Below are 114,423 nucleotides of genomic sequence, written 5' to 3'. Positions count from 1 at the left end.
GAGGACGGCATGGAAGGCAAGGCCATGATCGTCTGCATGAGCCGCCGCATCTGTGTCGAGCTCTACAAGGAGATCGCGGCGCTGCGCCCGGCGTGGCACGACACGGCCGACGACAAGGGGATGCTGAAGGTCGTGATGACAGGCTCGGCGTCTGATCCCGTCGAGTGGCAGCAGCATATCCGGAACAAGTCCAAGCGCGAGGAACTCGCCAGGCGGTTCAAGGACCCGAAGGACGGGTTCAAAGTCGTGATCGTGCGCGACATGTGGCTTACGGGCTTCGATGCGCCGTGCCTGCACACGATGTATCTGGACAAGCCGATGCGAGGGCACGGGCTGATGCAGGCCATCGCCCGCGTGAACCGCGTCTTCCGCGACAAGCCGGGTGGCCTCGTGGTGGACTACCTCGGCCTCGCCCATGAGTTGAAGCAGGCGTTGGCGGTCTACACCGAGAGCGGCGGTAAGGGGAAGGCGGCAATCGACCAAGAAGAGGCCGTCGCGCTCATGCTCGCCAAGCATGAGGTGTGCTGCGAGATTTTCGAGGGCTTCGACTGGACTCCGTGGACGAAGGGACGGCCCGAAGAACGGTTGTCCTTGCTGCCTGCGGCGCAGGAGCATGTGCTCGCGGAAAAGGACGGCAAGACGAAGTTTCTGCAGGCGGTCAAGGAACTGTCGGCGGCGTTCGCGCTCGCCGTCCCGCACGAGGAAGCGATCCGCATCCGGGATGATGTGGGCTTTTTCCAGGCGGTGCGAGCGGCGCTCACGAAGTCCACCGAAGGACAGAAGCGATCCCCCGAAGAGATCGAGCACGCGATTCGACAGCTCGTGAGCCGGGCCGTTGCATCCGAGGAAGTCGTTGACATCTTCGCCGCAGCGGGGCTGAAGAAGCCCGACATCAGCATCCTGTCGGAAGAGTTTCTGGCCGAGGTGCGCGGCATGCCGCATCGCAACCTGGCCGTGGAGCTGCTCCGAAAGCTGCTCGCGGGTGAGATCAAGGCACGGGGCCGCAAGAACCTCGTGCAGTCGCGGTCGTTCTCGGAGATGCTGGAGAACGCGATCAAGAAGTACCAGAACCGCGCCATCGAAGCGTCCCAAGTCATCGAGGAACTGATCGCGCTGGCGAAGGACATGCGCGAGGCGGACAAGCGCAGCGAGCGGCTCGGGCTCACGCAGGATGAGGTCGCGTTCTATGACGCTCTCGAAGTGAACGACAGCGCCGTCAAGGTTCTGGGCGAACCGACGCTGCAACAGATCGCCCGCGAGTTGGTCGAGTCCGTCCGCGCGAATACGAGCATCGACTGGACGATCAAGGAGTCGGTCCGGGCCAAGCTCAGGGTCATCGTCAAGCGAGTCCTTCGCAAGCACGGCTATCCACCCGACAAGCAAGAGCGGGCAACCTTGACCGTACTTGGACAGGCGGAACTGCTCTGTGCGGAGGCAGGATGATCGCGAGCACAACGGTTCCGCCGGCGCTCCTCGGCGAGTGTGGCCCCGGCGGCACTCGGACAGTCAACATCCACCGCGGATCGCCCATCCGCACCCGATCCAGCATCGGAGCCTCGGTAACGCCCGCGGCGCTGCCCGGCCTTCGTGATCCGCGTCGGCGGCGCTGGTAGCATGCGCTCTCTGGGAGGCACCGGTGGCAGGCGGGGACGACCACACGGCGAGCACGGCGGGCGGAGCCGGCGGCGATTCGGGTGACTCGCCGGGCGGCGACGCGCGCGGGGTCGGGGGCGGCACTGGCGCAGGCGCGCAGGGCCCGACTGTTCACGACATCAGTTCCGCGGCCCTCTGGGGCGAGCCCACCGGCGCCAAGGCCGGGGACCGGATCGGGCCGTACCGGCTGCTGTCGCGCCTGGGCGAGGGCGGCTTCGGCGAAGTGTGGCTGGCGGAACAGACCGAGCCGATGCGTCGGCGTGTCGCGATCAAGGTCATCAAGCCCGGGTTGGAGACCAAAGCCATCATCGCGCGGTTCGAGGCCGAGCGCCAGGCGCTCGCGCTGATGGACCATCCGAACATCGCGAAGATCTTCGAGGGTGGGGTGACGGAGGCGGGGCGCCCGTACTTCGTGATGGAGTACGTCCCCGGCGTGCCGCTCACCACGCACTGCGACACGGCCCGGCTGAGCATCACCGACCGGCTGGAGCTCTTCGCCCGGGTCTGCGACGCGGTCGCGCACGCGCACACGAAGGGCGTCATTCACCGCGACCTCAAGCCCGACAACATCCTCGTGACCGTGCGGGAGTCGGGCGAGGCCGTGCCGAAGATCATCGACTTCGGCATCGCGAAGGCCACCGCGCAGCCGCTGACGCAGCACACGATCTTCACGCAGCACGGCGTGCTGATCGGCACGCCCGAGTACATGAGCCCCGAGCAGGCCGAGATGACCGTGCAGGACATCGACACACGGAGCGACGTCTACTCGCTGGGCGTCATCCTGTACGAACTGCTCACGGGCGCGGTGCCGTTCGACCCACGGGAACTGCGATCGAGGGGGCTGGCCGAGATCCGCCGCATCATCCGCGAGGATGAACCCCCCAAGCCGAGCACAAAGCTCAGCCGCCAGGCCGAGCAGGGCACGCGGGCGGCGGAGGCACGGCGGGCGCGGCTCGACGAACTCGCTCGCCAACTGCGGAGCGAGCTCGAGTGGATTCCCCTCAAGGCGCTGCGGAAGGAGCGCACCGAGCGGTACCGGTCGGTGACAGACCTGGCCGACGACGTGCGGAACTACCTCGCGGGCAGGCCGCTGGAGGCCGCCCCGCCCAGCCGGGGATACCTGGCGAAGAAGTTCCTGAGGCGCAACAAAGGGCCGGTTGTCGCCGCCGCTGTCGTAGCCGGGACGTTCGTCATCGGTTTCGTCGCGGTCATGTGGCAGTCGCGGATCGCGATGGCACGATTGCGAGAGAGCGATCGGATGATCGGCTTCCTGGAGCGACCGCTGGACATCATGACGCAGGGCACCCCCGGCCGGAACCTGGGCGATGCAAGCGGTCTGTTCGATCGGCTGTACGGAGCCGATTCCGCGTTTGATCCACCACTCACGAGGAAGGAACAGCGGGCGCTCGACCTCTCCTTGCTCGCGGAAGTGCAGTTCTCAAACTTAGAAGAGGCGCTCAAGGACGTACGAGACGCTCGAGACCTGGCGCGAGCCGCACAGGCGGATGCGGAGCGGCAGCGAGACGCCGCGGTGGCAGCTGCCGAGACGATCGCCAGGAACTCCTACGTAGCCAACGTCGAGATGGCCGCGGCGGCCCTGGAGATGCGGCTGTTCGACCGGGTGCGCCAGCGGCTCGACGCCTGCCCGCCCCATCGACGCGGGTGGGAGTGGCGCTGGCTCGACGCTAGCGCCGACAACAGTCTCGCCGCGCTGATGGGGCACACGGGCTCGGTGTACTCCGCCGCGTTCAGCCCCAACGGCACGCGGATCGTGACCGCGTCGGATGACTTCACCGCGCGGATGTGGGACGCGGCCACCGGCGCAAGCCTCACCGAACTCACGGGGCACACGGGCGGGGTGTCCTCCGCCGCCTTCAGCCCGGACGGCACGCGGATCGTGACCACGTCGGGTGACAACACCGCGCGGGTGTTGGACGCGGCCACCGGCGCAAGCCTCACCGAACTCACGGGGCACACGGGCGGGGTGTCCTCCGCCGCGTTCAGTCCGGACGGCACGCGGATTGTGACCGCGTCGCATGACAACACCGCGCGGGTGTGGGACGCGGCCACCGGGGCGAGCGTGGCGGAGCTCACGGGGCACACGGAGTTCGTGCGCTCCGCCGCGTTCAGCCCGGACGGCACACGGGTCGTGACCGCGTCGTGGGACCGCACCGCGCGGGTGTGGGACGCGGCCACCGGCGCAAGCCTCGGCGTACTCAAGGGGCACACGGGCTCGGTGTACTCCGCCGCGTTCAGCCCGGACGGCACGCGGATTGTGACCGCGTCGGGTGACCGCACCGCGCGGGTGTGGGATGCGGCCACGGGGGCCTCCCTCGCCGTACTCACGGGGCACACGGAATGGGTGCGCTCCGCCGCCTTCAGCCCGGACGGCACACGGATCGTGACCGCGTCGGATGACACCACCGCGCGGGTGTGGGATGCCGCGACGGGGGCGACTGTAGCGGAGCTCAGGGGGCACACGAGCGCGGTGAGGTCCGCCGCGTTTAGCTCCGACGGCACGCGGATCGTCACGGCTTCGGATGACGGTACTGCCAGGGCGTGGAGTGCCATTTCCGGCGTGTCGCTTGTTGAACTGAAAGGACATACCGAATTGGTAGTTTCAGCCTCGTTCAGTCCCGACAACTCGCGGATCGTAACGGCCTCATGGGACGGCTCTTCGCGGGTATGGGACGCGGTTACGGAGGCGAGCCTGGCCGAACTCAAGGGCCACACCGAGAGCGTGACGTCCGCCAAGTTCAGCTCGGACGGAACGCGGATTGTGACCGCGTCGCGGGACAGAACCGCGCGGGTATGGGATGCGGGTACAAGAGCGTTGCTGACCGAACTCAGGGGTCACACGAAAAGGGTGATATCCGCCGCCTTCAGCCCCGGCGGTAAGCGGGTCGTCACGGCTTCGGATGACGGTACCTCGCAGTTGTGGGACGCCGAGTCGGGCGAGTCAATCGCCGAGATGAGGGGGCACACTGCGCGGATCATTTCAGCGGCTTTTAGCCCCGACGGCACCCACATCTTAACGGCTTCACGCGATGGCAGTGCGCGGATATGGAACGTCGAGTCGGGAGCAAGCTTGCACGAGCTCACGGGGCACACAAGCGAGTTGAGTTCCGCCGCGTTTGGCCCCGACGGGACTCGGATCGTGACCGCGTCGGATGACACCACCGCGCGGGTGTGGGATGCCGCAACGGGGGTGACCGTCGCGACACTCACAGGGCACACAGCGGAAGTGAACTTAGCCGTGTTCAGCCCGGATGGCACGCGGATCGTCACGGCTTCGGATGACGCTACCGCCCGGGTGTGGGACGCCGCGACGGGGGCGAGCCTGGTCGAGCTCAGGGGGCACTCGGCCTGGGTCCGGTCCGCCGCGTTCAGCCCCGACGGCACGCGGATCGTGACCGCGTCGCATGACAGAGCCGCGAGGGTGTGGGACGCGGCCACCGGCGCGAGCCTCGCCGAACTCAAGGGGCACACGGGCGACGTGATTTCCGCCGCGTTCAGCCCGGACGGCACGCGAATCGTGACCGCGTCGGATGACCATACCGCGCGGGTGTGGGACGCTGCGACGGGGGCGAACCTGGCCGAGCTCAAGGGCCACACGAGCCGGGTGCTGTCGGTCGCGTTCAGCCCCGACGGCAGCCGGATCGTGACCGCGTCGGATGACAGCACCGCACGGGTGTGGGACAGTGTGCCGTATCGCATCCGGTACGCGGAGCGTGCGGCGAAGCAGCGCGGCGAGGACGGCGGGGCGATCGTGCGTGCCTGGCTGGCGGAGCAACGGGCCGGCGGCGCGGACGCGATGGGCGTGCCGCCTCAGTGAGCGCGTGCCGCTGAGAGACAGCGGCGTCCGAGCCGCGCTAGCGCACGCGGGCGAAGCCGAGTTCGTTCGAGGCGATCGCCGCGTGGATGGCGTCCTGGCGTTCGCGTGCCTCGTCGAGGTAGGCAACCCAGCGCACGACGACGCACGCGAGGGCGAGGGCGACGATCCAGGCGCCGATCTCGGCCCGGCGCTGACGGCGGAGCGCGTAGAGCACGCCCACGGCGATGGCCAGGGTGCCCAGGCGCAGGGCGACGACGCTGAGGCCCGACCCGGTCGAGGCGAGCAGCCAGTGCACGAGGGGGTTGTCCTCGTACATGCCGCCGGAGTACATGAAGCCGAGCGTGAGCCCGAGGTCGAGCACGCCGCACGCGACGGTCACGACCAACAGGAGCGACACGCGGTGCATGCGCCGGCGGAGGGCACGCGGCCCGAGGAATCGGCTTGCGCGCGTGGGCCGGAGGAGTGTGACGGCGGCGCCGGGGCGGGCCGGGGAGGTCACGCGCAAGCCGGCGGGCAGCAGGCGGCGCGCGGCGCCGGTCGAGATGCGGTGCGAGAGTGCGCGGGGCGAGAGTTTGACCGACATGGCCGACCTCCTGGGTGTCGGCCGAGACAGGCACACATCGGCGAAGTTGGCGCGGGACGCGGACCAAAATGATCGAGCGGCTAGAGCCGCTGATAGGCGGCTGACAGCAGGCCCTGCCATTCGGGCGGGCAGAGCGGCAACGAAGAGTCGAACAGCCGCAAGAGATCCTCGCGCGGGCGGTCGGAGATCATCGTGCCGTGATGGTGGAGCGCGGCGGCTACACAGAGCACATACGCGAGGCGGCCTCGCACCGCGTCGTCGGGCGTCGATGGCTTTGCGACCCATTCCATGGCCACGTCCCTGTACTGCTCCAGCTGGGGGCGCGAGAGCCCGTGCCGCTCGAGGAACGCTCGCGGATCGTCCGGGAACGGGGCACCGCGCGCGAGCTGAAGGAACCGCTCAGCCAGCGATGATCCGACGGTGCTTCCGTCCGGCTTGGGAAGCGCGGACCGTCGGTCGGCCTCACTCTGGGAGGTGAACACGGCCTTCCAGAGGCGTCGCAGTCGATTGGCGTATTCGAAGCCCCGATTTCCCGGGTGGTCCGGCCCTAACGCGTACCGCATCGCGGCCATGAGATTCGGACGTTCCGCGACCAGCATCGCGCGCGAGGCCGCCGCGTCGGTCATGAGGCCGGACTCGATTCGCTTGGCGAGTTGCTCGCAGTAGAGAAGGTGGGCTTCGCACACCCGTGACCAGGCGATGTCCTTGGTGATCTGCCGGACGACGGTCGCGTACGCAACACTCTCGGGCGGAAGGGGCGACTTGCCGGGCTTCAGGCGGATGGCGGCCAGGTACTCGCGCACCAGCGTGAGCAGCCGGAACCGAGTTTCTCCCGGGTTGCCGCTGTCGACGTTGGGCATGTCAACCACCAAGAGCGACTTGTCACCCAGCCGCGTCAGGACCTCGAGCGTGACCAGATCTTCCTGTTCGAGGACGGACTGCGCGGCCTCGAGCGTGAAGCTCGCCGCAAAGACTTCGAGGCGATGGAGCGCCAGACGGTCTTCGTCGCTGAGCAGCCGATAGCTCCAGTTGAGCGCGGCTTCCATCGTCGCGTGTCGTGACACGGAGTCCTGCTCCGCCTTGATCGCCTGCGCACCGCCGACGATGAGCATGAGCCTCTGCTCGATCTGTTCCGGTGTGAGCATTCGGACTCGCGCGGCCGCGATCTCGATTGCGAGTGGAATGCCGTCGAGTCGCTGGCAGATCCTGGCGACCGCGGCCAGGGCTGCGCCGCGCGGATCGAACTCGCGTCGGACAAGGCGTGCTCGCTCGATGAAAAGCTGGACGGACTCGGCCTGCAACGTCTCTGCATCAACGCCGCCGGTGACGTCTCCCGGCAGCGCCAGGGGCGGCAGGAAGAACACCTGCTCCGCGGGCAGGCCGAGCACTTCGCGGCTCGTTGCCATAATCCGCAGGCGCGGGCATGACTTCAGAAGCTCCGCCACGAGGCTCGTGAGGGCCGGGAGGAGATGCTCGCAGTTGTCAAGAATGAGCAGCGTCTCGTGCACGGCGAGCGCCGACTTGACCGCCTCCAGCACGGATTGATCGCCCCCTGGCGCAACCCCGATGGTTGCTCCGAGCACACCCGGCACGTGGGAGGGGCTCTCCGCGGATGTCAGGTCGACGAACCACGCCGCGCACGTCCGATCCTGCAGCAGCCCCGTGGCAATCCGGATTGCCAGCGAGGTCTTGCCGCAACCGGCTGCACCGACGATTGTGATGAGCCGCAGCGTCGCCAGCATCGGGATGAGGCGGTCGACGATCTCGGATCGCCCGATGAACTTCTGCATCGACACTGGCAGGTTGTTCGGGGGCGGCGGCGCAGGGCGCGAGCGGTGCTGCGATCGCTGCCCAGCGCACACCTCAAGTTGATAGCGAGCGGACGAGATGTCCACCAGTCGATCAATCAGGTTTTTCTCGAGGCAGTGGGAGAGCAGGTCGCGGATGCCAGCGGGAAGGGAGGCCGGAAGCAGGTCCCAATCGGGCTCGTCCTGAAGGGTCGCGGCGATGCGATCGGACTCGCTCGCACCAGCAAACGCCGGTCGGCCCGTGATGCTCTCGAACAGAACGCACCCGAAGGAAAAGACGTCGGAGCGTCGATCGACGGGACGTCCCCGCGCCTGCTCGGGACTCATATAGCCGGGGGTGCCGGCGACCCAGCCGTGCCCCGCAGAATCGCCGACACGCGTCGGGACATCCGTCCCCGCCTGAAGAGGCGGCGTTTCGAGCGCGAGTCCGAAATCAAGCACCTTGACGACACCGTCAGTTCGAATCTGTATGTTCTCAGGCTTGACATCCCGATGCACAATGCTCCGGTTGTGCGCCGCCTCCAAGGCCCGGGCAACTTGCGCAGTCCACGACATCGCCTCGGTCAGATCGATGCGGCCGCGCTCGAGCCGGTGTCGCAAGGTGCTGCCCTCAACGTACTCCATCACCAGGTAACTGTTGCCGTCATCCAGATCCAGGCGCTCGTAGATCACCGCGATATGCGGGTGGTTGAGCGTGCCCAGCCGCTCGGCCTCGATGGCCAGCCGCTTGAGCCACCGGTCATCCCGGGCGTATCGGGGCGCGAGCGTCTTCAGCGCGACGCGGCGCCTCAATCGCTCGTCTACGGCGAGATACACCACACCCATGCCGCCGCGACCGAGCTCGCGCTCGATGCGAAAGTGACCGACGAACTCCCCCTCGCGCGCCATCACGAGAACATCGTACCAGCGCCGGAGCAGCCGGCGCTCACTTCAACTCCGCCTCGAGTCGCAGGTCCGCCAGTCCTACGAGTTCATCCCACGGCGCCGGCAGCGAGGACGCCAGCTCGCCGAACAGATCGAGCATCTCCTCACGCGGCAGCTCGGACACATAGACACGATGGTGCGCGAGCGCCGCCGCCACGCTCAGGATGTACACGAGCCGGCCTCGAAGGATCTCGTCCGGCGTGCTTCCCCCCGCGATGAGCGCTTTGGCGGTGGACTTGAGATCTCGAATCTGGGCAAGGGTGACGGACTCGCCCCGCAGCAGCGACTCGATGGAAAACAGTCCCGGCGCGGAATGCGCCGCGCCGCGGAACCAGCGCGCCCCGTCCGACGCGCGGAGTCGATCCACCAAGGAGCGCATCGCCGAGTCTCGCCGGCTGAGAGCCAGGTGCAGCAGCGATGCACTCTTCACCCCATCGAGCATCGGTCGAACTGGGCCAGTGTGCGAGGGCGGGTAGGAACTCACCGCGTGCTCCTTCCTGTTGGGCGATCAGGACGTGCGGGACAACAACTGCTGAATCTCGGCGTCGATCTCGTCGGGTGCGGCGCCGTCGCGGGCGAGCGTGTCGCGCACCGCCTGCGCAAAGTGGGCGCCGACGCCGCGAATCATCACGCGGGTCTGGCCCGGCGACTTTCCCAACCGGGCCGCGATGCTCTCGCAGGACTCTCCTCGCACACGGAAGGCGACGAACGCGTCCCAGTGCGACGGCATGTCGAGCGTCTCGTACCGTCGGCGCGTGCGCTCCATCGCGGACCCGACGAGACTCTGCACGAACTTGATCTCCATGAGCGAACGCTCGGCCGCGGGCGGCTCCGTCGGCAGGGCGTCGAGCGGGCCCGTCCGCCACGCCTCGCGTCGCTGGGCGGTGCGGAGCGTTCGCAGGTGCAGCCATAGCGCGTTCATCAGCCAGCGTCGCAGACGCATCCCGCTGGCGCGCCACTCGGCGACGAACGTCGGACGGCCGAGGCACGCCGCGAACAGGCCGTTGATGGCATCATCCGCGTCCATGCCGCTGAACCGAGCCGAGCTTCCCAGGAAGTACGCCTTCAGTGGCTCGGCATAGACATCCATCAGAAACGCGTTGAGCGACGCGCGCCCAGCCTCGCCGCGCCCGAGCTCCTCGTCGATCCACGTGAACCGAGTGGTCGGGAAGTAATCCATGCCGCGTGCTGTGTCCGTCGATTCGGTGCCGGTTCGACGCAGCCGGAGCGGCCCCAACGCCGTGGTATGCGTCGTTCCAGCGTATGACACGGGCTGTACGGTGTGCATCTCCCGGCCTCCAGCGGTTCGAGCGTGCGAGACTCTAACGAATGCCCCCCGACCGGCGAGTCGCCGATCGGGGGACGCGAAACAAGGAACTACCAGATGCCCAGGGCGAAGTCATTGAACCAACGCCCGCGATTGCGGATCTCGATGCGGTAGATCCCGGTACGCATGGGGATGAAGTTCACGAGCATGCGATCATCGGCGCGGAAATCCCACGCCACCAGGCGCCCGGCGGGGTCGTACACGGCCATGTCCAGGTCGGTGCTGCCGTCGCCCTTGCCGGCGATGATGGTCAACTGGCCGGCCACGAGGAAGGTCGTGTAGGTGTTGGTCGCGAAGGCCTGCACGCGGCCCGTGACGGCGCTGCGCGGCGGGGGCACCTGCATCGCCGGGGCGGCGGACGCCGGCGCCGGGGCCGCGGCCAGCGCGCCGGGGCTCAGGGTCAGGGACGAGAGAGCGACGAGAGAAGCGGCGATCGTGCGAGAACCAAACATGACGGGCTCCTTCCTTGCAAGAACCTCACTGATGCGCCGGCGAACACCGCCGACGCGGGGAGACGGGCTCAAACACGTGCGGACGGATTCGAGTGGACAGACACGGCTCGCTCGGCCCGCAACAGCCGGGCGCGGAGATCTCGGACCAACTCACGCAGCGCGGCGCGGGTGTCGTCGAGGCGGGCGAGTTCATCGAGGGAACGCTGCTGTTCGGAGAGCCAGCGGCGGGTGCGTTCAGGGAGGGGGGTGACGGGGTCGGGGGTCGGGTTCGCGTTCTCCATGGCTCGGCTCCTGTGCTGGGTTCAACCCAGACAGGCCGGCCGCGTCGAGATTGGCGCGCCGAGATTCACTTTTTTCTTCGTCACCTGCCGACGAACGTGGTGCGTGCCGCGGTTCGCGGCCGGTGGGTGGACGTGCGAGGCCGCGGGGCTCGCCGCGTTCGCGGAGCTCCACGCGGACGAGCTCGTCGCGCATCCTTCGTCCCGACAGAAGCACCGCGTCTTGAGCCCGCTTCAGCGCAGACCGCTCCCGCTCGCCCGTCACTCGATAGGCGCGACAAGACAGCCCGGACCACTCCGCCGGCGGAACGAGGGACGATTGCGGGCGGGCGCGGGCTTAGGGGCACGGCGCGCCGACGACCTGGGTGAGCAGGTCGGTGTCATCCTGATCGAAGCACTCGCCGAATGAGTGTCCAGTTCGGAGCCGGAGTAGGCTGGACGATTCGTCTCGCTGCCGCATGCGTTGGTGAACACGACCGTCTAGGCGCCTTCACACGGGGGCGGGGTATCAATGACGATGAGCGAGGAGGTTGGCGACTGACAACACGCCCGGACAACGACACCCCCAGCATGCGAGCATGCAATAATCCGGAACAATGAGAACAAGGCAAACCCGGTCACATTGCCGCGGGTAGGGGCCTGTCCGACCGCTCCAATCGCCAGCGGCACCAGGGCCGCCCGTGCGGGGCTCGTGCGTCGGCCCGGCGTCAATCGGGTCCGGGCGCGGGCTTGCGTCAGCGGGCCGCCACGCCCGCCCGTGTGCGTCGTGCGGGTTCATCGCCACCCCCGGGCACCGCCGCCCGCACCAGCGCCAGCACGCCCGCCCGGATCGCGGGGGGCAGGTCGGGCCAGGCCGCGACGACGGCGTGCAGGTCGGGGTCGGTGGGTGCGTCGGGCTCGGGGTCGGGGTGCGGGCTCGCGGGGGCATCCGAGCACGTGCCCGGCGGGGTCGGAAGGGCCGGATCGTCATTCCGTGCGCCGGAATCTGCGCCGGTCGAAGTCGATACCCCCGGTTTTCTCGGCGGTTTTGGGGGGAGTTCGAGTCCTGTTGCGCCCATTTTCCCGGTAGTCCGCGATGTGTGCGGGCGGGTGTTCGGCGTTGCGTCCGCCGACGCGAGTTCGGCGCGCGCCACGGTGCGTGCGGCCGGGACGTTTGACCACGCGTTCGGGAAGTTCCGGTCGATCGCTTTTGCTTTGGGAACGCGTATCGAGGCGACTGACCGTCGCGCGGACGGCGTGCGCGCGACTTTGCCGGCGCGCATTACCACCATCGTGCGGCGTGCGTCGTCGCCCGGTGCGCGGGGTACACGTCCATCAGATCAGTCGGCGACGCCGACCTGCCAGCGGTAGAACGCGACGATGGTCGCCTTGGGCCCCAGAAGGTCCTTGATCTTCTTGGATTCGTCGCGCACGAACGGCTGCTCGAGCAGGGCGCGCTCTTCGAAGAACTTGCGCATGGCGCCCTCGACCATCTTCTCGGCGATCTGCTGCGGCTTGCCGGATTCCATCGCCTGCTCGACGCGGAAGCGGCGTTCCTTCTCGGCCAGGTCCGCGGGGATGTCGTTGATGGTGACGCCCATCGGCCGGGGCGTGGCCGCCGTGATGTGCATGCACACATCCTTGAGCACGTCCTCGTTCACGCTGCCCTCGGCCTGCACGAGCACGCCGGTCTTCCCGTCGTGGTGCACGTACGTCCCGAAGCCGCCCGAGGAGGGGTCCTGCAGCAGCTTGTGCCCGCGCGCGAAGGAGATGTTCTCGCCCGTGGAGATGCGGAGCTGGTCGATGAGCGCGGTGATCTCGGCGGTCGCGGGCACGTCGCCCGCGTGGGCCGCGAGGGCGAGATCGGCGCACTTCTGCGTCGCCTGGATGAACATCTCGTTCTTGGCGGTGAAGTCGGTCTCGGCACGCAGTTCGACCATGGTGGCGGCCTCGCGCGACCGGGCGATCGCGATGCGCCCTTCGCCCGCTGCGCGGTCCGTCTTCGTGTCCATCTTGCCCTTGAGCTGCTTGCGCAGGATGTCCTGGGCCTTCTCCAGGTCGCCCCCTGCCTCGGCGAGGGCGGCCTTGCACGCCATCATCGAGAGCCCGGTCATGTTGCGGAGGGCCATCACATCTTTTGCGCTGATCTCGGCCATGGAAAACCTCGTGTAAAACGGCGCTCGGGGGCGCGGGGAACGGTCGTCGATTCGGTGAGCGGATGCTCGCTATGGGGGACTGGGAAGACGCGGCGGTTCGATCGGGCCGGCGTGCCGGCTCGATCACGTCGTGGGCGCACCGGCCTGCGTGGGCGCCGCCGCGGGAGCCGGCGATTCGTGCCCGTCGGGCGCGGTCACGGCGTCTTCCGCGCGGAACTGCGCGCGACGGCTGCGCCGGGGCTGCTGCGTGCCCTGGTCGGGAGCGGCGTTGGCGCCCGCTTCCTGGGCCGCGGTCGCCGCGTTGCGCTGCTCGCGCCCCTCGGCGATCGCGAGGCACAGCTCGCGGATCACGACGTCGATCGAGCGCATCGAGTCGTCGTTGCCGGGGATGGCGATGTCGGCGAGGTCGGGGTCGCCGTCGGTGTCGATGAGCGCGATCGTCGGGATGCCGAGCTTGCGGGCTTCCTTGAGCGCGGTGAGTTCGTGGCGCACGTCGACCACGACCATGGCGCCCGGGAGCTTCTCCATGCGCCGGATGCCGTCGAGGTTGCGCTTGATCTTCTTCTGCTCGCGCTTGAGCTGGCTCTCCATCTTCTTGGAGTAGGACGCGAAGTTGTCGTTGGCCTCGATGGCGTCGAGCTCTTCGAGGCGCTTGAGGCGCAGGCGGATCGTGCGGAAGTTCGTCAGCGTGCCGCCCAGCCAGCGCTCCGTCACGTAGTGCATCTTGACGTCGGGCACGCGGGTTTCCAGGACGCTCTTGGACTGGCGCTTCGTGCCGACGAAGCACACGTCCTTGCCCTCGCTCACGATCTTCGTGAGGAACTTCTTCGCGAGCAGGAGACCCTTGATGGTCTCCTTGATGTCGATGATGTGAATCCCGTTGCGCTTGCCGTAGATGAACGGCTGCATCTTCGGGTTCCACCCGCTGGAGCGTTGCCCGAAGTGAATCCCGGATTCGACGAGGTCTTGAACGAGCGTGTTTGCCATGATGACACCTGCTGGCAGCGACACCCGCGTGCTCGGGTCGGCGGGCCGTCAAGGCACGGGTGCCTTGCGCGGCCTGAACACGCGTGAGGGCGCTTCGGTTTGGTCGAGAAACTCGACCCGAACGAAAGTACAACGTCACGCCCGGAGATCACCCTATCTCCGGGCCCGACCCGCCGACAAACCCTTCGGCGAGTCCTCCATCGTAGGAACCCGGCATGGGGGGCGGCAAATGAAATGACGGTTCCGGTCAAACGGGGGGCCGGCGCCGGTCGCGCGGACTTTTCCGCTTCTTCGCGTCAACCGGCGCGGCGGTTGTGTCGAGTTCAGCACGACCGAGGCGTGCCCCCGGAAGCGGGCCCGCGGTTTCTTTGGGGTGTTCGATGCAACCGCCTGTCATCGTGCGCAACTCGATCCGCTACGACGTCTGTCTGCGCGGCATGGTGTCGGTGATCGACGAGCAGGTTGGCGGCGTGCGTCTGACGACGGCGTCGGGCGTGCGCAACGGCTGGCTGGACGTCGACGTGGTGGATCTCGCGACCGGAGGTCTGGGGTTCATTTCCTCGATCTTCTTTCCGAGGCGGGTGCTGCTGCGCGTGCGGGTGCTGGGGCAGGGGGACACGCCCCCGACGCTGCTCGAGTGCACGGCGCGGGTGCAGCGGGTGTGCATGACGGATCGTCGCCCGGCGTACCTCATGGGCTGCGCGTTCGAGGCGCAGACGCCGCAGGCCGACGCACAGCTCGCTGCGCTCATCGGGCTGCTGGCGGGGATGGACGGGCACTGACATGAGACGTCGTTCGACGGGCTGCAGAGGAGCGGGCGGGGCATGATGGACTCTCGCCATTTCGTGGTTCGCACGCTGCTCGCCGACGGCGTCGTCACCGAGCAGGACGTCCGGCGCGCGACGGAGCACGCTGTTTCGGGCGGCGGAGACCTGCTGGACTCGCTGGCCTCGCTGGGCATCGTGACGTCCCGCCGGCTGGCGATCGCGAAGGCCAAGATCTGCGAGTACCCGTTCGTCGACCTTTCGCACTACGAGGTGGACTTCCGCAACACGCGACTGCTCCCGCGCGCGGTGGCGGAGCGCCTGTGCGTCTTCCCGATCTTCAGCTTCGGCGACACCACGACCGTCGCGATGCTCGACCCGCTGAACCTGCAGGCGGTCGACCAGCTGCGCCAGGTCGTCAAGACCGACGTCGACCCGGTCGTGGCGGACGCCGAGCAACTGCGCGCGCTGATCACCCGCGCGTACTCGATGTCGCGCGAGGGGGACGCGGGCGCCGACAAGGCAAACGAGGAACTCACGCTCACGACCGGGGACGAGCCGATCGTGGCGGCGGTGAACCAGATCCTGGCGGGCGCGATCGAGGCGGGCGCCTCGGACATCCACATCAACCCGGACGAGCACGACCTCGTGCTGCGTCACCGGGTGGACGGGGCGCTGCGCCCGCAGCAGGGCCCGCCCCGTTCCAGCCACGCCGGCATCGTGCAGCGGCTCAAGGTGATGGCGCGCCTCGACCTGGCGCAGACGCGCAAGCCCCAGGACGGGAAGTTCCGCTACGTGCACCGCAACGTCGCGGTCGACGTGCGCCTGTCGCTGCTCCCGACGGTGCACGGCGAGAACGTGGTGATGCGCCTGCTGCGGTCGGCCTCCACGATCGGCAGCGTCGCGGACCTGGGCATGCCCCCGGACATCAGCGCGTGGTACCAGGCGGCGATCGCCCGCCCGCACGGGATGATCCTCGTGACCGGCCCGACGGGCTCGGGCAAGACCACGACGCTCTACACCGCCATCGCGCAGCTGAACGCGCCCGATGTCAACATCGTCACGATCGAGGACCCCGTCGAGATCCGCCTCCCGCTGGTGCGCCAGGTGCAGGTGAACACCGAGATCGGTCTCACCTTCGCGAGCGCGCTCCGCAGCGTGCTGCGCCAGGACCCGGACGTGGTGCTGGTGGGCGAGATCCGCGACGAGGAGACCGCGCGCATCGCCGTGCAGTCCGCCCTCACCGGGCACCTGGTCTTCTCCACGCTCCACACGAACGACGCGGTGGGCGCGCTGGCCCGGCTCGCCGACTTCGGCGTCCCCACGTTCGCGGTGTCCAACGCCCTGCTGTGCGTGATCGCGCAGCGCCTGCTCCGGCGCCTGTGCCCCGCGTGCGCCCAGGCCGAGAACGACGGCACGCTCCTGGGCGCGGTCGAGGCCCCCGGGGCGACGTTCCGCCGGCCGGTCGGGTGTCCGGAGTGCCGCAACAACGGGTTCAAGGGGCGCGTCGGCGCGTTCGAGATGCTGCGCGTGACCGCGGCGCTGCACGAAGCGCTCGATCGGCACGCGCCGCGCCACGAGATCGAACTCGCGGCGCGGGCCGACGGCATGCGCTCGATGTGGGACGACGCGCTGGCAAAGGCCGCCCGGGGCGAGGTCTGGCTGGGCGATGCGCTGGAGTTCCGCGCCGAGGGCAACCCGAGCGGGCGTCACGCGCGGAGGGCGGCGTGAGCCTGCGGAACTACGACTACACAGCCACCGACGGGGCGGGCGTCTCGCGCCGCGGGTGCCTGCTCGCGACGGACGAGCCCGACGCCTACCGCCGGATCGTGGGCGGGGGTCTCACGCCCCTCGAGATCCGCGAGCGGCGCGAGCGCGCGCCGCTGTTCTCGGCGCCGCGGGTGAAGCTGACGGACGTGGTGGGCCTGACGCGCGAACTCGCCGTGCTGACCGAGGCACGGATCCCGCTGGACCGCGGGCTGGCGTCCATCGCGGAGGACGCGGGGCGCGGCCCGCTGACGGACATCGTCCGCGCCATGGCGGCGGCGATCGAATCCGGGCAGCCGCTGACCGACGCGCTCGAGAAGCACCGGGCGATCTTCGGGGACGTGTACGTCGAAACGATCCGAGCGGGTGAGAAATCGGGGAACCTCGCCGCGGTGATGACGCACCTGGCGGACCTGCTCGAGCGCCAGCTCGAGGTGCGTCAGCAGGTGCGCCGGGCGCTGGCGTACCCGCTCATCGTGATCGGCGTGGTCGCCATCGCCGTCGGGGTGATCGTCGTGCTGGTGGTCCCGAAGTTCGCCGAGACGTTCGCGGCGCAGCAGGCGCAGCTCCCGCTGGCGACCCGGGTGCTGCAGGCCGTGGGGCAGGGGGCGCAGGCCTCATGGGCGGAGCTCGTGGCGGCGGCGGCGTTCGCGGTCGTCGGCGTCACGGTCGCGTGGATGCGTCCATGGGGTCGCGCGGCGTTCGAGCGTGTGTTCCTCCGGGTGCCCTATCTCCGCGACGTGATCATCGCGATCACCGCGGGGCGCTTCGCGCGCGTCCTCGCGATCAGTCTCACGTCGGGGCTCGATCTTGTCGAGAGCGTCCGCATCGGCGGGCGTGCCACCGGCCGCCCGCTCTTCGCGCAGGAGTGCCAGGCGATCGCAGAGCGCCTGCGCACGGGCGAGCCGTTCGTCGAGGCGATCCGCGGGAGCGCGTACCTCCCGAGCTTCGCGGTGCGCATGCTCGGCGCGGGCAAGGACTCGCGCGAACTGGCCCGATCCTGCGAGGTCGTGGCCCGGTACTACGACCGGGACGCCTCGCACCTCACCAAGAACGTGAGCACGATCATCGAGCCGCTGATCACCGTCGCGCTGGCGGCCATCGTGCTGCTGGTGGCGCTCGCGGTCTTCCTGCCGATGTGGAAGGTGGCCTCGATCTCGCAATGAACACGGGCGGGGTGCGCGCCACACGCCGCAGAGCCGGCCCACGCGGCGCACGCCGCACACCCGCTACGGACGACGTCCTCGGCAGTGCGCGGACGCGACCGGTCCGGGGGTGGCCGGCACCGGGCAACTCTCTCCCGCGCACGGCCGATGGACTCGCTATGAGACTCTGCTCGCTCGGGGCCCTGCGGCCCGCGTTCACCTTTGTCGAGGTGATGATCGTCGTCGTCATCGTGGGGATCCTCGCGGCGATCGCCATCCCGCAGTTCGGCGGCGTGACCGACGAGGCGCGCAGCGCATCGCTGCAGGGCTCGCTCGGCGGGGTGCGGTCGGGCCTGGCGGGGTACCGCTCCCGCCAGGTGCTCGCCGGCAACGACCCCTTCCCCACGCTGGTGCAGCTCACCACCGCCGGCACGGTGATGCAGTCGGAGATGCCGACGAACCCCTTCAACGGGCTGGCGACGGTCCAGGCCGTCTCGCTCGCGCAGGCGCAGGCGCGGACGGTCGTGAACCCGACGACGTACGGGTGGAACTACTACGTGGACAACGCCGCCACGCCCCCCGCAGCCATCTTTTACGCGAACTCGTCCGAGCAGACGACCGTCACCAACGGGGCCGGGGGTTTCAAAGCCGCGAACCAGTTGTGAGCAACGAATGCACCGGGCTGCGACCGACCATCGACGCGGGTTCTCGCTCCTCGAGATGAGCCTGGTGGTCATCATCACGGCGATCCTCGCGATGCTGGCGGCGCCCTCGCTGTCGGTGATGGGCGAGGCACGCCACGCGGCGGCGGCCGACGAGGTCGAGCGCATTCTCCTCGACGCGCGGGCCAGGGCGCTCGCCGCGGGAAGGCCCGTCGGCGTGCGCATCGATGTGCCCGCGCAGACCCTGGAGACCATCGAGATCCTCAACGCGGGCGATCTTCCCGGCGCGGCCACCGATCCGCTCGGCCAGCCGTCGCCCGCGGTGCACCTCGGCTCGCTCTTTCCCGGCGCGACCCTCGACGCCGTGTCCGTGCACGCGCCGGGAAGCGACGGCGCGACGATCTGGTTCGCGTTCGACGGCACGCCCCAGGCCCGCACCGGCACGGGCTCGCTCGTCGGAGCGCTCGCCACCGACGCGACCCTCTCGCTCAGCGGGGGACGAACGCTGACGATCCACGCCGGCTCCGGAGCGATCACCCGATGACACGGGGACGCACCCACACCCGGCGCGCGTTCAGCCTGCTCGAGGCGGTCGTGGCGATCGTCGTGCTGGCGATCAGCGTGCCCGCGACGGTCTCGTGGCTGGGCGAATCGGCCGCCCGGCGCGCCGACGCCGTCAACGCCGTCCGCGCCTCCTCGCTCGCCACGGGCGTCATGGAGACGATCCTCGCCGACGTCGCGAGCCCGCACGCGTCGCTGGGCTTCGGCGCGCTGGCGAGCGAGGCGACATACCTCGACACGCCCGCCACGGGCCTTCGGGCGCGCCTCGCGCCGATGTCGGACGGGTACGCCGCCCTCGGCTTCACGTACGACGTCGACATCGGCCCGCTCGTGGACTCCGCCGGCGCGGTGAACGCCGATGCCGGGCTCAACATCTTCCGCGTGGTCGGGGTCCGCGTGACGTTCCCGTCGCAGGCGGACAGCACGCCGATCGACGTGCGCATCGAAGCCATGGTGACCAGCCTGTGACACGTCGTCGAGCACCATCCCGGGGCGTCACGCTCGTCGAGACCGTCGTGTCGATCGCGGTGCTGGGCGTGGTCGGCGCGATGACCCTCCCAATCGTGCACGGCGCGACCGACGCGTACGCCGGCGCCGTCCGCACGCGCGCCACGGCCGAACGCGCTGCCTATGCCCTCGAGCGCACGGTGCGCCTCCTGCGCGATTGCCCCGTGGGGGGCGTCGATGCGTCCGTGGGCGTCGTGATCGCGGAGCCGCAGCGCGTCCGCTTCAGCGACGGGCGCGGGCTCGAGCTCTCCGGCACCACCCTGCGCCTGCGTGCGGCCGACGGATCGGAATCCACGCTCTGCGAGGGCGTCGAGGCGTTCGTCGTCGAGTACCTGGCGGACGACGGCGTCACCTCCGCCGCCGCCAGCCCGGCCCTCACCCAGCGATTCGGCGTGCGCCTGCGCGTCGGCGAGTTCGAACTGCGCACGGCGGTGATGGCCCGCGCGAGGATGACCGGATGAGCAGCGCCCGCACCATGTCCCGCCGGTGGGCGCGCGGCGCGAGCGTCGCGGCGGTGATCGTCATGCTCGCGATCATCAACTTCGCGGTGCTCGGGGCTGTCCGGGCGTCGGCGGACGACGTGCACGTGGGCGCGATGCGCCTGGAAACGCTCCGCGCCTTCTACGCCGCCGAGAGCGGGGCGATCGTCGCGGTGCGACTGGCCGGCGAGGGGCTGGCCCCCCCCGGCGCGGGCTCGGTGCTGACGTTCGCCGACGCGGAGGCGACCGTCGAGCGGGCGCCCGGCGCTGGCGAGCCCGGCGACGTGGTGATTCTCGGACGCAGCGGGCTGGGCCAGCGGCGCGTGGTCGTCACGCTCGTCGACTCCCCTTGACCGGCGGACAAGTCGGCGTCGCGGCGTGTCGATGACGTTATGGACCGCTTTCGGAGACCGGATGCTGCAGCGTCAGAACATTCTGATCGGGCTGACCCCGACCGCGATGCGGGTGGGCGTGGTGAACGGGTCGCGTCTGTCGAGGCTCGACCGCATCCCGCTGGATCCCGGGCTGTGGGCCGAGCACTGGGAGAAGGGGCTGCGTCCGCTGGACGCCCCGCTGCGCGGGCTGCTGGGCGCGATGGATGTGCGCGGTGGGGCGAGCTGCCGGGTCGTGTACGCCGCCCCGGAGACGTTCGTGGACGTCGGCGCGGTGCCGCTGCGTGGCGCCGCCGCGCTGCAGGCCGCCACGCTCGCCCTGCGCGAGACCATCCGCGACCCGAGCCGGTGGCTCACGCTGACCGAGTCGCTGCACGAAGAGCGTGCGGACGGGCGCGTGCGCAGCCAGATGCTGCTGGCGGCGGAAACGCACGACACGGCCGAGTCGATCTCGGGCTGGGTGTCTCGGGCCGGGCTCGACATCGTGGGGATCCTGCCCAGCCGGGCGGTGCTCATCCGCGCCGCGCTCGACGCCGGCGCCGAGCTTCCCACCACCGGCGCGCAGGGGCTCGTGTGGCTCGACGAGCACGCGACGGTGCTCGCGGCGTGGGTCGGCGGGCGTCTGGAGTTCGTCCGCTGTGTGGACCTGGGGTTCGCGCAGCTCGCCGAGGCCTTCATCCGCGCGAGCGCCGAATCAGCGGCGGTGATGGACCGCGAGGCGGCGCGCCGGCTGCTCGCGTCGGTGGGCATCCCGCACCGCGGGCAGACCGTGGAACTCGGGAGCACGCTGCACGCCGACGCGGTGCTGCCGCTCATGCAGTCGGTGCTGCAGCGCCTGCTCGTCGAGATCAAGCAGACGCTCCGCTTCGGCATCCCTGAGCAGGAAGCCCCCCGCGCGAGCGTGTGGGTGAACGGGCCGGGCGCGGGAATCCCGGGCCTGTTCGAGTTCCTTTCCGGCCAGATGGACTGGCCCTTGGCGCGTCTGCACGGCGAGGGCGAACCCCGCGACGACGCGTCGTGCCTGCACACGGAGGGCGACCTCGAGGCCGCGGTGCGCCTGGGAGGGCGCCGGTGCATGCTCGTCCCGCACAACGAGCACGTGCGGCGGATGGATCGCAGGCTGCGAGGGCTGACGTACGCCGGGGCGGCGGCGTCGCTCGGGCTGGTCGCGCTGCTGTACGTCGAGAGCGACCACGCACGAGCGCGGGTGGAATCGCAGATCGCGGCGCTCGAGCCGCGGGCCCAGGCGATCCGGCACGTGCGCGAACTGCGAGAGCGTGCCCGGGCGCTGTCGGTCGAGCTCGGCGGGGCGACCCACGCCGCGGAGCAGACACTGGCCGCGGCCCCGGGCTGGCTCGCGGTGCTGGGGGAGTTGTCGCGTCTCTCGGGAGGGAGTGTCGAGCTGGCCGAACTCAACACGAGCCCGGGCAAGGACACACCCGGGATGCTGCTGCTGCTGCGCGGGACCGCGTGGCCGCAGGCGGGGCGTTCGGGCGATGACGCCGTGTCCTCGTTCCTCGACCGCCTCAGCCGCTCGCCGATGGTGGAATCCGCGCGCATCGTGTCCACGCGATCGGAGATCGTGGGCGGGACCGAGGTACGCCAGTTCCAGATCGCCGCCCAGGTGCGGACGACCCCGACACTCCCCCCCGCGCCGATGGTGGCGGCCATTGCGGAGGACGCCCCGTGACCGGCGCGCGGCCCGTGCGGCTGAACCACCTCCGATGGCGAACCCACATCGTGCGCACCGTCGTGGCCGGCGTGGTCGCGTCGGGCGCGTGGCTCGTGCTGGTGCGCCCCCAGCAGGAGCAGACCGCCGACCGGCGTGCGACGCTGCGCGCCGCGGCGGCCGAGATCGACCTGTACGAATCGGGCGAACTGGGCGAGAGCGAACTTCGCCCGCTCGTGAGCTCCTTGAGCGCACGCCTGGACGCCATCTACCGCTGGGCAACGCCCTCGGGAGACGCCGGAAAGCTCTACGAATCCTTGCGCTCGCTGGCATCGGGCTGCGGCGTCCGCCTGCAGCGCATCGAGCCCTCGGGCGCGCGCCAGACGACCAGGCGACCGGCGCCGGGCGAGCCCGCGGCCGAGTCCGTCGCCTACTCCGTCGAGGTCATCGGCAAGTACGAGTCCATCGCCCGGTTCATCGACGCCTGCGCCACGCGCCTGGGCGCCAGCCGTGTCGCGGGCGCGCGCATGCTCGCCACCGGCCCCACCCAGCCCGGCGAAGAGCCCGTGCTCACGGCGACGATCGACACCGTGCACCTGAAGCTCCGCCCGCCCGCCTCCGCGGAGGATCGCCCGTGATCCCGCACCGCACGACCCGCTTCGTCAACCCGCTGCGGACGACGGCACTCGCGTTCGCGCCCTGCATCATCCTCGTCGCGGTCGCGATCGTCACGCCCGTGCGCGCCCCGTCATCGGCGCACGCCGGCGGCGGCACGGACGCCCAAGCGCCCCTCATGCTGCCGCCCGTGCGCTCCCTGACCGACCAGCAGCAGCAACTCAAGTCGCTGATGGACACGACAGCGCGCGAGGCGTTTGGCCCCTCGCCGCTGCGGGTCCGGGTCATGGCGGACGAGCCCGCGCTCGAACCCGATCCTGCGAACACGCACGTGCCGAATCAGTCGGCCCGGCCGGCACCCCCGGACATCAGCGTCACGTCCATCATGGTCGCCGGATCGACGCCGATGGCCGTCGTCGGGGGATCGCTCCGACGCGAGGGCGACGCCGCCGCACCGGGCTGGACCGTCGACCGCATCGATCACGATCGGGGGCTGGTCATCCTCGTGCACGCGTCCGGCGCGACGCACGAACTGCGCCTGCGCCCCCGCTAGCGGGCGCTGCCCGGGGCAACGCGGCGCCCCGCATCTCCGCCCAGGGGTCGGGCGTCTTCTCACGGAACGCCGGCGCTTCGCGCACCGTCCACATCGGCATCACACGGCGCGACAGCAGGTCGTCCCAGGCCAGCGGCATGGACACCGGCGCGCCCGGGCGCGCCCGCGTCGAGTACGGCGCCACGTACGTCGCGCCCCGCGCGTTGCGCAGATAGTCCACGAGTATCCGCCCCACCCGCTTCGCCTTCGACATCGTCGCGACGTACGCCTCGGGCTCTTCGCGCGCCATCTCCTCCGCCACCCCGCGCGAGAACTCCTTGACCTCGTCCCACGTCGCTGCCGGCGCCAAGGGCACCACCACGTGCAGCCCCTTGCCGCCGGTCGTCTTCACTACGCTGGGAAGCCCGCGCGCCTCCAGCCGCCCGCGCAGGTCCTTGGCCGCATCACGCAGGCGTTTCCAGGCGACGTCGGGCCCGGGGTCGAGATCGAACACCATCCGGTCCGGGTGCTCGACGTCCGGCTCGCGGCATCCCCACGAGTGCAGTTCGAGCGCGCCCCGCTGCGCCAGCCACACCGCGCCCGACGCGTCATCCAGCACGATGCACGAGATCGTGCTCGTCGACAGCTTCAGACGCGTCACGTGCGAGCCGACCTCGCCCGCGTCCTTCCAGTTCTTCTGGTAGAAGCACGCGGCCTTCAGCCCGTCCGGGCAGCGCACCACCGACAGCGGCCGTCCGCGCGACTCGGCGAGCAGCCACGGCGCGATCGCTTCGTAGTACCGCGCCAGGTCGAGCTTGCGCACGCCCACGTCCGGGTACACCTCCCGGTCCGGGTGCGTGATCGCCACGCCCAGCACCGACGCATCGCCCGAGTTGCTCGTGCGTCGCGTTCGGCGTTCGGATGAGCGCTTCGCCGGCACGCGTCGCTTCGCAGCGTTGTTCGTCACGTCCGCCCCGCCGGTCTTGTTTGCCTTGCGTGCGTCGCCCGCCTTGTTCGCCTTGCGCGTATCGCCCGCCTTGTCTTCCTTCGCCTGCGGGCCCGCGCCGATCGTTCCGACGTCCCCCGCCGCCACGTCTTCCTCCGCATCCGCGGCCCGCAGTGCGCTGGGCAGCTCGCGCACCACGTCTCCCACCGGCTTGTCCTCGCGCAGGCCCTGGAACGACGGATGGCGCAGGCGCCCGTCGCGGGTCCACTCGGCGAACGCCACCTCGCACACGAGCGTCGGACGCACCCAGTGCACGCCCGCCGTGCGGGCCGGCGCGTCGGCGAAGGGCGGGCGATCCTGCTTCGTCGGCCTGAGACGCACCGACAGATCGCGCAGCGTCGCCTGATCGAACCCCGTGCCCACCTTGCCCGCGTACACCAGCTTTCCCGCGTCGTAGTACCCCACGAGCAACGCCCCCAGGGCGAACCGCGCGTTCGTCGAATCCGTGAACCCGCCGATCACCACCTCCTGGCGGCTCGAGCACTTCGACTTCACCCACGACCTGGTCCGTCCTTCGACGTACCGCGCGTCGCGCCGCTTCGACACGATCCCCTCCAGCCCCAGGCGGCACGCCTCCCGCAGCACACGCGCGCCGTCGCCCGGGATCTCCGCGCTGAACAGCACCCGAGAACCATCCCCGGCCCGCTCCAGCAGCGTGCGCAGCGCCCCACGCCGCCCCTCGAGCGCGCACGCACGCAGGTCGTGCCCCGCGGCGAACGGAAGATCGAACGCCCAGTACCGCAAGGGCGTGCCCGACCGTCCGTCGAGCGCCGCCTGCAGCAACTGGAAGCTCGGACGCCCCTGCTCGTCGCTCGCGACGATCTCGCCGTCAAGCACGCAGTCGGGCAGCCCGAGCGCCCGCACGCCCTGCGCGATCGCGCCGAACTTGGGCGTCCAGTCCTTGCCCGTCCTCGAGATCAGCGTCACGCCCTCGCGCGTGACGCGCGCCAGCATGCGGTATCCGTCGAACTTCACCTCGTGCAGCCACTGCGGGCCCGTGGGCGCCCGCTCCACGAGCGTCGCGAGTTGCGGGCGGATTCTCCGCGGCATCGGCGCCTTCTTCGCGCCCGCCAGTGACCCCACGTCGAGCGTCTCGCCTGCGCCGGGGGCGGCGTCGGCCTCGGGCGGCGCCTCCGCCGCGGTGCGCCGCGATCGTGCCGGCCTCTCGACGGGCGTCGCGCTCTTCGACTTCACCGGCGTGCCGCTCGCCGCGGCGATCTCCTCGAGCGATCGGCCCGTCGAGACGCTCGTCGCCATCGTCTCCAGCACATCGTCGTCGCCGGGGGCTCGCGCGAACTCGTCCTGCACCTTGCGCAGGATCCACTGCGGCTTGGCCTCGCCCTGTGCGCCCATACGGATCAGAATCCAGCGGCCCCGCAACCTCTCGCCCCGCAGTTCGAACTCGAGCTTGCCCTTGCGGAGCGCGCGGGCGGGGTCTTCGTCGTTCGCGGGCGACCACGTGCCCCGATCCCAGAGCAGCACGGTGCCGCCGCCGTACTCACCCTGGGGAATCGTGCCCTCGAACGACCCGTACTCGAGCGGGTGGTCCTCGACCTCGACGGCGAGGCGCTTGTCGTCGGGGACCGTGCTGGGCCCCTTCGGCACCGCCCAGCTCTTGAGCACGCCGCCGACCTCCAAACGCAGGTCGTAGTGCAGGCGCGTCGCGTCGTGCTTCTGGATCACGTACGCCGGGCCCTTCGCGCGCCCCCGGGCCTGTGCGCCCGCCCCGCGCGCGCCGGCCTTTCCCGGGGGTTCGGGCGTCGTCTCGAACCGGCGCTTGCGCCGGTACTCGCCGAGGCGCGCGGGTGTTCGCTTCGCCACGCGCTACCCGGCCTTCTTGCGGCGCGACGCCGCCTTCTTGGGCGATGCGCGCGGCTTGCTGTGCGTGCGGCTCTCGACGCTCCGCTGCAGCATCTCCATGATGTTGTACGGGCCCGAATCCTCGGGCTCGTCCGCCCCCGCCGGCTCGGGCGTGCTCGTTCCCTTCTTGGCGCGCTGGGCGATCCACTTGACGAGCGCATCGCGGTACTGGTCGTGGAACTTCGACGGGTCCCACGCCTCCGTCATCGCGTCGACGAGCTTGAGCGCGATCTCCACCTCGCCCTTCGACACCTTCACGTCGGAGGCGTCCGGCAGCTCGAAATCCTCGAACCCGCGCAGTTCGCTCTCGTAGCGCAGCGTGTTCAGCACGAGCACGCCCCGGTGCGCCACCAGCAGCGCCAGGTGCTGACGCGTGTGCAGCACCACGCTCGCCAGCCCCGCCCGCCCGCTCTCTTTCAGCGTGTCGCACAGAATCCGGTACCCCTTCTCCCCGTGCGCCGAGGGACGCACGAGGTAGGGACGCTTGTAGTACCAGGGCGGCACGGCCGACGCCTCGACGAAACTGTGGATGTCGATCGTCTTGCTCGCCTTGGGCGACGCGTTCTTGAAGTCCTGGGGCGTGACGATCACGTACTCGCCCTCCGCCACCTCGTGCCCCTTCACGATGTCGCTCCACTCCACCTCTTTGCCCGACCGCTCGTTCACGCGAAGGTACCGGATGCGCTCGTGGTCGCGCTTGTCGAGCATCGTGAAGTTCACGTCGCGCTCGGGCGCCTCCAGGCTCGACAGATCGCAGGGCACGCTGACGAGCCCGAACGCGATGAAGCCTTTCCAGATGGGGCGCGGCATGCGGCGGCGGGCCCGGCCCGCCGTGTCCTGCGTGCGCCCTCGCGTGAGACCAGCTTGAGTCCGGCGTAAGCGTTCCCGCGCCCGGCACGCTCATCCCTGCACCCCGGCGCGCCCGCCCGGCGGCGCCCGCCTCGTACCATCGTCCGATCGGTCCACCCAGGAGGTCCCTCATGCAGCCCGACCGTCTGTCCCGTCGCGAGTTGTTCGGCGCCGCCGCCGGCGCCACTGTCGCCTCGCTGGCCCTCGCCCAGCCCGGTTCCGTCCCTCCGGTGCGCTCGCCCCGCGCGCCCGGCGAACAGCCCGGCGATGCGCCGTCCATCCGCCCCTCCGGCGCCCCGACCCCGGGCTGTGCGCTCGCGAACCTCGGCTGGGACGCCGAGAAGGGGCAGTACGTGCTCCCGCCGCTGCCGTACGCGACGAACGCGCTCGAGCCGCACATCGACGCCAAGACGATGGAGATCCACCATGGCAAGCACCACCAGGGCTACGTCAGCGGTGCGAACAAGGCGCTGACCGAACTGTTCCAGATCCGCGCCGGGGGCGACGCCGCCCTCGTCAAGCACTGGTCGCGCGAGCTCAGCTTTCACCTCTCCGGGCACGTGAACCACGCGCTCTTCTGGCAGATGATGGCGCCGGAGGGCAAGGGCGGCGGCGGCCAGCCGAAGGGGCCGCTCCTGGCGGCGATCGAGCGCGACTTCGGCGGGTACGACAAGTTCGTCGCCCACTTCAAGGCCGCCGCGGCGCAGGTCGAGGGCGGCGGCTGGGCGCACCTCGTGCGCGACCCGCTCAGCCGGCGCCTGATGATCGTCCAGCAGGAGAAGCAGCAGGACATGCTGTTCACCGGCGCGCTGCCGCTGCTGGGCTGCGACGTGTGGGAGCACGCGTACTACCTGAAGTACCAGAACCAGCGTGCCTCGTACGTCGACGCGTGGTTCAAGGTCGTGAACTGGTCGTTTGTTCAGTGTCTGTTCGAGCAGACCGAGACGCAGTAGTTAATCCGTCCATCTGGATGCGATGCACCGGCGCCCGAGGCGGCGGCCGGCGTCGCTGCGCGAAGATGGGCAAGATGTTCCGTTTCAGCGGGTTAGGCAGTTTTTGGCTTGACTGTGAGGATTTTCCGCGCAGATCGCTTGCACCGCGTGAAAGGCGTGGCACGTTCTCACTGTCTTGTCTCTCTCTCCTCCTATGACTCGGCTGTGAGCGGAAACGCACAGGCGAGTCTTCAGGGGACGCGGGAAGGCCCGCTCCCGACGGTGTCTTGTCTCTCTCTCCTCCTATGACTCGGCTGCGAGCGGAAACGCGCAGGCGAGTCTTTTTCGTTTTGGCGGTCACGGTTCGGGCCGAGGCGGCCTGCGCCTGGAGAACCCACCGCCCCCCGAACCTACGCTGCCCCCGTGCCAATTCTCGCCGCGACCAACATCGCCGTCCGCTACGGCGTGGACATCATCCTCGACGGGGTGTCCCTCAGCATCGAGCCGGGTGACCGCATCGGGCTGGTAGGGCGCAACGGCACGGGCAAGTCGACCCTCATGAAGGTGCTGTCGGGGCTGCTCGTGCCCGACGCGGGGAACGTCTCCATCCAGCGCGGCTGCCGTGCGGGGTACTTGCAGCAGGACCCGAATCTCGACCCCGACGAAACGCTGAAGGATGCCGCCGAGCGGGCGTTCGAGGAGTTGCACGCGCTGCACGCGGAGCTGCACGGGGTCTTCGACCGGATGGCGACGGCGTCGGCCGCCGAACTCGATTCGCTCCTGAAGCGCCAGGCAGAACTGGAGACGCGGGTCGAGGCCGCGGGCGGGTACGCGATCGAGCACCGCATCGAGGAGGTGCTGCACGGGCTGGGCTTCACCGACGCGCAGATGTCGCTGAAGGTGAAGAGCCTCTCGGGCGGGCAGAAGGGACGGCTCGCGCTGGCGAGACTGCTGCTCGAGAGCCCGGACATCCTGCTGCTCGACGAGCCGACCAACCACCTGGACATCGAGGGGCGCATCTGGCTCGAGACGTTCCTGCGCGACGAGTATCGCGGGGCGGTGGTGCTTGTGTCGCACGACCGGTACCTGCTGGACGCGGTGGTGACGCGGATCATCGAGACCGAGCAGGGGCGGCTGATCGACTACCCGGGCAACTACGCGAAGTTCCGCGAGCTGCGGGCGCAGCGGCGTGAGGTGATGCTGCGGGCGTACGAGTCGCAGCAGACGAAGTTCAAGAAGGAAGAGGAGTTCATCCGCAAGTACAAGGCGGGGCAGCGCGCCAAGCAGGCGCGCGGACGCGAGACGCGACTGGAGCGCGCCAAGGAAGAAACGCTCGAGCGCCCGATGGAACTCGGCACGTTCTCGTTCAACCTGCCCAAGGCCGAGCGCACGGGCGACATCGTGGTGTCGACGCGGGGCGTCTCGAAGCAGTACGCGCACCCGCAGGCGGACCCCGACGACCCGTCGCCCGAGGATTCGGCGCCCGGGGGATCTCGCCCGGCGAAGGTGCTGTTCAAAGACCTGGACATGAGCATCGAGCGGGGCGAGCGCTGGGGCATCATCGGCCCGAACGGTGCCGGGAAGACGACGCTCGTGCGGACGCTGCTGGGCGAGGTCACGCCGGACGAGGGCGTGGTGCGCCTGGGATCGAACATCAAGCTGGGGTACTACAAGCAGACGCACGACGGGCTGCCCATGGACCAGTCGGTGTACCGGTACATCCAGGGCGTGATCCTGAAGGAAGCGCCCAAGGCGGCGCTGAGCGAGCAGGCGGCCCGCGACCTGGCCGGGGCGTTTCTCTTCTCGGGCGACGAGCAGGAGAAGCTGCTGGGCATGCTGTCCGGGGGCGAGCGTTCGCGCGCGGTGCTGGCCGGGCTGCTCGCCTCGGCGAAGAACCTGATCGTGCTCGACGAGCCGACGAACCACCTGGACATTCCCAGCGCGGAGCGCCTGGAGCAGGCGCTCTCGCCCGACTCCGGGTACGACGGCACGCTCGTGCTGATCTCGCACGACCGGGCGCTCATCGACGCGGTGTGCGACCACCTGATCGTGCTCGACGGCAAGGGCGGGGCCGAGCTGTTCGCGGGGAACTACACGGAGTGGCGCCGGCGCGCGGACGTGAAGGACGCGCACGCGGCCCAGCAGGCGGCCCAGCAGAAGGCGCGGGCCGACGACGCGGAACGCCAGCGCCGGGCGGCGGAGGAGCGGGCGAAGGCTGACCAGCGCACGCGGGCCGCGGCGGGGGACAAGCTCGCGAAGATGAAGACCGAGCAGATCGAGAAGCGCATCGAGGAACTCGAGAAGCGCATCGCGGAGGTGGACGCGCTGCTGGCCGACCCCGTGGTCTGGCGCGATCACGCACGCTCGGCGAAGCTCTCCGACGAGCGCCGGCGCCTGGCGGGGGAGAAAGAGCCGCTCGAGTTCGAGTGGTCGCGCCGCGCCGAGACGTAGGCGATCCGCCCGTCGCGTCGGCTACCGTTCGTCATGTGCGGGCGCACCACGCGCGAGTTCACGTGGCGGCAGATCCACGAGTTGCTGTCGCTCACGTCGCCTCCCGTCGACATCTCCCCGAGTTACAACGTCGCGCCGACGCAGCGTTCGTCCATCGTGCGGGCGGACGCGGGCGGTCGCGAGATGGTGGACGCCCGCTGGGGGCTGATCCCGTTCTGGGCGAAGGACGCGTCGATCGGGGCGAAGACGGTGAACGCGCGCGCGGAGACGGCGGCGGGCGCGCCGGCGTTCCGGACGGCGTACGCGTCGCGCCGGTGCGTGGTGCCTGCGTCGGGGTTCTACGAATGGGCCGCGGACCCGCACGGCGGGGCGAAGCAGCCGTACTACATCTCCCGGGCGGACGGAGCGCCGCTGCTGTTCGCGGGGCTGTGGGAGTCGTGGCGCGACCCGGCGGCGCCCGACGCGGACGCGCTCGTGACGTACGCGATTCTCACGACCCGGGCCAACGAGTTCATGCGCCGGATGCACGATCGCATGCCCGTGGTGCTGGAGCCCGAGGTGGCGCGCGCGTGGATCGACTCGCCCGCGCCGCCGGGGGCGGAGTTGCTCGCGCCCGCGGCGGACGGAGTGCTGACCGCACACCCGGTGAGCCGCCTCGTGAACAGCCCGAAGAACAACGACGCCCGGCTGACGCAGATGGTCGAGCCCGACGCGGGGCTGTTCTCGTAAGGGCCGGGCGCGGTCGTCGCGCGCGGGTCAGGGCTCGGGCGTGATCTCGACCTCGAGCACGGCGTAGCCGTCGATCTCAAAGTGCTCGACGACGATCTCGACCTCGCCCCCGGCGTGTTCGAAGACGCCGGTGTCGCGCACGGGCGCGTGCCACGTCCAGTTCTCGATGACCGGCCTGCCGCCGACGAGCACGCGCACGCCGTCGTCGGAGAGCGTGGTGATGCGCCACCGGCCCTGCGGAATGGCGAGGCGGGCGCTGGCGATCATGCCGAAGCGATCGGCGCCCGGGAACGTGTCGGCGTGGGCCTTCGCCCACGGCTGCGTGCGGGGCCCGGCGTGCGCGTAGCGCAGCGTGAGATCAGGGAGGGATACGGCGGGGGCGCCCGCGGCGAGCGCGCGCCACGCCGCGAGGTCTGTGCGGGGGTCGGTGGCGTCGGTCCATGCGAAGAACCGCGCGTCCCACGTTGCGGCGACGATGACGCCGCGGATGTCGGTCGACCACCCGAGCCCGTCGGAGACGCGGAACGCGTACGGGTGCACGTCCTGCCGGGCGGAGACGACATACTGCAGCGGCCTGTCGGCGCTGGGAGCAACGGCCCAGCGCGTGATCTCGCCCGTACGCAGGTCTTCGACCTGCGCGTTGCCCCCCCACTTCCCGGCGAAGATCTCGTACGTGCGCGTACGTCCGTCGGCCTTTGCGAGGCGCGCCATGGGCTCGGCGTGATCCCACGGGCCCCAGGGGCCCATGATGATGGCGCGACGACCCGCGAGGTGCCCGCGTGCGCCGACGGGGCGCGTCTCGCCCAGCACGCCCTCGCGCGGCGGGGGGATCACCGGCGGTTCGAACTTGCGGGGCTCGGGCTCGCGCCCGGGCGTGACGTCGAACTCGCGCGCGGTGGCGGCGGTGAGCGTCACGGTGTTTCCCGCGTAGCAGTTGCCCAAGACGTGCGGCGGATCGGCGGCGGGATCGTCGCGCAGGCGCAGCACGACCAGCGGCGACGTGGCGTCGCGCGGCTGGGTGAACGGATGGTCGGGGGTGATCGTGAACGTGTTGTCCACGATGGCGTTGCCGGTGACATCGACCGAGCCGGCGCGCACGCCGGGGAGCTTCAGCAGGGCTTCGTCGTTGTCCCACCAGAGGTGAATGCCGGTGCGGTTGTTGAGGAAGGTGTTGCGGGTGATGAAGACGGCGGAGGCGTGCTCCATGTTGATGGCGCCGTTCTCAAGGCCGTAGGCCATGGCGCCGTTGCGGGCGAAGGAGTTGTTGACGATGAGGGTTCTGGAGGAGTACCCGCCCCAGATGCCGCAGATGGCGTTCTCGGTGAAGAGGTTGTCGCGGATGATGTTGCTCTCGGAGAAGGTGAGTTCCAGGCCGTGGGCGGGGGCGCAGGAGAAGTCGTTCGCGCGGAACTCGTTGTCGTTGCAGCCGGCGTGGGCGTAGTCGAAGTCCGGGGAGGGCGGCGGGGTTTCGCCCAGGGCCTCCTTGCCGGCGAAGCCGAAGAAGCCGTCGCCCCCGTGGGTGGCGGAGTTCTCGGCGAAGAGGTTGCGGGAGCACTGCTCGAAGCAGAGGATGCCGGCGGAGTCCTGCCCGCGGTTGTAGACGCCCTCGCTGTGCCCGCGCACGCAGAAGTCGAAGGCGTTGCGCGAGATGACGCTGTCGGAGGTGCGCCACATGGCGAGCCCCCAGCCGGAGAGGAACGAGCAGTCGTTGTCGTAGATCCTCGCGTGCGAGACGCGGTCGAGCATGATGCCGTTCTGCCCGCGCCGGGCGACGACGCGCCGGATGGTGACGTCGCGCGAGCGCTCGACGAGCAGGGCGGCGCCGTAGCGCGTGGCCCACTCGCGGCTGTCGTTGGCGTGGGGCCAGAGCCAGTCGCGGGCGTCCTCGGCCCAGGGCGTCGAGCCCAGGCGCTGGCGGAAGTTGTCCCGCAGGTCGGCGTGCTCGACGGTGAGCCCGTCGGCGTTGCGGGCGAGGATCGCGACCTTGTAGCCACCGACGTGGGCGCCGCGGATGGTGACGTTGGCGGCGTTCTCCACGCGGATGCCGACGCCGGCGAGCGCGTCCCAGGGGGTGTGGTCGGGGGCGTCGCCGACGAGAGTGCCGCGCAGGGGCGCGCCGGCCGCGAACTCGACGGTGATGCCCGGGGTGAGGATGTGGATCACGCCGTCGCCGTCGGCGTCGGGGATGACGAGCCCCTCGGGAATCACGACGCGGCACGAGCGGTCGATGCGCGTGTTGTCGCGCGTCACCAGGACGTCGGGCAGCGTGATGTCAGGCGTGAAGCCGGGCTGGGCGTACGCGGCGAGCGTTGTGCCGCAGCACGCGAGCAAGCCCGCGCACGCGCGAGCGATGAGCGGACGGCCGAGACGGGGAGGAATGAACCGGGGCATGCGCGCGAGTGTACCCGCGCGGGGCGGGGGGCCCGGTCACGGGCGTGTCACGCGTTCTGCGCGGGCTTGGGGGCCTCGACGACGACGTCCTCGCGGCTCACGCGCCGGTCCTCGCCGCTCTCGGCGAGCGGGGCGCGGTAGGGGTTGGGACGCTCGACGTCGGCGCGCGAGGCCTCGTCGATCTCGTCGGTGACGCCCTTGAGGCCCTTCTTGAACTCGATGATGCCCTTGCCGAGGCTGCGACCCACGTCGGGCAGCTTGCGCCCGAAGAGCAGCAGCGCAATGGCGAGGATGATCAGCAGTTCCCAGTGATTCAGGCCGAACATGGGTGGTTCCGGGAGGCTTGGCGTGCGTCCCCGCGCGGGGCGGCACACGGCTGCTCACGGGGGAACGATAGCAGCGTCGGCGCATTGCCGGGCGGGGCCGGACCTTCGGGCTTTACCGACGCGGGGCGAGGCGGGCCTCGGCGGCCTCGACGACGTTGTGCAGCAGCATCGCGACCGTGACGGGCCCGACGCCCCCGGGCACGGGGCTCACGTGTCCGGCGACCTGACTGACGCCCGAGAACTCGACGTCGCCGACGGTGCGCGACTTGCCGTCGGCCCCCTTCACGCGGTTGACCCCGACGTCGAGCACGACCGCGCCGGGCTTCACCATGTCGCGCGAGATGAGCCCGGGCACGCCGGCGGCGGCGACGAGGATGTCGGCCGACCGCGCGAGCCCCGGCAGATCGGGCGTGTGCTTGTTGCAGGAAATGACCGTGGCCTCGTGGCGCATGAGGAGCACGGCGATGGGCTTGCCGACGACATCGCCCGCGCCCACGCACACCGCGACCTTCCCGCGCAGCAGCGGCTCGGACGGCACGCCCGAGCACAGCCCGCCGCCCGCGAGCGACACCTCGGGCGCGACGACGTGCTCGATCATCTTGATGACGGCCAGTGCGGTGCACGGCGCGAGGCTGGAGCGTCCGTAGACGATGTTGCCGATGTTGGCGGGGTTGACGCCCTCGACGTCCTTCTCGGGCGCGATGAGGCGCTGCACGCGGTAGGCGTCGACGCCCTCGGGCAGCGGGAGATGCATCATGAGCGCGGACACCGCGTCGTCGCTGGAGAGCAGCAGGACGCGCCCGGCGATGTCGTCGAAGGTCGCCTGCTGCCCCGGCGCGGGCACGATCCGGTGCAGGCGGTACTCGATGCCCAGCGCGGCGCACGTCTTCTGCTGGTTCTCGGCGTAGACGCGGGCGGCGTTGTCGCCGGACTCCACGAGCACCGCGTCGAGACGGACGGGCACGCCGCGGGCGGCGAGGGCCGCTACGCGGGCGCGGATGCGCTCGCGGAGCGCGTGCGCGAGGGAGTTGCCGTCGATGATCAGGGCGGGCATGGGGTGGATGGTACAGGCGCGGGCGGGGCGAGCGGCGGGCGCTACTGGCGTGCGGCGATGTCGGTGCGGAGGGTCTTGCCCTCGAAGTGGATGAGTTCGCAGGCGCGATAGGCGAGGTCGCGGGCGGCGGCCATGGTGTCGGCGAGGGCGGTGACGCCGAGCACGCGCCCGCCGGCGGTGACGACGGTGCCGTCGGGCGCGCGGCGCGTGCCGGCGTGGGTGATGGTGACGTCGGGGAGCGCGGCGGCGCGGTCGAGCCCGACGATGGGCAGGCCCGTGCGGGGCTTCTCGGGGTAGCCGGCGCTGGCGAGCACGACGCAGCAGGCGGGGCGCGGGTCCCACTCGATGGCCGTCTCGTCGAGGCGGCCGTCGCAGACGGCGAGCATGATCCGGAGCAGGTCGGTGCGGAGGCGGGCCATGAGGGGCTGGCACTCGGGGTCGCCGAAGCGGACGTTGAACTCGAGCACCTTGGGCCCGGCGTGGGTGAGCATGAGCCCGGCGTACAGCACGCCCTTGAACTCGACGTCCTCGCGCCGGAGCGCGTCGACCACGGGGACGAGGACCTCGCGCTCGACGCGCGCCATGAGCGTTTCGTCGAGGACGTTCGAGGGGCAGAAGGCGCCCATGCCGCCGGTGTTGGGGCCGGTGTCGTTGTCGCCCAGGCGCTTGTGGTCCTGGCAGGGCGGGAGGACGTAGAGCGTGCGTCCGTCGCAGAGCGCGAGCACGGAGACCTCGGGCCCGTCGAGACGCTCCTCGACGACGATCTGCTTTCCGGCGTCGCCGTGGATGCGCCGGACCATGATGTCGTCGATCGCGCCGAACGCCTCGGTGAGGGACGCGGGCACCACGACGCCCTTGCCCTTCGCCAGCCCGGCGGCCTTGATGACGGGCAGGTCCGGGCGGACGGCGTCGAGCGCGCGCTGCACGTCGCGGTTCTCGCGGGCGCGCTGCTCGAGCGCGCGCCGGCGCTCCGCGGGGTCGTTGTGGCGCGCGAGGTCGGCGGCGAGGCGCGCCAGCACCGGGTCGTCGGACTCGCGCGACTCGACGTACGCGCGGGCGGAGTCAGCGTTCGTGAAGACCCGCGCCTCGGCCGTGGGGATCGACGCCGAACGCATCAGTTGCTTGGCCCAGGCCTTGTCGCCCTCGAGGCGTGCGGCGGCGGCGACCGGCCCGAAGACGCGCGTGCGGGGCGAGGCGAGCTTGTCGGCGAACCCGTCGGCGAGGGGCTCTTCGGGCCCGACGACGACGAGGTCGATCGCGTGCTTCTCGATGAACTGCTGGAGGCGGTAGATCTCGCGGATGTTCACGGGCACGTCGGCGGGGCGTGCGAGGGCGGCGATGCCCGGGTTGTCGACGTGCGTGGCGTAGAGCGTCCCGAGCAGGGGGGAGCGTGCGATGGCGAGCGCGAGCGCGTGCTCGCGTCCGCCGCCGCCGATGAGGAGCACGTTGAGGGGTGTCATCGGCCGATCCTACGGGCGTGCCGGGGGTGGAGTCGCGGCGGCGCGGGCGGACGCCGCCCGGTTCCTATGCTGCGCTGATGGCCCCCCACGCCCCGCACCCCGTCGTGCTGTTCGACGGCGTGTGCACGCTGTGCAACAGATCGGTCGCCTGGATCGTGCGGCGGGATCGGGCGGGCGTGTTCCGGTTCGCGTCGCTGCAATCTCGGGCGGCGGCGGGCCTGCTCGGGCAGGGCGGCATGCCGGCGGAGACCGCCCCGCGGGCGCAGGATGGCCCCCCCGGGACGTCGGGCCCACCAACGCGTCCCGACAGCATGGTCCTCATCGACGCCGACGGCGTGCACGTGCGTTCGGACGCGGTGCTGCGCATCGCGCGCGGCGTGGGGGGCGTGTGGGGGGTGCTGGCGCGGGTGGCGGGGCTCGCGCCGCGCGTGCTGCGCGACCGGGCGTATGACGCGATCGCGCGGCGGCGGTACCGCTGGTTCGGTCGACGCGAGGCGTGCATGGTCCCCGCGCCGGAAGTGCGCAATCGCTTCCTGGATGCGGATGAAGCGGGCGAGACGCTCCCCGGCCCCAGGCCTGACACTGCACGCCCGGTTTAGGCCGTCACGCGGACGGCGAGCACCGAGCAGGGCGTGTCGCGGAGGACCTTCTCCGCGGTGCTGCCCAGGACGATGTCGCGGATGTTGGACTTACCCCGGGTGCCGAGCACGATGAGATCGGCCTGGACGTTTGCGGCGTACTCCACGATCCCGCTGCGATGCCCCCGATCGTCCTGGAGCTGGCGGACGGGCGTGACCCCGTTGAGATCGTCGCGGCATTGGTCGCAGAACGCGCGCAGGCGTCCCTCCAGCCCGTCGCGATACTGCTTCTGGAGGCGAGGGTCGGCTCCTGGCGTGGGCGCGGGGTAGTGCAGCTCGTGCCACGGCGCCCGGAAGACGTGGAGCAGGTGCAGCTCGGCGCCGTCCTGAGCGGCGATCCGGGCGGCATCGGCGACGACGGCACGCGAGGCCTGCGAGAAATCCACGCACGCGACGATGCGGCGGAACCCGGCGGGGTGCGTGTCGCGCACGAGCAGCACGTCCATGGCGGCGTACCGCACGCAGGCCGTGGCGACGGTGCCCATGCCGACGTCCGGACGCGTCGTGCCGTAGGCGCCGGCGACGAGCAGATCGGCCTTGGCGTCGGCGGCGGCGCGGAGGATGCCCATGACGCGCGTGTCGATGCGAACATCAAGCGGGAGGGCCGCGGCGCCGGGGCTGGCGCTGCGCCAGGAGTCCCATGCGAGCTGCGCGTCGCGGACGAGGCCGGCGCGCAGGTCCTTCTGGTAGGGGCTCAGGGCCTCTTCCAGCTCGGTGGCGACGAGCGTGTCGATCACGTGGATGGGGTGGACGGTCGCGTTGTCGCGCGCGGCGATGCGAAGGGCACAGTGGAGCGCGACACGGGAACCGGCGGTAAAGTCGACGGCGGCGGCCACAGAACGAAGCACACGCATGTCGTACCTCCCTTCGTACACGCGCGCCCGTGCGCGATGACAGGCAGCTTGCCGAACAGGAGTACGGTACGCGTCGTATGCCTGCCGATCGAGACTCGGCGGGCGTCTTGAGCGCCGGAAAGGGGGACGATGCTGGCGAGCGTCGCGGAGTTCGTCGGGGGGCTCGTGCTGCTGCTGGCCGGCGGGCGCTTGCTGGTCTCGGCGTCGGTCGACGCCGCGGTGCGTCTGCGCGTGCCGTCGCTGGTGGTCGGCCTGACGCTGGTGGCGTGGGGGACAAGCGCACCGGAACTGGCGCTGAACGTGGTATCGGCGCTGCGCGGGTTCGGGGGCCTGGCGTTGGGCAACGTGGTGGGCGCGAACATCTGCAACATGGCGCTGGTGCTGGGCGTGTGCGCGCTCTTCACGCCGCTGGTCGTCGAGCAGCGTCTGATCCGCGTGGAGATCTGGCTGAACGCGGCGGTGCTGACGTTCATGGCGGTGCTGGGCCTCGTGGCGGGGTTCTCGTCGCTGGAAGCAGGGATCATGCTCGCGGTGTTCGGGTGGTACAGCATGTGGACGGTGATGTCGGCCATGCGAGCGCGCGGCCGCGCGGTGCCGGCCGCCGCGTCCGCCACCGGGCCCGAGCCCGCGCCGGTCGGCACGCGCGTGCCGCTGTCGTGGGTGCTGATCCTGCTGTTCGGCGCGGGCGGGGTGGCGCTGCTCTCGCTGGGTGGAATGCTGGCGACGGGGGGGGGCGTCGGGGATCGCGGCGGGGCTCGACCTGCCGCGCGCGGTGGTCGGCGTGACGATCGTCTCGCTGGGGACGTCGCTCCCGGAACTCGTGACCGGTGTGACGGCGGTGCGCCGGGGCCAGACGGACCTGGCGGTGGGCAACGCGCTGGGGTCGTGCCTGTTCAACGCGGGGGCGATCTTCGGGATCGCGGCGCTGATCTCGCCCCCGCCGCACGATCCTGCGCTCATGCTCGGCCTGGGGTACATGGCGCTGCTGGCGATCGCGCTGGTGCCCATCAGCCGCACGTTCGGGCGCACGGTGTCGCGCGTGGAGGGCGCGATTCTGGTGGGGTCGTACGCCGTGTTCCTGGGCGCGACCGCGCTGCTCTCGCTGGACCGCACGCCCCCGATCGCGGGGTGAGCGGCGGTCTCGCGGCCCGCGCGAAGTCGGCGCGTGCGAGATCGGCACGGGCGACTGACAGCGCGGACCTGCGCCTCGCGCGTTCAGGCGCGGGGCGTGGCCGATGCGACGACGTTCGGACCTACTTGGGGCCGTCGAGCCCTTCGGCGTCGATGCGGCGGAAGAGTTCGGTCTCCCAGGCGCTGGGGTCCGCAGACGCCTCCGGGCCGCGCACGTAGACCTCCCACAGGTCTGATCCGAGGCTGAGTTTCTGGGCGGCGAGCCAGGCTTCGAAGGCGCCCCACGCCGCGGGAAGTCCCTCGTAGTTCCCGCGGTAGACGGTGCGCGCGGCCCGTCCGCCCGGAAGCACGCCCGCCGCGACGCGCCCCTGCGGGGTGAGCACGCCGGTGATCGGGAACCCGACGTTGAAGTCGAAGTGACCGGACGGCATGGAAAGGTGGTGCGAGAACATCGGACCGCTGACGGCAGCGCCCTGCCCCGCGACGGTGCTCAGGATCTCGCTGATGGCCGGCCCCATGACGTGGCGTATCTCCGCGCGCGGGATCGCCAGGCGGATGACCGCGGCGGGGCGGGTCGAGGCGGAGACGATCTCGGGCGGCTGGATCACGGAACCCTCCCGCGCGGCGGCTGGCGGCATGTGCCGCGGCGCCTGTCGCGAGCGGCAACGGGCATTATGCACGCGGGAGATGAAGGCGGCATGTGCCGGGGTGCGTCGGGACGGCGCAGCATCCCGGGCTTCAGAGCGCAGTCGATGAGCGGCGGCGGCGTCCTACCGCGCGTCCCAGACGCGGGCCGGGGCGTGCTCGCCGGGGAGCGCGCTGTCGCCGTGTGTCACCTGGTGGCGGGAGACGTCCTCGTTCAGCCACTGCACGGCGCCGGTCTTGAGGTCGTAGACGGCGCCGACGATCGTCAGTTCGCCCCGCTCCACGCGCTCGCGGAGCACCTCGCTGCGCGCCATGATGTCGCGCATGGTCTGGCGGACGTTCGCCTCGGCGACCGCCTGGACGAACGGCGCGTTGTGCGAGTCGAGGTGGTCGGCGTGGGCGTGCGCGCTGGCGGCTTCGATGGCGGGGCGCACGTTCTCGAGCGACGCGGTGAGGTTGCCCAGGCGGACGTGGTCGATCGCGCCCTTGATGGCGCCGCAACTGGAGTGCCCGAGCACGATGATGGCCTTGGCGCCGGCGACCGCGGTGGCGTACTCCATGCCGCCGAGGAGGTCCTCGTTCTCGAAGTTGCCCGCGACGCGCCCGACGAAGATGTCGCCCACGCCCTGATCGAAGACGATCTCGGGCGGGACGCGCGAGTCGATGCAGCTGAGCACGACGGCCTTGGGGTGCTGCCCGCCGGCGGTCTCGCGGACCTGCGACCCGTAGTCGTGGCGATCGGGCGTGCCCGCGACGAAGCGGGCGTTCCCCAGGCGGAGGTCCTCGACGACCTGCGCGGGCGACATCGCCTGCTGGGCCGAGGCCGTCATCACGCGGGCGCCGCTCGCGGAGCGGGCGGAGGTGGTGGTCTGGCAGCCGACGAGGGCGGGCGCGACAATCGCCGCGCCGGCGAGGAGCATGGTGGCGGCGTTGCGGCACACAGACGACGGGCGGGCGCACTTCATGGTCCGGACTCCTGTTTGCGGGGCAATCGATGACGGTGGGTCATCGTCCGCGGCGCTCGCACACTTGGGCGCAAGGGAGCGGACGACGTGCGCGGGCTCGCCCGGGCACGCCGCGCAGATCGCCCACAGTGACATCGCGCTGGGCGACGGCCCCATGTTCCGGCGGGAGAAACACACGACCGGGTGGTCCGATAGGCGCATGCAAAAGGAAACACCCGCGGACCGGAGTGGTCCGCGGGCGCGTGGTTCGTTGAGTTTCGAGGCGGGCGTGCTAGAGGGTCAGCACGTCGGAGAGCGGGACGATGCCGTTCACAGGCATGAAGGGCGTCTGGAATCCGCCGCCGAGGCCGCCGTCCCAATGCTCGAAGGTGACGACGATGGGGGCCGGGGCGGTGACGCGGAAGCCGTACCAGTTCGTGGCGTTGGGCCGGTTGATGATCTCGTCGAGGTTGTTGATGACGACATCTTCGAACTCGCGGTCGTCGACGCCGCGAACCAGGGTGACGGTGGTGCCCTCGCTGAAGAAGATCTCGATGGTGGCCTCGACGCTGGTGTCGTCGGGGTTGAAGATGTAGAGGTTCTCGAGGAGCCCGCTGCCGGCGAAGGTGCGGTCCATGTAGCCCTCGCCGAAGACCCAATCGGTGGCGGCGACGGAGGTGGCGACCTGGCCGGTGGCGTCGCGTCCCTGGTAGACGGAGCCGCCGACGGTGACGGGGCGATCGGACTCAAAGACAAGCCCGATCTCGTCGCCGATCTGCAGGTCGAGATCGTCGACGCGGAACGTGGTGCGCCCGGGCTCGGCGTTGATCGTGCGGGTAACGGGCGGCGGGTCTCCCGCTTCGTCGAGGATGAAGTAGAGCGTGACGGAGGCGTCGGTGTTGCCGGTGTTGAGGATGGTGACGTAGCTCTGGGCCTCGAAGCGGGCGCCGCCCGCGTCGTCGCCGTTCACCTCGTAGAAGTTGCCGTCGTAGTCGATGGAGCCGATGGCGCCGGCGAGCGTGCCGCCGCCGGGGCTGCCGATCTCGCCGTAGCCGCGTCCCTGGCGGAGGTCGTAGTGCGAGTGGGCGGCGACGACCTCGGCGTTCGCGGTGATGCTGGCGGAGAACGCGCCGGTGGGTGCGGGAAGGTCGGCGATGCTCCAGCCGCTGCGGCGCAGCCCCTCGACGAGCTTGGTGTTCGTGTAGGTGGAGCCGTCCTCGTAGTAGAGCGTGAGCGTGGCGGTGGTGGTGGTTTCCTGCGGGTTGTAGACGAGGAAGTAGTCGCGGATGAAGGGGTCCTTCTGCCCGTCGCTGAAGGTCCAGAACGTGTCGCGTGCCGCGGTGAAGGACTCGCCGAGCGACGACCCGAAGTCGTAGTGGCTGCTCGTGGCGGCCAGCGGCAGCGTGGAGCGGAGGATCAGCGCGAACGGCACGTCGGTGCGGACGAGCACCTGCTCGGGGAAGAGGATGTCGCTGATGGTGACCCCGCCCCGCGCGTTGGCGGGGAGCACGCCCGATGCGATCACCTGGTCGCGCTCGCCGGATTCGTACCGGGCGAGCAGCTCCCACGACGCGTCCTGGTCGTTGTAGTTGGTGATGGGGACGTACTCGTTGACGTTCGCGGAGACGTACCCCTCGGGGTACACGGACTCGAACTTGAAGCCCTCGCCGGTGAGGGCGAGGCGCGTCTCGAGGGCCTCGAAGCACACGGATTCACCGTCACGATGCATGATCACTCTCCTTGGAACGGGGTCTTGGCGTGTCGGATCGGGCCCTCAGGGGCAGTTGCAGTCGCGGGCCCAGTCGTCGACCTCGCGCTGGACCTCGTCGCGCGTCTTGCCGTACGCGCGCTGCACGGCGCCTTCGAGGCGCTCGCGCCGCCCGGCGATCTGATCGATCTCGTCGTCGGTGAGGCGCCCCCACTGCTCGCGGACGCGCCCCTTCATGTCCTTCCACTGTCCTTCGATGGTGTCCCAGTTCATGCGGAATCTCCTGATGATGTGCGCCGGGCCCGCGCTCGCCGGCGGCGCCCGGCGCGGGCGTTCAGCTCAGCGGGCGGACGCGCACCTCGATCGTGTCGCGCTCGACCTCGCGCCCGTCGAAGATGAGCACCGCGCTGACGCTGTAGGTGCCGGGCTGGTCGAACTTCACGCGGGCAACCCGCCCGTCCTGGTCGGTCTGGATATCACCGGCGGTGCTGCGCCAGCGGATCTCCGTCTCGCGTCCGTAGGTGTCGCGCGAGCGGGCGATGAAGGTCACGAGCTCGCCCGCGATGACCTCGCGCGAGGACGCCTCGACGGCGATGGAGGGAAGTCGCTCGCCGGTGCTCGACGTGCGCGACGACTGGCACGCCTGGGCGGCGCCCAGCGCCAGCAGTGCCGCGGCGGTAGTCATGATCCGATGCATGTGCGATCTCCTGTGTACGGACGGTGGCGCGGCGCGCACGGCGCGTCGCGATCAGTCGTTGGCCTCGGCGGCGCCCTCGATCGCGTCGCCGGTGTTTTCGACGTCGCGTCCGAACCCCTTGGTGGTCTGGCACCCCGCGACGCCGGCGAGCAGCAGGGCCGCCAGGAGGGTGCCGAACATCGACATGGAACGACGCGAGCGGGAAGAAGCGTTGTGCACGGTGATGGTCCCCGGTGCCCGTGTGCGGGATACCGCCCCGCATCGCGGACACGCCGAAGATGCCCGGCGCCGCTTCTCGCACCGTGAACGCCGGGTGATGCGCGATTCAGAAGGACGCGTGGCGCGTTGTCGCGGGGCGGTGCGCCGCGTGAGCGCGGGTTCACGTGTTACTCAGCCCGCGTTCAGGATGCGCCCGAAGGGAAGGCCAAGCATTCATTGCGGGCGGGGCTGCGCCACTTCCAAGGAGTTCTGCGACATGGGTTCACTTCGATACTCGAGCGCTGCCGATTCGATCGACCAGTATCTTTCGTCGCTGCGTCACATCCCGCGCCTGAGCGCGGACGAGGAGCGCTCGCTCGCGATCGCGTGGCGGGAGCGCCAGTGCCGCGATTCGCGCGACCGTCTCATCACGGCCAACCTGCGCCTGGCGATCTCGATGGTGCGTCGGTATCTCAACCGCGGGATCGCGTTCGACGAGCTGGTGGCGGAGGCGAACATCGGGCTCGTGCTCGGGGTGGATCACTTCGATCCGCACGCCGGCGTACGGTTCAGCACGTACGCCGCGTACTGGATCCGCCACTCGATCGCGGAAGCGTTCGCGCGTGCGTCGGCGCGCCCGTCGCTGTCGCGGGGCGAGCGGGGCGACATCACGACGCTTCGGGGCGCGGAGGCGGCGTTCCGCGCCACGCACGGGTATCTGCCCTCGGTGGGCGAACTGGCCGGCGCGCTCGGCTGGCCGATCGAGAAGGCTCGGACGGTGCAGTTGCTCGCGTCGGCGCGGACGCAGCCCCTCTCGCTGGGCGACGCGGGGCCGGCGCCGCACGACACGCCGGCGGCCGAGGAGGCCGAGGGAATCAGCGACGAGCAGCGCCGGATGATCAGCGGGCTGCTCGACGTGCTCTCGGCCGATGAACGGCGGATCGTCGAGCTGCGCTTCGGCCTGGACGGCCCGCAGGCGCGGTCGATCCCGGTGATCGCGTCGATGCTGCGGGTGCAGCCCCGCGTGATCCGCACGCGCCTGGAGATGGCGATGGCGAAGCTGGGGCGTCACGCGAGCGCGTCGCGCCCGCGCGCGAGCGGACAGCGCATGACGCTGCGCCACCGGATGGACTCGGTCGCATGATTCCTCCCCGCCGACGCGAAGATCGTGCTAGGCTGGCGGCGGGGGACGTCGCTTCGATCGTTGGAGTGCCTTGTCACTTGGAGAACACCACATGCGCGCCCTCGTGATCGAAGACAATCCCAAGATGGCCGCGGCGATCAAGGCCGGGCTCGAAGAGGCCGGCTTTGCCACGGAACTCAGCCCCAGCGGGATCGACGGCGAGGAGCTCGCCGCCACGCGCCCGTTCGACGTCGTCGTGCTCGACCTCATGCTGCCGGACCGGGACGGGGTCGAGGTGTGCAGCAACCTCCGCCGGCGCAAGATCTCGACGCCCATCCTGATGCTGACGGCGCTGGGCTCGGTGGAGGACAAGGTCCACGGGCTCGACGCCGGGGCGGACGACTATCTGCCCAAGCCCTTCAAGTTCGAGGAGCTCGTCGCGCGCCTGCGTGCCCTGCTGCGCCGCGGGCAGGCGACGGAGGGCAAGGCGCTGCGGTGCGACGACCTGGAGCTGAACCTGTACACGCGGCGCGCGTCGCGCGCGGGCAAGCAGTGGGACCTGCCGTCGCGCGAGTTCGCGCTGCTGGAGTACCTCATGCGCAACCAGGACCGCGTGCTCACCCGTGCGCAGATCGGCGAGAACGTGTGGGATCTGAACTTCGAGGCGACGAGCAACGTCATCGACGTGTACATCTCGGCGCTCCGGAAGAAGATCGAGGGGGAAGGGCGCCGTCCGCTCATCCACACCGTCAAGAATGCCGGCTATCGCTTCGGCGTGCTGGAGTAGCCCGGCATGGGCGGTCCCGCGCTCACACTGCACCTGCTCGCGCGGCACCGGCGTTCTCTGCGACTGTGGCTGACCGCCTGGATGCTCGTGATCTATCTGTGCACGCAGATCGCGTTCTCGCTGGTGATGACCTACTACCAGACGAAGGCGATCAACGACTTCTTCGACGGGCGGATCGCGACCCGCCTGCAGTTCGTCGAGCACGCGCTGCGCCCCGTCCTCTCGACGGTGACACCCTCGGATCTCGCGCCGATCGCGGAGCGGGAGCGCCGCGTGCTGTCGACGGACGTGATCATCGTGGTGCTCGACGATCGCGGCGTGATGCTCGCCTCGTCGCGCCCGACCGACATGAAGCTGGACGCCGGCGCGCGGAGCCGCCCCGGGTCACGGCACGCGCCCGTCACGCAGATCCGCCCGCCGACGTTCGGCGCGCAGGGCGCCGGTGCGCGCAGCTTGCGGGCCTTCGCGATGCACACCTACGACGAACAGGGGTCAAGGTACGCGCTGGTGCTCGTGGCGGACGCCGACCAGACGAACGCCATGATCGGCCTGGTGACGCGGGTCGCGCTCGTCATGGTGCCGTTCGGGATGCTCATCGTGGCGGTAGCGGCGTACATCGTCGCGGGCGTGGCGGTCCGGCCGATCACCCGCCTCACCGAGTCGGCGCGCCAACTGGCGCCCGAGAGCATCGGGCAGCAGATGCCGCCGTCGTCGCGATTGGCGGAGGTGGAGGAGCTCCGGGACGAACTGGAGCACGCACGGGTGCGCCTGGAAACCGGCTTCGCGACGCAGGAGCGCTTCCTGGCGAACGTGTCGCACGAGTTGAAGACGCCGATCGCGACGATCCTGACCGAGATCCAGTTGCTGGACACGAGCGACCTCCCGCCGCGGGTTCGCGCGTTCTTCCGCAGCGGCGTGGAGGAACTGCGTCGGCTGGCGACGACGGTGGACACGTTCTCGATCCTGACGCGCGTACGCCACGGAAAGTTGCAGATTCCCGCCGCCGAGTGGTGCCACGTGCGTGACATGCTGCTGGACAGCTACGCGGACTGCGTGACGGTCGCGCGGGCGCAAGGGGTCTCGATCGACGTGCGCCTGCCGGAAGGCCCGCACGCCGAGGCCGCCGTGCACGGCAACTGCGAACTGCTGCGTCTGCTGCTCGGCAACATCCTGAAGAATGCGGTCACGGTGAGTGCACCCGGCGCGGTGGTGTCAGTGCGGACGCAGTTCAGGGACGCAACGTGCCTCATCAGGATCCGGGACTTTGGACCCGGGGTTCCCGACGAGATGATCCCGCGCATGTTCCAGCAGTTCACGCAGTCGGTCAACGGCGTCGCGGGCGTGCGCCACTCGGGCGGCACGGGGCTCGGGCTCGAGGTCGCGATGGGGATCGCCCGGCTCCACGCCGGAACGATCACCTTCGAGAACTGCGCGGAAGGGGGCTGCGAGTTCACGGTGCGCCTGCCCGTCCGCACCGAGCCGGAGACCCACGCCTGACCGTGCGGGCCCGGCCCGGGTATGGCGCCGCGACCCGGCGCTATTGCGGCGGGCGGACTTCGATGTTGTTGATCACCCGCACGACGCCTTGGACCGCCGACGCGCGGGCGCCGGCGGCGTCCTTGTCCGCCTGCAGCGCGACCATGCCCGAGAGCGTGACAACCGCGCCGTCGACCGAGACCTCGATGTCTCGCGCGTTGGCGAGCGCGGTGTCGGCCTGGATGGCCTGGCGGACGTCGCGGGCGATGCGGTCGTCGACGTCCACGTCGCCGGCGGGCGGACCCACGGGCGGGACGTCGTTGCGCGGCGCCGGAGCGGGCGCCGGGGCCGGAGCGGGCGCCGGGGCCGGCGGGGGGGCTGGGGGACGGGTGGTGGTACCGGTCCGCTCGCCATCGGTGCGCGGGGACGTGCCATCGGTGGTGCCCGGGGTCGGGGGGATGGCCGGTGTGGTGTCGGCGTCGCGGTCGTTGCGGGTATCTTCGCAGGCGGGGAGGGCCATGCCGCTCACACCGACGACCGCGACCATCAGGGCGTACGCATACTTCATGGTGTCACTCCGTGTGCGCGGCGGTGCGCCGCGTGTCTGCCACCTCAGGCGAGCGCGTCCAGGTTGATGACGCTGGTCGCGAGCTCGCTCAGCCGACCGTCGGTTTTCTTCTCCTCCTCGAGCGTGCGCTCGAGGGTGCGGGCGTGCTCTGCATGTCCGAGCAGTTCGGCGAACGTGCGCAGCGTGCCGTACGAGGCGATCTCGTAGTGCTCGACCTTCTGCGCGGCGCAGATGAGCCCGGCGTCGCGGGCGTTCTCGCGGGCGGACTCGTCCATCAGTTCCTCGCCCTCCTTGATGAGACCCTGCATGGCGGGGCACTTCTTGGTGGTTCCGCCCTTGTTCAGCGAGCCCAGGATGCCATCGAGCCGGGCGACGTGCTCGCGGGTCTCGAGGAGGTGCTCGGCGAACGCCTGCTTGAGCTCGGGGTGCCCGGCGGCTTGGGCCATCTTGGGAAGTGCCGCCAGGAGCTGCGTCTCGGCGTTGTGCAGGTCCTGCAGCTGCTCGAGGTAGAGGTCGCTCAGCGTCTTGACTTTCATGGATGCCTCCTTGCGTGCGGTCATGTGCGTGCCGCACGCGGGGCGGCACGCGCCAGAGCATGCCCTTCGCGGATGAACCGGTGGTGAACGGGTCGGCGGCGCCGTGGTCGGGCGGCCCGCGGGGGCAAAAGCGCAACAGCCCGCGGCGCGGGCCGCGGGCTGGCGAACACCGGGAGTCCGTGCGCTCGGTTAGCGGGGGTTGGTGGGGTTGCGGGGGCTGGGGTTGCTGGGGGTGCCCGGGGTGCGGGGCGAGTCGGGGTCGTTGGGATTGCTCGGGTGGTTGGGGTTGTTGGGGTCGTTGGGGTTACGGGGCATGTTGGGGCGGAGCGGATCGCGATCGCGACGCATGGGATCGTCGGTCGAATCGCCGTCGCCGACCTTGCGGAGCGAGTTGCCGTCGCGCTTCCAGAGCACGGCGCGGGTGCTGTCGCCGGTCACGAAGTAGTTGCCGGAATCGGCGTCCATGCCGGGGCGCATCGTGTCGCCGGGCTGACGGATGCCCTGGCCCATGAGCAGCCCGCCGGCGACGGTCACGAGGATGCCCGCTCCGAGGCCCATGAACAGCGTCTTGCGATTCGAAGTCATCGTCGAAGCTCCTTATTTACACTCGTCGGCACGCGGGCGACGGGCCCGCGTTCACGATCCGAGCAGACTGCGCACGGAATGCGTGAGTCGCAGAGAGCATGCTCGAAATGTCGCGTGCGGCAGTGAGATGTCCGTGAGTCACGGCTCATGGTTTTGGAGCCACGAGTCGCCATTGCCGGGCACGACGCGGTGGGCGCAGAAAAAGGGCGCGGCGTCGCCTCGGGGGGGGACAGGCAGGCAGGCGCCGCGCCCACAATGGGCGTCTGATGAGATGTCGATCGTGCGGGGCTAGCGGTCGTCCCACACGGGGCTGTTGCCGTTCCAGAGCGTCATCCGCTCGCCGTCGCACTCGAACGACCGGGCGATCCAGTGCGTGTCGTCGCCGATGGTCGCGCGGACGACGTTGAGGGTGATCTCCCGGTCCTGCTTCATGTCATGCTTCTGGCCTTCCATGAACTTGGCCGGGCCGAGCAGGGCGGTCTGCGTCGTGCCGTTGCTGAGCTTCACCCGCACGGCGGTGTGCGGCTGGTCAGACTCGCCGACGTTGACGGTCTTCATGCCCAGGACCGTCCCGGTCCAGGTCGAGGTCTGCCCGTTGCGGATCGACTCGCTGACGCGCGGGTCGTCGCGCCACCAGGCGTCGTTCTTCGACCACTGGTGGTACGGGACGCCGTCCCGGTCCGAGCCGCCCGACGAGCGGGACATCGAGCGGTACCGCACGGGCTGGAGTTGCGGCGGCTTGATCTCGTAGGCGCGGTACACCATCTGGGGCACCGAGTTCGTGCTCAGCAGCGTCAAGTCCGAGGGCGTCTGCGGGCTGGCGAGGATCATCGCCTTGTTCGCGTCGAGGTGGACGATGCCGTCCGCGCCGATGCTCGCGATGTCCCAGGGCACGAGTCGGGTCGTGTCGCCGATGCCCAGGAAGTTGTCGTCGGGGTCGATCGAGAGGAACACGACGCGCCCGGACCGGCGCTCCACGACCACCGACTGCACCTCGCCGCAGTCCGTGCCCCGGGCGCGGGCGTCCATCCCGTCGAGCTCGCTGGCGAGGATGTACCGCCAGTGCTCGGCGCGGTACCGGCGCCCGCTCGACTCGATGGTGTCGTCTCCCCAGCGGGCCTGGCCCTGGTCGGTGCGGTAGTTCACGGTGGTGCCGTTCACCGTCATGCGCCGGGCCGTGAGCATGGCGCTGTCGTTGGTGACGCGATACGCGTCGATGGCGACGGTGTCGCCCCGGCTGGGCATGGCGCCGCCGGCGGCGGCGTACCACGAGGGCCCGATCGCGACACGCCTGGTCTCGCCGTCATTCGACCGGACGGTCAGGATCACCTGCTCGCCGAAGCGGTCACGCCGGATGCGCTCGACGCTCGTGACCTCGCCTTCGATCGACGCGGTCTGGTTGCGGTCGTACCGCCCCTCGTACTCGTCCCACTTCTGGCGAGAATCGCGGCGCATCCCGTCCTGCGTCTGGGTCGTGCGGTTCTCTCCGTCGCTCGCGCGGTCGCGCCCGTCGGTCGTGCGGCGGTCGTCGGTCGGACGACGGTTCATGTCGTCGTCGTCCGCGTCGGTGTCGTCCCAGTCCCAGTCCCAGTCGGGCAGCATGCGGCCCGCGGCGGTCTCTCCCGCGACGGGCTCGCGCATCTTGCGCCAGTCCTCGGACGAGAACGCCGGGTGCTCGCGGTACTGCGCCGCGCCGATCTCGGAGACGAACTGGTTGTTGCCGGAGTTCCAGCGCAGCGAGGCGTAGGGAACCGCGACGTCGCGCCCGTCGATCTCGGCGATGATGAACTCGATCTGCCCGGAGCCGCGGTCGATCACGAAGTCGGAGACCTCGCCGATCGTGTCCCCGCCGGTGTCGGTAATGTCGATATCCATCAGCCAGTTCAGGCCGTAGTAGTCCTTGTTCTTGATCGTGTCCCCGTCATCGGTGCGCCCGCGGTCCTGGCGGCGGTCCTGTTCGCGCGTGCCGTCGCGTTCGGTGGTGGTCGGGGTGCGGGGCTGAACGCGCCCTTGGGCGAAGGCCGGGGTCGCGGCGCCGGCCGCCAGCACGATGCAGGCGATGGTTCGGGTGATGTTGGATCGCGTCGTGCGCATCAGGTGTCTCCTTTGGATGTGTGCCGGGCGCTCGGGCCGCGTCCGACGTGCCTGATGTGCGGCGTGAGAGGGCGGATCGGGTGAGATCGCTGTGAACCCAGCATCATCCGACGGACGAGGCAGGCGCCGGGGCGATCGGCGTCGTGAGCGCCTGTTCACGCTTCTCGCAACACGGGCTTCAGGGTTGCAGGGCATGCTGAGCCCGCTACGGCAAGCTCCGTTCGGCGGGACGCCGCGGGCTTGCCTTTCGGTTTCATTTTCGCCCCCGCGCACCAGCAGGGGAAAAGGAGCACGATCATGAGGTCACGGAATCGGTCGCAGCAGGACAGCCAGGGATACAGCGGCCGCGAGTACGACGAGAGCTCCTGGACGGGGCAGCGCGGCACGGGGATCCGCCCGGAGTTCCAGGGTGACGATGATGGCTCGTCGCGAACTCGCGCGTCCGAAGGCGGACGCTACTCGCAGCACGAGAGCAACCGTGCCTCGGGCGATTACCGTCGCCCGGGCTACGAGTCGGGCTATCCCAGCGATCAGTACGACACTGGCGCCTTCCACAGTGACTACGCGGGCGAATCGTCCCGCGACCAGGGCCGCCAGTACGAGGGCGACGAGCACGCCGGACGCTCGAGCCGCCATGGCTGGAGCAGCCAGCGCGGCTCGCAGGGCGGGTACGGGCAGTACGGCGGGGGCTACGGCTCACAGGGCCAGTCGGGCCGCTACGCCTCGCACGGCGGTTACGGCCAGGGCCAGTACGGCGGTGGCTCGCAGGGTGGTTACGGCCAGGGCCAGTACGGAGGCTCGCAGGGTGGCTACGGCCAGGGCCAGTACGGCGGTGGCTCGCAGGGCGGTTACGGCCAAGGTCAGTACGGCGGTGGCTCGCAGGGCGGTTACGGCCAGGGCCAGTACGGCGGCGGATCGCAAGGCGGCTACGGCCAGGGCCAGTACGGCGGTGGCTCGCAGGGCGGTTACGGCCAGTCCGGTAGCTACGGCCAAGGCCAGTACGGCAGCATGGGCGGTGGCTCGCAGGGCGGGTACGGCCAGGGCCAGTACGGCGGCGGCTCGCAAGGCGGCTACGGCCAAGGCCAGTACGGCAGCATGGGCGGTGGCTCGCAGGGCGGGTACGGCCAGGGCCAGTACGGCGGTGGCTCGCAGGGCGGTTACGGCCAAGGTCAGTACGGCGGTGGCTCGCAGGGCGGCTACGGCCAGGGCCAGTACGGCGGCGGATCGCAGGCTGGCTACGGCCAGTCGGGCGGCATGGGCCAGAGCGAATACGGCTCCGGATCCCAGGGCGGCACGTCCACGATGTCAGGGCGCGGGCGCTCCGGCTCCGCTCCGCGAAACTTCAAGCTCTCCGACGAGCGGCTGACCGAGCGCGTCAGCGAGCGACTCATGAGCCAGGGCATCGACTGCAGCAATGTCGACATCAGCGCCAAGGACGGCGTCGTCACCATCTCCGGCGAGGTCGACGACCGCATCGACAAGTTCCGCATGGAGCAGGTCGCGTCCGACACCATGGGCGTTCAGGACGTGGACATCAAGGTCCGCGTTCGCTCGGGCCGCTCCGACAAGAGCTCGTCCGGCTCGTCCGCGTCTGGTCAGTCGGCCGAGAGCAGCTCGGGCGCCGGGTCGTCGTACGGCTCGTCGTACGGAACGAGCGGCTCGGGCGGTTCGTCGGGCAGCGGCGCGTCCAGCGGTTCTACGCAGAGCGGCAAGTCCGCATCGAAGCAGTGAGGTTCCGCTTCGCTGACGCGAAGCTCCCGAGTCTCGTGCCGGCCCGGTCACTCCCTCTCGGACCCGGGCCGGCGCATTCGAATCGTGACCTCGATTTCACACCAAGGAGACCCCATGAGCCAGTACTCTGATCCCAACGCCAAGTCCACCGACATGCGCCAGGGCTTCCGCGACGACGTCGGGCACGTGAAGGACGACCTCTCCCGCCTCAAGGAGGACGTGTCCACCACCGCCCGCGACATCAGCGGCGCGGCGCGTTCGGGCATCGACGCCGTCCGCGAGCAGGGAACCGAGACCGTGGACCACGCGCGCGACGCGATCCGTGCGAACCCGCTCGCCGCCGCGGCGATCGCCTTCGGCGCGGGCGTGCTCCTGGCCTCGATGATGCGCCGCATGTGATTCTCGCGCCGGCCGCGAACGGGTTGCCCCGCGGAGCCCCAAGGAGACGCGCGTGAAGGACGTGACCGAGTTCATCGTCAAGGTCACCAACTTGTTGGAGGCCGAAGCCCGGGCGGCGTACGACGTCGTGCACGCCGACACCCGTCGGATGCGCGACAGCGTCGCCGGGCTCGGCGTCGGCCTGCTCACCGCCGCCGGCGGGGGCATCATCATCCTCATCGGCGTCCTGTTCTGGCTCGGCGCCATCTACTTCGCCGTGCGTGAAGTCGCCGGGCAGGCCTGGGGCGCCGTGGCGGCGGGCGGCGCGGGGCTGCTCATCGGCGTCGGGTGCGTGCTGCAGGCACGACGGATGCTGTCGTCATGAACACCACCCGCGTCGCCAAGCAGGAACTGCTCGACTTCGGGCGCAAGTCCGGCGAGCGGAACAAAGCCCGCACCGCCGTCGGGCTCTCCCTCTTCGCCGCCGGCATGGCGCTCTTCATCGTCAACCGCCCGGTCATCCGCTACCGCGCCGTCCCGCCGCCCCCCGCCCCGACGCTCGGCAGCCTCGCGGGGCTCGTCATGATCGCCCGCATCGCCATGGTCGCCATCCCCTGGGTGGCGCAGGTGCTCGGCATGCGCTTCGCCGGGCACGAAGTCGGCGAGGCCATGCGCATCCGGCGCGAGCGCGGCCCGGGCCGGCGATAAGTCTCCCCGGCGGCGGCGCTCCGCGTCACCGCGCATTCATCCCCGCTTCGCTCCGCGCACGCATCCTTCCCCCACTCCAGGAGGTGGCGCGTGCACCAGTTCATTCTGTCTCGGCGGGCGATGATGGTCGGCGGCGGCGGGTTGTTCGGCGTCCCGCTTCTCATGGGCTTCTCCAGGGGCCAGCCGCAGCCGGCCGGCGGGGCGGCGCCCGACGCGAACGCGTCACAGGACGTCGCCCGCGCCGCCAGCGGGCACGTGGCGCCGGGCACCAACCCGCTCGAGATGTACCCCAAGCCTCCGTTCGAACGCCAGCGCCAGGAAGCGCCCGGACTGGCGCTCAAGATGAAGCCCCCGCCCGACCACGGCGAGAACAGCTATCGCGGCTCGGGCAAACTCACCGGACGCAGAGCGCTCATCACGGGCGGAGACTCCGGCATCGGACGCGCGGCGGCGATCGCGTTCGCGCGAGAGGGCGCCGACGTCGCGTTCGGGTATCTGCCCGCCGAAGAGCCCGACGCGCAGCAGGTGGTCGAGATCATCCGGGCCGCCGGGCGCAAAGCCGTGCCGCTGCCGGGCGACATCCGCGACGAGAAGACCGCGCGCACGCTGGTCGCCGACGCGGTGGAGCAGCTCGGCGGGCTCGACATTCTGGTGAACAACGCGGGCCAGCAGGTCTTCCAGCAGTCGTTCATGGATGTCTCGACCGAGCAGATGGAGTCGACGTTCCGGACGAACGTCTTCGCGATGGTGTGGATCACGCAGGCCGCCATCCCGCACCTGAAGCCCGGCGCCTCGATCATCTGCACGACGTCGATCCAGGCCTTCGATCCGTCGCAGCACATTCTCGACTACGCGATGACGAAGGCGTGCAACGCCATCTTCGTGAAGGGCCTGTCGAAGGAACTCGCGCCCAAGGGCATCCGCGTCAACGGGGTGGCGCCGGGCCCGATCTGGACCCCGCTGCAGCCCAGCGGCGGGATGTCGCCCGAAAAGCTCGAGACCTTCGGCACGGACACCCCGCTCAAACGCCCCGGCCAGCCCGTCGAGCTCGCCCCCACCTACGTGCTTCTGGCGAGCAACGACGCGAGCTACGTCACCGGCGAGATTCACGGCGTGACCGGCGGCAACCCCACGCCCTGACCGGCCGCACTCCCACGGCATGTTCTTCACCAGCACCGACTCGCTGCTGCGGATCCTCGTCGTTGGCGCGTGCTCGTACGTCGCCCTCGTGCTGCTCATCCGCGTGTACGGCAAGCGATCCCTCTCGCAGTTCAACGCCTTCGACCTCGTGGTGACCGTCGCACTCGGGTCCACGCTCGCCACCGCGCTGCTCTCGAGGTCCACCGCGCTCGCCGACGGCGTGCTGGCCTTCGTGCTGCTCCTCTCCATGCAGTTCGTGGTGACGTGGCTGTCGGTGCGCGTCCGGGCGGCCGACCGCGTCGTGAAGTCCGAGCCGCGCCTGCTCTGCTTCCGGGGCCGCTTCCTCCGCGACGCCATGCAGGACGAACGCATCACCGAAGACGAAGTCCGAACGGGCGTGCGCAGCGAGGGCTTCGGTGCGCTGCGCCAGGTCGAGGCGGTCGTGCTCGAGTCGAGCGGGGCGCTGAGCGTCGTTCCGGCCGACCGCACCGGGACGCTCCCGACGTCGCTGGAAGGTGTGCGCGGGTGGAGCGACTCGCCCAGGGCGCCGGCGGACACGACGGGCGAAGGCCCGGCGACCTAGGCGGACGGCGGGCGATGCGCCCGCGCGAACAGCCCCCGGATGAGCCCGGGCCGCCGGTCGTACCCGGGATCGCCCGGCGACAGGCCGTCCACCTCGGGCGTGCGGAAGGTGAGCATCACGATGCCCGCGATGAACAGGATCGCGGCGCAGACGCCGACGCCGGTCTGGGTGGCGAGCCCGTCGTGCCATGCATCAGGGGCGGCCCGCTTCACCGCGGCCGCGACCCCCTCGCCCACGCCGCTGGCGAAGAAGTACCCCAGGGGCATGGCCCCGAGCGCCACGACGTTCACGAGCGCGAGCGCGCGCCCGCGGACGGCGTCTTCCACGAGCATCTGGAGGGCGCTCATCGCCGAGTTGAACGACCACATCCAGAACCACCCGACGAAGAACATCAGCCCGCCGGCGATCCACGGGTTGCTCGTGATCGAGAAGAGCAGGATCCAGAACCCTCCCATGAGCACCGAGAGCGGGATGAAGTGATGGCGCGGGTACCACGGGGGGACGAGCTTCATCGCGAAGCCCCCGGCCACCGCGCCCGCGCCCATGACCCCGGTCAGCACCCCGAACGTGCGTTCCTCGAGGTGGTACACGCTCGACACGAACATCGAGAGGAACCGCAGCACGGGCGTGCCGAACGCCGCGAAGACGGTGGTGGCGAGCAGCGCCGCCCGGGGCCCCCGCCGCTTGAACACGAACTCCGCCGAGAACTTCGTGTCGGCCCAGAGCTTTCGCCACCAGCGACTCTCGGGGTTCACCACCGGGGCGTCGGGCGTGGTGAGCACCGCGACCATGACGCCGATGAAGCTCACCGCGTTTACCACGAACAGCGCCATCGGGCTCCAGAGGCCCATGATGACCCCCGCGAGCGCCGGCCCCACCGCGCGGGCGGCGTTGAACGAGATGCCCTGGAGCGTGATCGCCTTCACCAGGTCCGCGCGGGGCACCAGCCGGGGCGTCAGCACCTGCCACGCCGGGTTGTTGAACGCCACGACCACGCCCTGCGCCAGCGAGAGCCCGAGCAGCGCGGGCAGCAGCACCCGCTGGGGCGGATCGAGCCACACCACGAGCGCGAACGCGATGGCGATCACCATCATCGCCGCCTGCGTCACCAGGAGCAGCTTCTTGCGGTTCACCCTGTCCGCGACCACCCCGCCGAGGATGCCCAGCACGAGCGACGGGAGCAACTGAGCGGCCCCCAGGTAGCTCGACCAGACCATCTCGCCGGTCTTCTCGGTCACGATCCACTGCACGCCGACGAACTCGAACCACCCGCCGACATACGACCCGAACGACGCGATCCACACCGTGCGGAAATGCCGGTGGCGCAGCACGCCCCAGCGCGACGGGGGCGCGTCGTCCGTGCCCGGGGAGGCCCCCGCGCTGGGCGTCTGCACGACTTCGGGCGGAACCTGTCCGGTCTGCGCGGGCGGCGGTATCAGTTTGCTCGTAGACGTTTCCAACAGCCCTCTCGCGGAGAGGGTAGCGCACGCGCGAACCCCCGAACGCCCGCCCCGCCTATGACTTCCCCATGCGGGCCGTCATCCTGGCCGACGAGTTCTTCGCCACGCGCGAGCGCCCGCTGCTCCAGCGCCTGGAAATCGGGCTGGCCGACGAGGGCGTCCGCGTCGTGCACGCCGTTCCCGAGTCGGTCATGCCCACCGAGGGCGAGAGCATGTTCCGCACGTGCGTGGGATACCCCGCGCGGACGCTCTCGATCCTGCGCAGCGCGTCGGCGGCCCGGGTCGCCCGCCTGCTCGAGCAGGCCGCCGGCGCCGACGAAGAACGCATCGACGTGCTGCACGTGTTCGGCGGGTCGGCGTGGACGCTGGCCACGGAGATCGCCGATGAACTCGGCTGCGCGCTCGTGCTGGAGGTGTGGCGCTCCGGGCTGGTCGATCGCGCCCGCGAACTGGCGCCCCGCGCGTGGCGGACCGCGCTCCAGGCGCCCGACCCGGCCATCGAGCGCGTGCTCCGTGCATCGATTGAAGGGCGCGAGATCCGGGCGGCCCCGTGGGGCGTGCTCGCCGAGCCCACGTTGCGGCAGGTGTTCCCCGAAGGCCGCGCCGTCAGCGCCATGATCGTCGGCTCGGGGCGCGACGCCTCGGCGATGGCGGCGATCATCGAGGGCCTGCAGCCCGTCGCCGCGGCGCACCCGGACCTGCTGGTCTTCTGCGACGCCGATACCGCCCGTCGCGCGGGGCTGTGGGGCGTCGCCCGCCGGCTGCGTCTCGATCATCACCTCTCGCTGATCGCCGACCTCGAGGGCCGGCGCGACCTGCTGCTCCAGGGCGACCTGCTCATCCAGCCCGACGCCCACGGCGAGTCGCGCAGCGTGGTGCTCGAGGCCATGGCGTCGGGCATGATCGTCGTCGCCGCCGCCGACCCGATGGCCAGCGTCCTCATCGACGGACGCACGGCGCGGCTCGTGCGCGCCCAGCACCCGGCCGAGTGGAGCGCCACGCTGCTCGACATCCTCCGCACCCCGGAACGCTCCCGCATGCTCGCCGCGAGCGCCCACGAGTTCATCCGCACCCACCGGCGCGCCAGCGACCACGTCCGCGCGGTCCTGCAGACGTACGCAGCGCTGGTGCCCGAGAACGCCAACCGCGGGGGCTTCCCGCGCGACATCACGTGATCGGGCGGGCGATCGACCCGTCGTCGGGCAGCGGGTTCTGGAACTCCCCGCCCTTGGGCGCGGGGGCCTTGAGCAGCGCGGGCCAGTCCCACAGGTTGAGGTCCGCCGGCTCGGCGGGCACCGGGGGCGAGCCCCACTTCGCCCGGAACTTCTCGAACGCCGCGACCACGAGCTCCATGCGCGCGCGCTTGAGTTCGTCCATCTGCACGCCGGTCGCGAGGTGCTCGCCCTTGACGTGCCCTTGCCCGTAGTGCTTGAGCCACGCGCCCTTCGCGCACACGAGTTTGAACCCCGCGCGGCGCGCCCGCAGCCCGTAGTCGGGGTCGCCGAAGTAGCCGTAGAACCGCGTGTCGAGCACGCCGATCTTCTCGATGAGTTCGCGCCGGATAAGCACCGCGTCGCCAGAGAAGATCGTGTCCTCGACGTGCGTAAGCCCGTGCGCTTTCGCCAGGTACTCCGCGAACGCGTGGTAGTCGTCGGGCCCGCGCTCCACGGGCGGCTGCACCTGGTGATACTCGTGCGAGTCGCAGATGTTCGCGACACCCCGCACGATCCCGTGCCGCCGATCCACCGCCGCCACCGCCAGCAGCGTCCGCATCCACGGCGCGGTCACGTGCATGTCGTTGCTGATGAACAGCACCAGGTCGCCCCGCGCCCGCGAGAGCCCGAACGCGAACGACCCCGTGTAGTGCTGACGCTGCTTGAACGTCCACGCCCGCACCTCGGCCCCTGCCCCGGCCCGGAACTGTCGGAACAACTCCGGGATCTGCTCGCCCGCGTCCGACTGGTCGTCCAGCAGGATGTACTCCACCCGCGGCGTCAGCCCCAGCGCCGTCACCGCGCCGTGGATCGACGTCAGGCACTCGACGGTCAGTTCCCGCACATTGCGGCACGGAACGATGATGGACAGCATGGGCCAACGGTACGGGCCGGGCCCCGCTCGCGGCACCTGAGTCGTCCCAACGCGTGCATCGCACCCGGCCTCAGGCCGGCGCGGGCGAGCGTCCCCACCCCGGCTCGCGCTCGCCCTGCGGGTGCAGCAGCGACCACACCCGCTCGAGCAGGTCGTCCAGCCCCTGCCGGGCCGCGCCGGAGATCACCAGCACGTCGCGGTCGGCCCGCAGGCCCAGCGCGCGGCAGAGGGCCTTGGTGCGCTTCGCGAGGTCGGCCTCGTCGGGCGCGAGGTCGGCCTTGTTGATCACGACCAGTTCGGGCTTATCGGCCAGAGCCTGCGAATACGCGCCCAGCTCCGCGCGCACCGCGCGGTAGTTGTCGGCGGGGTTCGACTGGTCCTCGGGGTACAGGTCGAGCAGGTGGACGATGACCCTCGTCCGCTCGATGTGGCGAAGGAACTCGTGCCCGAGCCCGGCGCCGTCGGCCGCCCCTTCGATGAGGCCCGGAACGTCGGCGAAGATCACGCGGCGCTCGCCCGAGATCTCCGCGACGCCCAGTTGGGGCGAGAGCGTGGTGAAGGGGTAGTTCGCGATCTTGGGGTTGGCGCGCGTGAGGGCCGCCAGCAGCGTGGACTTGCCCGCGTTGGGCTTGCCGATGATCCCCGCCTCCGCGATGAGCTTGAGCTCGAGGCGGAGCCGGCGCTCCTCGCCCGGGGCGCCGGGCTCGGCGGTGCGGGGCGCCTGGTTGGTCGAGCGCTTGTAGTGCTCGTTTCCCCAGCCGCCCTTCCCGCCCTTGGCCACGACCACCCGCTCGCCGGGCTTGAGGTCGTGGACGAGCTCGCCGGAGTCGGCGTCGAAGAGCATCGTTCCCGGGGGCAGGCGGATGATGAGTTCCTGCCCGGCCGCGCCGCTGCACTGCTTGGCGCCGCCCGCCCCGCCGTCTTCGGCCGCCCAGAGTCGCTGGTGGCGGAAGTCGTAGAGGGTGCTCATCCCTTCCTCGGCGACGACGACGACCGAGCCGCCCTCCCCGCCGTTCCCGCCGTCGGGCCCGCCCTTGGACTCGAACTTCTCGCGTCGGAACGACACGCGCCCATCACCGCCCTTGCCGGCGCGCACGGTAATCACTGCACGATCGACGAACATGCGAGCAGCGTAGGGAGCGTGGGGGCCGGAGCCCGCCGGAAGGCCTTACGCCGCCCGAGACGCGGTGAGCGAGCGGCGGAGCGACGCCAGCAGCACGTCGCGCGCCGCCTCGCTGGCGAAGCGCGAGAAGACCGCCGCGTGGCGCACCGGGCCGGGCTCGGACTCGTCCGCCCAGACGACATTCCCGAACACCTCGATCTCTTCGCCCGCGTGCTCGCCCGCGACGCTCGAGGGCAGCGTCAGGCGGATGGCGATGGGCGTGCCCGGCGTGATGGCGCCGTCGAGCTCGAACTGCACGCCGCCCTCCGAGATGTCGTACGTGTGCCCGTCGCGCGTGAACCGCTTCTCCGTGAGCAATCGCACGCGGATGCCCGCGTACATCGGGGGGACGGCGAGGCGTTCGTGACGGCGGCGGTTGTGGGCGAGCGCGGGCATGGGGAACTCCCGTATTGGGGCGTGTCGGCGGCGGTCGGCCGCCCTTCGCTCTTTCAGCGACGCGGGGACGGGCGAACAAACGCGCCGGGCGTTCTATCGGACGAGAATCGCGCCGAGTTCCGCCCGGGCACGCGCTTTTCCGCACACGCCGAGGGCTTCTGGGACCTGGCGCAGGGCCGGGGCCTACCGCAGGGCGTCGATCTGCCGGCGCGTCTCCGCCAGCTTCTCGGCCTGGCCCGTCCGCTCGTAGAGCCCGGCCAGGTACCCCAGCACGATGCCCCGCAAGCGCCGGGGCTCGGCGCCGTCCCCCGCCGCCGCCTCGACGGACTTGAGGAACGCCCCCTCAGCGCCCGCGGCGTCGCCGTCGGCGTCCAGCGTCCGCCCCAGGCGCGAGTACGCCCGCACGAGCGCCGGGTGACGCGGGTTGAGCGGGGCGTAGAGGCGCTCGTACGACGCGACGACCTCGCGCGCCAGGCCCACCGCCAGGCGCACGTCGCCCGTCTCGCGGCGCGCGAGGTAGCAGTCGATGAGATGGTGCTTGATCGTTCCGCCCGGAAGGTTGTCCTCGCCCGCCAGGCGCAGCGTCGCGAACGCGCGGGCGTTCTGCAGCAGGGGGATCGCCTTGTCCCACTGCTGGCGGGCCATCGCGACCGACGCCAGGCTGGTCTGGAACTCCGCCACCTCGAGCGTGTCGGGCGCCACGCGCTGCGCCCGCGCCAGCGCCCGCGTGTACCACGCCTCGGCGTCGTCGAGGGCCTCGCGGTACTTGTGCGCCCGCCCGATCATGTGCTCGGTGCGCGCCACCTCGATGCTCTCTTCGCCGTGCACCGCGACGCGCACCGGCAACGCCTTGTCGAGCATGCGCAGCGCGCCGTCGTGCTCGCCCTTGAAGGTGCGGAGGATCGAGAGGCTCTCGTAGCTGTCGGCGAGGTCGGGCGACAGTTGGTCGGGCCCGGCCGCCTTCGCCCGCAGGTCCAGCGACCGCTCCATCGCGCTGTCGGCCAGGTCCACGCGCCCCATCGCCAGGTACGCGCGCCCGATCGTGTCGAGCACCGCGGCCTGCACGAGGGGCTCGGCCGCCAGCTCGGCCCCCGCCCGCGCGTCGCCCTGGCGCAGTAGTTCGACGATGGGCTCGGGGCCCACGCCCGTCAGCAGCGTGCGTTCGGCCGAGAAGAAGATCTCGTCGACGAAGTCGGCGATGCGCTGCGCCTTGGTCGCCTCGCGCTCCGCCCGGCGACGGGCGATCTCGGACTCCTCACGGGCGGCCGTCGCCTGCAACGCCGCTCTCTCGGCCCGCACGCGCTGCGCCTGTTCGCCCCGCCAGAACACGAGCGACACCACCAGCCCCAGCACCAGCGACGCCGCCACCGCGACGATCGTGGTCGCGAGCGCCCGGCGCTGCGACACGGCCTTGCGCACCATGTACAGCACGCTGTCGCGCTTCGCCTCGATCGGCTCCCCGCTCAGGTAGTGGCGGATGTCGCGCGCGAGTTCCCCGGCCGTCTGGTACCGACGCTCCCGCTCCTTCGACAGCGCCTTGAGCAGGATCGTCTCGATCTCGTCGTCCACGCTGCGGCTGATGGAGCGCGGGCGCTGGGGGAGCGCCTTCTCGATGTTGTCGAGCACCTCGCGCAGCACCCCCACCACCGCGTAGGGGAACTGGCTCGTCAGCGCCTTGTACATCATCACGCCGATCGAGTAGACGTCCGTCCGCACGTCGATCCGCGCGATGTCGCCCGCCGCCTGCTCGGGGCTGGCCCACGCCGGCGAGCCGACGAACTGCCCCGTCACCGTCATCAGGTCCGGCGTGTCGTTCGAATGCACGCCCACGATCTTCGCGAGCCCGAAATCCAGAATGTGCGGCTCGCCGTTGGAGTCCACTCGAATGTTGCCGGGCTTGAGGTCGCGGTGGATCACCCCGCGCAGGTGGGCGGCGTTCACGGCGTCGCAGATCTTCGCGAACACGCCGAGCACCTCGCGCGGCGCCAGGTTTGATTCCTCGAGGAACCGGTCCAGCGAGCGCCCGGACACGTAGTCCATCACGAAGTAGTGCAGCCCGCCCTTCTCCGGGGGCAGCACGCCGCTGTCCTGCACCGTCACGATGTTCGGGTGGTTGAGCTGGGCCAGCACCTCGATCTCGCGTTCGAACCGCGCCCGCTCCTTGGGCCCCGCGAAGGGTCCCTCCTTCATCACCTTGATCGCGATCTTGCGCTTCGTGCTCTTCTGGATCGCCTGATACACGACGCCCTGCCCGCCCCGGTGCAGTTCTCGGACCACGATGTACCCGGGGAAGATATCTGGCGCGATTCCGGCCGACGCCGTCAGCAGCGACGACGGGCTGGGCGACGTCGGCGCATCGCTCGGCAGGCCGTCGATCTGGCGCAGGGCGGCCTGGATCAGCGGATCCTCGCCGCTGGGGGGCGGAGATGACTGGGGAGGGGGCAGCACGGGTGGATGTCCGGGGACCACGGATGCGAGCGACAGCGCCGTGACGTACTCACGCGCCGGTTGAAGTATCCCACAATCTTGCGCGCCGGGCGCCGGCCCTGCACCTACTGCGGGCGGGCGGCGACCACCTGCAACTGGACGCCCGCGACGGCGATGCCCATGGAGGACTCGAGATCGCGCAGCACGGATTCGGGCAGGGCGGCGAGGAGCCGCGACGACACCTCGGGCGGGGCATCCATGATGCGCCCGTCGGGCATCGCGATGTGCACGTGCGGGGACATCTCGGCGTCGTAGCGGCACGGGCCGGACGGAGACGGCAGCTTGCGGACGAGCCCGACCTCGGACAGCGCGTCCAGGGTGTTGTAGACCGTCGCGAGACTGATGTTCGGGTCCTGGGCGTGCAGCGTCTGGTAGAGCTCGTCGGCCGTCGGGTGCGTCAGCATGGACCACAGCCCGACGAACACCATCTCTCGCTGATGGGTGCACCGGAGGTCGTGCCGCCGAAAGACCTCGCGGACGAACTCGGGGGTGGGGTGCGACTTCTCGCCGGGAACCATGGTATCAGTATTGGAATGCACGACCCGGAAAGCCAGCAGGTGGCTCGGGTTGACCGCCGGACGGGCGGGAACGCAGAAAGGACTCTGTGGACGAGTTTGCGATTCTCTGTGAGCAGTGCGGGTACCCCCTGGCGGGTCTGCCGGGCGGGGCCGCGTGCCCGGAGTGTGCCCGGCCGGCCGCGCTCTCGGACCCGGCGCGCCGCGCGGGCAGCCCGTGGCAGCGTCGCGCGGGCCTGCTGGCGTGGATCACGACAGGCGTCATGGCGGTCACGAGCCCGAGCGAGCTTGGACGGGCGCTACGCATCCACGGGCGCGGATGGGGGTTGCTCGGGATCAACATCGTGCTGGCGGCGATGCTCATCGCAGCGCCGTGGTCGGGCGTGTTCGTGGGCGACCCACTGCGCGGCTCGCCCCCTGTGCACTCGGCGGGGCAGATCGCCCGGGTGGGGCTGGTGCTGGCGGCGCAGGTGCTGCCCATCGCGGGCGTGCTGTGGGTGCTCACGTGGATCGAGGTCGTCGGCGTGCGGTTCTTCTCGCGCCGTAAGGGCTGGCGCCTCACGCGCGCCGGGGCGTGGCAGGTGTGCGCGCACGCGAGCTACGGGTGGATCTTCAGCGGGGTGCTGCCGATGCTGCTGCTCGCGGCGCTCTTCGCGCTGCAGCGCACGACGGGCGTGGCGCCGGGCGGGACGTTCTCGCTGGCGCCGCTGTGGAACACGCGCATCGCGTGGTACGAGCTGATCGGCGTGGGAGGCCCGCTGCTGGGCTACTTCGCGGGGATGATGATCTTCGAGATGCTCGTGTACCGGGGCGTGCGGGCGTGCCGATACGCCGCGACGGTGCGCGAGGGCTAGGCGGTGCCCGAACGGACGACGCCGAGCGCCTGGGCGTGCACCGCGCGGTTGGCGGCGAGCCCGGTGGAGGATCGGATGTCGGGCGTGCCGGCCCAGTCGGTGTACACCCCGCCCGCCTCGCGCATGATGGGCGGCGCGGGCGCGACGTCCCAGACGTGCACCACGGGCTCGCACCAGACGTCGGCCCGCCCGGTCGCGACGAGCACCAAGCCGTAGCAATCCGACCACCCGCGCGTCAGGCGGCAGGCGCGGGCGAGGCGCTCGTGCACGTGCTCGGCACGCCCTGCTTCGAAGTACTCGCGCCCGGTGGTGACGAACACCGCGTCTTCCAGGCGTTCAACCCCGGAGACGCGCGCCGGACGGACGGGCTTGCCCGCGGTGCGGTGCCAGGCGCCGTGCCCCGAGGCGGCCCAGACGGTCTCGGCCAGCGCGGGCATGTGCACGACGCCGATGACACTCCCCCACTGCCCGCGCTCGTCGCGCTTTTCGACGCCGATCAGCGTGCCGAAGAGCGGCACGCCGCACGCGAACGACTTGGTCCCGTCGATGGGATCGAAGACCCATCGGAAATCGGAGTCGCCCTCCTGCACGCCGAACTCCTCGCCAACGAGCGCGTCGGCCGGGTAGCGGGCGCGGACGAAGGCGCGGAGCAGTTGCTCGGCCTCGCGATCGGCGATGGTGACGGGTGTGCCGTCTCGCTTCATCTCGATGGGCAGGTCGTCGCGCTGGTAGTGGGCGAGGATGGCGTCTCCCGCGGCGGAGACCGCCGCGAGCGCGGTGTCGAGTCGTTGCAGGAGTTCGTCGGCCATCGCCCGATGGTACCAGCGCGGAGCGCCCGGTATGCTGGGCGGGATCAACGGATCACGGGAGCACATCATGCGCAGTGGGTTTGGGCGGCACGTGGCGATCGTTCTGGCGGCGGGCATATTGACGAGCGCGGCGCACGCGCAGGAATCGGGCGCGAACGCGGGCCTGGACGCGACGAACCTCGGGTACTACCGCCAGCCGACGCTGCACGGCACGACGGTGGTGTTTGTCGCCGAGGGAGACCTGTGGCGGACGACGCTCGAGGGCGGGGCGGCGACGCGCCTGACGTCGCACCCGGGGGATGAGTCCACGCCGCAGATCTCGCCCGACGGGACGCTGGTGGCGTTCACCGCGACGTACGAGGGCCCGACGGAGGTGTACGTGATGCCGCTGGAGGGCGGGCGTCCGACGCGCCTCACGCACGACGCGGCACGGGCGGCGGTTGTGGGCTGGACGCGCGGGGAGGGGGGGCGTGCGCCGCGGGTCATCGCGTCGACGACGCGATTCTCGACGCTGCCGAACGTGCAACTGACGCTGATCGACCCGCGGACGGGGTCGCGCGAGCGTGTCCCGCTCTGGCAGGCGAGCGACGGGGCGTACGGGCCCGACGGAACGCTGTACTTCACGCGCCTGCCGTTCCAGGGGAGCCACACGAAGCGGTACAAGGGCGGCACCGCGCAGAACATCTGGAAGTTCGCGTCCACGGACGCCGAGGCGACGCCGCTGACGCCGGACTTCACGGGCACGAGCACGACGCCGATGTGGTTCGGCGGGCGGGTGTACTTTCTGAGCGATCGTGACGGCACGATGGAGGTCTGGTCGATCCGTCCGGACGGATCGGACCCGCGCCAGCAGACGAGCCACGAGGGCGAGGGCGAGCGTCTGCTCGACGCGCGCGGGGCCTCGATCGACGCGTCGGGCGCCAGCGGACGCATCGTCTACCAGTTAGGCGCGGACCTGTGGACGGTCGACCCGGCGACGGGGGTGCAGCAGCGCCTCGACATCACGCTGCGCTCGGACTTTGACCAGACGCGCGATCGCTGGGTCAAGAAGCCCATCGAGTACCTGACGAGCGCCTCGATCGCGCCCGACGGCTCGGCGGCGGCGCTCACGGCGCGCGGGCAGGTGTTCGTCGTGTACAAGGAGGGCGGACGCCTGGTCGAGGCGGCGCGGCGTGAGGGCGTGCGCTACCGCGACGCACGGTTCCTCGCCGACGCGGGCACGTTGCTGACGCTGTCGGACGAATCCGGCGAGGTGGAACTCTGGACGCTGCCCGCGAACGGGCTGGGCGAGGCCGCTCAACTCACCGACGACGGCGTGGTGCTGCGCTGGGAGGGCGTGCCCTCGCCCGACGGCACGAAGATCGCCCATCACGACAAGAACCAGACGCTGTGGATCTTCGACGTCGCCACGAAGGTCGACACGCGGATCGACCAGAACGCGGTGGACAACTTCGCCGATCTGTCGTGGTCGGCGGATTCGCGGTGGCTGGCGTACGTCGCCTCGGCCGCGAACTTCAACCGGCAGGTGAAGATCCACGACACGCGGGACGGCTCGACGCGCGAGGTGACCACCGACCGGTGGGACACGTTCGATGTGACGTGGAGCGCGGACGGGCGGTGGCTGTACCTGCTGAGCGATCGGAACATCAGCACGGTGGTGGGTTCGCCGTGGGGCCCGCTGCAGCCCGAGCCGTACTTCGACACGCGGACCGAGGTGTACGCGCTCTCGCTTCGAAAGGGGCAGCGCTCACCCTTCGAGGCGTGGGACGAGCTGCTGGCGGTCGAGGAAGCGTCGAAGAAGAAGGACGCCCCTGAGCGCACGGACGAGCCCGGGAAGCCTGAACAGCCGGGGAAGACCGACGAGACCACCCCGCCGGCGAAGCCCGACGAGCCCGCGAAGCCCGACGGTGAGGCGGGGAAGGAGGGCGCCGGGCCGCCGGCCGACGGGAAGAAGGGGGCGAAAAAGCCCGAGCCGGTGGAGATCGAGTTCGACGGGCTGGCCGAGCGCCTGGTGCGCGTGCCGGTGCCGGCGGGGAACTACTCGAACCTGAGCGCGAACGACAAGCGGCTGTTCATGCAGTCTCGCGGCCCGGGGCGGAGCGAGGACGTGTCGCTCGTGTTCGTCGAGATCGCGCGCAAGGACGTCGAGGTGAAGACGCTCGCGCCAAAGGTCTCGCTGTACGAGCTCGCGGCGGACGGCAAGAGCCTCCTCGTGCGGTCGGGCGACACGCTGGCGATCATCGAGGCCGGCGCGGCGCCGGGCGCTGACCTGAACAAGTCGAAGCTGAGGCTGGACGGCTGGTCGTTCGCGCTCAGCCCGCGCGAGGAATGGCGCCAGATGTTCGTCGAGGCCTGGCGCCTGGAGCGCGACTATTTCTACGACACCCAGATGCACGGCGTGGACTGGAAGGCGATGCTGGCGCGCTACATGCCGCTGGTCGATCGCGTGGCGACGCGCGCGGAGCTGTCGGACCTGATCTCGCAGATGGTGGGCGAACTGGCGGCGCTGCACATCTTCGTGCGCGGGGGAGATCTGCGCCAGGGCGAGGACCGGGTGATGCCGGGCATGCTGGGCGGGCTGTTCGAGCGCGACGACGAGGCGGGCGGGTACCGGGTGGCGCACGTGTTCGAGTCCGACCCGGACGAGCCGGACCGGCGCGCGCCGCTCGCGCGGCCGGGCGTGGACGTGCGCCCCGGCGACGTCGTCACGCGGGTGGACGGGCGCCCGGCGCTCGAGGAGCCGGACCTGAGCGTGCACCTGCGGGGGAAGGTGGGGCGCCAGGTGATGCTGACGGTGCGCGGCGCCGACGAGCGCGAACGGCGCGTCATCGTGACGCCCATCTCCGCGGGCGACGAGGAGGACCTGCGGTACCACGAGTGGCAGTACACGCGCCGGAGAATCGTCGAGCGCGAGAGCGAGGGGCAGTTCGGGTACGTGCACCTGCGCGCGATGGGCGCCGAGAACATGAACGAGTTCGCGAAGGGGTTCTATCCGGTGTTCCGACGGTCGGGGCTGATCATCGACGTGCGCCACAACCGGGGCGGGAACATCGATTCGTGGCTGCTGTCGCGCCTACTGCGCAAGGCGTGGTTCTACTGGCAGCCCCGCGTGGGCGACCCGTACTGGAACATGCAGCTGGCGTTCCGCGGGCACGTCGTCGTGCTGTGCAACGAGCGCACCGCCAGCGACGGCGAGGCCTTCGCCGAGGGCGTCAAGCGCCTGGACATCGGCACGGTGCTGGGCACGCGCACCTGGGGCGGGGAGATCTGGCTTTCGTCGAGCAACTTCCTGGTGGACCGGGGGATCGCGACGGCGGCGGAGTACGGCGTGTACGGCCCGGAGGGCGAGTGGCTCATCGAAGGGCACGGCGTCGAGCCCGACATCGTCGTCGACAACCTCCCGCACGCGACGTTCAAGGGCGAGGACGCGCAGCTCGATCGCGCCATCGACCTGCTGCGTCAGAAGGTGCGCGAGAAGCCCGTGGCCGTCCCGCCCGCGCCCGACCACCCGGACAAGAGCTTCCGGGGCCCGGGTGGTAACGCGCCGGCCCGCGCACCGGGCGGCTCGGGCTCTCCCCGGTGAGGCGGCTAGAGTCAGATGGGTAAGGACCATGACAGACCCTGCTCCCGAACACACCCCGGCCGGCTCCCCGCCCACCGATGCGGAGTTGATCGCCGCGGGCGTCGCGGGTGATCGGACCGCGGCGACGGAACTGCTGAAGCGTCACGGCGGGACGGTGCGCTCCCGCCTGGCGGGCAAGATCTCGCCGGTGTGGCAGTCGGTGGTCGACGCGGACGACGTGATGCAGGTGACGTATCTGGAGGCGTTCTTGCGCCTGCCGTCGTTCCAGCCGCGGCACGAGGGGTCGTTCCTGGCGTGGCTCACGCTCATCGCCGAGAACAACCTGCGCGACGCGATCAAGGAACTGGAGCGCCAGAAGCGTCCGAACCCGCGTCACCGCGTGGACGCGGCGGGGTCGGGGGACTCGTACGTCGCGCTCGTCGAACTGCTGGGCGCGACGTTGACCACGCCGAGCCTGCAGGCGCACCGCGGGGAGATCCACGACGCGCTGGAGTGTGCGCTCGCGAAACTCCCGTCGGATTACGCGAAAGTGGTCCGTCTGTACGATCTGGAGGGGCGCGACGCCAAGGAAGTCGCCGACGCGATCGGGCGCTCGCCCGGCGCGGTCTACATGCTCCTGGCGCGCGCGCACGAGCGCCTCAAGGACGTGCTGGGCACCGAGTCCAGGTTCTTCACCCGCGCGTAGGCAGTTCCGATAGCCCGGTGTTCACCGGACTCAACGCTACAGGCGTCACGGGCGGCGCGCGGTGTGGCGTCCGGGCAACATGCGCGGGCGAGGCCCGGGGGCGGCGTGCCGATGCCTGCTGCCGATGCCCCTTCCCTCTCCCCAGGACGAGCGCTCGGCGCCCGCGATCGGACAGGTAGACCGCCTCTCGTCCCTGCTGGGCGAGCTGCGGGCGCTGCTCGACGGTTCTCGCGCGCTCGTGGAGCACGCGAAGCGCGAACTGACCGGGAACGCGTCGCTGCTGGCGCGGGGCGGGGCGAGAGATGTCGAGCGGGATCTCAACGCGGCGGTGGAACGCCTCGACCGCATGGTGGAACTCGTGCACGCCGCGATGCAGAACGCGACGCGCCCGATCGGCTCGCCCACGCTCGCGCGGGCCCGTCCGGTGACGCTGGGCGAGGCGGTGCAGCACGCGGTGGAGGTGCTGGCGCCGCTGGCGGCGGCGAGCCAGGTGCGCCTGTCGACCTCGATGGGGCCCTCGGTGGATTCGCTCCCGGCGGGCGCGCTGTACACCGTGATCCTGAACGGGGTGCAGAACGCGGTGGAGGCGGTCGCGCGCCAGGGACGCGCGGGCGTGGTGCAGATCTCGGCGCGGGCCGACGCGCCCCCCGTGGGCATGGGCTACGGACGCGACGCGCGCGACTGGTACGTGCTGGAGATCACCGACGACGGGGACGGCCCGCCCGGCGAGACCACCCGCTGCTTCGACCTGGGGTTCACGACCAAGCCCCGCGGCTCGGGCGTCGGGCTCGCGGTGGCGCGCAGCGTGGTTCAGGGAATGGGCGGGACGATCGAGCTGGCCCGGCGCGCCGAGGGCGGCGCGGTGCTGCGGGTGCGGTTCCCCACGGCCCCGGGGGTTGCGAGGCTCATGATCGGGGGCGCCGCGTGAAGCGCGTCCCGGCGAAGCGTGCCGGGGCGGAGGCGACGCGAGACGACGACACCCCGCCGCTCCGCGTGCTGCTCGTCGACGACGACGCCCTGGCGAGCAAGTCGACGCTCGAGTTCCTGCGGCGCGAGGGGCACGACGCGACGTGCGTGCGCGACGCGGACGACGCGCTGGCGGCGCTGCGCGACGCGGCGGGCGGGATCGACGCGGTGCTGTGCGCCGTCGGGGCCGGGGCCGGGGCGCTGCTGCGCGACCTGACGCGTCGGCACCGCGACGTGCCGGTGGTGATGATCGCGTCGTACGCAACGGTCGAGGCGGCGGTGGACGCGCTGCGGGCGGGGGCGTGCGACTACCTGGTCCGCCCGATCGTGGACGCGGAGCTGCGCCAGAGCCTGGCCCGGGCCGCCCGCCAGCGGGCGCTGCTCTCGGAGAACGCGGCGTTGCGCCGGCGCCTGGACGACCGGTTCAACCTCGACAACATCGTCGGGGCGGATCCGCGGATGCGCCGCGTGTACGACATGGTGCAGGCGGTGGCGCCCAGCCGCACGACGGTGCTGATGGAAGGCGAGAGCGGGACGGGCAAGAGCCTGATCGCGCACGCGATCCACCATCACAGCCCGCGCCGGGATCGCCCCTTCGTGGAGCTGTCGTGCGGGAGCATCCCCGAGACGCTGCTGGAGAGCGAGCTCTTCGGGCACGCGAAGGGGTCGTTCACGGGGGCGCACGCGGACAAGGGTGGGAAGTTCCTGGCGGCGAACACGGGGACGATCTTCCTCGACGAGATCAACAGCGCGAGCCCGGCGATGCAGCTCAAGCTGCTGCGGGTGCTGCAGGAGCGCCGGTTCGAGCCCGTGGGCTCGACGCAGACGGTGGACGTCGACGTGCGCGTGATCCTCGCGAGCAACCAGCCGCTGGAGGGGCTGGTGGCGTCGGGGCAGTTCCGCCAGGACCTGTACTACCGGGTGAATGTCGTGAAGATCGAGCTGCCCCCGCTGCGCGAACGCCCCGGCGACATCCCGCTGCTGGCGCAGCGCCTGCTCGAGCGGCACGCGAGCGAGCACGGGCGGGCGATCGTGGGGTTCGCCCCGGGCGCGATGGAGGTGCTCCAGCGCTACCCCTACCCCGGCAACGTGCGCGAGCTGCAGAACATCATCGAGCGGGCGGTCGTGCTCGCGCGCGGGCAGACCGTGCAGCCCGAGGACCTGCCCCCGCACCTGCTGGCGCGTCCCGCGGCGTCGGCAGGCCCGATCCGGCTCGCGGAAGACGACGAGGCTTGGACGCCCGCGACGCTGGAAGACGCGCTGCGCGAGCCGGAACGCCGGATCATCCTGCGGGCGCTGCGGGCGTGCGGGTGGAGCCGGCAGCGCACGAGCGAGGCGCTGGGCATCAACCGCACGACGCTGTACAAGAAAATGAAGGCGCACGGGCTGCTGGGTGACGAGCGCCTGGCGGGCTAGAGCGGGCTTACGCGTCGGGCGAGCGCAGCCGCCAGGCGATGTCGCCCTGGATGCGCGGGTCGTAGATGCTGGCGAAGTGCGAGAGGCGCCGGGCGAAGACGCCCCGGGGCGAGACGACGATCGCGCGGGCGCGGGGCGGGGCGACGTTCTCGGCGCCGACGAGCCAGTCGCGCCCGATGCCGTAGGAGCGCAGGCGGAACGTGGCGTCGCCCAGCGCGCGGTCGAGGGAGGCGAGGAAGGCGCTGCCGGGCTTCATCTGGGCGCTGGCGCGATCGAGGCGGATGTGTCGCGCCAGGCGTGCGCCCTGGTGGGGCGAGGCGATGGTGAAGAGGCGGTGGATGCGGACATCGCCGCCGCCCAGCACGCCCCCCGCGAGCGCGCGGGCCACCAGCCCGCCCATCGAGATGCCGACGACGTCGATCTCACGCCCGAGCAGGTCGGCCTTGGCGAGGGTCTTGTGGGCGTGGGCGCAAGCCATCTCGAGCGAGATGGCCCAGGCGTACGTGGACCACGTAAAGTCGCGCCAGCGTCGGCTGGTCATGGCGCACAGGCGCCGGGCGAGCCCCCAGGCGGTAATCCCGGGCGAGTGCCAGCCGTCCAGCACCACGACGGGACGGGCCAGGGGCGTGGGCGACCTGCGGAGCCCCGCGCAGAACCGGGCGGCCTCGTCGAACGACATCGCGGAGGGCTGCACCGTGCCCGAGGCGTGCAGCGCCCCGGACGCCTCGGGCGTACAACTCTGTCGATCGGGATGGTCGGGCACTGCCCCGGAGGTATGCATGCGTTCGACGATTCTTCGCGTCCTCGCGATCGGAGCGGGGCTCTTCGGTCTGCCCGCCGCCGGCGTGGTCCAGGCGCCGCCCGCGCCGCAGGGCGCCGGGGCGGCCGAACCCGCCGGCCCCGCGTCACGGTACGTCCGCGCGACCGACTCGGAAGACGGGGCCCGGCGCGAGCTGCACATCAGCATCCGCACGCTCGCGCCGAAGGCGGGCGAGGGGCCGATCGTGCACCTCGTGGGGGCGGCCCACATCGGCGAAAAGACCTACTACGCCGGCCTGCAGGAGTTTCTCGACGCCCAGTCGCTCGTCTTGTACGAGGGCGTGAAGCCCGAGGCCGACGCCGCGGGGCTCGACCGCGACGACGCGGCCCGGGCGAAGATCACCGCGTCGCGCCAGCGTCTGCTCGCGATCATGGTGTCGAAGTTCCGCCGAGCGAACACCGTGCTGCCCGAGTCGCTGGAGGCCGCCGTCGACGCGGTCGGGGGTCAGGTGGGGCAGGTCGCGCGCGGCGCGATGCAGGACGGATGGGGAAACCCGCAGCGGCTTGTTCTGACGCTGGAGCCCGACACGCGGCGGCAGCGCTTCGACATCGTGTCGCTCGGGGCCGACGGCGCCGAGGGAGGCGAGGGTGCGAACGCGGATATCCGGTTCTCGACGCAGAAGCCGCTGCGCAAGTCAGAGGTTGACGCCGCGGGAGAGGGCATCCAGATGCAGCTCGCGCGGGCGCTGGGCATGGAGTTCCAGCTCGCGGCGATCGACTACAACCGCCCGAACTGGCGGAACAGCGACCTCTCGATCGACGAGGTCGAGGAGCGTCTGGGGGGCGGGGGCGAGGGCGAGAGCGCCGAGCCGCTGTTCCAGTTGCTCGACGGATCATCGACGATGGCGAAGATGGCGGGCATGCTGCTGGGCATGATCGAGCGCGACCCGCAGATGTCGTCGCTGATGCGGCTGATGATGATCGAGACGCTCTCGCAGGCCGAGGACCTGATGGGTTCGATGCCGGGCGAGATGGACGACTTCATGCGGGTGATCATCCACGACCGCAACGAGGCGGTGCTGGACGACCTGCGCCGGGTGCTCGACCGCGAGAAGACGCACGCGAGCATCGCGCTGTTCTACGGGGCGGGGCACCTGCCGGACCTGGAGAAGCGTCTCGTCGCGGACTTCGGGTACGAGTTCCGCGAGGCCCGCTGGCTGACGGGCATGACGGTCGCGTACGACGCGGTGCCGGGCGGCAAGGAGCAGGCCGCGACCATGCGCGAGATGATCCGATCGATGATGGGGCAGATGCGCCAGGGGAAGTAGACGCGGCCGGGGAGGCGATGGCGGTTCCAACGCCCTCACGCTTCCGGCGCGTCGCGGTATTCTCCGCGGCGTCATGACCGACCTGCTGTACCTGCTGCTGATCGTGCCGCTGTTCTTTGCCGGGCTCATCGTGATCGCGTCGTGGCTGTCGGTGCGCGGGCTCGGCTCGCCCGATGGGCGGATCGCGACGCTCGACCAGGGCGAGGTCAACGGCATCGCGGGGCTCGCCGCGGCCCACGCCAGGTTCGCCGACGCGCACGGGCTCGAGTGGTCCGGTGCGTTCCGCTCGGAGTTTCCCAACAACCCGCGAATCGTCTGCTGCACGTGGCGGTCGCGGGGCACGGGGCCGATACTCGTCGCGTACGTCGTCAACGCCCAGGTCTACTCGGACCTGGTGAGCACGTATGCCAACAGCTGCACGCTCACCACGGGGTCGGCGCCGGGCGGAGCGCTGTTCCCGACACGCCGCGGCAAGGTCCGCCAGATTCTGCCCGGCCGCTCGCTCACCGAACTGTGGCTCGCGCACGCGGAGGCCGACCAGCACCTGCGCAGCGAGCTGCGCCTGCTGCCCCGGCGCGACGACCGCCCGATCGACGAACTCCTGCTCGAATCCGTCCATGGCGTCGCGGCGCACGTGCGGTCGTACCCGCTGTGGCCCCTGCTGTGCGTGTGGTGGTACCTCACGCAGCGCCTCCGCACGGGCACGCCGGTGGTGAAGCAAGGTTTGAAGGCGGAGGATGTGGTGCCGACGCGATAGCGCTGCGGGGCGCTAACTTCCCCGCACCGTCAGCGGCGTGGGCACCCCGCCGCTGGCGATCTTGGCGTAGCCGCTGCCGAGTTCGCCGATGGGGTCGGGCGGGATGATCTCGACCTTCTTTTCGCCGAGTTTCGCCTCGCCCCGCATGACCTTGCCCTGGAAGGCCAGGCACTCGGCGAGCAGGCGGTCCAGGATCTCGGGCTCGGGCACGTTGGCGACCTTCTCGCCCTGCACGTAGATGATGCCGCGACGGTCGCCGGCGAAGACGGCGACGTCCGCGCCCTCGGCCTCGCCCGGGCCGTTCACGATGCAGCCCATGACGGCGACCTTCATGGGGACGGTCACCTGCGATGCGAGCGCCTTGCGGACGTCCTGCACGAGCGTGAAGAGATCGACCTGGATGCGCCCGCAGGTGGGGCAGGCGATGAGGTCGACGCCCTTGCGCGGGCGCAGCGAGAGGGCGTAGAGCAGTTCCAGCCCGTCCTCGACCTCGTACACCGGGTCGCTGGCGTAGGAGATGCGGATGGTGTCGCCGATGCCGTGCACCAGCAGGCCCGAGAGGGCGGCGACGGACCGGATGGCGCCGGTCTCGCGCGGGCCGGCGTGCGTCACGCCCAGGTGCAGCGGGTGGTCGAATCGCCGGCTGATCTCGGTGTACGCGTCGACGACGAGGGACGCGTCCATGCTCTTGGCGCTGATGACGATGTCGTGGAAGTCCTGCTCGTAGAAAATGTCGAGGTATTCCTCGAGCTTGGCGATCATGATGGCGAGCAGGTACCCGTGCTTGTGCTCGCTGAAGACGGCGCCGAGCTCTTTCATGCGCTTCTGCTTGTCGCGCCGCTCGATGATCGAGCCCTCGTTCACGCCCACGCGGATCGGCAGGTTGCGGGCCTTGCACGCCCGGATCACGTCCACCACCTGCGCCCGGTCCTGGATGTTGCCGGGGTTCAGGCGGATCTTGTGCACGCCCGCCTCGACGGCCTCGATCGCCCGCTGAAAGTGAAAGTGCACGTCGGCGACGATCGGCACTTGCACCTGCGGGATGATCTCGCGGAGTGCATCGGTGTCTTTCTTCTCCGGCACCGCGACGCGGACGATGTCGGCCCCGGCCGCGGCGAGCTTGTGGATCTCGCGCACGCACGCGTCGATGTCGTGCGTGTAGCCGGCGGTCATGGTCTGCACCGAGACGGGCGCGGGCGTGGTCGGCGTGCCGTCGCGAGACGGGACGCCGCCGCCGATCTTCACGAAGCCGACACGGGAATCACCGACAACGACCTGGCGCGTGGGGCGGCGTGGCTGCATACCGCTGCGATGGTACGCGACCCGGGCCCACGGCCCGGATCGCCGAGGTCCCGGCCTCCGCCGGGGGGGCCCGCGGCCTGTACCGTGCCCGCGGGTGCGAGCCGGCTGCTAGGTCGTCGCGGACGGGGGCGTGGGCGCCTGCACCGCGACGCGCCCCTGGATGCCATCGTCGAGCGTGTTGCCGGTCATCATGCCGATGACCATCTTGACGCCCGCGACGGCCATGCCGTGCTTGGTGTCCCAGTAGTACCCGCCTGTCGGGCTGACGCGGATGAGCGAGAGCCGCGGGTCGTCCTTGCCCTGGGTGAACCAGACCCTGACCATGGGCCCCCAGAGTTCGTCGATCTTCGCACGGTCGTGCAGGACGGCCGCACGCCCGTCGACGAGCAGGAACTCGGAGTTCGAACCCTGGAAGTAGAGGCGCACGAAGGGGTTCGCCGCGATCTCCTGGTTCTTGTGGCTGTCGGTCGCGCTGAAGAACCAGAGGTTGCCGTCGTCGTCGACCTGCTGCACGTACATGGGGCGGGCGGCCTCGGGGCCGGAGCCGGCGGGCTGCGTGCAGAAGAACCCGCTGTTCGCGTGCTTCACGACCTCGCGGATCTTCTTCACGGCGTCCTCGCCGCGGACGTCCTGGTAGTTCTTCTCGGGCTGGTTCGCGTCGATCGAGTTCATGCGATTCGCCTCCGGCGACGCTTCGGCATGGTGCGACGACCTGAGTGCGGCGTGAAGCCGGTGCCACGCCGGCGCGCGAGCGTTCGTTCACGCGTCCGGCGGCGGCGGATTCATGCGCAGGCGCCAGCCTTGATCAACGCAGGGAGCACTCGCATGCGCATCGCCACGAACGCCACCCGGGCCCAGTCTCACACCCGTCCGCACATCAACGAGCGCATCCGGCGCGATACCGAGCGCCGGGTCCGCGCGCTCGCGGGCCGCCCCGACGAGATCCGCCAGCGCATGCGCGAGCTCGATCTCGAGTGGGACGTCGAGCGCTGCCTCGAGACCGGGTCGGCGGCGCTCACGCTCACCGGGCTGGTGCTCGGCACGACGCTGCATCGACGCTGGCTGCTGCTCTCGGCGGCAGTGCAGGGGTTCTTCATGCAGCACGCCCTGCAGGGCTGGTGCCCCCCACTCCCGCTCTTCCGGTCGCTCGGCGTGCGGACGCAGCGCGAGATCGAGGGCGAGCGGCACGCGCTCAAGGCGCTCCTGGGCCAGTACGCCGGCGCGGACGCGCCGCTCGACGGGTGCGCAGAGGCCGCCGACCGCGCCAACCGCACGCTCCACGCCGCCATGGACTAACGCGCCCGGCGGCGTTCGCCCCGGGGCCCTAGAAGCAGTTTTCCCCCGGCAGGGCGGCGGCCTGGCGGACCCAGTCCTCCATCTGCCGGTCGTCGGCACGCTCGCCCTCGTGTACGTGCGCGTACCGCACGCCCGGGCTCTTGGAGCCGATGGGCGGCGTCGGATCGAGCGACGTGCCGCGGAAGAACGTCACCTTGACGTACCGGTCGAAGCAGTGGAAGGCGACGAACCAGCCGCGCCCTTCCACGCCGTAGAACGGGGTGTTCCATCGCACGGCCTTGCGCACGCCCGGCACGGTGCGCACGATGAGCGAGTCGAGCGCGAGCCCGATGTCGCGCTTCCAGCCGGGCATGGCCGCGAGGTACGCCCGCACCGGCGCTTCGCCGTCGGCCTTGGCGATCTGCGGGTTTCCACCCGAGAGCAGGCGGGGCGCGCCCGGCGCGGCACGACGCCCGTCCGGGGATGTCGGGCGCTCTCTGCCGCCACGGCGAGACTTCTTGGACACCTTCGTCGCCGCCGCTCTTGTCGACTTTTTCTTCGTCCGGGCGCTGGCGGCCCGCCGCCCCACTTTTCTTCCGGATGCCTTGGCCATGGCAACCTCCGCTTTCGCCCGCTACGTTACGACTAGTCAGCAAGGGGGACATCCGATGGCCAACGAGACGAAGTGCCCGTTCCGCGCCGCGCCCGGCGCCGGCGCCACGAACCGTGACTGGTGGCCCAACCAGCTCCGGCTCGACCTGCTCCACCAGCATTCGCCCAAGTCCGACCCGCTCGGGCCGGGCTTCAACTACAAGCGCGCGTTCGAGAGCCTCGACTACCACGCGCTCAAGCGCGATCTCGCGGCCCTCATGACCGACTCGCAGGACTGGTGGCCCGCCGACTTCGGGCACTACGGCCCGCTCTTCATCCGCATGGCCTGGCACAGCGCCGGCACCTACCGCGTCGGCGACGGGCGGGGCGGCGGCGGGCGCGGCCAGCAGCGCTTCGCCCCGCTCAACAGTTGGCCCGACAACGTCAACCTCGACAAGGCCAGGCGACTCCTCTGGCCCATCAAGCAGAAGTACGGCCAGCGCATCTCGTGGGCCGACCTCATGATCCTCGCCGGCAACGTCGCGCTCGAGACCATGGGCTTCAAGACCTTCGGCTTCGCCGGCGGACGCGAGGATGTCTGGGAGCCGGATCAAGACGTGTACTGGGGCGCCGAGAAGACCTGGCTCGGCGCCGACGTGCGGTACGCCCGCGGGTCGCAGGGCGTCGACAAGCCGCCGGGCAAGGGCGTGCTCGCGGCGGACGACACCGCCGACGGGCGCATGCACACCCGCGACCTCGAGAACCCTCTCGGCGCCGTGCAGATGGGCCTGATCTACGTCAACCCCGAGGGGCCCGACGGCAACCCGGACCCGATCGCCGCGGCCCGCGACATCCGCGAAACGTTCGCCCGCATGGCGATGAACGACGAGGAAACCGTCGCGCTCATCGCCGGCGGGCACACGTTCGGCAAGACGCACGGCGCGGCCCCCGCGACCCATGTCGGCGCCGATCCAGAAGCCGCGGGGCTTGAGTTCGTCGGCCTGGGCTGGAAGAACAGCTACCGATCGGGCAAGGGGGGCGACACGATCACCAGCGGGCTGGAGGTCACGTGGACCCCCACGCCCACGAAGTGGGGCAACGGCTTCTTCGAGATGCTCTTCGGGCACGAGTGGGAACTCACCAAGAGCCCGGGGGGCGCGCACCAGTGGGTCGCGAAGAACGCGCCCGCGATCATCCCGGACGCGCACGATCCATCCAAGAAGCACCCGCCGACGATGCTGACCACCGATCTCTCGCTGCGCCTCGACCCCACGTACGAGAAGATCTCGCGCCGCTTCATGCAGCGCCCCGACCAGTTCGCCGACGCGTTCGCCCGCGCGTGGTTCAAGCTCACGCACCGCGACATGGGCCCGCGCGCCCGCTACCTCGGGCCTGAAGTCCCGCGCGAGGCACTCATCTGGCAGGATCCCCTCCCGTCGGTCGATCACCCGCTCGTGGCCGACGCGGACATCGCGTCGCTCAAGGCCAAGGTCCTCGCGTCGGGCCTGTCGATCTCGCAGCTTGTCTCCACGGCGTGGGCGTCGGCCTCCACGTTCCGCGCCTCCGACAAGCGCGGCGGCGCGAACGGGGCGCGCATCCGCCTGTCGCCGCAGAACGACTGGGACGTGAACCAGCCCGCGCGCCTCGCGGAAGTGCTGAAGACGCTCGAAAACGTGCAGAGGTCGTTCAACGCCGCCCAGGCCGGCGGCACGCGCATCTCGCTGGCGGACCTCATCGTCCTCGGCGGGTGCGCGGGCGTGGAGCAGGCGGCCCGCGCCGCGGGGATCACCATCACCGTGCCGTTCACTCCGGGACGCACCGACGCCTCCGCCGAACAGACCGACGTCGAGTCGTTCCGCGTGCTGGAGCCATTCGCGGACGGCTTCCGCAACTACCTGCTGGGCCCGTCGGCGGTGCCCGCCGAGGCCCTGCTCGTCGACAAGGCGCAGTTGCTCTCGCTCACCGCGCCGGAGATGACCGTGCTCGTCGGCGGGCTGCGGGTGCTCGGCGCGAACGCTGGCGGCTCAACGCACGGCGTCTTCACCGATCGCCCCGAGGTTCTCACGACCGACTTCTTCGTGAACCTGCTCGACCTGCGCACGGAGTGGACGCCGGGCGCGCCCGGGTTGTTCGACGGTCGCGACCGCGCCACGGGCAAGCCCCGCTGGACGGGCACGCGCGCGGACCTTGTCTTCGCGTCCAACTCGCAACTGCGCGCCCTCGCCGAGGTCTACGCGAGCGCGGACGCGCACGAGAAGTTCGTCCGCGACTTCGTCGCGGCGTGGACCAAGGTCATGAACCTCGACCGCTTCGACCTCGGCTAGACGACGCTCAGCGCTTCACCGCCGAGACGTCCAGGCTCGTGACGAAGTCGCTCGGCTTGGAGCCCGCGGGCAGCTTCTCGACGATCCGCCGGTACAGCGGGTCTTCCCAGTTCGTCATCGCGTCGATGTACTGGGGCTTGGGCGTGAGCGTGATATCGCTGAGCCCCGCCGCCGCGGCCATCGCGCGGGTTTCTTCCACGAGCACCGCGCCGGCGACGCACCCGATGAGCGCCTCGACATCGTCGCGCACCGCGTCGGGCAGCGGGCGGACGAGCGCGAGGTCCGACACGGCCACTCGTCCGCCGGGCTTGAGCACGCGGGCGATCTCACGCCACACGCGCGCCTTGTCGGGCGAGAGGTTCAGCACGCAGTTGGAGATCACCACGTCGACGCTCGCATCGCCCGCGGGCAGCGACTCGATCTCGCCCAGGCGGAACTCGACGTTGTCGAGCCCGGTCTGCGCGCGGTACGACGCGGTGTTGCGTCGGGCCTTGGCGAGCATGTCGGGGGTCATGTCGACGCCGATGACGCGCCCGGCGGCGCCGACCTTGGGTCCGGCGACGAAGCAGTCGAACCCGCCGCCGGAGCCGAGATCGAGCACGACCTCGCCGGGACGGAGCGATGCGATGGCCGTGGGGTTGCCGCACGAAAGGCCCATGTTGGCGCCGTCCGGCACGGCCGAGAGTTCGCCGCTCGCGTAGCCGATCGCCTGCGCGAGCTGGTCGGGCGAGAACGCCGTCGCCCCGCAGCAGCCCCCGCCGCTCCCGCTGGGGCCGCAGCAGCCCCCGCCGGCGATCTTCGCGTACCCCGCGCGGACCTGTTCGCGGACGATGTCGGCCGTCGAGGCAAGGGGCGCGGTGGCGGCGGCGGCCGTCACGGTGGTCGTTGCAGCGGTCGCCGGGGGGCAGCAGGAATCGTCGCAGCATGAACGCTTCGTCATGGTCGAGTCTCCAAAGAGGGTCTGGGGCAGTGCTTCCACGAATCGGCGGATCTCGTCACGAACCCGCCGATAGTGCGGCAGGGCGTCGTCGTCGCTGGCCGCGTGCGCCGCCAGTCGCGGCGGGTCGTCGAAGGGCGCGTGCACCGTCCGCGTGTACTCCGAGAACAGCGGGCAGGCTTCGTGCGCGCGGTCGCACACCGTGACGATCAGGTCGATGGGCACGCCCGCCAGCGACGCGGCGGTCTTCGACGCGTGGCGCGAGATGTCGACGCCCGCCTCGGCCATCACCCGCACCGCGAGCGGGTTGAGGCCGTGCGGCTGCGTGCCCGCCGAGTAGGCGTCGAAGCGCCCGGCGTGCAGGGCGCGGGCCCATCCCTCGGCCATCTGGCTTCGGCAGGAGTTGCCCGTGCAGAGGAACAGCACGGCGGGGCGCTCAGCAGCAGGTGCCATCGCACCCTCCTTCCTCCGCCGGCGCACACGCCTCGAGCGCGTCCGCCAGTTCTCGCAGCGCGCGGCACAACTCTCCGGACCGCACGCGGTACGACACCGTCCGCCCCTTGCGCCGGGCCTCGAGCACGCCCGCGCGGGCGAGCAGCGCCAGGTGGCGCGACACCACCGAGACGTCCACGTCGCAGCACTCGGCCATCTCTCCCACCGTGCACCCCCGCGCGCACTTCGCGATGCACGCCACCAGCATCGCCCGGGTCGGGTCCGCCAGGGCCTTGAATAACGCCGGGTCCAGACGCCGGTCGATCGGCCCTCTTCGGGCGGCGGCCTGGCGGGGGGTCGCGGGCGGTCGTTTGCGTATTTGCGTCACGATGCAAGTATTGGCGCCGCGTTGCCGGGAGTCAAGGCGACGCGGCCCGAACGACGCGCGTCCGCCCCGCCCCAGAGTGGACGTCGTCCCCTCCGTGTTCTCGGGCGTCAGGCACAGGCGGAGTCACACGTCATCCCACGGGGAGCCGGGCGGCATCGCCACCTCTCGGGCTCGCCGATGGTCATGCAGAATCGCGCGGATAAGAGACGGCACTTCGACGCGACGTCTCATCCTGAGCCGGCGCGATGCACGCACGGGCTTCGCGTGATGCCGCCTCAACCTCCGGCTCCGTGCGATCGCGCACGACCGGCGGCTACAGTGCGCGGCAAGGGCGGGCGCTGAACTCTCGAACCTGTCACCCCACGCGAGGCACACACATGGCGCTTTCACGTCGTGGCTTCCTGACCGTCGCTCCGGGTGCGTGTGCGGCCGCGGGCATCCTCGGGCTGTCTGGGCGCGCCACGGCCCTGGTCGACGATTCCGACGCGCCCGCGCGCACGCCGGTCGCGGCCGACTTTCCCCGCCAGCCGGCGGACCGCGTGCGCGAGCTGGTCGGCGTCTGCCACCGCGATATCGACCGGGCGCGAGAGTTGCTCGATCAGTATCCCGCCCTGGTGAACGCGACTTGGGACTGGGGGTTCGGCGATTTCGAGACGGCGCTCGGCGCCGCCGCGCACACCGGGCGACGCAACATCGCCGAGTTGCTCCTGGAGCGGGGTGCACGCCTGGACATCTTCGCGGCCGCGATGCTCGGGCACACACAGGCCGTCCGCGCGATGATCGCCGCATCGCCGGGCATCCAGCGCACGCCGGGCCCGCACGGGATCCCGCTGCTGGCGCACGCGCAGGCCGGCGGCGAGCCCGCCGCCGAAACGCTCGCGTTCCTCGAGAGCCTGGGCGACGCGGGCGTGCGGCCCGAGACGACGCCGCTCGCCGACGATCAGAAGCGTGCGTATGTCGGCCGGTTCGCGAACACCGCGCCCGACGGGCCCGGTGTCGAGATTCGCCTGAACAACAACGGCGACCTGATCCTCCGCGTGAACGGCGAGCAGGCGGGCGTGCTTCGCCACGCGGGCAGTCACACCTTCTTCCCCGCCGGTGCGCCGGCGGTGCGCGTCCGGTTCTCCGGCGCCAACCCGGACGCGCAGACGCTCGAAATCGTCGATCACGTCAGCGTGCTGGTCGCGTCGCGGGTGCCCTAGCCGGTCGTTCTCAGTCGACCCGTCCCGGGCCGCCGTTGCGGCTCGACGAATCCGCACCGCGGCATCAGCAGCCACGGAGCACACAGATGTCCACACCCCCGACGGTTGGTGCCTTTGCCATCGTGCCCAGCAACGACCTGCCGTCCGCCGTGCCGTTCTGGGAGCGGCTCGGGTTCGCCCGTGTGAACGCGCACGTCCAGTACATCATCATGGCGGGCTGGGGATGTGAAGTTCATCTGACGCAAGCGGGCAAGGGCCCGTGGCGAGTGCCCTCGGAGAGCAACCCATTCGGCGTGTTCATCCGCACGCCGCAGGTCGCGGAGATCGCCGCCCGCGTTGACGATCTGATCATCCGCCCCGGCGGCGTGCTCCGCCACCGCGAGTGGGGCCTCTACGAGGTCGGCATTTCCGGGCCGGACGGCCTTCTGGTTCGCATCGGCTGGCCCTCAGACCTGGTCAAGGGCGGCTAGCCCGCGCGTGCGGTGGCAGAGTACCAATCGGTCCTTCGGCAACGGTGCTAGCCCGTTGTGCCCGCACACGTGCATCTCGACCGGTCGGCGGCCGAAGGATCTTCCGGGCCCCAACAGCCGCGGATCAACCGATTCGTTTTCATCGCGAGCGCCGCGAACTAACCACGCGCCATCCTGCCGCAGAGGTTTCCGCGGGACAGCCCGCTCTCGTGGTGCTTACTTCGCGCCCGCGGCCCTGCACTTCGCCAGCGTCTCGGTGTAGACCCTGAGGTATGGATGATTGGGAGGCAGCGCCTTCTCGCCCATCGCGACAGCCTCTTCGAGTTCGGCGCGAGCGGCGGAGAGCTCGTTGTTCTCGAAGCGGGCGGAGCCGGAACACCACAGCGCGCGGGCGAGCTGTGCGGACCCGTTCGGGAACCTCGCGCGGAGGATGGCGATGGCCTCATCCCAGCCCGCGCGTGCTTCGACGGCTTTGCCGAGGCCGTGTCGCACCGCCGCCAGGGTGCTCATCGCGTTCGCGATCTTCTCGTGCCCCGCCGGGAGGGTCGCGCGGTTGCCCGCAAGCAACTCCTCCGCGAGCGGCTCGGCCTCGGCGAACTTTCCCTGCGCCTGCAGGACGCCACAGAGCCCACTGACCGAGTTCACGAGGCTCTCGTTCCCGGCGGGCAGCGCCGCACGACGGATCTTGATCGCCTCGCGGAACAAAGGCTCGGCCTCGGCGGGCTTGTTCTGCTGCCCGAGCAGGTTGGCCAGATTGTGCAGTGCCAGCGCGATGCTCGGATGCCCGGACGGCAGTGACTCGCGGCGGATCGCCAGCGATTCGCGGTAGAGCGGCTCGGCCTCGTCGAGCTTGCCCTGGTCGCGCAGCAGCGCCGCCAGGTTGTTGAGAGAAGTGCCGATGTCCGTGTGCCCGGCGGGCAACGCCGCACGCCGGATGGCCAGCGCTTCGCGGTACAGCGGCTCGGCCTCGTCATCCTTCTTCATGTCCCGCATCAGCAGCCCGAGGCCATTGAGCGATGCCGCGATCGAGGGGTGCCCCGCGGGCAGCGTCGCGCGGTCGATCGCCAGCGCTTCGCGATAGAGTGGCTCGGCCTCCGCGAGTTTGTCCAGCTTGCGCAGAACAGCCGCGAGCTTTCGCACGCTGACGGCGACCTCGGGGTGGTTGGCGGAATACGCGGCGCGCCGAATCGCCAGGGACGATCGCAGCAGTGGCTCGGCCTCGGCGTGCCTGTCGGCGGCGATCAGCACCGTGGCGAGATTGCCCTCGCCCATAGCGATCTCGGGGTGCCCGGGCGGAAACGCGGCGATGCGCAGGTCGAGCGCCGCTCGCATGTGCTGTTCGGCCTCGTCGAGCTTGGTGAGCTCGGTCAGAACCTTCGCCAGATTGTCGAGTATGTGTGCCCGATCACCGGGAGCCTTCGAGGGCTGGTCCAGCTCGATGGCCAGCGCCCCGCGCAGGAGCGACTCCGCCTCGGCAAACTCGCCGAGTGCCCACAGGCTCTGGCCGAGATTCCCCATCGCGATGCCGATCAGTGGATCGCCCGCGGGCGAGAATCGCTGACGCATCTCGAGCGCTTCGCGGTAGAGCCGCACGGCGTCGGCGTGCTTCGACAGGTACTGGTGGATCGACGCGAGCGAGTCGAGGCTCTGAGAGAGTTCGAGGCTGCCGCCGGGAGTGCTCGCCCGTCGAAGTTCCAGCGCCCGTTGCAGCACGGGCAAGGCTTCTTGATAGCGCCCCAGCGCGAGCAGCGTGTTGCCGATGGTGCTTCGCACGCCCGCCTCGACCAGCGGCTGGCCGTCGAGCGACCCCTCGTCGATGGCGTTCAGGGCGGCCTCGAGCGCCTGCAGCACCGTAACGCGGTCCTTCAGCGGCTCGCCGGTCTTGGGGTCCTTGGGAAGGCTGAACGGATCGACCGCGGCGAGCATGTCGGACTGAAACTTCACCACGCCCTCAGCGATGCGCTTCTGCAACCTCGCCTCGGCCTCGTTCGCCTCGGCGCGCGCCTTCTGCTCCAGCGCCTCCGCGCGCGCCAGTTCGGCCTGCCGGCGCTGATCGGCTTCCGCGATCTGCGCCGCGAGCGCGACGTCGCGCTGCTCGCTCGCGACCTTTGCCTGCCACGCCGTGCCGGCAAGCCCGAAGATCAGCGCCGCGGCCACCGCGCTCCCCGCCAGCACGGGGCCCTTGTTCCGCGCGACGAACTTCTTGACGCGGTACGCGTTGCTCGGCGGCGCGGCCACCACCGCCTCGCCGCTCAGGTACCGAGAGATGTCCGCGGCCAGCCCGCTGGGAGTTTCGTACCGGCGTTGGCGGTCCTTCTCCAACGCCTTCATCACGATCCAGTCCAGCTCGCCCCGCACCAGCGTGCCGAGGCGCCTGGGCTCGATCTGCCGCTTCGCGGCGATGCTCGCGATGGTGTCCGCGTTCTGGCTCAGACGTGTGCTGGGCTTGGGCGGTTCAACCTCGCGGATGATCCGCTGAATCTCCGCGTAGGCCGCCGAACGCAGCTCGTTGCTGCTGAAGGGCGTCGTTCCCGTGAGCAGCTCGTAGAGCAGCACGCCGAGGCTGTAGACATCCGTCCGCGTGTCGATGTCAAGCGAGCCTTCCGCCTGCTCCGGGCTCATGTACTCCGGCGTGCCGATCAACTGGCGGTGCTCCGTGAAGAGCGTCTTCTCCGTCAGTTTGCTCGCCGTGGCCTTCGCGATGCCGAAGTCAATGACCTTGGCGTGCGGCTTGCCATCCTGCGTGCTCACCAGCACGTTGCTGGGCTTGATGTCGCGGTGGATGATCCCCTTGGTGTGCGCGTGCTGCACGGCGTTGCACACCTGCGCGAACAACTCAAGCCGATCCTCGATGCTCAGGTTGTGCTTGTCGCAATACTCAACGATCGGGTCGCCCTTGACCAACTCCATGACGAAGAAGGGCCGTCCGGTGTCGGTCGCGCCGGCATCCAGCACCCGCGCGATGTTGGGGTGGTCCATCATCGCCAGCGCCTGCCGCTCCTGCTCGAACCTCGCCACCACCTGGCGCGTGTCCATCCCCAGCTTGATGATCTTGAGCGCGACCTTGCGCAAGACCGGCTTCGCCTGCTCTGCCATGAACACCGAGCCAAAGCCGCCCTCGCCGATGAGCTGCAGGACCTTGTACGGCCCGATCCTGCTGCCCGGTCCCTCACGCAGCCCCCCGTCGACGGTCGCGGCCGCCGACGGCGTCACAACCGTCAGCATGGCCCCGGCCGAGGAATCAGCCGTGGGCGATGCCATGAAGTTCGCGGCGCCGTCGTGCGCACGCAAGAGTGCCTCCACCTCCGCCCGCAGCACCGCGTCGCCGCCGCACGCGGTGTCGAGGTATGCCTCGCGCTCGGCCCGCTCGAGGCCGACCACGTGCTCAAACACCTCCTGCAGCTTCCCGGCCATGATGCCCTTCTCTCATGCCTGCTCGTGCAAGCGTTGAAACAGCCACGCCCGCGCAAACGCCCAGCGACGGTCCACCGTGCTCGTGGAAAGCCCCAGCACCTGGCCCGTCTGCTCTACGCTCAGACCCGCGAAGAACCGCAGCCGCACGATCGCCGCGCCGTCGGGCGACTCCGCCTCCAAGCGACGGACCAGATCATCGAACCTCACGATCTGTTCGGGCTCCTGCTGCGACAACGCGGCGACATCCTCGAAGTTGCTCGCGGGCTGTCTTCGGGCGGCCTCATTTCCCGGGCCCCCACCCCCTCGCTTGAGCCGCAAACGCCCCTTGGCATGATCGAGCAGGATCTGCCGCATCGCTTCCGCTGCGGCAGCGTAGAAATGCCCGCGCCCCTCCCAGGGCACCTGGCGCGGGCCCGACAACTTGATGTACGCCTCGTGTACCAGCGCCGTCGCCGACAGCGTGTGCCCGGCGCGTTCGCCCTGCATGCTGAGCTGCGCGGCTTTGCGCAACTGCTCGTACACCAGCGGCAACAACTGCTGCGCCGCCCGCGCGTCCCCGTTCGCCGCCGCGACCATGAGAACCGTGGCATCCTCGGACGCGGCACGGGAAGGCGGAGTGTTCGGCCGAGCTGCGGGCGAGGGTTCGTTTGAAGACATCCCCCAGATACTAAACGAGTTTGAAGACGGACGCCGCGCCCTTCTGCGGACGTTCCAAGTCGCGGAGCGGCAACACCGCAACCCCGGCCGTGCGTGCCGGGGTCGCGGTGGCTGTTGTGAGCGTGCTCGCCAGATCTCGTTCATCGGCGGCGGCGATGCCGCGCGACCATCAGCCCTCCGACACCCAGCATCGCGGCCGTGCCGGGCGAGGGGATCGTGACGACCCACCCACGTGGCTCGCCGTTGAACAGGCCATCGCCGACGATGGTGGTGCCGTCCGAAGAGATGTCGCGCGTGTAGTCCAACTCCCAGCCGGTGAGGTCGATCCCCAGCGTCGGGAGGTAGGTGTTGAGGTCCACAGTGCCCAGCGCTTGCGACCAGAGCGTGGCGACGGGGTCCTGGCCGAAGAAGCTGTAGCCGCCGACGAGCGAGCCATCGTCGCTGAGGGTGTAGGCGATCGAGAGGTCGGCGCCGGGGAGCATGCCGATGTCTTGGGCGACGCCGTTGGTCCAGATCGTCGCGGTGCTCCCGCTGAAGCCCGCGACGACGGTGCCGTCACCGTTCACGCCGAACGCGCTCGACCCGCTGTCGCCGGGCGAGAGCAGGCCCAGGTTCTGCATGCCGCCGGACTGGGTCCACGCGAACGCACGGTCGCCCTCGGGCGTGCCCGCGACGCCGATGATCGTGCTGCCATCGCGGCTCACCCGCCGGCCCTCGGAGGTCGTGCCGCCGGGCACCGTGCCGATGGACTGCATGCCCCCAGCGCTCGTCCAGCGGAACGCGATACCGTTGAAGTCAACGTCGAATGAGACGCCCGTCACGATGGTGCCGTCGCCGCTGACGCCTCCGCCGATGGACGCGGTGCCCCCCGGAACCACGCCCAGGTCCTGCAAGCCCCCGGAGGACGTCCAGCGATGGGCGCGGACTGTCTCTTCGGGGACCGCGAGGAACGCGCTCCCGACGATCACCGAGCCGTCTTCGTTGATGTCATCGGCCGACATTGCCGCTGCCCCCGGCAGCATGCCGATGTCGGCAAGCCCCGACCCTGTCCAGCGATGGGCACTCGCGAAGTCAACATTCGCCGAGACCGTCGAGCCATTGCCGCTCACAGCGCTCGCGAACGACCAGGAACCTCCCGGCGGCACGCCGATGCTCGTGATGGACTGGGCCGATGTGCCCGTCGCTGCCGCCAGCAATCCGGCCGCGGCCGCCACACACGCGGCGCGGGTCGAACGAGAAGGACGGATGGGCGAAACGCCAGCTCGAATACGCATTGCGATGCTCCAATCTTGAAACGACCTTCCGCGCTCACAGGCCACACGTAGGCCATGCGAGCCCGATCTCCGCCCTCCAAGCGACGTCGCCGCGTGCAGGCATCATGATTTCGGATGATTCTGATGCGAGGGATTGGACCCGGAGGGCCGGCGGAGTGGAGATGCGATATCCTCTGTCCATGAGCGCCGATCATCGCACCACGATCCTGGTTCAGCAGTATCTGAACGCACTGAACGGCGCCTCCCCCGCAGAACCGATCGTTCGCGAGCTCCTTTCTCAATCTGTGGGGCGGCTGCAGATGCTCTGCGGTTCTATGCTGTTTCGAGACTATCAGCGCCTGACACGCCCCCCCACGGACCTTCAAGCGGAGGAACTGCTGGGCGCGCTGGTGGAGAGGCTGATCAAAGCGATGCGAGAGGCGCGCCCGCCGACGGTGCGCCAGTTCTTCGGCCTCGCCAATCAGCATATTCGTTGGGAGCTCAACAGCCTTGCCCGAAGCCTGGATGATCGTCCTCGAGCGTTCGAGGTCCGCGAATCCCGAGTACCGGCACCTCAGCGCAGCGCGTCGGGACTGAGCCCGAATGCCCGACGGATCTTCGAGGCGATCGACCGCTTGCCTCCGGACGAACGCGAGGCATTCGAGCTTGTGCGGCTTCAGGGGATGACGCACAGCGAAGCCGCAGAGATCATCGGAACGACCGATCGGACAGTCCATCGACGATTGAGTCGGGCACTCGTGCTGCTTACCTCGTCGCTCCAGGATCTTGCGCCCCGAGGACACGATCGCGGGGGCGATATGGATCAGCGTGAGAACAGAGCGTCTGACGACACGCCGCTGTGATTGACTCTTGCAACGAGTCCCGGTGCGAGGAACGAGGCACTCATGGGCAGAGATCCGCGAGTGGACCAACTGCTTGAGGAGATCGTGGCCTCCGGACGGGCTCCCGAGGAGGTCTGCCACGGATGCCGCGAGCTACTCCCGGCCGTGGTCGACAGCCTGCGTCAGTTGAGGGCTGTCGAAGCGGAAGTGGCGGGGTTGTTCCCGACCCATGCTCCCACTCCATCGGAAGCGGGGACGTCTGACACTCTGCCCGGCGCGGCTCTGCCCTGCATCCCCGGCTACAGCGTTCTGCGCGAACTCGGGCGCGGCGGCATGGGCGTGGTGTACATGGCGCGGCATCAGAAGCTCGACCGTGTCGTCGCGGTCAAGATGCTGCTGTCCGGCGGGTTCGCCTCGCCGGCGGAGCAGTCACGGTTTCTCAGGGAGGCGCAGGCTCTGGCGGGGCTGCGTCATCCGCACATCGTGCAGGTGTACGACACCGGAGATCTTGACGGCCGCCCCTACTTCACGATGGAGTACGTGGACGGCGGGAGCCTTTCGCAAGCGCTCTCGCACGCCCTCCCGGCCGCGAGCCGGGCCGCACACCTTGTTGCCACGCTCGCCGAGGCAGTTCAGGTCGCGCACATCGGCGGCATCATCCACAGGGACCTCAAGCCGGCGAACATTCTGCTCACGTCAGACGGCACGCCCAAGATCAGCGATTTCGGGCTGGCGCGGTGGTACGAGCGAGGTCCCGATCTCACACTGCGCGGGGCTCGTCTCGGCACACCGAGCTACATGTCGCCGGAGCAGTCGATCGGTCGTGAAGGCACGGTGGGGCCTCCGACCGACATCTACTCGCTCGGCGCCGTGCTGTACGAGATGCTGACGGGCCGCCCGCCGTTCCTTGGCGATTCCCCGGGAGACACGGAGCGACAACTGCTCTACGACGATCCCACGCCCGCGCGACGCCTCAACGGCCTCGTGCCCGCGGATCTGGACGTGATCAGCCTGAAGTGCCTGCACAAGAGCCCCGCGGCGCGCTACGCGTCGGCGCAGGCCCTGGCGGACGATCTGCGGCGCTACCTCTCGGGAAGGCCCATTTCTGCGCGGCCTACGGGACTGGCGGAGCGGACCGCGAAGTGGGCGCGGAGATCGCCCGCAAAGGCGACGATGCTCTCGTTGGGAGTCGTTGGGGCGTTGGCCGCGGGGGGCACGCTGCTGTGGGCGCTTTCGGCGCGAGCAGCGCGCATCGCGGAAGTTGAAGCGGACCTCAGCGCCACGGTTCAGCATCAGCGCCGAGGCGAATGGGACGAGGCCCGTTCTTCGCTTGATCGAGCGGCCATTCGAATCGGGTCACACGGTCCGTCGGACCTGCAAGATCGGATCAACCGCTCGCAATCCGAACTGATGCTCGTGGATCGTCTCGACGCCGTCCGGCTGCTGCGCGCTGGTTCGGAGGACGGCACGTTGAACGATCGACGAGCCACCGGGGAGTACGCCCACGCGTTCCAGTCCTCCGGCCTCGGGACGATCAGCGATGAACCGGACTCAGTCGCGGCGCGAATCGTGGGGTCCGAGATTGCGCCGGTGCTGATCGGCGCGCTCGACGATTGGCGGCTTGCGTCCAGCGACCCCCGCGAGCGGTCGTGGCTCGGTGCGGTCGTCGGCCTCGCGGACCGCGCGGTCGATCCGCACGGATGGCGGTGTTCGGCTCGGGAGGCGATGCTCTCCGGAGAGGGAGACTCGCTGCTGGCCGTCGCCGGCACGGCGCCGGTGCGCGAGCAGCCGGTCACCTTCCTGTACGCGTTCGCAGAGGCGATGAACGCGTCCGGGGTCGACAGCCTTCCGTTTCTGTTTCGCGCACAAGCCGCTCATCCGGACGACTTCTGGCTGGCGTCTTCGATGGCCAACTCGCTCAAGCGGCACGGTCGTCACGCCGAAGCGGTCGGGTACTACCGGGCCGCCCTCGCGCTCCGACCAGACACGATGGCGGCGCACTACAACCTCGGACGTGCACTCGGCACGCTGGGGCTTCACGACGAAGCCATCGGGTGCTTCCGAGCGGCCCTGGAATGTGACCCCGGTGCGATCGACCCGCTGAAGAGCATGGGGCTGACCTTTGCAAACGCCGGGCGTCACGAGGACGCTCTCAAGTGCTATCTCGCCGCGCTGCCGCACGACGAGACGGATGCCCTACTGCGACGGGAGCTTGCCTGGACCTACGCGAATCTGGGAATGCACGAGCAGGCCGCCGACAGTTACTTGCGGTCCCTGGAGCTGAGCCCAGGCGAGTGGAGTGATGCGTGGGGCACCCGTGCGTATCTCCTCAAGTGCGGTCGGCACCACCTGGCGGCCTCGATGTGGCGGAGCGAACTCCAGCGCACGCCGAACACACTCACGCACTGGGACGGCTACGCGGAGTTGTGTCTCTTCAACGAAGACACAGCGTCGTACGAGGTCGCCTGCCGGGAACTGCTGGAGCGCTTCGGAGACGCGACAGACCCCAACGAGTGCGAGCGGATCGGACGGGCGTGCGTGCTCGCTCCCGCGGCCCATCCCGAACAGTTGACCCGTGCGGCCGCGCTGATCGACCGCGCCCTCGCCGCGCCCGCGACGAGAGACTCTTGGGCATTCCCCTACTTTCGCTTCGCGCGAGCGCTCGCGGATTACCGTGCGGGAAACTTCGCCGCCGCCGCGACGATCGTCGAGGGCGAGTCGGCGGGAGTGCTGGGGCCAGCGCCCGGGCTCGTGGCGGCCATGTGCCGAGCGAAGATGGGAGAGCACGCCATCGCGCGCCAGCACCTCGCGGACGCGGTGGTCGGCTTCGACTGGACCATGTCCGCGGCGAACAACCGCGAAGCGTGGATCTACCACATTCTTCGTCGAGAAGCGGAGATTCTCGTGCTTCCAGACCTCGTCGCTCTCGTTCGCGGCGATTCCGTGCCCGTCGACGACCACTCGCGCCGTGCTCTGCTGGGCGCCTGCCATTCGTCGGAGCGGTTCGCGCGGTGTGCCCAGCTGTGGTCAGAGGTCCTGCCGAGCCGGACTCCTGCGCCCGAGCAGTGGGTAGATCCCGCGGCACGAGCGCTTGTGCTGGCCGCGTCCGGCGCTGGAACGGATGCTCCGCACTTCTCCGAGGCCGACCGGACGGCTTGGCGTGACCTGGCACTCGCGCTGCTCTCGGGTCGCCTTCGTACTCTGGAGGAGATCGGCGGGAGTGACTCGAGGAGCAAGGATGCGGCGCGCAGAGTGATCCGTGGTTGGGAGTCCGCGCCGGAACTCCGATCTGTGCGCGAGGCGGATCTGACCGGGACGATGCCCGAGCCAGAGCGCGCTCGATGGTCCGCGTTCTGGACCCGCGCCAAAGCGGCCGTCGGGCCGCCCGACCCGAGCCGACCGTGAGCTGGCATCTCAACCTGCCTGTCTGGCACCCACGCCTAGATGTATGCCGGGATGCACGCGAGTGCACCCGTGAAGGAAGCTGCAGGTGTCGGAGACCATGACGACTCTGTGAAGACGCTCGTGGCTTGAAGCAGTCGGATGGACCGTTCATGCCGCTCACGGCGACACCGTCGCCTGTGCGGTTGGTTGTGCTGTGCCCACAAAGGACCTCGCGTGAAGACCCTCACCCGCCTCCAGATACCCGCAGCCCCTTGGTTCATCCGTCGCTCGCTGAGTCGTGTGATGCGGCTTGCGGCTGCCATCTCCACCGTCCCGCTCGCGACTGCGCTCGCAGAGGAACACGCGATGCAGAAGCCCACCATCGTGCTTGTCCATGGGGCCTTTGCCGACTCCTCCAGTTGGGACGCGGTGATCACTCCGCTGCTCGACGCGGGATATCCGGTGGTCGCCGCCGCGACTCCTCTGCGGGGCCTCAGATCAGACGCCGCACACGTCGCGGGAGCCCTCTCAACGATCGAGGGACCGATCGTGCTCGTGGGTCACTCCTACGGCGGGGCGGTCATTTCGAACGCGGCCGACGGCAATGTCAACGTCAGGGCGCTCGTGTTCGTCGCCGGCTTCGCCCCTGACACGGGAGAGACTTGTGCGGGCCTTGCTGGTCGATTCGCGGGGGGCACGCTCGGCCCCGCGCTGTCTCCACCGACCATCCTGCCCGACGGCACGAGAGATCTCTACATCCGCCAAGGTGCCTTCGCGGCGCAGTTTGCCGCCGACATCCCTGCGACGCAGGCCGCGAGGATGGCGGCGACACAACGCCCTGTGACCGAGGCCGCGCTCAATGAACCATCCGGAGAGCCGGCATGGAGGGCACTCCCCTCATGGTTCATCTTTGGGTCTGCAGACAAGAACATTCCAGCGGCTGCTCAGAAGTTCATGGCCGCTCGCGCCTCCGCAAAGCGAGCGGTGCAGGTCGATGGAGCGTCCCATGTGGTGATGATCTCTCACCCCGACGCGGTCGTGCACGTGATCACGGAAGCCGCGGTCTCGCTGACGGGAGTCAACATCCCAGCGGGGGCCGCTGCCGGCGCCCCGGACTTTGACGCAGCACCGGTTGTTCCACTCCTGTCTGAGCCCCCCGCCCGCATCACGGTCGATGCTCCGCTGACCGAGCCCCTTCGGCGTGGATACGTGGTGATCAGGTACCGGGTCTCGCACGCCAGAATCGCGCCCGTGTACGGGCCTGCGGCGCTGGACGTCTCTCCCCGTCTTGGGCACCTGCACATCACGGTGGATGACCTGCCCTGGCGTTGGCTGGATGCCGGTGGCGAGCCCCTGAGCATCACCGGCTTGCCTCCGGGTCCTCACAAGGTTCTCATCGAGCTCGTTGACACGAATCACCAGGTTATGGATCGCGCAGTGATCCGATTTGATGTGCCCACCCCATCCGCGACGTCACGCTGACGAGACGCGCGACACCGCCACACACCGGCTCCCTGCACGAACACCGCACACGAGGTCTGCCATGAGCACACAGCATCCCATGTCACGAAGAGCATTTGTCGTCGCGACCGGCCTCGCCGCTGCCGGCTCCGCGATCGCGATGTCGTCTCGTTCGTTCGCTCGAGCGAGGCACGAGCCCGACGACGGCATCGTTGCGCGGATGCGCAAGCAGGCCTCGACGGCCAGGGTGCACACGCAGTCACTTCGCGGCGGGGTCAGTGTGCTTGCCGGCGCGGGCGGCAACATCGCCGTCGTAAGCGGTCCGGACGGAAAGGTGCTCGTCGACTCAGGCATCTCCACCGCACGGCGCCAGGTCGAGGAAGCACTCGCCGCGATCGATGGACACCCAATCAGGTATCTGGTCAATACGCACTGGCACTTCGACCACACGGACGGCAACGCGTGGATGCACGCCGCGGGTGCTGTAGTGGTGGCGTCCGCGAACTGTCGTACGCGACTCTCCCAGGCAACTCGTGTTGATGGCTGGAACTTCACCTTCCCGCCTTCGACCGCCGGAGCGATCCCACAGATCACCCCGGGGGATTCGCTCACTCTCCACCTCGGCGGTTCGACCCTGGTACTGGAGGCACTCGGCCCGGCCCACACCGATACGGACCTTCTCGTCGAGTTCCAAGAGGCCGCCGTGATGCATGTTGGCGACGTGTGGTGGAACGGCCACTATCCGTTCATCGACTACTCGACCGGCGGCAGCATCGACGGCACGATCAGCGCTGTCGACACTTGCCTCGCGCGGGCCAAGGAGAGCACCATCATCATCCCAGGACACGGACCCGTCGGCGACGCGTCGCAGCTCGCCGAGTTTCGAGAGATGCTGATCAAGGTTCGTGAGCGAGTTGCCAGGATGAAGAAGCAGGGCAAGACACTCGCCGAGGTTATCACCGCAAGGCCGACGCTGGAGTTCGACCCCCGGTACGGACACTTTCTGATGGCACCCGCCGACTTTACGGGCCTGGTCTACTCGGGTGTCTGACACGCACACGCCCTGCTCGTGGATGCATCGACCCGCGGTCCTCGTCATCACCAGCCACCAAGGAGCCATGAATGGACACTCGCGAACGCTCGTCACAGACGCCCGCTGTCATCGCCCCGCCGTTCGATCTGCAGTCCGCCACTCGCAAGGTGCGGCTTGCCGAGGACGCCTGGAACTCACGGGATCCGATCCGTGTGTCTCTCGCCTACACGGAGGATTCGGCATGGCGCAATCGCAGTGACTTCGTCACTGGCCGTGCCGAGATCCAGGCGTTCCTCGCCGGCAAGTGGGAGCGCGAGCTCGACTACCGCTTAGCCAAGTCCCTCTGGGACTTTCGAGACAACCGCATCGCGGTGCGATTCCAGTACGAATGGCGCAGTGCCGACAACCGATGGTGGCGCAGCTACGGGAACGAACTCTGGGAGTTCGATGACCGAGGCCTGATGCAGCGCCGCGAAGCCAGCATCAACGACCTGTCCATCCTCGAATCCGACCGCAAGTTCTTCTGGGACACCTCAGGCCCACGCCCCGCCGACCATCCCGGCATCCCTCACGTCACGTAAGTCCTCCCCACGGGAATCGCCAACCCGGGGACATCATCATGAACCTCTCAGCCACCTCCCTCGTTCCAACACGCGTCGTCGCCGCCGCTCTCGCTGTCGGCCCTACCGCCGCTGGCCGGCTTCCGGCCTCTCTCAGCCCACCGCGCCGGTGATGAGCTGAGTGTCGCACCTCAGAATGACGGTGCGGCAGAACCCACCACGACGATCGGTCTTTGCGGAATCATCCGAGATCAGGCCACTTGCATGGAGCTCAGCATGTCGAACAAGCTCGAAGGTAAGGTCGCACTCGTGACCGGAGGCACCAGCGGCATCGGTCTTGCCACCGCACGACGGTTCGCCATGGAGGGAGCCTACGTGTTCATCACGGGGCGCAGGAAGGAGGTGCTGGATGCCGCTGTCGCTCATCTCGGCGTCAATGCCTTCGGCATTCCAAGCGACGTGTCTGACAGCGCCGATCTTGACCGGCTCTTCGCCACGATCAGGCGCGAGAAGGGGCGGATCGATGTGCTCTTCGCGAACGCGGGCGGAGGGGAGTTTCTCCCGCTCGATCAGATCACCGAGGCCCACTTCGACAAGTGGTTCGGAATCAACGTGAAGGGCACGCTCTTCACCGTTCAAGGGGCTCTGCCGCTCATGCCGGATGGCTCGTCCGTCATCCTGAGCGCCTCCGTCGTCGCGACCAAGGGACTCGAGAACTTCAGCGTCTACAGCGCGACCAAGGCGGCCGTCCGGTCCTTCGCACGTACTTGGACCGTGGACCTCAAGTCGCGCAGGATCCGCGTGAACGCCATCAGCCCCGGCCCTATCGCGACCCCGGCCATCGACGCTCTCGCGGGCGGCAGGGAAGAAGGCGAACGGTTCCGAACCGGAATGGCAGCGGGTGTGCCAATGGGCAGAGTCGGAGATCCCGACGAGATCGCCAAGGCCGCCGTCTTCCTCGCATCTGATGACAGCAGCTTTGTGACCGGCATCGAACTCTTCGTGGATGGCGGGATGGCCCAGGTCTGATCTGCAGGCAACGCGCGAGCGGACCCGCCGTGATCGGCTGGCTGACGCTGCATCAACGGCGAATGACGCACGTCGCGGGCGGATGCGCGTCCCGTGAATCGCCTACTCGGCCGACTGGTTCGACTCCAGAACGTCGAGGTAGCGTGCCAGGAGGCGGTCGAGTCGTCTGAACTCGCTGTCACTCAGGCCCCGCGTCAGTCGCTCGAGGTTGGCGACGTGGTCGGCCACGGCGGCGTCGACCTTCTTCAGGCCAGCCGGGGTGAGCGCAACCAAAATGCTCCGCCCGTCCTCAGGATTCTCAACCCGCTCGACAAAGCCGGCCTTCACGAGCTGATCGATGCGGTGGGTCGTCGTTCCGGACGTGACCAGTGTCGTTGCGATCAGATCGCCGGGCGAGAGACGATACGGCGGGCCGGCGCGCCGGAGCGTGGCGAGCACGTCAAAGGTCGCGAGATTCAGTCCGTGAACGGCGAACGTGCGTTCCACCGCCTGATGCAGATGCCGCCCGATGCGGCTCAGCCGGCTGGTCAGCCCCATCGGGGCCAACTCGAGGTCGGGTCGCTGCTGCTTCCACTGCTCCAGGATGACGTCAACGTGGCCCATCGCGGGATGGTACTCGCCGTTGTCTCGACGTCAAGGCTGTTTATCTTGACATCGAGATATCGGCGGGCTATCTTGACGTCGAGAGAAACGGCCGTGTCGGCTCTGCCGCTGACGTAGGCGGCCGACGGTGCGGCCCTTCGCTGCCTCACAAAGGAACCCCGCTGATGAACCTCCGACCCTTCCTCATGCTCCCCGTCATCGTGCTTGCCGCCTGCAACGCTCCCGTCGATCCGAGCCCCACTTCCCGCGTTCTGCTCAAGTTCTCGGACGGCCGGGAGAGCCTGCAAGACCTCGCCAAAGTCAATGAAGTGCTGGGAACGGTCGGGGTCCACCTCAGCACGATCACGCTGCCCCCGGCCTCCGTCCCGCTCCTCGAATCGTCGGTCCGGACGCCGCTGTCGGACGCCGACAGGTCCAAGCTCTTGGAGCTGTTCGCGCTCTCGCGCCAGGACGTGCTCGAGCAGGTCCGCATGGCCGGGCGCTTGCCCGTACTGCCGGACGGCGGCAGCATGGTCACCGGCGAACCGGACGTCGCCCCGTACCCGAAGGTCTACGACCTGCGCTCAATGTCGGCCCAAGACCGCTTGTCCGCACGCGACAAGTTCGCGCGGCTGCACGTCAACAGCACCGACACGGGGACTGGCGTCGACGAGGTGATGACGCTGGTGGCCGGCGGGCCCTGGACCTGGTACTTCCTGCTCAAGGACAATGTGGTCGTGGAACTCCACATGTCGCGCGTCGGGCCGAGCGGAACAGGCTGGCGACTCAGCTATCCGGGCCTGACTCCACATGGCGGCCACTTCCACGCCGAGAGCGGACTCTGCGTCGCGTACATCACCGGACCTCAGGTCTGGACCATGCGATACGAAGCGCCGGGGCACGCCGGCGAGAGAATGCTCGGCAGCAACCCATGGATCGACTTCAACGACCGGTGATCGCCCTTCAAATCGGGGTGAAAGGATTTGAACCTTCGACCTTCTCGTCCCGAACGAGACGCGCTACCAAGCTGCGCTACACCCCGTGGTCAAGGTCTGACTGTAGGCCACAGTCAGGGGTCGCGTGCTTCACCGCGTCCGGATCCGATCGATCTCGCACGCCCCGCACGACTCCTGCCCGACGCGAGAAGTCTCGGCGCCCTCGGCCGGCCGCCGGCTCGGCCACATCGCTTACCCCCGCAGCCGCTCGATCGTCCGCGTCGTGCTCTTGCCCTCGACGAGATCGACCAGCGCCACCCGCCCGCCGTACGACTCCACGAACGACCCCCCCACCACCTGGTCCCGCGTGTAGTCCGCGCCCTTGACGAGCACGTCCGGGCGGACCGCCTCGATCAGCCGCAGCGGCGTGTCCTCCTCGAACAGCACCACCGACCCCACGCTCGCGAGCGCGCCGAGCACGCGCGCCCGGTCGAGCGCCGGGTTCACCGGGCGCCCCGCGCCCTTCAGACGGCGTACGGACGCGTCGTCGTTCAACCCCACCACCAGGAAATCCCCCTCCGCCGCCGCCTTCTCCAGCAGCGTCACATGCCCGCTGTGCAGGATGTCGAAGCACCCGTTCGTGAACACCACCCGCTTGCCCTGCGACCGCAGCGCCGCGGCCTCCACTCGCGCCTGCTCCAGCGTGCGCACCTTCCCATGACGCGCCGACGCGAGCGCCAGCAGCGCATGGTGCACGCGCTCCAGCGCGATCGGCTGCACGCCGAAGACCTCGACCTCCAGCCCCGCCGCCGCGTTCGCGAACCGCGTGCTCTCGAACCACGACAGCCCGTTCGCCCGCGCCGCCGCCAGCCCCGCCAGGAACATGTCCCCCGCGCCGGTGACGTCGTACACCTGTCGCGCCACCGTCGGCACGCCCACCGGGCCCTTCCCGCGCTCCACGAGCAGCGCGCCGTGCCGGTCGAGCGTCAGCACGCACGCCTCCAGCCCAAGCCGCTCGAGCAGCGCCCGCGCCAGCGGCTCGGTGTCCTCGATCGCCGCGCTCGCCCGCGTCGAGAGCCCGGTCGCGTCCTCCGCCTCCGTGCGGTTGGGCGTCAGCACCGTCGCCCCGGCGTACTTCGAATAGTCCGTCCCGCGCGCGGGGTCCACCATCACCGGCTTTCCCGCCCGACGCGCCGCACGGATCACCCCCGCGCACACCTCGGGCGTGCACACGCCCTTCGCGTAGTCCTCGATGCACACCACGTCGCACGACGGGAGCGCCCGCTCAAAGGCCCCCAGCAGCCTCGCCGCGCCCTCGCCCGCCACCGGCTCGCGCGACTCGAAATCCACCCGGAACATCTTCTGCGGGTGTCGCGCCTGCGCCAGCCCGATCAGGTTCTGCTTGACCGTCGTCGGCCGCGACGCGTCCTCGACAACGCCCGACGCCTCCACCCCGCCCAATTCCAGCTCACGCCGCAGCAGCTCGCCGTGCCCGTCGCACCCCACGACCCCGAACGCCAGCACGCGCATCCGCAGCGCGACGAGATCCAGGCACACGTTCGCCGCGCCGCCCGGGCGGTTCTCGGTGCGGCGCACGTGCAGGATCGGCACGGGGGCGTCCGGCGAGAGGCGCTCGGCGTCGCCGTACACCAGTTGATCGAGCATGAAGTCGCCGACGACCAGGGCCGTGCGGGGCGTCCACGCGGAGAGCGCGTCCAGGAGCGGGTCCATCGCGCCCAGCGTACGCGCCCCGCCCGCCGGGCGCGCACGCGGTGTACGCTCCGCGCGATGCCCCCCGCCGGCCCCGTCTCGCTCGCCACGCCGGTCGAAGACCTGCCCGGCGTCACGCCCCGGCGCGCCGACCTGCTGCGGGCCCTCGGCATCACCAACCTCGGCTGGCTCGTCGCCCACCTGCCGACGCGCTTCGAACGCGTCGAGCCCCAGGCGCCCATCTCGTCCATCGTCCCGGGACGCGTCGTCACCGCCGTGGGCGAGGTCGCCGCGACCCGCCCCGTCCGCGCCCGCCGCCCGCGCTTCGAGGCCGTCCTCACCGACGGCACCGGGCGCCTCGACGTCGTCTGGTTCAACCAGGTCTTCCTCGCCGACAAGATCCTCCCGGGCATGCGCCTGCGCGTCGAGGGAAAGGCCTCCAGCCGGCACGGGGGCGTGCAGATGGCCAACCCGCGCTGGTCCATCGCGCCCGACGAGCCCCCCCAGCCCGCCGACGGCCCGCACCCCGAAGCCTCCGCATCCGGCGAACCCGCCGGGTCCTACCTCCGCCCGGTCTACCCGGCCTCCGAATCGCTCTCGAGCGCCGAGATCCGGCGCATCATCGCCCGCGTCCTGCCGCTCGCCCTCCCGCGCATCGACGACCACCTCCCTCCGGACTTCCGCTCGCCCCGCTCGTTCCCGGAACTGCGCGACGCGTACCGCATGCAGCACGAGCCCCGCGACGAGGACGAGGCCGCACTCTCCCGCCGTCGCCTCGCGTACGACGAGCTCTTCTTCCTGCAGCTCGGCGTGCACCTGAAGCGCGCGCACCTGCGCGAAGCGCTCCGCGCGCCCGCGCTGCCGATCTCGCCCGCCCTCGACGCCCACATCCGCGCACGCTTCCCCTTCCCGCTCACGCCCGCGCAGGACCGCGTCGTGCGCGAGGTCGCCGCCGACCTCGCCACCACCACCCCCGCCAACCGCCTCATCCAGGGCGACGTCGGCAGCGGCAAGACGTTCGTCGCCGCCTACGCGATGCTCCAGTGCGTCGCCGCCGGGCACCAGGCCAGCCTCATGGCGCCCACCGAGATCCTCGCCGAGCAGCACGCCGCCTCGCTCTCGCGCCTCCTCGCCGGCTCGCGCGTGCGCCTCGCGCTGCTCACCGGCTCGACGCCCCCGACGGAACGCGCGTCGCTGCTCGCGGCGCTCGCCTCGGGCGCGCTCGACATCCTCGTGGGCACGCACGCGCTGCTCACCGAGGGCGTCGTGTTCAAGTCGCTCGGCGTCGCCGTCATCGACGAGCAGCACCGCTTCGGCGTGCACCAGCGCGCACGCCTGCGCGCCACCGCCACCGACGACCGTTCGACGCCGCACATCCTCGTCATGACCGCCACGCCCATCCCGCGCACGCTCGGCGTGACGCTCTTCGGCGACCTCGACGTCTCGACGATCGACCAACTCCCGCCGGGACGCTCGCCGGTCGAGACGCGCGTCTTCCGCGGCTCGCTGCGCGACCGCGTCTACGCCGAGGTCGCCGCCCGCCTCGCCAAGGGCGAGCAGGCGTACATCGTCGTCCCCGCCATCGAGGGCGACGACGACCCCGCGGGCGAAGCCCCCGCCCGCGACACCCCGCTGCGCGATGTCCGCACCGTCCTGGCCGAACTCGAGGCGGGCCCGCTCGCCGGGTTTCGCCTCGCCGCCCTGCACGGGCGCCTCGCCCGCGACACCCGCGACGCCGTCATGGAGCGCTTCCGCCTGGGCTCCATCCAGGCCCTCGTCGCCACCACCGTCATCGAGGTCGGCGTCGATGTCCCCAACGCCACCGTCATCGTCATCGAGCAGGCCGACCGCTTCGGCCTCGCCCAGCTCCACCAGCTCCGCGGGCGCGTCGGGCGAGGCTCCATCCCCTCCTCCTGCCTTCTCGTCGCCGACCCCGCCACCCCCGAGGCCGAACTGCGCCTCCGCGCCGTCGCCTCCACCACCGACGGCTTCGCCCTCGCCGAAACCGACTTCGAACTCCGCGGCCCGGGCGAACTCTTCGGCGCCCGCCAGTCCGGCCTGCCCCCCTTCAAGGTCGCCGACCTCATGCGCGACCGCGAACTGCTCGCGCTCGCACGGCGCGACGCCGCCGAGTGGGTCCGCCGCTCGCCCCGCCTCGATCGACCAGACGAGGCACTCCTGCGACGCCGCCTGCTCAAGGCCTACGGCCCGTCGCTCGGGCTGGGCGACGTCGGATGACAGCCTCTTCATCTCCACTATCATCCCCGCGATGACCACTTCGCCAACGCCAGTCACCCCCGCGATCGTGCTCTGCCCGGGCCAGGGCGCCCAGAGCGTCGGCATGGCGCGCGCGTGGCTGGAGTCGTCCCAGGCCGCCCGCGAGGTCTTCGCCCACGCCGACCGCCAACTCGGGGCCCGCCTCGGGGGCACCCTCTCCGACCTGTGCACCAACGCGCCGGCCGAGGTGCTCTCCCGCACGGACGTCTCCCAGCCGGCGATCTTCACGACGTCGATCGCCTGCTGGCGCACCCTGCTCGCGAAGCGATCGATGAACGACGCCGAGCACCCCCTCGCCGGCGCCGCCGGCCTCTCGCTGGGCGAGTACACCGCCCTCGTCATCGCCGGGTCCGTCTCGTTCGGCGACGCGCTCGAACTCGTGACCCTCCGCGGGCGTGCCATGCAGGACGCCGCCGAATCGCACGACGCCGCCGCGGGGGGCGGCGGGGGCATGCTCGCGCTCGTCGGCGCGACCGACGCCCAGGCGCACGAGATCTGCGACGCCGCCCGCGAGAAGGACGTGCTCGTGTGCGCGAACTTCAACGCGCCGGGCCAGGTCGTCCTCAGCGGGCACAAGGACGCCCTCGCCCGCGCCCAGAAAGTCGCCGAGTCCATGGGCCTGCGCGCTCAGATGCTGCAGGTCGCCGGCGCGTTCCACTCGCCCCTCATGTCTCCCGCCGCCGACCGCCTCGCCCGCGCGCTGGCCGGCACGCCCTTCACGCCCCCCCGCTGCCCGGTGGTTTCCAACGTCACCGCCGAGCCCCACGACGCGACCGACGCCTCCCCGGATACCATCCGAGTCCGGCTGGTCGAGCAGCTCACCAGCCCGGTACGCTGGTCGCAGTCGTGCGCGTGGAAGGCACAGAACCTGCGCGGCGACTTCGTGGAACTCGCCCCCGGCCGCACGCTCGCCGGGCTCTTTCGCCGGATCAACCGCGACGTAAAGGTCACCTCCCATGACACCCCGTAGCCTGCCCCGCGTGCTCCGCACCGCCTCCCGCACCGCCGTCGCCATCGGCGTGTCCGTCGGCGCGGTCGCGATGCTCGCCGCCCCCACGCTCGTGCTCCCCGGCTGCTCCGAGCCGCCCCCGCCGCCCCCGCCCCCGCCGCCGCCACCCCCGCCGCCGCCCCCGCCGCCCGAGCCGGTGCGCATCGACACCATCATGCAGTCCGTCCGCCCCGACGCGCGCGTGCAGTTCCCGCAGGGCGCGGCTCCTGCCGACGAATCCCTCGCCCGCGCCGCCATCTCCCTCGCCAACGCCTTCGCCAAGGGCGACGCCAACGCCCTCCGCGCCATGCTCGACCCCGCCGGCCAGCGCACCCTCGACCAACTCACCTCCTCGGGCGACTGGGACGAGTCCGTCGCCAAGATCGAGGTCGTCCGCGTGACAGGCGTCGCCGAATCACCCCGCGACACCCTCCCCAGCACCTCCGGCTCCGTCTTCCTCGCCATCCAGGAGCCCGGCGGCGCCTACCTCCTCCTGTTCAACGGCCTCTCCGCCGACGGCATGTGGAAGTTCTCCGCCGGCGAAGCCAACGCCCAGGTGCTGCGCCGCGCCAGCGACTGGGACGCCGTCCTCGGCAGCGGCGGTGGTGCGCCAGAGATCGCCGCCGCGCCGGAATCCGGCTCGATCGCCGAGACCGCCGCCGCGCTCGGCGGCACCGAGGACGAGTTCATCGTCATGGGCTTCGCCGGCCTCGACCTCATCCGCCGCATCGAGACCGCCGCCGGCTCCTCCGCCAGCGCCGACCAGAAGGCCCTCATCCAGTCCGCGCTCGGCCAACTCCCGCCGGGCGGGCTCGAGGCCATTCGCGCCCAGGCCCGCGCGAAGATCGACGCCGGCTACCGCCTCCCCGACGCCCGCATCGCCACCCTCGTCATGGCGGGCGAAGCCTTCTCCCAGTCCCTCGGCGGGAAGGTCACCCGCGACCAGGTCATCCAGTTCGTCTCCAACATCCTTTCGTTGCCGGAAATCCAGGTCCGCAACGCCGCGTCCGGCGGCGGCGGCGCCCCTCCCGCTCCCCCCGCCGGCGGGCAACGCGGGCTCGCGCCTTCGACCGGCGGCAGCCCCGCCGGCCAATCACCCGGTGGCCCCGCCCCCGAAGCGCCGCCCTTCACCATCGCCCCTGAAGGCGGATTCAAGGGCCGAAGCGCGCTCAACGTCTACCTGACCTACGAAGTGCACATGCGCGTGATGGTCAACCACGTCAACGGCCGTCCCCTCCCCGCCGAGGCGCTCCTGGGCGTCGCCAACCACTTCCGCGAGGTGTACGACGACATGGCCCGGAACGACGTCCAGCTTCTCGTCGAGAGCCAGATGGAGGTCGGCCGCGACCAGGCCAACAACCGCTTCATCCTCGGCGGCGCCGAGCTGCGTCCGCTCATCAAGGAAATGCAGCGCCGCTACCGAAACCTCACGATGGACCTCTCGCCGGACGACCTCATGAAGCACATGGCGCAGATCACCGGAGTAGACATCAAGCACTGGCAGGACCAGTTCGAGAAGGGTGGCAAGTGACCGAGGCCTCTGTGACCCCGACCCCGCGCCCCTCCCGTGTCGCCGTCGTCACCGGCGCGTCCCGCGGCATAGGTCGCGCCATCGCCCTGCGACTCGCCGATCCCGCCCGCGCACGCCGCCACGTCGTCCTCGTCTCGCGCAGCGAGGCGCCACTGAACGACCTCCGCGCCCAGATCGAGGCCGCCGGCGGCGCCGCGAGCGTCCTCACGGTCGACGTCGCCGACCCCAAGGCCCTCCAGGCCGCCATCGACGACATCGCCCAGCAGCGAGGCCGCCTCGACATCCTCGTCAACAACGCCGGCATCACCAAAGACGGCCTGGCCCTCCGCATGAGCGACGAGGACTGGGACCTCGTCCTCGACACCAACCTCAAGTCCGCCTTCGTCGCCACCCGCGCCGCAGCACGACACATGATGCGCGGCAAGTTCGGACGCATCGTCAACATCAGCAGCACCAGCGGCGTCGTCGGCAACGCCGGCCAGGCCAACTACGCCGCCGCCAAGGCCGGCATGATCGGCCTCACCAAGTCCATCGCCAAGGAACTCGGCGGCAAGGGCATCACCTGCAACGCCGTCGCCCCCGGCTTCATCACCACCGACATGACCGACAACCTCCCCCAGCAGGTGAAGGACGACCTCCAGAAGTTCATCGCCGTCCGGCGCCTCGGCACCCCCGAAGACATCGCCGCCGCCGTCGAGTACGTCACCTCCGACGACGCCGGCTTCCTCTCCGGCCAGTGCCTCGTCGTCGACGGCGGCATGACCATGGCCTGATCGCGCCCTACGCCCGCGCGCCAGACATCTCCTCGCACGACCCCGCGCACCGGCGGCACACCTGCGCGCACTCCTGCATCACCGTGTCCCCCGATCCCATCCGCTCGCAGTCGTCCGCGCACGCCCGGCAGATCGCGGCGCACGCGCGGCACGTGTGCTCGTGCTGCGCCGAGCCTCGGTGCAGCACGCTGTGCGACACCCCGCAGATCAGCGCACAGTCCATCAGCAGCGTCTGATGCTCGCGCGACGCGTGCTCGCCACCGATCTCCAGGCAGTGCACGATCGTCCGCAGGCACTCGTCCTGGCACTCGTGGCACGTCTCGGCGCACGCCTCCATCCGCTTCGGGTCCTGTTGCGGCATCGTGGTCCTCCGTTTCGCCCCCTTCACCGTGTGGGGACCCGCCGATCCGCCCTCGTGAGAGCCCAATGCACCCGCCCTCACCCCGCGTCTCAGCCCTCCGCCGCGCCCGACGCGCCCGGCCCGCGGGCGTGCGTCGTCCGCCCCCCGTGCCCCTCCAGCCCCAGCACGACGATCCCCGCCACGATCAGCACCACCGCGATCGCTTTGCGCACCGTCATCGCCTCGCCCAGGAACCACCACCCCAGCAACACCGCCGTCAGCGGCGCCACGCCGAACGCGATCGGGCGCAGGATCGAGATGTCCCCCGTCCGCAGGCCCGTGTAGAAGAAGAACACCCCGCCGAACCCCGCCAGCAGCCCGGACCCGATGATCAGGTACAGCCACGTCGAAACGCTCGCCGAGCGCACCCAGCCCGCCGGCTCGTGCGTCGTCCACCGCGTCGCCGCGAGATACGCGATCACCACGGGCACGACCGTCACCAGCGCGCGCACCAGTGTCGCGCCCATCGGCCCGACCTGGCGAGAGTTCAGCGCCGCCTTCGTGCCGATCTCGCCCACCCCCCAGCACAGCCCCGCCAGAATCGCGAACAGGATCGCCTTGGTCATGCGCCGAGCGTAGCGACATCGCCGCGGGCGCCACGGCCACCCCGCGGGCGCCTAGAAAAAGTCCGGCATCCAGGGCGTCGGCCCGCCGAACATCGCGCGGGCGATGGCGAACTGCGCCGCCGTGCCCGCGCACAGCCCGCACGTCGCCGCCGCCTCGGGCACCAGGTACCCGCTGTACATCGCCGCCAGCCCGCGGACCGTCACGCACATCGCCTCGCCCGACCCGCGCCGCACCCGCGCCCGCCCGCCCTCCACCTCGATCTCCCACACGCCCCGGTTCGCCTCCACGAGTTCGTCGTGCACGTCGATCACCAGCCGCCCGCGTACGAACGGGTCGTACCCGCGCGCCTCCAGCGCCGCGGGCACGCTGGTGATGCGCAGCATCCAGGGCTCGTGCAGGCGCACGCTGCCCCAGTGGTGCCCGAGCATCAGGTGAATCGGATGCGTCGGCCCGCCGAAGAACTTCAGCGCGTCCCCCATCGTCGCGTAGTTCGCCAGAAGCCCGACCAGCGTCCGCGCCGCCGCGGGCGTGGTGAAGATCGCGTCGCTGAGCTGCACGCCATGCCGCCCGAACTCCGGGTTGCTGCGCTGGAACACCGCGACGTAGCCCTCGAGATCCCCCGTGGGCCCCACCGCGCCGAACACCCGGTAGGGGTTCTCGCGGAACTTCCACACGCGTCCCCAGCAGTACGGGCCGCGATCGAGCATGCCGTTCTGCGACCGCGCGACCGCTTCGTAGCAGCGCGTCATCGCCGGCTGATCGTCGTCCGTCAGGCGGCGCACCTCCAGCTCCGCGCGGCATGTCGGGATCTTCGGGATCGGAATCTCGTATTCATACCGCCCGCCCGCAGACTCGTACCCCACCCGCCGGTAGAACGCCCGCGTCGACGCGTACAGCGCCGACAGCGCCACGCCCTCCGCCGCCAGTTCGCGCACGCACGCGCCCATCAGCCGCTTGCCCAACCCCCCGCCGCGCCGCGTGACATCGGTCGCGACACCCGCGATGCCGACCATCGGCACGCTGCGCCCGCCGAAGAACTGCCCCATGACGATCCGCGACAGGCACGCCACCGGCTGGCCATCGGCCGACTCGCGCACGACGCGGACGTTCGCGACGCCGTGCGAGCGCATCCACGCCTCGGCGCCCTCCTGCGCACCGGAAAACGCCTCGTGCACGAGCAGCCCCAGCCGCGCGAGGTCGTCCTCTCGCGCCGGGCCGTAGTGCGCGGGCGTGAACATGTCCGCCGGATTCTCCGAGTGCGACGCCATCATCAGCCTCCCGCCGTGCCCGGGGTCACGTGCAGAAACCCAAGGTGCAGTTCCGCGTGGCGCAGGTGCAGCGCGATCCACTGCTCGTGCGGCAGCGGGCCGAGCAGCAGGTTTGGCTCCGCCGGCGCCTCGCGCTCCAGCCGGTCCAGCGCCGCCCGCAGGCGCGCCAGCCCCGCGCCAAACGGCACATCGTCCTGCCCCACCGTGCCGCCCTCGACACCCGGGATCCGCACGCCCGCGGGCAGCGGGCCCCGGAGCATCCGCCCGCGCAGCGCCCGCCCCGCCGTGCGCATCAGCCACCCCGGCTGCGGCAGAGTCGGTGGATAGCCGTCGAACCCGTACTCGACAAACGCCGCGAGGTGCGAGAAGACCTGCCCCGCCGTCCAGTTGCCGATGGCTCGCAGCGCGCCGACCCGCTCCGCCGCCTCCAGCGCGTCCAGCTCCGCCCGCAGCGCCGCGATCGACTCAAACCGCAGCACCCGCCGCTCCCGCAGCCGCCTCGTGTCAATGGTCACCGCCCGCTCGCTCATGCCGCCCCCCCGCCTCGTGCCGCCCGACACTGATCCCCGCCGCCGCCAGCAACTGCTCCGCGGCGTGCGACCACGTCCACCCGTTCCGCGCGAACGCCGGCCCCGCCACCCGCGCCCGCGCCCGGTACGCATCGTCGCGCACCACACGCCGGATCTGCGCCACATAGTTCTCGAAGTTCGGCTGGAGATACTTGCCCCCGCTCTGCTGGTGCACCTGCACCTTGCTCGCGATCTTCAGACAGAAGTCCGGGTGCATGAAGTCATCCGCCGAGCCCCCCGCCGTCGCGAGCACCGGCACCCCGCACGCCGCGGCCTCCAGCGCCGGCATGTTGAACCCCTCCGCCAGGTACGGGCACACGTACGCGTCCGCCGCGTGGTACAGCCCCGCGATCGCGCGCGGGCCCATCGACGCGCCGATGTACCCCACCCGCGCCATCAGCCGGTCCTTCACCTCCGGGGGCGCCTGCGCCCGCACCCGCTCGATCACGTCCCCAGAGCCGTACAGCGCGTCCATGCCCTTCAGCACCAGGCGAAGGCGGGGCATCTCCGCCTCGAGCGCGAGCATCGCGTCCAGCATCATCTCGACGTTCTTGTTCCACCCCAGCGAACTGCTGTGCAGCAGCACGAACTCGTCCGTCAGCCCGAGCGCCGCCCGCGCCTCGCGCCGCTGCTCGTCCGTCGGCGGCGTGAACACCGCCGGATCAATCGCGCAGATCACGTGCGCCATCTGCGACGCCTTCACCCCGCTCCGCAGAAACCCGTCCTTCGACCACTTCGAGCACGTGACGACCGTGTACCCCGTCCGCTTCGCCGCCGCCGCGATCGGCTCCTGCCCCGCGACGAACGAGTTCGGCACCACGCCATACTCCGCCGTGCCGAACACGAACGTCTTCGCCGCGTTCGAGGGGCCAAAGTCGTACGGAAACACGATCCGCGCCGCGACATCCGCCCTCAGGTCGTCCGGCGGCCCGGGGATCGCCGCGACGATCGCCTCCTGCTCCTCCAGCAGCACGCCCCGCGTCGGACGCCACTTCGCGTCCGCCATCGGCGCGTCGCGAAAGTACACCGTCACGCCCGCGCGCTCCGACAACTCCAGCGCCAGGTACATCGCCCACAGCGAGTACGAGTGCGGCAGGAACCGCCAGCCTTCGATCACGATCGTCGTCACGGGCGAAGCATACTGCCCGCGCCCCAAGGGCGGCCCGCGCACCCGCCCCCGACGCCCCCCGCGAGGCTCACTTCTCCCAGACGAAGCCCTTCTTCGCCGCCTGCCGGCGCACCGCCTCGCGCAGCACGCTCCCGAAATCCTTCTCGCCCGATTCCTGCGCCGTCCGCGCCCGCTCCGCCTCGATGAACGCGTCGCGCTTCTGCGTCTCCGCGGCGATCTGCCGCTGGAGGTCGGTCCGCTCCGCGAGCTTCGCTTCGAGGTACGCCCGCTGCTCCGCCGCCGGCTTCCCGCGCAGCGCCTCGGGCAGATCCTCCGCCTTCACCTCGTCGAGCTTCACCCGGTCCTTCTCCTCGCCGGTCAGCACCGCGTCCACCAGATCCCACGACGCGTTGCGGTACAGCAGCCCCGCCTTCATCGACGCCCGCTCCGCCGCCGCCGCCGGCGCCGCGCTCGCCGCGTTCGAGTCCTGCATCGTCTGGTTCCGCGTCGCCGTCTCGCCCTTCGGGCCGTACGCCACGTACGTCCCGTTCAACGCCGCGCTCAGCTCGATCAGCTTCTGGTCGTGCGGCGTTGCGATCACGTCGTTCTTGTTCTGGTCGATCGCCGCGTACTCGCCGTCGGCCAGGCGCGCCACCTCGCGCCACCCCGGCGCGATCGAATCGCCCGGGTTTCCGCAGTAGATCGTGTTGATCATGATCCCCTTGGAGATCGCGTCCGCGCACACCGCGGGGTTCGTGAACGTCTGGTCCTGGTCCGCGCCCTCGTTGCCCGCGACGACGATCAGTTTCATCGCGCCCGCGTCCTTCGACCAGTCCAGGTCCTGCACCGCCTTGTGCACCACCCGCCCCACGTACTCCGTCCCGCCGTTCGTGCGGAGCGCGAACAACTGACGCGACACCTCGTCCAGGTCCGTGGTCAGGGGCTGCAGCACGCGCACCCACCCGTCCTCCGCCGAGTACCCGTCGTTGCCGAAGCTCAGCAGCGCCACGCGCAGCGCGGGGCGGGGCTTGGCCGTCGCCAGATCGCTCACGATCCCCCACAGGCGCTGCCGCGCCGCGTCGATCAGCCCGTCCATGCTGCCGCTCGTGTCGAGACAGATCACGAGATCAACCGGGCGGGGGCTCGCGTCCGCACTCGCAGCCTCCGTCTTCGGGGCCTCCGCCGCCGGCGTTCCCGCCGCCGGCTGCGCCCCAACGCCCGCGGCCGGCGCGCCCACCTGGGCCGTACCGATCGTCGCGACCGACACGCACCACCCCGCCGCCAGCACCGTGATCGTTGCACGCTTCATGTTGCGAATCTCCTTGTACGCCCGTCGGCCCCGTGCGGCACTCCATCGCGGCGCCGCCTCATGAGCAGTACGCGGCTACCCCCAGCGCGTTCCGTAACGACGCGGTAACGCCGCTCGCGCATCGCCCCCGCCACCATCTCAACCCGAGAGTCCTCTCAGCCCGGCCAGCCCTTGCGTGAACACCGACTTATCTGCGTACGCAAGCCGCCCCATCGCGGGCACGCGGGTAGACTCCCCGATGCGCACCATCGCGAAAGCCCCCGCGCGCACGCTGATCTGGCTGGGACTCGCCGGCCTCTCGCTCCCCGCCTGCACAGGACTCGAACCCGCCATGGTCGGCGTCGGCGTCACCGCCGTCGAAACCGGCGCCACCGTCCTGGGGCGCGGCAAGGTCGGCACCTACGAGATCGCGTCCGTCGACGACGTCGAAGCCGCCGCGCGCACCGCCGCCTCGAACATGGCGCTCACCTTCATCCGCGAGCGCGAGTCTGACATCGGCACGGTGCTCACCTTCCGCGACGACCGGCGACACACCATCACCGTCTCCATCGAACGCCAGTCCCGGACGGTCATGTTCGTCCGCGCCGATGTCGGGCTCTTCGGCCCCACCGGCCTCGCCGCCCTCTTCATCCGCCAGGCCCAGAAGGAACTCGAAGCCGCGCGCGCCACCACGCCCGAGTGATTCGGCTCGGGCCCGTGCCGCAATCCCAGTCGCGCCAAAGGTCCGGCGACGCGCGATCAGCCCGCCATCTTGGCGGCCTTCGCCCGCGCGTCGTCCAGCGAGCCCACGTACATGAACGCGCCCTCGGGCAGGTCGTCGCCCTCGCCGTTGCACAGACGCTCGAACGAGTCGATCGTCGACTCCAGCGGCGAGTCCACGCCCTTGAACCCCGTGAACTGCTCCGCCACGTGGAACGGCTGCGACAGGAACCGCTCGATCTTGCGCGCCCGGTTCACCGTCTGCTTGTCCTCTTCGCTCAGCTCGTCCACGCCCAGGATCGCGATGATGTCCTGCAGGTCCTTGTACCGCTGCAGGATCCGCTGCACCCGCATCGCCACCCTGTAGTGACGCTCGCCCAGGATCTGCGGATCCAGGATGCGGCTCGTCGACGCCAGCGGGTCCACCGCCGGGTAGATCCCCTTCTCCGCGATGCCGCGCGACAGCACGATGAACGCGTCCAGGTGCGTGAACGCCGTCGCCGGCGCCGGGTCCGTCAGGTCGTCCGCCGGCACATAGATCGCCTGCACGCTCGTGATGGCGCCCTTGCTCGTCGACGTGATCCGCTCCTGCAGTTCGCCCATCTCCGTCGACAGCGTCGGCTGGTAGCCCACCGCGCTGGGCATGCGCCCCAGCAGCGCCGACACCTCGGAGCCCGCCTGCGTAAACCGGAACACGTTGTCCACGAACATCAGCGTCTCTTTGCCCGACGCGTCGCGGAACTCTTCCGCCATCGTCAGCGCCGACAGCGCCACACGCAGACGCGCGCCCGGGGGCTCGTTCATCTGCCCGAACACCATCGCCACCTTGTCGAGCACGTGCGCCTTGTTGCCCTTGTCGTCGGTGTACTCGGCTTCCTTCATTTCACGCCACAGGTCGTTGCCCTCGCGCGTCCGCTCGCCCACGCCCGCGAACACCGAGTACCCGCCGAAGTTCTTCGCCACCCGCGCGATCATCTCCTGGATCACCACCGTCTTGCCCACGCCCGCCCCGCCGAACAGCCCGATCTTCCCGCCTCGCACGAACGGGCACAGCAGGTCGATCACCTTGATCCCCGTCGGCAGGATCTCCGTCCGCGGGTTCAGCTGCGCGAACTCCGGCGGCGCCTTGTGGATCGGCGAGCGCTTCCCGCTCACCTCCGCGCCCTTGTCGATCGCACGCCCCAGCAGGTTGAACACCCGCCCCAGCACCTGCTCGCCCACCGGCACCGTCACCGGCGAGCCCGTGTCCACGCACGCCATCCCGCGCGTCAGCCCGTCCGTCGAGCCCAGCGCCACCGCACGCACGCGCCCGCCGCCCAGGTGCTGCTGCACCTCGCCCACCAGGTCGATCTCGCCCGCCTTCGTCGTCGCCTTGATCTGCACCGCGTTGTAGATGTCCGGCAACTGGTCCTCGCCGAACTGTGCGTCGAACGTCGAACCGATGACCTGCGTGATCGTGCCCGTGCTGCCCATGGCGACCCTCGAGTTGTGGCGTCCCCGCGCGGCGTCGGCCTGCCCGTCGCCCGTCGCGGGGGCTCAGCATAGGCACAGCCCACGCCACCTCGCACTCGGTGCCGCCCCGACTCCCGTCGACGCGCCCCGCCCGCGAATCGGGTCCGACGTCCCGCCACTCATACGGGATCTGATCGGATTCAAAAAACTACGAAATTCGCGCGAACCCGCAAGACTTCCATTGACATCGCGGCTTCCCGCTGCGAAACTTCGGACGCTCCGAACCCCCCTGTTCGGATGCCGAGGAGAGAGACATGGGGGCCCTGGTCCACATCTCGGTGTGTGATCGATCTCGTACGCGAGACTTCGGCAGTGTCTGCCGGCATCTCGCGTCGGGTGGGGCGGGGTTTTGAGCCGGACGCGGAAACGCGACGGCAGAGGAGACAGGACAATGAAGAAGATTCTCGCTGGCCTCGTGGCCGCCGCCGGCTTCGCCGGTGTCGCGAACGCCGACATCATCATGACCTTCGACGAGGGCATCTTCCTCTCGACGGACGTGGTCCCCGTCGGCACCTACTACACGGGCGTGACCTTCGGCAGCAGCAGCACCGGCTCGCCGCTCGTCTCGCGCAACCGCATCATCGGCGGGTACAACGTCTCGTCGTTCCCCTCGGGCGCGGGCGGCGGTGAGTACTGGGTGTACGGCGACGTCGGCGTCACCAGCGCGCTCGACGGCTCGGGCAACGACGGCCGCATCACGTTCGATAACGGCGATGCCACCTACGTCGAGCTCGGCTACTCCTGCAACAGCAACTTCTTCCTCGAGGCCTACGACGCCTCGAACAACCTGATCGACATCGACACCGGCGGCGCGAACCTCCGCTTCATCAACAGCAACGAGGCTGGCCCCGGCACCCTCCGCGTCGACGCCCCCGCGGGCCAGTTCATCAAGTACGTGATCGTCCACGACACCGGCAACTTCTGGGTCATCGACAACATCCGCACCGACGCGTCCGGCATCGTCCCGGCCCCCGGCGCCGCCGCCCTCCTGGGCCTGGGCGCCCTGGCCATGGGCCGCCGCCGCCGCTAAGTCCTCGGGCCATTATTCTTCCGATCGGAAGCACGGCCCGAGGTCTTGCAACGCTCGCCGAGAGGCGAACATCCTGAATACTCGAACGACCCCCGCTCGCCAGCGGGGGTCGTTTGCTTCCGGGCCCGGCCACTCGCGCCGCCCCCGTTCGCGTGCCCACCCCCGCTAGCGCCGCCGGCGAACGCCGCACATCAGCATGCCCAGCACGCACGCGCCGGCACCCGGGCCCGGCACTGTCAGCGTCGTGATTCGCCCGAGCTCGCTGTCGCCCACGAAGATCAGCCCGTTCGCCTCGTCCACCGCGAGCGCTTTGACGCTCAGGCGTTCGAAACTCGTCGGGATCGGCACCTGCTGCGTCTGCCCCAGCTGAACCCCCGCGTACGTCCAAACGCTCAGACGCGGGTGGAACCCCTGCCCCAGCACGTCCTGGCTCAGCGCGAGCAGCACCTCGGCGTGCGGCACGTTCTGCCCCAGCAACGCCCCCGCGAACGACCCGCTGATGACATCCACACCCGTCACCCCGTCGATCGCAAGCGTGAACGACGATGTCGGCGCGCCCAGCCCCGCGCTCGTGTGCGGGCGAACGTGTACCACGGCGACCGTCGGATTGATCGACGACTCCACGCTCAGAAACCGATCCAGCGCGCGCGAGTACTCGATCGATGCCGGCGGGAACGCCGCCCCGGGCA

At 70.3% G+C, this 114,423-nt stretch carries 103 protein-coding genes, 1 tRNA gene and 3 pseudogenes (2 of these 107 running past the window's edge); 53 read left to right on the top strand and 54 right to left on the bottom strand.

Translation table 11 applies throughout. The annotated features are described in order from the left end of the window. Together SFY69_13400 and SFY69_13395 are read left to right on the top strand one after the other, a co-directional pair. A pseudogene (locus tag SFY69_13400) lies at positions 1-1,443 on the top strand (DUF3387 domain-containing protein); it begins 159 nt to the left of the window's first position. Positions 1,444-1,636: 193 nt separating this feature from the next. Beyond that, positions 1,637-5,488 (top strand): protein kinase, encoded by a 3,852-nt coding sequence (locus SFY69_13395; GenBank protein ID MDX2133038.1) that lies wholly within the window; start codon positions 1,637-1,639, stop codon positions 5,486-5,488. 37 nt (positions 5,489-5,525) lie between these two features. Here the strand turns inward: SFY69_13395 and SFY69_13390 are convergent, their stop codons facing one another. The 9 genes from SFY69_13390 to rpsB all read right to left on the bottom strand — a co-directional run bounded on the left by SFY69_13390 (position 5,526) and on the right by rpsB (position 13,982). After that, positions 5,526-6,071, bottom strand: coding sequence for a DUF5658 family protein (locus SFY69_13390; protein ID MDX2133037.1), 546 nt, complete (start codon positions 6,069-6,071; stop codon positions 5,526-5,528). Between the two features lie 80 nt (positions 6,072-6,151). Then, entirely contained in the window at positions 6,152-8,767 is a 2,616-nt protein-coding gene (locus SFY69_13385; GenBank protein MDX2133036.1) for a protein kinase, read from the bottom strand. A 37-nt stretch (positions 8,768-8,804) separates the two neighbouring features. After that, entirely contained in the window at positions 8,805-9,233 is a 429-nt protein-coding gene (locus SFY69_13380) for a hypothetical protein (protein MDX2133035.1), read from the bottom strand. A gap of 78 nt (positions 9,234-9,311) precedes the next feature. Then, positions 9,312-9,983, bottom strand: a complete 672-nt coding sequence (locus SFY69_13375; GenBank protein ID MDX2133034.1) for a hypothetical protein — start codon at positions 9,981-9,983, stop codon at positions 9,312-9,314. Between the two features lie 197 nt (positions 9,984-10,180). Then, positions 10,181-10,582, bottom strand: coding sequence for a hypothetical protein (locus SFY69_13370; protein MDX2133033.1), 402 nt, complete (start codon positions 10,580-10,582; stop codon positions 10,181-10,183). Positions 10,583-10,650: 68 nt separating this feature from the next. Continuing rightward, on the bottom strand, positions 10,651-10,863 hold the full coding sequence (locus SFY69_13365) for a hypothetical protein (protein ID MDX2133032.1): 213 nt from the start codon (positions 10,861-10,863) through the stop codon (positions 10,651-10,653). 731 nt (positions 10,864-11,594) lie between these two features. Continuing rightward, entirely contained in the window at positions 11,595-11,918 is a 324-nt protein-coding gene (locus SFY69_13360) for a hypothetical protein (protein MDX2133031.1), read from the bottom strand. Positions 11,919-12,179: 261 nt separating this feature from the next. Next, positions 12,180-12,995 carry a translation elongation factor Ts gene (gene tsf, locus SFY69_13355; protein ID MDX2133030.1) on the bottom strand — a complete coding sequence of 272 codons (816 nt, stop codon included), beginning with the start codon at positions 12,993-12,995 and terminating at the stop codon, positions 12,180-12,182. A gap of 123 nt (positions 12,996-13,118) precedes the next feature. Next, positions 13,119-13,982 carry a 30S ribosomal protein S2 gene (gene rpsB / locus SFY69_13350; GenBank protein MDX2133029.1) on the bottom strand — a complete coding sequence of 288 codons (864 nt, stop codon included), beginning with the start codon at positions 13,980-13,982 and terminating at the stop codon, positions 13,119-13,121. Between the two features lie 380 nt (positions 13,983-14,362). On the opposite strand from rpsB, the gene SFY69_13345 reads away from it, so the two are divergent. The 11 genes from SFY69_13345 to SFY69_13295 all read left to right on the top strand — a co-directional run bounded on the left by SFY69_13345 (position 14,363) and on the right by SFY69_13295 (position 23,096). Beyond that, a complete protein-coding gene (locus tag SFY69_13345; GenBank protein MDX2133028.1) occupies positions 14,363-14,764 on the top strand; it encodes a PilZ domain-containing protein in 402 nt (133 codons plus the stop codon). Positions 14,765-14,806: 42 nt separating this feature from the next. Continuing rightward, positions 14,807-16,477 (top strand): GspE/PulE family protein, encoded by a 1,671-nt coding sequence (locus tag SFY69_13340; GenBank protein ID MDX2133027.1) that lies wholly within the window; start codon positions 14,807-14,809, stop codon positions 16,475-16,477. Then, complete coding sequence (locus SFY69_13335) at positions 16,474-17,679, top strand: type II secretion system F family protein (GenBank protein MDX2133026.1); 1,206 nt, start codon at positions 16,474-16,476, stop codon at positions 17,677-17,679. The genes SFY69_13340 and SFY69_13335 overlap by 4 nt, the downstream gene beginning before the upstream one ends. Before the next feature lie 158 nt (positions 17,680-17,837). Further along, positions 17,838-18,323: a prepilin-type N-terminal cleavage/methylation domain-containing protein gene (locus tag SFY69_13330; GenBank protein ID MDX2133025.1), complete on the top strand. Its 486-nt coding sequence runs from the start codon at positions 17,838-17,840 to the stop codon at positions 18,321-18,323. A gap of 7 nt (positions 18,324-18,330) precedes the next feature. Continuing rightward, positions 18,331-18,864 (top strand): prepilin-type N-terminal cleavage/methylation domain-containing protein, encoded by a 534-nt coding sequence (locus SFY69_13325; GenBank protein ID MDX2133024.1) that lies wholly within the window; start codon positions 18,331-18,333, stop codon positions 18,862-18,864. Next, positions 18,861-19,349, top strand: coding sequence for a hypothetical protein (locus SFY69_13320; protein ID MDX2133023.1), 489 nt, complete (start codon positions 18,861-18,863; stop codon positions 19,347-19,349). Before SFY69_13325 ends, SFY69_13320 begins: the two co-directional genes overlap by 4 nt. After that, positions 19,346-19,849, top strand: a complete 504-nt coding sequence (locus SFY69_13315; protein MDX2133022.1) for a prepilin-type N-terminal cleavage/methylation domain-containing protein — start codon at positions 19,346-19,348, stop codon at positions 19,847-19,849. The genes SFY69_13320 and SFY69_13315 overlap by 4 nt, the downstream gene beginning before the upstream one ends. Then, on the top strand, positions 19,846-20,220 hold the full coding sequence (locus tag SFY69_13310; protein ID MDX2133021.1) for a hypothetical protein: 375 nt from the start codon (positions 19,846-19,848) through the stop codon (positions 20,218-20,220). The genes SFY69_13315 and SFY69_13310 overlap by 4 nt, the downstream gene beginning before the upstream one ends. Before the next feature lie 61 nt (positions 20,221-20,281). Beyond that, positions 20,282-21,949 (top strand): hypothetical protein, encoded by a 1,668-nt coding sequence (locus SFY69_13305; protein ID MDX2133020.1) that lies wholly within the window; start codon positions 20,282-20,284, stop codon positions 21,947-21,949. Then, a complete protein-coding gene (locus SFY69_13300; GenBank protein MDX2133019.1) occupies positions 21,946-22,566 on the top strand; it encodes a hypothetical protein in 621 nt (206 codons plus the stop codon). Before SFY69_13305 ends, SFY69_13300 begins: the two co-directional genes overlap by 4 nt. Next, complete coding sequence (locus tag SFY69_13295; GenBank protein MDX2133018.1) at positions 22,563-23,096, top strand: hypothetical protein; 534 nt, start codon at positions 22,563-22,565, stop codon at positions 23,094-23,096. The genes SFY69_13300 and SFY69_13295 overlap by 4 nt, the downstream gene beginning before the upstream one ends. Here SFY69_13295 and ligD read toward each other — a convergent pair. Both ligD and SFY69_13285 read right to left on the bottom strand, forming a co-directional pair. Then, a complete protein-coding gene (gene ligD, locus SFY69_13290) occupies positions 23,041-25,902 on the bottom strand; it encodes a DNA ligase D (protein ID MDX2133017.1) in 2,862 nt (953 codons plus the stop codon). The two genes, SFY69_13295 and ligD, sit on opposite strands and share 56 nt — an antisense overlap. A gap of 3 nt (positions 25,903-25,905) precedes the next feature. Then, positions 25,906-26,751: a Ku protein gene (locus SFY69_13285; protein MDX2133016.1), complete on the bottom strand. Its 846-nt coding sequence runs from the start codon at positions 26,749-26,751 to the stop codon at positions 25,906-25,908. 170 nt (positions 26,752-26,921) lie between these two features. On the opposite strand from SFY69_13285, the gene SFY69_13280 reads away from it, so the two are divergent. The 3 genes from SFY69_13280 (at position 26,922) to SFY69_13270 (ending at position 30,902) form a co-directional block, all read left to right on the top strand. After that, a complete protein-coding gene (locus SFY69_13280) occupies positions 26,922-27,743 on the top strand; it encodes a superoxide dismutase (protein ID MDX2133015.1) in 822 nt (273 codons plus the stop codon). A 402-nt stretch (positions 27,744-28,145) separates the two neighbouring features. Then, positions 28,146-30,173 carry an ABC-F family ATP-binding cassette domain-containing protein gene (locus SFY69_13275; protein MDX2133014.1) on the top strand — a complete coding sequence of 676 codons (2,028 nt, stop codon included), beginning with the start codon at positions 28,146-28,148 and terminating at the stop codon, positions 30,171-30,173. A 33-nt stretch (positions 30,174-30,206) separates the two neighbouring features. Next, on the top strand, positions 30,207-30,902 hold the full coding sequence (locus tag SFY69_13270) for an SOS response-associated peptidase (GenBank protein MDX2133013.1): 696 nt from the start codon (positions 30,207-30,209) through the stop codon (positions 30,900-30,902). A gap of 27 nt (positions 30,903-30,929) precedes the next feature. Here the strand turns inward: SFY69_13270 and SFY69_13265 are convergent, their stop codons facing one another. The 4 genes from SFY69_13265 to purD all read right to left on the bottom strand — a co-directional run bounded on the left by SFY69_13265 (position 30,930) and on the right by purD (position 36,133). Continuing rightward, positions 30,930-33,293 carry a right-handed parallel beta-helix repeat-containing protein gene (locus SFY69_13265; protein ID MDX2133012.1) on the bottom strand — a complete coding sequence of 788 codons (2,364 nt, stop codon included), beginning with the start codon at positions 33,291-33,293 and terminating at the stop codon, positions 30,930-30,932. Between the two features lie 47 nt (positions 33,294-33,340). Then, a complete protein-coding gene (locus SFY69_13260; protein ID MDX2133011.1) occupies positions 33,341-33,619 on the bottom strand; it encodes a twin-arginine translocase TatA/TatE family subunit in 279 nt (92 codons plus the stop codon). Positions 33,620-33,731: 112 nt separating this feature from the next. Then, the gene (locus SFY69_13255) at positions 33,732-34,673 is read right to left on the bottom strand and encodes a bifunctional 5,10-methylenetetrahydrofolate dehydrogenase/5,10-methenyltetrahydrofolate cyclohydrolase (protein ID MDX2133010.1); all 942 of its coding nucleotides are present in this window, start codon (positions 34,671-34,673) and stop codon (positions 33,732-33,734) included. Between the two features lie 41 nt (positions 34,674-34,714). Then, entirely contained in the window at positions 34,715-36,133 is a 1,419-nt protein-coding gene (gene purD / locus SFY69_13250) for a phosphoribosylamine--glycine ligase (GenBank protein ID MDX2133009.1), read from the bottom strand. 77 nt (positions 36,134-36,210) lie between these two features. Here purD and SFY69_13245 point away from each other — a divergent pair, with 77 nt between their 5' ends. Then, the gene (locus SFY69_13245; GenBank protein ID MDX2133008.1) at positions 36,211-36,732 is read left to right on the top strand and encodes a DCC1-like thiol-disulfide oxidoreductase family protein; all 522 of its coding nucleotides are present in this window, start codon (positions 36,211-36,213) and stop codon (positions 36,730-36,732) included. Here the strand turns inward: SFY69_13245 and SFY69_13240 are convergent. Together SFY69_13240 and SFY69_13235 are read right to left on the bottom strand one after the other, a co-directional pair. Continuing rightward, a complete protein-coding gene (locus SFY69_13240) occupies positions 36,729-37,607 on the bottom strand; it encodes a universal stress protein (GenBank protein ID MDX2133007.1) in 879 nt (292 codons plus the stop codon). The two genes, SFY69_13245 and SFY69_13240, sit on opposite strands and share 4 nt — an antisense overlap. Beyond that, a complete protein-coding gene (locus tag SFY69_13235; protein MDX2133006.1) occupies positions 37,505-38,197 on the bottom strand; it encodes a hypothetical protein in 693 nt (230 codons plus the stop codon). Before SFY69_13235 ends, SFY69_13240 begins: the two co-directional genes overlap by 103 nt. Before the next feature lie 137 nt (positions 38,198-38,334). Between SFY69_13235 and SFY69_13230 the strand changes: the two genes are divergently transcribed. Further along, positions 38,335-38,757 (top strand): hypothetical protein, encoded by a 423-nt coding sequence (locus SFY69_13230; GenBank protein ID MDX2133005.1) that lies wholly within the window; start codon positions 38,335-38,337, stop codon positions 38,755-38,757. 121 nt (positions 38,758-38,878) lie between these two features. On the opposite strand, the gene SFY69_13225 is transcribed toward SFY69_13230, so the two are convergent. From SFY69_13225 to SFY69_13200, 6 genes are all read right to left on the bottom strand, one after another. After that, positions 38,879-39,364 (bottom strand): GyrI-like domain-containing protein, encoded by a 486-nt coding sequence (locus tag SFY69_13225; protein MDX2133004.1) that lies wholly within the window; start codon positions 39,362-39,364, stop codon positions 38,879-38,881. A gap of 162 nt (positions 39,365-39,526) precedes the next feature. Further along, positions 39,527-40,366 carry a carbonic anhydrase family protein gene (locus tag SFY69_13220; protein MDX2133003.1) on the bottom strand — a complete coding sequence of 280 codons (840 nt, stop codon included), beginning with the start codon at positions 40,364-40,366 and terminating at the stop codon, positions 39,527-39,529. Positions 40,367-40,637: 271 nt separating this feature from the next. Then, a complete protein-coding gene (locus SFY69_13215; GenBank protein ID MDX2133002.1) occupies positions 40,638-42,074 on the bottom strand; it encodes a hypothetical protein in 1,437 nt (478 codons plus the stop codon). Between the two features lie 45 nt (positions 42,075-42,119). Further along, positions 42,120-42,326: a CsbD family protein gene (locus tag SFY69_13210; protein MDX2133001.1), complete on the bottom strand. Its 207-nt coding sequence runs from the start codon at positions 42,324-42,326 to the stop codon at positions 42,120-42,122. Positions 42,327-42,387: 61 nt separating this feature from the next. Further along, positions 42,388-42,750: a hypothetical protein gene (locus SFY69_13205; protein ID MDX2133000.1), complete on the bottom strand. Its 363-nt coding sequence runs from the start codon at positions 42,748-42,750 to the stop codon at positions 42,388-42,390. 51 nt (positions 42,751-42,801) lie between these two features. After that, entirely contained in the window at positions 42,802-42,930 is a 129-nt protein-coding gene (locus SFY69_13200) for an entericidin A/B family lipoprotein (GenBank protein MDX2132999.1), read from the bottom strand. Between the two features lie 295 nt (positions 42,931-43,225). Here SFY69_13200 and SFY69_13195 point away from each other — a divergent pair, with 295 nt between their 5' ends. The 3 genes from SFY69_13195 (at position 43,226) to SFY69_13185 (ending at position 46,355) form a co-directional block, all read left to right on the top strand. After that, complete coding sequence (locus tag SFY69_13195; GenBank protein ID MDX2132998.1) at positions 43,226-44,092, top strand: sigma-70 family RNA polymerase sigma factor; 867 nt, start codon at positions 43,226-43,228, stop codon at positions 44,090-44,092. Between the two features lie 91 nt (positions 44,093-44,183). After that, positions 44,184-44,858 carry a response regulator transcription factor gene (locus tag SFY69_13190; protein ID MDX2132997.1) on the top strand — a complete coding sequence of 225 codons (675 nt, stop codon included), beginning with the start codon at positions 44,184-44,186 and terminating at the stop codon, positions 44,856-44,858. Positions 44,859-44,864: 6 nt separating this feature from the next. Next, positions 44,865-46,355, top strand: a complete 1,491-nt coding sequence (locus SFY69_13185; GenBank protein ID MDX2132996.1) for a HAMP domain-containing sensor histidine kinase — start codon at positions 44,865-44,867, stop codon at positions 46,353-46,355. A gap of 40 nt (positions 46,356-46,395) precedes the next feature. On the opposite strand, the gene SFY69_13180 is transcribed toward SFY69_13185, so the two are convergent. The 4 genes from SFY69_13180 to SFY69_13165 form a co-directional block, all read right to left on the bottom strand. Then, positions 46,396-46,902, bottom strand: a complete 507-nt coding sequence (locus tag SFY69_13180; protein ID MDX2132995.1) for a BON domain-containing protein — start codon at positions 46,900-46,902, stop codon at positions 46,396-46,398. 44 nt (positions 46,903-46,946) lie between these two features. Continuing rightward, the gene (locus SFY69_13175) at positions 46,947-47,438 is read right to left on the bottom strand and encodes a ferritin-like domain-containing protein (protein ID MDX2132994.1); all 492 of its coding nucleotides are present in this window, start codon (positions 47,436-47,438) and stop codon (positions 46,947-46,949) included. Between the two features lie 189 nt (positions 47,439-47,627). Then, the gene (locus tag SFY69_13170) at positions 47,628-48,023 is read right to left on the bottom strand and encodes a hypothetical protein (GenBank protein ID MDX2132993.1); all 396 of its coding nucleotides are present in this window, start codon (positions 48,021-48,023) and stop codon (positions 47,628-47,630) included. Between the two features lie 288 nt (positions 48,024-48,311). After that, entirely contained in the window at positions 48,312-50,117 is a 1,806-nt protein-coding gene (locus SFY69_13165; GenBank protein ID MDX2132992.1) for a PRC-barrel domain-containing protein, read from the bottom strand. A 297-nt stretch (positions 50,118-50,414) separates the two neighbouring features. On the opposite strand from SFY69_13165, the gene SFY69_13160 reads away from it, so the two are divergent. From SFY69_13160 to SFY69_13135, 6 genes are all read left to right on the top strand, one after another. Further along, the gene (locus SFY69_13160; GenBank protein MDX2132991.1) at positions 50,415-51,848 is read left to right on the top strand and encodes a BON domain-containing protein; all 1,434 of its coding nucleotides are present in this window, start codon (positions 50,415-50,417) and stop codon (positions 51,846-51,848) included. Between the two features lie 114 nt (positions 51,849-51,962). Then, the gene (locus tag SFY69_13155; protein MDX2132990.1) at positions 51,963-52,247 is read left to right on the top strand and encodes a DUF883 domain-containing protein; all 285 of its coding nucleotides are present in this window, start codon (positions 51,963-51,965) and stop codon (positions 52,245-52,247) included. A gap of 52 nt (positions 52,248-52,299) precedes the next feature. After that, complete coding sequence (locus SFY69_13150; protein MDX2132989.1) at positions 52,300-52,611, top strand: hypothetical protein; 312 nt, start codon at positions 52,300-52,302, stop codon at positions 52,609-52,611. Further along, complete coding sequence (locus SFY69_13145; protein MDX2132988.1) at positions 52,608-52,934, top strand: hypothetical protein; 327 nt, start codon at positions 52,608-52,610, stop codon at positions 52,932-52,934. The genes SFY69_13150 and SFY69_13145 overlap by 4 nt, the downstream gene beginning before the upstream one ends. A gap of 282 nt (positions 52,935-53,216) precedes the next feature. Beyond that, positions 53,217-54,074 (top strand): SDR family oxidoreductase, encoded by an 858-nt coding sequence (locus SFY69_13140; protein ID MDX2132987.1) that lies wholly within the window; start codon positions 53,217-53,219, stop codon positions 54,072-54,074. A gap of 19 nt (positions 54,075-54,093) precedes the next feature. After that, positions 54,094-54,657, top strand: a complete 564-nt coding sequence (locus SFY69_13135) for a DUF421 domain-containing protein (protein MDX2132986.1) — start codon at positions 54,094-54,096, stop codon at positions 54,655-54,657. On the opposite strand, the gene SFY69_13130 is transcribed toward SFY69_13135, so the two are convergent. Further along, positions 54,654-56,051, bottom strand: a complete 1,398-nt coding sequence (locus tag SFY69_13130; GenBank protein ID MDX2132985.1) for an MFS transporter — start codon at positions 56,049-56,051, stop codon at positions 54,654-54,656. The genes SFY69_13135 and SFY69_13130 overlap by 4 nt on opposite strands. Before the next feature lie 134 nt (positions 56,052-56,185). Between SFY69_13130 and SFY69_13125 the strand changes: the two genes are divergently transcribed. Further along, positions 56,186-57,292, top strand: coding sequence for a glycosyltransferase (locus tag SFY69_13125; GenBank protein ID MDX2132984.1), 1,107 nt, complete (start codon positions 56,186-56,188; stop codon positions 57,290-57,292). Here the strand turns inward: SFY69_13125 and SFY69_13120 are convergent. The 5 genes from SFY69_13120 to SFY69_13100 all read right to left on the bottom strand — a co-directional run bounded on the left by SFY69_13120 (position 57,285) and on the right by SFY69_13100 (position 62,768). Beyond that, entirely contained in the window at positions 57,285-58,205 is a 921-nt protein-coding gene (locus SFY69_13120; GenBank protein MDX2132983.1) for a glycosyltransferase, read from the bottom strand. The two genes, SFY69_13125 and SFY69_13120, sit on opposite strands and share 8 nt — an antisense overlap. 70 nt (positions 58,206-58,275) lie before the next feature. Then, entirely contained in the window at positions 58,276-59,328 is a 1,053-nt protein-coding gene (obgE, locus tag SFY69_13115; protein ID MDX2132982.1) for a GTPase ObgE, read from the bottom strand. Between the two features lie 45 nt (positions 59,329-59,373). Continuing rightward, complete coding sequence (locus tag SFY69_13110; protein ID MDX2132981.1) at positions 59,374-59,763, bottom strand: PilZ domain-containing protein; 390 nt, start codon at positions 59,761-59,763, stop codon at positions 59,374-59,376. Between the two features lie 183 nt (positions 59,764-59,946). Further along, a complete protein-coding gene (locus tag SFY69_13105; GenBank protein ID MDX2132980.1) occupies positions 59,947-62,211 on the bottom strand; it encodes a serine/threonine-protein kinase in 2,265 nt (754 codons plus the stop codon). A 104-nt stretch (positions 62,212-62,315) separates the two neighbouring features. After that, positions 62,316-62,768 (bottom strand): Fur family transcriptional regulator, encoded by a 453-nt coding sequence (locus SFY69_13100; protein ID MDX2132979.1) that lies wholly within the window; start codon positions 62,766-62,768, stop codon positions 62,316-62,318. 323 nt (positions 62,769-63,091) lie between these two features. Between SFY69_13100 and SFY69_13095 the strand changes: the two genes are divergently transcribed. Beyond that, the gene (locus SFY69_13095) at positions 63,092-63,619 is read left to right on the top strand and encodes a hypothetical protein (protein ID MDX2132978.1); all 528 of its coding nucleotides are present in this window, start codon (positions 63,092-63,094) and stop codon (positions 63,617-63,619) included. On the opposite strand, the gene SFY69_13090 is transcribed toward SFY69_13095, so the two are convergent. Next, entirely contained in the window at positions 63,616-64,428 is an 813-nt protein-coding gene (locus tag SFY69_13090) for an inositol monophosphatase family protein (GenBank protein ID MDX2132977.1), read from the bottom strand. The two genes, SFY69_13095 and SFY69_13090, sit on opposite strands and share 4 nt — an antisense overlap. Positions 64,429-64,495: 67 nt before the next feature. Between SFY69_13090 and SFY69_13085 the strand changes: the two genes are divergently transcribed. The 4 genes from SFY69_13085 to SFY69_13070 all read left to right on the top strand — a co-directional run bounded on the left by SFY69_13085 (position 64,496) and on the right by SFY69_13070 (position 71,078). Beyond that, positions 64,496-68,011: a S41 family peptidase gene (locus tag SFY69_13085; protein MDX2132976.1), complete on the top strand. Its 3,516-nt coding sequence runs from the start codon at positions 64,496-64,498 to the stop codon at positions 68,009-68,011. Positions 68,012-68,039: 28 nt separating this feature from the next. Then, positions 68,040-68,696 carry a sigma-70 family RNA polymerase sigma factor gene (locus tag SFY69_13080; GenBank protein MDX2132975.1) on the top strand — a complete coding sequence of 219 codons (657 nt, stop codon included), beginning with the start codon at positions 68,040-68,042 and terminating at the stop codon, positions 68,694-68,696. Positions 68,697-68,820: 124 nt separating this feature from the next. Next, positions 68,821-69,624 carry a HAMP domain-containing sensor histidine kinase gene (locus SFY69_13075; GenBank protein ID MDX2132974.1) on the top strand — a complete coding sequence of 268 codons (804 nt, stop codon included), beginning with the start codon at positions 68,821-68,823 and terminating at the stop codon, positions 69,622-69,624. Beyond that, on the top strand, positions 69,621-71,078 hold the full coding sequence (locus tag SFY69_13070; protein MDX2132973.1) for a sigma-54 dependent transcriptional regulator: 1,458 nt from the start codon (positions 69,621-69,623) through the stop codon (positions 71,076-71,078). Before SFY69_13075 ends, SFY69_13070 begins: the two co-directional genes overlap by 4 nt. Positions 71,079-71,085: 7 nt before the next feature. On the opposite strand, the gene SFY69_13065 is transcribed toward SFY69_13070, so the two are convergent. Further along, positions 71,086-71,841, bottom strand: a complete 756-nt coding sequence (locus tag SFY69_13065) for a hypothetical protein (GenBank protein ID MDX2132972.1) — start codon at positions 71,839-71,841, stop codon at positions 71,086-71,088. A 16-nt stretch (positions 71,842-71,857) separates the two neighbouring features. Here SFY69_13065 and SFY69_13060 point away from each other — a divergent pair, with 16 nt between their 5' ends. Both SFY69_13060 and SFY69_13055 read left to right on the top strand, forming a co-directional pair. Next, positions 71,858-73,165, top strand: a complete 1,308-nt coding sequence (locus SFY69_13060; GenBank protein ID MDX2132971.1) for a type II secretion system protein GspG — start codon at positions 71,858-71,860, stop codon at positions 73,163-73,165. A 73-nt stretch (positions 73,166-73,238) separates the two neighbouring features. After that, on the top strand, positions 73,239-73,922 hold the full coding sequence (locus SFY69_13055) for a hypothetical protein (protein ID MDX2132970.1): 684 nt from the start codon (positions 73,239-73,241) through the stop codon (positions 73,920-73,922). A gap of 12 nt (positions 73,923-73,934) precedes the next feature. On the opposite strand, the gene ispG is transcribed toward SFY69_13055, so the two are convergent. Together ispG and SFY69_13045 are read right to left on the bottom strand one after the other, a co-directional pair. Further along, entirely contained in the window at positions 73,935-75,224 is a 1,290-nt protein-coding gene (gene ispG, locus SFY69_13050) for a flavodoxin-dependent (E)-4-hydroxy-3-methylbut-2-enyl-diphosphate synthase (protein ID MDX2132969.1), read from the bottom strand. A gap of 108 nt (positions 75,225-75,332) precedes the next feature. Further along, positions 75,333-75,896: a pyridoxamine 5'-phosphate oxidase family protein gene (locus tag SFY69_13045; protein ID MDX2132968.1), complete on the bottom strand. Its 564-nt coding sequence runs from the start codon at positions 75,894-75,896 to the stop codon at positions 75,333-75,335. Positions 75,897-76,049: 153 nt separating this feature from the next. On the opposite strand from SFY69_13045, the gene SFY69_13040 reads away from it, so the two are divergent. Beyond that, positions 76,050-76,520: a hypothetical protein gene (locus SFY69_13040; GenBank protein ID MDX2132967.1), complete on the top strand. Its 471-nt coding sequence runs from the start codon at positions 76,050-76,052 to the stop codon at positions 76,518-76,520. Between the two features lie 28 nt (positions 76,521-76,548). On the opposite strand, the gene SFY69_13035 is transcribed toward SFY69_13040, so the two are convergent. After that, positions 76,549-77,112 (bottom strand): DUF1801 domain-containing protein, encoded by a 564-nt coding sequence (locus SFY69_13035; protein ID MDX2132966.1) that lies wholly within the window; start codon positions 77,110-77,112, stop codon positions 76,549-76,551. A 55-nt stretch (positions 77,113-77,167) separates the two neighbouring features. Here SFY69_13035 and katG point away from each other — a divergent pair, with 55 nt between their 5' ends. Next, entirely contained in the window at positions 77,168-79,414 is a 2,247-nt protein-coding gene (katG, locus tag SFY69_13030; GenBank protein MDX2132965.1) for a catalase/peroxidase HPI, read from the top strand. A 7-nt stretch (positions 79,415-79,421) separates the two neighbouring features. Here katG and arsM read toward each other — a convergent pair whose 3' ends face one another. Both arsM and SFY69_13020 read right to left on the bottom strand, forming a co-directional pair. Beyond that, a complete protein-coding gene (gene arsM / locus SFY69_13025) occupies positions 79,422-80,804 on the bottom strand; it encodes an arsenite methyltransferase (protein MDX2132964.1) in 1,383 nt (460 codons plus the stop codon). Continuing rightward, on the bottom strand, positions 80,788-81,171 hold the full coding sequence (locus SFY69_13020; GenBank protein MDX2132963.1) for a metalloregulator ArsR/SmtB family transcription factor: 384 nt from the start codon (positions 81,169-81,171) through the stop codon (positions 80,788-80,790). Before SFY69_13020 ends, arsM begins: the two co-directional genes overlap by 17 nt. Before the next feature lie 539 nt (positions 81,172-81,710). On the opposite strand from SFY69_13020, the pseudogene SFY69_13015 reads away from it, so the two are divergent. Beyond that, positions 81,711-82,037, top strand: a pseudogene (locus tag SFY69_13015) (ankyrin repeat domain-containing protein). Positions 82,038-82,459: 422 nt separating this feature from the next. Continuing rightward, positions 82,460-82,843, top strand: coding sequence for a glyoxalase (locus SFY69_13010; protein MDX2132962.1), 384 nt, complete (start codon positions 82,460-82,462; stop codon positions 82,841-82,843). A 216-nt stretch (positions 82,844-83,059) separates the two neighbouring features. Here the strand turns inward: SFY69_13010 and SFY69_13005 are convergent, their stop codons facing one another. The 3 genes from SFY69_13005 to SFY69_12995 form a co-directional block, all read right to left on the bottom strand. Beyond that, a complete protein-coding gene (locus SFY69_13005; GenBank protein ID MDX2132961.1) occupies positions 83,060-86,257 on the bottom strand; it encodes a serine/threonine-protein kinase in 3,198 nt (1,065 codons plus the stop codon). A 12-nt stretch (positions 86,258-86,269) separates the two neighbouring features. Continuing rightward, positions 86,270-86,914 (bottom strand): ECF-type sigma factor, encoded by a 645-nt coding sequence (locus SFY69_13000; GenBank protein ID MDX2132960.1) that lies wholly within the window; start codon positions 86,912-86,914, stop codon positions 86,270-86,272. 140 nt (positions 86,915-87,054) lie between these two features. Next, positions 87,055-87,915 (bottom strand): hypothetical protein, encoded by an 861-nt coding sequence (locus SFY69_12995; protein MDX2132959.1) that lies wholly within the window; start codon positions 87,913-87,915, stop codon positions 87,055-87,057. 452 nt (positions 87,916-88,367) lie between these two features. Between SFY69_12995 and SFY69_12990 the strand changes: the two genes are divergently transcribed. The 7 genes and pseudogenes from SFY69_12990 to SFY69_12960 all read left to right on the top strand — a co-directional run bounded on the left by SFY69_12990 (position 88,368) and on the right by SFY69_12960 (position 96,476). Continuing rightward, positions 88,368-89,030: a sigma-70 family RNA polymerase sigma factor gene (locus SFY69_12990; protein ID MDX2132958.1), complete on the top strand. Its 663-nt coding sequence runs from the start codon at positions 88,368-88,370 to the stop codon at positions 89,028-89,030. Between the two features lie 144 nt (positions 89,031-89,174). Continuing rightward, positions 89,175-92,414, top strand: coding sequence for a serine/threonine-protein kinase (locus SFY69_12985; GenBank protein MDX2132957.1), 3,240 nt, complete (start codon positions 89,175-89,177; stop codon positions 92,412-92,414). 282 nt (positions 92,415-92,696) lie between these two features. Then, positions 92,697-93,455: pseudogene (locus tag SFY69_12980) on the top strand (alpha/beta hydrolase). Next, on the top strand, positions 93,432-93,875 hold the full coding sequence (locus SFY69_12975; GenBank protein MDX2132956.1) for a DUF6130 family protein: 444 nt from the start codon (positions 93,432-93,434) through the stop codon (positions 93,873-93,875). Before SFY69_12980 ends, SFY69_12975 begins: the two are co-directional and overlap by 24 nt. A gap of 61 nt (positions 93,876-93,936) precedes the next feature. Further along, the gene (locus SFY69_12970; GenBank protein ID MDX2132955.1) at positions 93,937-94,905 is read left to right on the top strand and encodes an MBL fold metallo-hydrolase; all 969 of its coding nucleotides are present in this window, start codon (positions 93,937-93,939) and stop codon (positions 94,903-94,905) included. A gap of 71 nt (positions 94,906-94,976) precedes the next feature. Then, positions 94,977-95,468, top strand: a complete 492-nt coding sequence (locus SFY69_12965; GenBank protein ID MDX2132954.1) for a nuclear transport factor 2 family protein — start codon at positions 94,977-94,979, stop codon at positions 95,466-95,468. Positions 95,469-95,723: 255 nt separating this feature from the next. Next, complete coding sequence (locus SFY69_12960; protein ID MDX2132953.1) at positions 95,724-96,476, top strand: SDR family oxidoreductase; 753 nt, start codon at positions 95,724-95,726, stop codon at positions 96,474-96,476. A gap of 102 nt (positions 96,477-96,578) precedes the next feature. Here the strand turns inward: SFY69_12960 and SFY69_12955 are convergent, their stop codons facing one another. Further along, positions 96,579-97,079 carry a MarR family transcriptional regulator gene (locus SFY69_12955; GenBank protein MDX2132952.1) on the bottom strand — a complete coding sequence of 167 codons (501 nt, stop codon included), beginning with the start codon at positions 97,077-97,079 and terminating at the stop codon, positions 96,579-96,581. Between the two features lie 185 nt (positions 97,080-97,264). Here SFY69_12955 and SFY69_12950 point away from each other — a divergent pair, with 185 nt between their 5' ends. Beyond that, positions 97,265-98,014: a hypothetical protein gene (locus SFY69_12950; GenBank protein ID MDX2132951.1), complete on the top strand. Its 750-nt coding sequence runs from the start codon at positions 97,265-97,267 to the stop codon at positions 98,012-98,014. Between the two features lie 12 nt (positions 98,015-98,026). Here SFY69_12950 and SFY69_12945 read toward each other — a convergent pair. Further along, a tRNA-Pro gene (locus SFY69_12945) sits at positions 98,027-98,100 on the bottom strand. 145 nt (positions 98,101-98,245) lie between these two features. After that, positions 98,246-99,724 carry a D-glycero-beta-D-manno-heptose 1-phosphate adenylyltransferase gene (rfaE2, locus tag SFY69_12940; protein MDX2132950.1) on the bottom strand — a complete coding sequence of 493 codons (1,479 nt, stop codon included), beginning with the start codon at positions 99,722-99,724 and terminating at the stop codon, positions 98,246-98,248. Here rfaE2 and recG point away from each other — a divergent pair. Genes recG through fabG form a run of 4 tightly spaced genes read left to right on the top strand, consistent with a single transcriptional unit; the run spans position 99,647 to position 105,272 of the window. Further along, a complete protein-coding gene (recG, locus tag SFY69_12935; protein ID MDX2132949.1) occupies positions 99,647-101,941 on the top strand; it encodes an ATP-dependent DNA helicase RecG in 2,295 nt (764 codons plus the stop codon). The two genes, rfaE2 and recG, sit on opposite strands and share 78 nt — an antisense overlap. 31 nt (positions 101,942-101,972) lie before the next feature. Continuing rightward, the gene (locus SFY69_12930) at positions 101,973-102,950 is read left to right on the top strand and encodes an ACP S-malonyltransferase (protein ID MDX2132948.1); all 978 of its coding nucleotides are present in this window, start codon (positions 101,973-101,975) and stop codon (positions 102,948-102,950) included. Beyond that, positions 102,937-104,499 (top strand): hypothetical protein, encoded by a 1,563-nt coding sequence (locus SFY69_12925; GenBank protein ID MDX2132947.1) that lies wholly within the window; start codon positions 102,937-102,939, stop codon positions 104,497-104,499. Before SFY69_12930 ends, SFY69_12925 begins: the two co-directional genes overlap by 14 nt. Beyond that, the gene (gene fabG / locus SFY69_12920) at positions 104,496-105,272 is read left to right on the top strand and encodes a 3-oxoacyl-[acyl-carrier-protein] reductase (protein MDX2132946.1); all 777 of its coding nucleotides are present in this window, start codon (positions 104,496-104,498) and stop codon (positions 105,270-105,272) included. The genes SFY69_12925 and fabG overlap by 4 nt, the downstream gene beginning before the upstream one ends. Positions 105,273-105,279: 7 nt before the next feature. On the opposite strand, the gene SFY69_12915 is transcribed toward fabG, so the two are convergent. From SFY69_12915 to SFY69_12890, 6 genes are all read right to left on the bottom strand, one after another. Then, positions 105,280-105,633, bottom strand: coding sequence for a four-helix bundle copper-binding protein (locus SFY69_12915; protein ID MDX2132945.1), 354 nt, complete (start codon positions 105,631-105,633; stop codon positions 105,280-105,282). Positions 105,634-105,722: 89 nt separating this feature from the next. Continuing rightward, positions 105,723-106,238 carry an EamA family transporter gene (locus tag SFY69_12910; protein MDX2132944.1) on the bottom strand — a complete coding sequence of 172 codons (516 nt, stop codon included), beginning with the start codon at positions 106,236-106,238 and terminating at the stop codon, positions 105,723-105,725. A 51-nt stretch (positions 106,239-106,289) separates the two neighbouring features. Then, positions 106,290-107,507, bottom strand: coding sequence for a GNAT family N-acetyltransferase (locus tag SFY69_12905; GenBank protein MDX2132943.1), 1,218 nt, complete (start codon positions 107,505-107,507; stop codon positions 106,290-106,292). 2 nt (positions 107,508-107,509) lie between these two features. After that, positions 107,510-108,022, bottom strand: a complete 513-nt coding sequence (locus SFY69_12900) for a DUF1569 domain-containing protein (GenBank protein MDX2132942.1) — start codon at positions 108,020-108,022, stop codon at positions 107,510-107,512. Further along, on the bottom strand, positions 108,012-109,205 hold the full coding sequence (locus tag SFY69_12895) for a glycosyltransferase (protein MDX2132941.1): 1,194 nt from the start codon (positions 109,203-109,205) through the stop codon (positions 108,012-108,014). The genes SFY69_12900 and SFY69_12895 overlap by 11 nt, the downstream gene beginning before the upstream one ends. Positions 109,206-109,272: 67 nt before the next feature. Then, complete coding sequence (locus SFY69_12890) at positions 109,273-110,493, bottom strand: VWA domain-containing protein (protein MDX2132940.1); 1,221 nt, start codon at positions 110,491-110,493, stop codon at positions 109,273-109,275. 238 nt (positions 110,494-110,731) lie between these two features. Between SFY69_12890 and SFY69_12885 the strand changes: the two genes are divergently transcribed. Next, positions 110,732-111,175 (top strand): hypothetical protein, encoded by a 444-nt coding sequence (locus tag SFY69_12885; protein MDX2132939.1) that lies wholly within the window; start codon positions 110,732-110,734, stop codon positions 111,173-111,175. 56 nt (positions 111,176-111,231) lie between these two features. On the opposite strand, the gene atpD is transcribed toward SFY69_12885, so the two are convergent. Beyond that, on the bottom strand, positions 111,232-112,665 hold the full coding sequence (gene atpD, locus SFY69_12880) for a F0F1 ATP synthase subunit beta (GenBank protein ID MDX2132938.1): 1,434 nt from the start codon (positions 112,663-112,665) through the stop codon (positions 111,232-111,234). 430 nt (positions 112,666-113,095) lie between these two features. Here atpD and SFY69_12875 point away from each other — a divergent pair, with 430 nt between their 5' ends. Continuing rightward, positions 113,096-113,734 (top strand): MYXO-CTERM sorting domain-containing protein, encoded by a 639-nt coding sequence (locus tag SFY69_12875; GenBank protein ID MDX2132937.1) that lies wholly within the window; start codon positions 113,096-113,098, stop codon positions 113,732-113,734. A 165-nt stretch (positions 113,735-113,899) separates the two neighbouring features. On the opposite strand, the gene SFY69_12870 is transcribed toward SFY69_12875, so the two are convergent. Continuing rightward, a protein-coding gene (locus tag SFY69_12870) for a hypothetical protein (GenBank protein ID MDX2132936.1) crosses the window boundary here: on the bottom strand, positions 113,900-114,423 show its 3' portion. Its footprint extends 517 nt past the window's final position; 524 of the gene's 1,041 nt are visible here — the last part of the coding sequence; its start codon lies beyond the right edge, outside the window; its stop codon occupies positions 113,900-113,902.

This window comes from Planctomycetota bacterium (genome assembly GCA_033763975.1).
Classification (GTDB): Bacteria; Planctomycetota; Phycisphaerae; order Phycisphaerales; family UBA1924; genus RI-211.
The sequence above is the reverse complement of the archived record's forward strand: the minus strand, read 5'-3'. Positions and strand labels throughout refer to the sequence as shown.

Bases quoted from the DNA above. Each gene is read 5' to 3' on its own strand.
- SFY69_13390 (MDX2133037.1), bottom strand. From the start codon at position 6,071: ATGTCGGTCAAACTCTCGCCCCGCGCACTCTCGCACCGCATCTCGACC.
- SFY69_13385 (MDX2133036.1), bottom strand. From the start codon at position 8,767: ATGGCGCGCGAGGGGGAGTTCGTCGGTCACTTTCGCATCGAGCGCGAG.
- SFY69_13375 (MDX2133034.1), bottom strand. From the start codon at position 9,983: ATGGATTACTTCCCGACCACTCGGTTCACGTGGATCGACGAGGAGCTC.
- SFY69_13370 (MDX2133033.1), bottom strand. From the start codon at position 10,582: ATGTTTGGTTCTCGCACGATCGCCGCTTCTCTCGTCGCTCTCTCGTCC.
- SFY69_13365 (MDX2133032.1), bottom strand. From the start codon at position 10,863: ATGGAGAACGCGAACCCGACCCCCGACCCCGTCACCCCCCTCCCTGAA.
- SFY69_13360 (MDX2133031.1), bottom strand. From the start codon at position 11,918: ATGGGCGCAACAGGACTCGAACTCCCCCCAAAACCGCCGAGAAAACCG.
- tsf (MDX2133030.1), bottom strand. From the start codon at position 12,995: ATGGCCGAGATCAGCGCAAAAGATGTGATGGCCCTCCGCAACATGACC.
- rpsB (MDX2133029.1), bottom strand. From the start codon at position 13,982: ATGGCAAACACGCTCGTTCAAGACCTCGTCGAATCCGGGATTCACTTC.
- SFY69_13345 (MDX2133028.1), top strand. From the start codon at position 14,363: ATGCAACCGCCTGTCATCGTGCGCAACTCGATCCGCTACGACGTCTGT.
- SFY69_13340 (MDX2133027.1), top strand. From the start codon at position 14,807: ATGATGGACTCTCGCCATTTCGTGGTTCGCACGCTGCTCGCCGACGGC.
- SFY69_13330 (MDX2133025.1), top strand. From the start codon at position 17,838: ATGAGACTCTGCTCGCTCGGGGCCCTGCGGCCCGCGTTCACCTTTGTC.
- SFY69_13325 (MDX2133024.1), top strand. From the start codon at position 18,331: ATGCACCGGGCTGCGACCGACCATCGACGCGGGTTCTCGCTCCTCGAG.
- SFY69_13320 (MDX2133023.1), top strand. From the start codon at position 18,861: ATGACACGGGGACGCACCCACACCCGGCGCGCGTTCAGCCTGCTCGAG.
- SFY69_13310 (MDX2133021.1), top strand. From the start codon at position 19,846: ATGAGCAGCGCCCGCACCATGTCCCGCCGGTGGGCGCGCGGCGCGAGC.
- SFY69_13305 (MDX2133020.1), top strand. From the start codon at position 20,282: ATGCTGCAGCGTCAGAACATTCTGATCGGGCTGACCCCGACCGCGATG.
- SFY69_13285 (MDX2133016.1), bottom strand. From the start codon at position 26,751: ATGCCGCGCCCCATCTGGAAAGGCTTCATCGCGTTCGGGCTCGTCAGC.
- SFY69_13280 (MDX2133015.1), top strand. From the start codon at position 26,922: ATGCAGCCCGACCGTCTGTCCCGTCGCGAGTTGTTCGGCGCCGCCGCC.
- SFY69_13270 (MDX2133013.1), top strand. From the start codon at position 30,207: ATGTGCGGGCGCACCACGCGCGAGTTCACGTGGCGGCAGATCCACGAG.
- SFY69_13265 (MDX2133012.1), bottom strand. From the start codon at position 33,293: ATGCCCCGGTTCATTCCTCCCCGTCTCGGCCGTCCGCTCATCGCTCGC.
- SFY69_13260 (MDX2133011.1), bottom strand. From the start codon at position 33,619: ATGTTCGGCCTGAATCACTGGGAACTGCTGATCATCCTCGCCATTGCG.
- SFY69_13255 (MDX2133010.1), bottom strand. From the start codon at position 34,673: ATGCCCGCCCTGATCATCGACGGCAACTCCCTCGCGCACGCGCTCCGC.
- purD (MDX2133009.1), bottom strand. From the start codon at position 36,133: ATGACACCCCTCAACGTGCTCCTCATCGGCGGCGGCGGACGCGAGCAC.
- SFY69_13245 (MDX2133008.1), top strand. From the start codon at position 36,211: ATGGCCCCCCACGCCCCGCACCCCGTCGTGCTGTTCGACGGCGTGTGC.
- SFY69_13235 (MDX2133006.1), bottom strand. From the start codon at position 38,197: ATGGCCGACATCACCGTCCACATGCTGTACCACCCGAACACCGCGAGC.
- SFY69_13220 (MDX2133003.1), bottom strand. From the start codon at position 40,366: ATGAAGTGCGCCCGCCCGTCGTCTGTGTGCCGCAACGCCGCCACCATG.
- SFY69_13215 (MDX2133002.1), bottom strand. From the start codon at position 42,074: ATGCATCGTGACGGTGAATCCGTGTGCTTCGAGGCCCTCGAGACGCGC.
- SFY69_13210 (MDX2133001.1), bottom strand. From the start codon at position 42,326: ATGAACTGGGACACCATCGAAGGACAGTGGAAGGACATGAAGGGGCGC.
- SFY69_13205 (MDX2133000.1), bottom strand. From the start codon at position 42,750: ATGCATCGGATCATGACTACCGCCGCGGCACTGCTGGCGCTGGGCGCC.
- SFY69_13200 (MDX2132999.1), bottom strand. From the start codon at position 42,930: ATGTTCGGCACCCTCCTGGCGGCCCTGCTGCTCGCCGGCGTCGCGGGG.
- SFY69_13195 (MDX2132998.1), top strand. From the start codon at position 43,226: ATGGGTTCACTTCGATACTCGAGCGCTGCCGATTCGATCGACCAGTAT.
- SFY69_13190 (MDX2132997.1), top strand. From the start codon at position 44,184: ATGCGCGCCCTCGTGATCGAAGACAATCCCAAGATGGCCGCGGCGATC.
- SFY69_13185 (MDX2132996.1), top strand. From the start codon at position 44,865: ATGGGCGGTCCCGCGCTCACACTGCACCTGCTCGCGCGGCACCGGCGT.
- SFY69_13180 (MDX2132995.1), bottom strand. From the start codon at position 46,902: ATGAAGTATGCGTACGCCCTGATGGTCGCGGTCGTCGGTGTGAGCGGC.
- SFY69_13175 (MDX2132994.1), bottom strand. From the start codon at position 47,438: ATGAAAGTCAAGACGCTGAGCGACCTCTACCTCGAGCAGCTGCAGGAC.
- SFY69_13170 (MDX2132993.1), bottom strand. From the start codon at position 48,023: ATGACTTCGAATCGCAAGACGCTGTTCATGGGCCTCGGAGCGGGCATC.
- SFY69_13165 (MDX2132992.1), bottom strand. From the start codon at position 50,117: ATGCGCACGACGCGATCCAACATCACCCGAACCATCGCCTGCATCGTG.
- SFY69_13160 (MDX2132991.1), top strand. From the start codon at position 50,415: ATGAGGTCACGGAATCGGTCGCAGCAGGACAGCCAGGGATACAGCGGC.
- SFY69_13155 (MDX2132990.1), top strand. From the start codon at position 51,963: ATGAGCCAGTACTCTGATCCCAACGCCAAGTCCACCGACATGCGCCAG.
- SFY69_13145 (MDX2132988.1), top strand. From the start codon at position 52,608: ATGAACACCACCCGCGTCGCCAAGCAGGAACTGCTCGACTTCGGGCGC.
- SFY69_13140 (MDX2132987.1), top strand. From the start codon at position 53,217: ATGTACCCCAAGCCTCCGTTCGAACGCCAGCGCCAGGAAGCGCCCGGA.
- SFY69_13135 (MDX2132986.1), top strand. From the start codon at position 54,094: ATGTTCTTCACCAGCACCGACTCGCTGCTGCGGATCCTCGTCGTTGGC.
- SFY69_13125 (MDX2132984.1), top strand. From the start codon at position 56,186: ATGCGGGCCGTCATCCTGGCCGACGAGTTCTTCGCCACGCGCGAGCGC.
- SFY69_13120 (MDX2132983.1), bottom strand. From the start codon at position 58,205: ATGCTGTCCATCATCGTTCCGTGCCGCAATGTGCGGGAACTGACCGTC.
- obgE (MDX2132982.1), bottom strand. From the start codon at position 59,328: ATGTTCGTCGATCGTGCAGTGATTACCGTGCGCGCCGGCAAGGGCGGT.
- SFY69_13110 (MDX2132981.1), bottom strand. From the start codon at position 59,763: ATGCCCGCGCTCGCCCACAACCGCCGCCGTCACGAACGCCTCGCCGTC.
- SFY69_13100 (MDX2132979.1), bottom strand. From the start codon at position 62,768: ATGGTTCCCGGCGAGAAGTCGCACCCCACCCCCGAGTTCGTCCGCGAG.
- SFY69_13090 (MDX2132977.1), bottom strand. From the start codon at position 64,428: ATGGCCGACGAACTCCTGCAACGACTCGACACCGCGCTCGCGGCGGTC.
- SFY69_13085 (MDX2132976.1), top strand. From the start codon at position 64,496: ATGCGCAGTGGGTTTGGGCGGCACGTGGCGATCGTTCTGGCGGCGGGC.
- SFY69_13080 (MDX2132975.1), top strand. From the start codon at position 68,040: ATGACAGACCCTGCTCCCGAACACACCCCGGCCGGCTCCCCGCCCACC.
- SFY69_13075 (MDX2132974.1), top strand. From the start codon at position 68,821: ATGCCCCTTCCCTCTCCCCAGGACGAGCGCTCGGCGCCCGCGATCGGA.
- SFY69_13060 (MDX2132971.1), top strand. From the start codon at position 71,858: ATGCGTTCGACGATTCTTCGCGTCCTCGCGATCGGAGCGGGGCTCTTC.
- SFY69_13055 (MDX2132970.1), top strand. From the start codon at position 73,239: ATGACCGACCTGCTGTACCTGCTGCTGATCGTGCCGCTGTTCTTTGCC.
- ispG (MDX2132969.1), bottom strand. From the start codon at position 75,224: ATGCAGCCACGCCGCCCCACGCGCCAGGTCGTTGTCGGTGATTCCCGT.
- SFY69_13045 (MDX2132968.1), bottom strand. From the start codon at position 75,896: ATGAACTCGATCGACGCGAACCAGCCCGAGAAGAACTACCAGGACGTC.
- SFY69_13040 (MDX2132967.1), top strand. From the start codon at position 76,050: ATGCGCATCGCCACGAACGCCACCCGGGCCCAGTCTCACACCCGTCCG.
- SFY69_13035 (MDX2132966.1), bottom strand. From the start codon at position 77,112: ATGGCCAAGGCATCCGGAAGAAAAGTGGGGCGGCGGGCCGCCAGCGCC.
- katG (MDX2132965.1), top strand. From the start codon at position 77,168: ATGGCCAACGAGACGAAGTGCCCGTTCCGCGCCGCGCCCGGCGCCGGC.
- arsM (MDX2132964.1), bottom strand. From the start codon at position 80,804: ATGGCACCTGCTGCTGAGCGCCCCGCCGTGCTGTTCCTCTGCACGGGC.
- SFY69_13010 (MDX2132962.1), top strand. From the start codon at position 82,460: ATGTCCACACCCCCGACGGTTGGTGCCTTTGCCATCGTGCCCAGCAAC.
- SFY69_13005 (MDX2132961.1), bottom strand. From the start codon at position 86,257: ATGGCCGGGAAGCTGCAGGAGGTGTTTGAGCACGTGGTCGGCCTCGAG.
- SFY69_13000 (MDX2132960.1), bottom strand. From the start codon at position 86,914: ATGTCTTCAAACGAACCCTCGCCCGCAGCTCGGCCGAACACTCCGCCT.
- SFY69_12995 (MDX2132959.1), bottom strand. From the start codon at position 87,915: ATGTCGGCCGATGACATCAACGAAGACGGCTCGGTGATCGTCGGGAGC.
- SFY69_12990 (MDX2132958.1), top strand. From the start codon at position 88,368: ATGAGCGCCGATCATCGCACCACGATCCTGGTTCAGCAGTATCTGAAC.
- SFY69_12970 (MDX2132955.1), top strand. From the start codon at position 93,937: ATGAGCACACAGCATCCCATGTCACGAAGAGCATTTGTCGTCGCGACC.
- SFY69_12965 (MDX2132954.1), top strand. From the start codon at position 94,977: ATGGACACTCGCGAACGCTCGTCACAGACGCCCGCTGTCATCGCCCCG.
- SFY69_12960 (MDX2132953.1), top strand. From the start codon at position 95,724: ATGTCGAACAAGCTCGAAGGTAAGGTCGCACTCGTGACCGGAGGCACC.
- SFY69_12955 (MDX2132952.1), bottom strand. From the start codon at position 97,079: ATGGGCCACGTTGACGTCATCCTGGAGCAGTGGAAGCAGCAGCGACCC.
- SFY69_12950 (MDX2132951.1), top strand. From the start codon at position 97,265: ATGCTCCCCGTCATCGTGCTTGCCGCCTGCAACGCTCCCGTCGATCCG.
- rfaE2 (MDX2132950.1), bottom strand. From the start codon at position 99,724: ATGGACCCGCTCCTGGACGCGCTCTCCGCGTGGACGCCCCGCACGGCC.
- SFY69_12930 (MDX2132948.1), top strand. From the start codon at position 101,973: ATGACCACTTCGCCAACGCCAGTCACCCCCGCGATCGTGCTCTGCCCG.
- SFY69_12925 (MDX2132947.1), top strand. From the start codon at position 102,937: ATGACACCCCGTAGCCTGCCCCGCGTGCTCCGCACCGCCTCCCGCACC.
- SFY69_12915 (MDX2132945.1), bottom strand. From the start codon at position 105,633: ATGCCGCAACAGGACCCGAAGCGGATGGAGGCGTGCGCCGAGACGTGC.
- SFY69_12910 (MDX2132944.1), bottom strand. From the start codon at position 106,238: ATGACCAAGGCGATCCTGTTCGCGATTCTGGCGGGGCTGTGCTGGGGG.
- SFY69_12905 (MDX2132943.1), bottom strand. From the start codon at position 107,507: ATGGCGTCGCACTCGGAGAATCCGGCGGACATGTTCACGCCCGCGCAC.
- SFY69_12890 (MDX2132940.1), bottom strand. From the start codon at position 110,493: ATGAAGCGTGCAACGATCACGGTGCTGGCGGCGGGGTGGTGCGTGTCG.
- SFY69_12885 (MDX2132939.1), top strand. From the start codon at position 110,732: ATGCGCACCATCGCGAAAGCCCCCGCGCGCACGCTGATCTGGCTGGGA.
- atpD (MDX2132938.1), bottom strand. From the start codon at position 112,665: ATGGGCAGCACGGGCACGATCACGCAGGTCATCGGTTCGACGTTCGAC.
- SFY69_12875 (MDX2132937.1), top strand. From the start codon at position 113,096: ATGAAGAAGATTCTCGCTGGCCTCGTGGCCGCCGCCGGCTTCGCCGGT.